We start from the raw sequence: 114,989 nt of genomic DNA on the forward strand, positions 1-114,989 counted from the left end.
ATAACCAAAACCAGACTATGACCAAAAGGAGTTCCACCCATGATTAATGCGCTGGCTTTTGACGTCTATGGAACACTCATTGACACCCAGGCAGTGTTGGGCAAGTTGACTGAGCTGGTCGGTGAGCCGGCGCCTGCAATATCGCGGTTGTGGCGTCAAAAGCAGCTGGAATACAGTTTCCGCAGAGGCCTGATGCGCGATTACCGCGATTTTTCTGTCTGCACTCGGGACGCGTTGGTTTACGCATGCCAGGAACACGGACGCACACTAGACCAGGCAGCTATCGAGCGGTTGATGCTCGCCTACAGCGAGCTGGATGCCTTCCCGGATGTCCAGGGCAGCCTGCAGCAGCTAAGCGGTAGCGGATTCGCCCTCTATGCATTCTCCAACGGCAGTCAGGACGCAGTGGACCGTCTACTGCAACAGGCCGGTATTGCCGATGCCTTCACGGCGGTCGTGAGCGTCGAAGCCGTGCGCTCCTTCAAGCCAGCACCAGAGGTTTATGCTCATTTGTCAAAGGTGTGCGAGGAACCTGCCGAACGAATCTGCCTGGTCTCGGGGAATCCATTCGACGTGCTGGGGGCAGCCCACGCTGGCATGAAGACCGCCTGGCTACGCCGTGATCCAAGCGTTCAGTTCGACCCTTGGGGGGTGGAGCCGGATGTCACCTTGGAAAGCCTCAACGGACTCGCGAGTCGCCTGCGCGGACCGAATCTGTAACAGCGGCCCGGATGACGACTCCAACAAACATCTATCCGAAGAGCAACCATCGCCATGCATGCCACGCTTCCCCTCCTGAATGCCCTGGAGTTTCCTCCGATCCGCCGGGGCACACTCGAGGCCCTGCAGGTCAATCTTACTTACCGCTGCAATCAGCGCTGTCTGCATTGCCACGTGAACGCCGGCCCCACGCGCACCGAGGCCATGACCGACGACAGTCTGACCCTGCTGCATCGGGTGATTGATGCGCATCCGGTGCGCACGCTGGATCTGACCGGCGGCGCGCCGGAGATGCATCCGCGCTTTCGTGAGATCGTCACCCACGCACGGCGTGAAGGGTTGCGGGTAATCGATCGCTGCAACCTGACGATATTGAGCGAGCCGGGATACGAGGACCTAGCGGTATTCCTTGCCGATCAGGGCGTTGAGGTCACTGCCTCATTGCCCTGCTATTCGCAGGAGAACGTCGACAAACAGCGTGGCGATGGCGTATTCGAGGCCAGTATCTCGGGGCTGCGCCAACTCAACCGGCTCGGCTACGGCGCAGACGACAGCGGATTGATCCTCAACCTTGTGTACAACCCGCAGGGTCCCAACCTGCCACCAGCCCAAGCCCAACTCGAAGCGGATTACAAAGCGCATCTTGCGCAGGACTTCGGCATCTGCTTCAACCATTTGCTGACCATTACCAACCAACCCATTGCCCGCTTCGGCAGTACCTTGGTCAGTAAGGGCCAGTTCGGCAGCTACATGCAGCTGCTGCGCGACAGCTATCGACCGGCGAACCTCGACGCAGTGATGTGCCGCAGCCTGATCAGCGTTGACTGGCAGGGGTACCTTTATGACTGCGATTTCAATCAAATGCTCGAACTACCAATGGCGCTTGATGGCCTGATTGGCCGCGACCGGCCACATCTACGTGACCTGCTCGAGACGACGAATCTGGAGGGCAACCCTATCGCGACTCGAGACCACTGCTATGCCTGCACCGCCGGGCAAGGATCGAGTTGCGGCGGCAGTCTGGTCGAATAGGATATTCATATGTATACCAGCGATGTGACCGGGCTTTTCTTCTGGGGGTTTCTGGTCGTCTACGGGGCCATGATGCTGGCCTTGTCGCCACGCTCGGTGACGCCTGGTGGTTTCTTTGAGGGCCAGGATCGAGAAGGCCGCAGCGTCGCACCCTGGTTGCTGACGTCGAGCATTTTCATCAGTTGGATCTTTGCCAAGTCAGTCACCAACGCTGCCAACCTCGGCGCAAGCTATGGGCTTGTCGGCGGGCTGGCCTACGCCATGTACTGGTTGTCGATTCCCCTGACCGGCTTTGTCATCTATCGCTTGCGCCGACGCTTTGCAGCCAAGGGATTGGTCAGCTTCCTCTCGAGCCACTATGGCCATGCGGCAGCGCTGGCCTTTACGGCAGCGATTCTGATCCGCCTGTTCAACGAGGTATGGAGCAATACCGCAGTGGTCGGCGGCTACTACGGCCCCTCCGGCAGTATCGAGTTCATCGGCGCCGCCTTGCTGTTCACAGCCGTTACGCTGGCCTACAGCCTGCGCGGCGGGTTACGCAGTTCGATCCTCACCGATGCGGCGCAAATGGCGATTTTCATCGTCGCACTGATTTGGGCGCTGGGGTTGGTATTGCCACAGCACTCACTGAGCGAATTGGCCAGTACCAGCCACTGGTCGCTCGACGCCGGGGTCGACTTGCTTCTGGTCGCCGGTCTACAAGCACTGAGCTACGGTTTTCACGACCCGGTGCTCACTGATCGTGGATTCATCAGCGAAGAAAGAACCATGCGGCGCGCGTTTCTGCTCGCCGGCATCCTGGGTTTCGTCGCGATCCTGGTCTTCAGCCTGATCGGTGTGCACGCACAATTGTCCGGTTTGGCGGCATCGGACAACGTCCCGGCCACTCTTGCCAGGACGATGGGTATCGGCGCGCTGTTGGTGATGACCGTGGTAATGGTATCCGCCGCCGGTTCGACATTGGACTCGACGTTCTCCAGCCTCGCCAAGCTGGTTGGCCGAGAGCTGCCGCTGCTGGCCGGCCGCGATCTGGGCTCACGCGCGATGGGTCTTGGAATGGGCGCGATGATACTGTTCGCACTGCTCGGTAACCTGCCGATGATCGCCGGCACCGATATCCTCAAGGCCACCACCATCAGCGGGACAATGGTCATCGGCCTCGCTCCGGTATTCGTATTGCATGGCCTGACAAGGCCGACCCGACTTGGGTTTCACCTGAGCTTCTGGACCGGCCTCTGCCTTGGCATCGCCCTGACGCTAGGTTGGATACCGCAGAGCTGGGCCATCGGCGAAGGCAAGTACGCCTTGCTGCTGGGGACCAACCTCTACGGTTTGCTGCTTTGCATACTGGGCTACCTTCTACCCGGCTGGCTGCGAGGGCGCAGCTGATGCGCGCCGGACGGGATTGCCCGCTGGATTACCGTCTTTCCGCTGAAGCGTTCAGCGGTGCGGTGGCATTCGACTGCGAAAGCCTTTACGTCGTCGGCGGCTTGTACGGCAATCGGCAGGCGTTGTCGGCCCTGCAGCAATACCTGATGCACGAGCCGGATGCGCGCGTCGTGTTCAACGGCGACGCTCACTGGTTCGACGTCGACCCCGATCTGTTTGCCGAAATTGAACAGGGCCTAGAGCCACACATTAGCCTTAGAGGCAACGTTGAAACCGAGCTGGGGCGCGGCGCGGAAAGTGGCGCCGGCTGCGGCTGCGCCTACCCCGACACAGTGGATGATGCGCTAGTGGATCGATCCAATGCCATCCACAACAGGCTAACCAACACCGTTGGCTGCTTACCGGGCATGGCCGAGCGGCTGGCTATGCGGCCCGCTACGGGGCTTATCAGTGTGGCCGGCCAGAGGGTTGCGATCAGCCATGGCGACGAGCAATCGCTGGCCGGTTGGGGTTGTGGTCGCGAAGCCCTGGCTGAGCCGGCACGTCACCAACAACTGGACCAGTGGTTGGCGGAAAATCGGATCGGCGTTCTAGCCACCAGCCACACCTGCAGTGCAGCCGCGTTGGGCTTGCGGCACGGCGTGGTCATCAACAACGGCGCCGCCGGACTGCCGAACTTCGCTGATGGCCGCTACGGGCTGGTCACCCGTATTGCCACCGAACCGCATCCGAACGCGCTCTACCGTGCCAAACGTGGCGACCTGACTATCGAGGCGTTACCGCTGCACTACGACCATCGGGCCTTTCTCGCCGATTTCGACCGTCAGTGGCCGTTAGACAGCCCGGCCGCCCTTTCCTATCGCACACGCATTTGCTTTGCCTGCGCCGATCAGCTCGAACAGGCCATGCTTGGTAGCTTCGAGCGATGCGCAGGTCCCCTTGGCACTGGAGATCCATTCGGATGAATAGCCGTAAACTCGCATTGCTGGTCTTGGTCATGGTGCTGCTTGCCGGCTTCTTTGTCTTCGATATCAGTCAATATCTCAGCCTCACCAACCTAAAAGCGCAGCAAGCGGCCCTTGACGCCCAGGTGACGGCCCATCCGTGGCTCGCGGGCAGTACCTTCTTTGCTATCTATGTCCTGGTCACCGCGCTTTCCCTGCCAGGCGCGGCCCTGATGACGCTCGTGGGTGGCGCACTGTTTGGCCTGCTTGGCGGTACCCTGCTCGCGTCTTTTGCGTCGACGTTCGGTGCCACCCTCGCCATGCTGATCAGCCGCTATTTGTTGCGCGATTGGGTGCAGGCGCGCTTCAAGCAGCGCCTGGCTGGGATCAACACGGGTATCGCTCGTGAGGGCGCCACCTACCTGTTCGCATTGCGTCTGGTGCCGGTATTTCCGTTTTTTCTTATCAACCTAGCCATGGGCCTGACGAAACTGCCGGTGCGCACGTTCTGGTGGGTCAGCCAACTTGGCATGCTGCCTGGCACGCTGGTGTATGTGAACGCCGGGCGCGAACTTGGGCAGCTGAATTCGTTAGGCGGAATACTTTCTCCGGGGCTGATCGGCGCCTTCGTTCTGCTGGGCCTGCTGCCCTTGTTGTCGCGCAAGGCGCTGGGCTGGTTCAAGGCGCGGAAGGTCTACGCCGGCTGGAACAAACCTCGTCACTTCGACCGCAACCTGATCGTTATCGGCGCCGGTTCCGGCGGGTTAGTCAGTGCCTATATCGCCGCGGCAATAAAGGCCAAGGTCACCCTGATCGAGAAGCACAAGATGGGTGGCGATTGCCTGAACACCGGCTGCGTCCCGTCCAAGGCTCTGATCCGCTCCGCCAAATTCGCCAAGGAGCTTAAGAAAGCCGACCAACTTGGCTTCGCGCCAGTCGGCGGCGCGGTGGATTTCGCCGCAGTCATGGAGCGTATCCAGCGTGTGGTGGCCACGGTGGAGCCACACGACTCGATCGAGCGATACACCAAGCTAGGGGTCGAAGTCATCGAGGGCGAGGCCCGGATCACCTCCCCATGGACGGTCGAGGTCAATGACCAGCGCCTCAGCACCCGCGCCATTGTCGTCGCCACTGGCGCCCGTCCGAAAATACCGAAAATTCCGGGTATCGAGCAGGTCGAACCGCTGACCTCCGATACCGTCTGGGCACTGCGCGAGCAGCCGAAACACCTGCTGGTACTCGGCGGCGGCCCGATCGGCTGCGAGCTGACACAGGCGTTCCAACGTCTCGGATGCGCAGTCACTCTGGTTCAGCGCAATGAGCGTCTGTTACCCAAGGAGGATGCTGACGCCAGTGCCGCCGTCCTGGCTGGTTTGCGCGCCGATGGCGTGGACGTACGACTTCAACACAACGCGGTGCGTTTCGAGCTGATCGACGGTCAGCGGCAGCTCATCTGCGCCGATCTTGCCGGCGATACCGAAGTTGCCCTGCCCTTCGACCAGGTGTTGCTGGCCCTGGGTCGCGCGGCCAACGCCACAGGTTTCGGTGCGCAAGAGCTGAATCTAGAGGTCCGAGACGATGGCACCCTGGCGTCCGACGAATACCTGGCAACGCGCTTCCCCAACATCTTCGTCGTTGGTGATGTGACCGGCCCCTTCCAATTCACCCATGTTTCCGCACACCAGGCCTGGTATGGCGCGGTGAACGGGCTGTTCGGCGGTTTCAAACGCTTCAAGGTGGATTATAGGGTGATCCCCTGGGCCACCTTTACCGATCCCGAGGTGGCGCATGTGGGTCTCAACGAGCAGGAGGCCACGACTCAAGGCATCGCCTATGAAGTCACCCGCTTCGGCATGGATGAGCTCGATCGAGCCATCGCCGACGAGACCGCGCATGGCTTCGTCAAGGTGCTGACCGTACCGGGCAAAGACCGCATCCTCGGCGCCACGATCGTCGGCGCACACGCCGGCGACCTCATCACCGAATTCGTTACTGCCATGAAGCACGGCTTGGGTCTCAACAAAATCCTGGGCACCATCCATATTTATCCGACCCTCGCCGAGGCCAACAAATATGCCGCGGGAGAATGGAAGCGCGCTCATGCGCCAGCCAGGGCGCTGCGCTGGCTCGCCCGCTTCCATCGCTGGCGACTCGGATCTGCGCCTCGATAGAACGGTGCCAAGCTAAAGACGGGTGCCAGTGGATGCCGCCATCGAACCGTGCCGCACCTTTTTTAATCTCGCCCCGATCTTACTGAGCCTGCTCAATGACTATCGAACAGCACGTATCGAATCATCCCACTCTGGTGCTGGTCTGCAAACGACCCGCCCTCGGTCACGGTAAGCAGCGTCTGGCGGTCCAGATTGGCGCGGAACCGGCATTGCGTATTGCCGAGCGACTCCTTGATTGCGCGCTGGAAGATCTCGATGCATGGCCCGGCGCGACCATCATCTCGCCGGATCACAGTGGGGCTTGTGGTTGGGCCCATGCACAGGCGCCACAAGCCATGTGTATAGCGCAAGGCAACGGCAACCTCGGTGAGCGGTTGAATGCGCTGGATAAGGCCTTGCGCGAGCAAGGTCATCAACGATTGGTGTTCATCGGCAGTGACGCGCCAGCCCTGACGCTTGGAGACTATCAACGTGTACGTGCGGCATTGGTCGAAACCGATACGGTACTGCTCGGAGCGCGGGACGGGGGCGTGGTGCTGATGGCCTCGAACCGCCCCTGGCCGAATCTGGCCGCGCTACCCTGGAGCTCCGCTAGCCTTGGCCAGGCGCTTGCGGATATCTGCCGCAGCGCAGGTCACTCGGTCGCTTGCTGTGGAGATTCGTTCGACATTGATGATCAAGCGGATTTATCACTTGCCCAGCTGCAACTGGCGGGCGATCCCCGCGCCGCCCGCCGCCACCTCTTGCAGGCACTGAGCCGAAGCGGTGTAACGCCGCTATGACTCGTCCACTTCAGATCAGCGTGATCATCCCTTGCTGGAAGGACGAATCCCACCTTGACCGCCTGCTTCTGCAACTGCGCCGGGCGGAAGCAGAGGATGGTGTCCCGCTGCAAATCATCGTTGTCGATGCAGCCACCAGCGAGCATTGCCATAGGTTGTGCCAGCGCCTCGACGCACTCTGGTCGCCCGCAGCGCCCTCGCGCGGCGAGCAGCTGCGTCAGGGCGCCGCGCTGGCTGAGCACGATGTGCTCTGGTTTCTGCATGCCGATGCCCATCTGGAAGGCCAGCCATTGGCCGCGGTTCGATACGCCATTGAGGGTGGCGCCACCGGTGGCTATTTCGCTTTCCGCTTCAGCGACACGCATGACTGGCAAGGTCGAATGATCGAGCGGCTGGTGGCCTGGCGCAATCAGGTCGGTGTGCCCTACGGCGACCAAGGCATTTTCGCCAGGCGCGCGGCCTACTTCACTGTCGGGCAGCACGCACCCTGGCCGCTCTTCGAGGAGGTGCCGCTGGTTCAGGGGCTGCGGGGCCATGGGCAGTTTCACCGAATCGAGCATGGGCTGCGGATCAGCTCGCGCCGCTGGAAGCGCGATGGCTGGTGGCGTCGCACTTGGCGCAACCGCCTGCTGGCCTTGGGTTTCATGCTCAACATTTCCCCCTTCACACTTGCGCGGCTGTACGCCGGGAAAAACGCACCGAGCAGCGGAGCAACCGGTGAGGACACCCCGGAAGAACGGTTATGAAATCGCTGACATTGTGGATGCTAGTTGCACTCAGCGGCCTGACCCAGGCCGAGTCATTCGACCATTCTCACCAGAGCTGGACCCATCTGCTGGAGCGTCATGTGCAATGGGTCCGCGAAGGGGTGACCAGCGAGGTCGATTATCCAGCCTTCGCTCAAGACCGCCCTGCGCTCGACGGCTACCTGGCGCAACTGTCGAAGGTAAACCGCGCGCAGTTCGATGGCTGGCGCCGCGATCAGCAGCTGGCCTTTCTGATCAATGCCTACAACGCCTACACCGTGCAGCTGATCCTAGAGCATTACCCAATCGCCTCAATCAAGGATGTCGGCGGTCTGTTCAGTTCGCCCTGGAAGCGCCGCTTCATTCCGTTGCTGGGTGAAATCCTCAGCCTCGACGATGTTGAGCACAAGCTAATCCGCCAACCCGGCGTCTACGACGAGCCGCGCATACACTTCGTGGTCAATTGCGCCTCGCTCGGTTGCCCGGCCTTGCGCCCCCAAGCGATGACAGCTGCGCAGTTGGACGTACAGCTGGAAGACAGCCTCAAGCGCTTTCTCAAGGATCGCCAACGCAACCGTTTCGATCGGCAAGGTAATCGTCTTGAGGTCTCGAAGATCTTCGATTGGTATAGCGAGGATTTCGCACGCCAGGCGGGCTCAACGAAGGAGTATCTGGCGCTGCGGGCCCGGTGGTTGAGCCATAACCCCGCCGACCAACGGCGGATCCGTCAGGGCGTCGGGCTCGATTACCTCGACTATGACTGGAGGCTAAACGAGGCGCGCTGAGCGGACGATCACCGTTTTTATCCAGGCCTGGTTTAGCGAGCCAGGCGCCTCTTATAAGCATGCAAAGCGCGCCGGTTCGTACCCGGTTTGATGGCATGCGGGCAGTTCCCTTAATAAACAGCTTCCGACCCAAGGTCATTTTCGCTAACTGTTTTGACCAGCAGGCTGATCTGCTCGGCAATCTCGTCTGGGTGATCTTCCGGCGTAAAGTGGAGGCCACCGTTGATCCGGTGCAAGGGCGCGTTCAAGTCATCGGCGAAACGTTCCCCGTAAGCGATTTTTTGAAATTTGTCGTCTACGCCCCAGGCGATGCGCGCCGGGATCTTGAGTTGCGGCAATGCTGCAGCTACCGCCAACGTATCGTTCACGTCCAGAGCCTCAACCTGCCGAATCAGGCTGGCAACACCGCCATGACGCGCATAGGCTTGCCAGTGCAGATCAAGCGCCTCCTTCGCTAACGCAGAGTCGTCATGGCCGCGATACATGAGGGTGCGCAGTATCTGTTTACCTGCAGTATCAGGAAGATGCTTTACCAATGGCGCTAACGCATTCATCGCCTTGACGCTTGGAATCGGCCATGAGTCGTAGCCAATTGCGTTAGTGAGAAATAGCCCCGCGCATAAACTCGGATGTCGAACCGCCGCAATCTGAACGACGCCTCCGCCCAGATCGTGCCCCGCCAGAACGGCTCGCTTGATACCAAGGTGAGCGAGCCACGCCACCAGATAGTCCGCCTGCTTCGCTATGGAAATGTCCCGGCCGTCAGCTTCTTCGATGGAGTTACCGTAGCCCACCATTTCGAATGCTAGACAACGCACGTTTTTCAGTTTCGGCATCACATAACGCCAGAGCGCGGGGGACGTTGGGATGCCGTGTACCAACACCACAGGCGTCCCTTCACCTTGCTCCAACCAACTCATGTTAATGCCGTCAATCTTTGCCGTTTCGCTTCGCATACTTGCCTCGGAATTTTTCACCGCGATACAGATGACCCATGCGGATGTCGCGAGTAGCAGCCGCCTGAGCACGCTTTGTTGGTTGCATGTAGGTGGGAGGATGGAGAGCGGCGACGGTTCCACTTGCATTAGCACCACGAACGTATATGCACGCCTGAACCAAGCGCGCTTTGGCCTGGATGGTTCGCAAGTCACACCGCGCCCTACCCAGACGGGATCGGACCGATAAGCCCGAAGGGCTTGCGTATGTAGCGGGAGCTCATCGTAGATATGTCGAAACGAGGTGTTCGGATGTGTAGCCGGTTGAGTATCTAAACAGAACGAACTCACTGGAATGAGAGGGATCGCAACTAGGTAGAAGGCTCGAAACCAGATAAGCCTTTCATCAGAGGATCCATCATGCAAACAACCGATCAGACCCAGCAGCCCCAGGTTCAGCAGCCACCATCGGTCTATAACTATGACCGTTTCCACCCGAGCACGCTTGGCAAGGACGTGAAATTGGTGATGTCTTCACCAGGGCCAATGCCTGGCGATCTGGCCCCCGATTTCACCGTTCAGGATATAGACGGCAAGACATGGCGATTGAACGAATTACGAGGCCAACCCGTTGTACTCATCTTTGGCAGTGGCACATGCCCGATGACGACCGGCAGCTTGCCAGGGCTAACGGCATTGCATCGCGAGCGCGGACAAGACGGAGTGCAGTGGCTAATGTTCTATGTCCGCGAGGCGCATCCTGGCGAAGAGATGCCGGCGCATCACAGCATGGAGCAAAAACGCCAACAGGCTCGACGTCTGCGAGATGAGGACGGCGTTGAATGGCCTATCTTGGTTGGTGAACTAGACGGCGCCACCCACAGGCAATACACGGAGCTACCGAACCACCTGTTACTCATCGACACGGAGGGCCGAGTAGCCTTTCGCAGCGAATTCGCTCACGCCCCGACGTTGTGGCGAGCACTGCAGCAGCTGGAAGTCAATGGTTGGGTTGGCCCGGTCGACCAAGGTGTCGATAAGACGATGCACATGGTCGGACCAACCGCGTACGGCTGGGGAGGCCCCTCGCGCGGTGGCAAAATCGCTATCAACGATCTTGTCAAAGGCGCGCCGCCGCTCGCGGCCAACCTCTGGCTGGGCCAGTTTATGCGCCCGATGCTCGCACCCATAGCGGAGCGCAGCCGCCCTCTTCCGCCGGCTGCTAAGTTGGGGCTGGCCTTAGCGGCAGTCGGCCTCGCAGCGCTTGCAATTCGGATGCTGAAACGAGACCCGGAATAAGCGTCGCTTTACTCTGATGCCGGCTTTCGGATCAGAGCGCTCACAGGGTATAGCCATGGCCACCATCGCCAACTGTTGGGCCACCTGAACGATTAGGTGGCTCAACTGGCTGCCCTCTCTCTTGCTAGCGACTGCGCAGGTACGTGCCATGAGGCATAAGCGTGCATCGCGCCGGAATCGACAGTGTTTGTGTCGATCGGCACAGGCCGCATATCCGCTAGCGTTTGGAGCTGGAGAACAGATATTTCAACAGGGCAACGACACCCAGCACCAACAGTAATGCCGCCAACAGCATGACCGCCCCCATGCCCCACATCATCGCCCCGCCGCCGCAACTCATCATCTCGTTCATATTTCGTCCTCTCTCGTTTGGCGGAGATGCTGCGTTATTAAGCCCAGCGGCCCCACCGGTGAATCCGTATTTACCGCTTGGCTCACGAGCGACGCCAGCCTCTCGCCCGACCTCACATCATCATTATGGGAAAGGTATGTAGGCATTGAGCATGTACAGGCCGGAAAGTATTAGCAAAACCCCGCCGATGATCTCGAAAATCTTGCGGTAACGATTCAATGCCGAGAGATTTTGCAGCCAACCGATGGCGATCGCTCCAAGCAGGATCGGAACTGCCCGGCCCATTGCAAAAGCCAGTAACAACAGCGCCCCAAAACCGGGGGCACCGATAGCGAGCGCAACGCCCAACAGCACAACGAGCGCTGGCGTGCAGAAGGGGCAGATGGCTACGGAAAAGGGGACACCCAGCATGAACGCTCCCCAGCCACCGGTCACCTGTCGCCCGCGCATCCTCAACGCCGGAACTGGCACACGCACCCATCCTAACCAGACCAACCCTAGAAACACGAGCAGCGGGCCAAGCAGCAACCCCCAGGCCCGCCCGAGCAAGCTCTGAACCCAACTGCCCCCCAGACTCGCTATCAAGCCCAAAGCCACGTGAGTCAGAATCATGCCTAGAACGAAAAGGCCACCATAGAGCCTGGCCTGGCGTGATGAGCGTGATGTCGTCAGGTAGGCAAGCGAAACCGGAATGGCCGCCAGCGCGACGGGATTGAAGCTGAAAACGAAGCCAGCCAGGAAGCTTATCCACAGAGCGCCAGGCCCAACTTGCAGTAGCGCCTGTTGCAATGTCTCGGCATCCATTAACTCAGCGCCAGGCGAGTCAGCTCGGCCTTGAATTGCTCGGTAGTAGGAAGTGCCATGAACCTGAGTGTGCCGTCAATGGCGATCGCCGGCATGCTCAAGACCCCGAGCGAGACAGCATAATCAAGCTCTTCCAGGACGTTTACCTCCCGCCAGTGGAGATTGGCCTCGCCGAACAGCGAGACCGCAACGGCACGGAGATCGTCTTTCGTATGCAAGCACTTAGCGCACCCCGGCGCTGCGATAATTTCGATCCTGATGGTCACTTCGACACCTCATCCAGACCGCTTTCCAAAGCAACCAATATCGGGCAGCAGTCAGTGCCACTCTCCCCGCCGTTACAACTGAGTATTAGCGTGTCGAGTGCCTGAGACATGGCTTGTAGTGCGCGGAGCTTGTGTTCGATGCGCAATTTCTTATCGACGGCCAGGCTGCGGACGTCAGCACAGCAGGCGCTATCGGCCTGTTTCAATGTGAGCAGGTCACATATCTCGGACAAGGTAAATCCGCACCGTTGGGCATGCTTGATAAAGCGGATACGACGGACGGCCTCATGCGTGTAAAGACGGTAGCCCGCAGCTGATTTCGTCTCTGGCTTGATCAAGCCTTGCTTTTCGTAATAGCGCAACGTGTCGGCACTGACTCCGGCCGACAGGGCCAGATTACCGATGGTTTGCATAGGCTCTTGTATCTGATCCACGATCGACCCCGTTATTTTCGCTGACGTGTCGTCCTTCGGCAGAAGGGTGATTTTTTAACACCTGCCTTGAAGCGCATTCCGTTCGTCCCGACGAGACCTCCTCAGCCCCGCCAGGATGAGGATGAAGCCTAGACGCGGCCTAGTCCGGCGGCGCGAAGCGCCTGCTCATCGACACCGGCATTCGTGCAACAGGACGCCAGCTGCCCATTGATAGCGACCGCCGGTACCGATTGCACACCTAAGGCTCGGGCGCGCGCAGCCACCTCGATATCATTCATATCGAGGATTGAGACATCGCACATATCGCACGCGATGCGGTTAACAAGCTCAATGGTCGATTGGCAGGCCGGGCATCCGGCACTGAATACTTCGACCTTGCGTTTAGTGGTCATGGCATGTCTCCGATAACATTGATCGTTTTCAGAACGACGACCTTTCGAGTCATCAACCTCAAGACCCACCTTAGCCCCTGGACCATGCTCCAAGGTCAAGTGCCGCTTGTAGGACGCGAGCGGTTTACGCTTTATCCGAGCCTTGCCTTCCCTTATCAAAGGCCAAACAGCATGACGGTACCGCCATGCACAGCGGGCCGCGGCAGCCGGAGATATCCCTTGGCCGTTAAAGCCAGCGGATGCGGCGGCGTTTATCCCCTCACCGCCGAACGCAGCTTGTAGCGATCCCCGGGATGGATCAGCCGCGCATAGCTGATCAGGTGATCGTTCGACCAAGTGCGGCGGATCATGCGCAAACAAGGGGTGACAGGGTCCATGGCCAACCATTCGGCGGTTTGCCCATCGACCAGCACAGCCTCGACCACATGCTCGATATCGGAGAGCGGGCAGGCTGCCACCAGCACTTCGTTGGGCGTATGTCGGGCGAAATCGGTTTCCAGATAGTTCGGCACCCAGCGTGGGTTCACGTACCGATCCTCTAGCTGAATCGGTACGTCATTCTCACGGTGGACCAGGATGCTGTGAAACGTCGGCGTACCCACTCGTACGCCGAGCCGCAAAGCAACTTCATCGTCCGCCTCGATCGCCTCGCAGCGCAGAACCCGATTGCTGTAAGCGTTACCGCGTCCCCGGACTTCAGCCGCGATGTTCAACACTTCATGCAGCGATGACTCGGCCTTGCGGTCGGTAACGAAGGTGCCCAGCCCCGCCTGACGAATCAAGTAGCCCTTCTGCACCAGGTCGCGGATGGCCTTGTTGGCGGTCATGCGGCTAACACCAAAATCCCGGGCCAGTTGTTCCTCTCCAGGGATCTGATGGTTGACCGGAAAATCGCCGGCGCTAATACGCTCGAGCAAATACTGTTCGATGACTCGATAACGGGGTGTAGTAGTGGCCACTCAGGCCCCCTTTGTGTCGACGCGTGATGTGCCGATGATAGCGCTCGCCCTGGCCGCGGTGCAGGACTGGCGTATCGATCGATTCAAAGCAGCACGGCGACATCGACGGGTTAGCTGCCCAGCGAGGGCAGCATCTCGGCCGGCAGCAGTGAGCTCAGCACACGCTCGGCGAGAAGAGCATCGGCCACGGCAATATCCGGGGCGAAGAAGCGGTCTTCCACGTAGTAGGGCACCTTGGCTCGTAACGCCTCGCGCGCCTGCTCCAGCAGCGGCGAGCTTTTCAACCCTTCACGAAAGTCCAAGCCCTGGCAGGCTCCGAGCCATTCGATGGCCAGTACGCCACGGGTGTTGGCGGCCATTTCCCACAGGCGCTTGCCGGCCGCAGGGGCCATGGAGACGTGATCTTCCTGGTTGGCCGAGGTCGGCAGGCTATCGACACTGTGCGGATGGGCCAGGGCCTTGTTCTCGCTGGCCAACGCCGCAGCGGTGACCTGGGCGATCATGAAACCGGAGTTGACTCCGCCATTGGCCACCAGAAACGGCGGCAGCTGCGACATGTGCTTGTCCATCATCAACGAGGTGCGCCGCTCGCTCAGTGCACCGATCTCGGCGATGGCCAGCGCTATGTTATCGGCGGCCATCGCCACCGGCTCAGCGTGGAAATTGCCACCAGAGATCACATCGCCCTCAGCAGCAAACACCAGCGGATTATCGGACACCGCGTTGGCTTCCACTGCCAACACTTCAGCGGCCTGGCGCAGCTGGGTCAGGCAGGCTCCCATGACCTGGGGCTGACAACGCAGCGAATAGGGATCCTGCACTTTGTCGCAGGCCTCATGGGAGCGTCCCACTTCGCTGCTCGCACCGAGCAGATGGCGATAGCCGGCTGCGGCATCGATCTGCCCGCGTTGACCGCGCGCGGCATGAATGCGAGCGTCAAAGGGCGCGCGCGACCCCAGAGCGGCCTCGACGGTCAATGCACCGCACACAGTCGCCGCGGCGAACAGATCTTCGGCCTCAAACAGCCCGCGCAGGGCGTACGCGGCGGACACCTGCGTGCCGTTAAGCAGGGCCAAACCCTCCTTGGCCGCCAGGGTCATAGGCTCGAGACCGGCGATCGCCAGCGCCTCGCTGGCCGGTAGCCATTTACCTTTATGGCGCGCCCGGCTTTCACCAAGCAGCACCAGAGACATATGTGCCAGGGGAGCCAGATCGCCGGAGGCGCCAACCGAGCCCTTGAGCGGGATATGCGGATATACCTCGGCATTGATCAAGGCGATCAATGCTTCGATTACCTTCAGGCGGATGCCGGAGAACCCGCGCGCCAGGCTGTTGACTTTGAGCAGCATGATCAGCCGCACCATGGCGTCATCCAGCTGCTCGCCGATCCCGGCGGCGTGCGACAGCACCAGCGAGCGCTGCAGCTTTTCAAGGTCCTCGCTGGCGATGCGGGTCGAGGCCAGCAGCCCGAAACCGGTGTTGATACCGTAGGCGGTGCGGTGCTCGGCAATGATAGCGTTGACGCAGGCGACACTGGCTTCGATGGCGACATGGGCGCTTTCGTCCAGGCGTAGCGTGAGCGGGTTCTGGTAGGCAGCACGCAGTTGGGCCAGGGTCAGCGTGCCGGGGATGAGGGTGAACAGGCTCATGCTTTGGCTCCTTGGTTCGCGCCGATCATCGGCAGGTCGAGACCCTGCTCACGTGCGCAATCGATGGCAATTTCGTAACCGGCGTCGGCGTGGCGCATCACCCCCGTCCCTGGGTCGTTGCGCAGTACCCGACCGAGCCGGGCGCAGGCTTCGGCGGTGCCGTCAGCGACGATAACCACCCCCGAATGCTGCGAATAGCCCATACCGACGCCGCCACCATGGTGCAGCGACACCCAGGTCGCGCCGCCGGCGGTATTCAGCAGGGCGTTGAGCAGCGGCCAGTCGGATACGGCATCAGAACCGTCGCGCATCGCCTCGGTTTCGCGGTTGGGGCTGGCCACCGAGCCGGAGTCGAGGTGGTCGCGACCGATCACGATCGGAGCCTTCAGCTCGCCGCTGGCGACCATGTCATTGAAGGCCTGCGCCAGGCGCGCGCGATCCTTCAGGCCGACCCAGCAGATACGGGCCGGGAGTCCCTGAAAGGCGATGCGCTCACGGGCCATGTCCAGCCAGTTATGCAAGTGGATGTCGTCCGGGATCAATTCCTTGACCTTGGCATCCGTCTTATAGATGTCTTCCGGGTCACCGGACAGCGCCACCCAGCGGAACGGACCGATGCCCTGGCAGAACAGCGGACGAATATAGGCTGGGACGAAGCCGGGGAAATCGAAGGCGTTGCTCACGCCCTCCTCCAATGCCATCTGACGGATATTGTTTCCATAGTCAAAGGTCGGCACGCCCATCTCTTGGAAAGCGAGCATGGCACGTACATGCACGGCCATGGATTGCTTGGCGGCCTTGACCACTATCGCCTCCTCGGTCTTGCCACGCGCGACGTACTCGTCCCAACTCCAGCCGGCCGGCAAGTAACCGTGGCATGGGTCGTGGGCGCTGGTCTGATCGGTGACCAGGTCCGGGCGTACGCCGCGTTTGACCAGTTCAGGAAGGATCTCGGCAGCGTTGCCGCAGAGGGCGATGGAGATGGCCTTGCCTTCGCCGGTATATCTGTCGATTCGCGCCAGGGCGTCGTCGAGATCGCTGGCCTGCTGGTCGACGTAACGGGTCTTCAAACGAAAATCGATGCGCGACTGCTGGCATTCGATATTCAACGAGCAGGCCCCGGCCAAGCTCGCGGCCAGCGGCTGCGCGCCACCCATGCCGCCGAGTCCGGCAGTCAACACCCAGCGGCCCTTTAGGCTGCCTCCGTAATGCTGGCGGCCGGCTTCGACGAAGGTTTCATAAGTACCCTGGACGATGCCCTGGCTGCCGATATATATCCACGAACCGGCTGTCATCTGGCCGTACATGGCCAAGCCCTTGGCGTCCAGCTCGTTGAAGTGCTGCCAAGTCGCCCAGTGCGGCACCAGATTGGAATTGGCGAGCAATACCCGAGGCGCGTCCTTGTGCGTCTCGAACACCCCGACCGGCTTGCCGGACTGAATCAGCAGGGTCTGGTTATCCTCCAGCCGGGTCAACACCTCGACGATCTTGTCGAAGCATTCCCAGTCGCGCACGGCACGACCGATGCCACCGTATACCACCAGCTCCTTCGGGTTCTCCGCAACGTCCGGATCGAGGTTGTTCATCAGCATGCGCAGTGGCGCTTCGGTCAGCCAGCTTTTGGCGGTCAGGCGAGCGCCACGAGCAGCTCGGACTTCGGTATCGCGGAAACGGCTCATAGCAGGCTCCTTATCATGTGTTGCGCCAAATCGGTCAGTGAAACGCAGCTGTACTGGTTGAAAGCGGCCATCGGTACATTTCGCTATTCATTCTTGAGGGCGGCCAGCGAGGCTCAGCCGGTCAGAGACAACAGATGGATCAGGCGCGCCGCGACCCGAGCGGTACGGCCGTCGATATCATGTTCGGGGTTGAGTTCGGCGAGGTCGGCCAAGCGCAACTTGCCGCTGTCGCGGACGGCCTCGAGCAAGGGTTCCAGCAGCGCCAGCGGCACGCCACGAGCAGCAGGTGCACTGACGCCCGGTGCTTCGCAAGCAGGCAGAACGTCGATATCAATGGTCAGATAGATGGCATCACAACCGGCTGCAAAGGCTTGCAGCTCGGCGCTGATGGCGGCCAGGCTCGCCTCGCGAATCTCACGATCTTCACGCACCAGCACATTCATTTCCGCGGCGCGCTGGTACAGAGCACGGGTATTGCTGGCGCGGCTGACGCCTAGACAGGCGTAGGCGAACGGCCAACCGCGCTCGGCGCACTGCTTGGCGATCTGCGCGAACGGTGTACCCGATGAGTGAGCCTGGGCTGGATCGCGCAGGTCGAAGTGCGCATCGAAGTTGATGATGCCGATCCGCGGCGCAGCGCCGGTCAGATGTTCGGCGATGCCCAGCCAGCTGCCAAAGGCCACTTCGTGTCCGCCGCCGAGCACGATCGGCAGGTGGCCGTCATCCAGCACCGCGCAGACGTTATGGCCGAGCCGCGCTTGCGCGCTTTCCAAGTCACCGTCGACGCAAACCACATCACCGGCGTCATACGCCGGCCCCTGACGATGCCAGGCGAGGTTAGCCAAGGCCTTGCGCATGGCCAGTGGCCCGCCAACCGCACCGACGCGACCATGGTTACGGCGCACGCCTTCATCGCTGGCGAAGCCAAGCAGGACCACGCCGGGCTCGCTGTTAGCAACCAACGCCTGGATGCGCTGATGCCAACGCGGACTGTCGGTTTCCGGGTCCACGCGACCTTGCCAGATCGCCATCGAACAACGGTCAGCGAGCATAAGTAATCGCTCCGTTAAAGATGCGCTGACGCAGCCGCCCAGGCTGTACCGCATAGGCGAGTTCGGCAGGTTGTTGCACATCCCATAGACACAAGTCGGCCGGAGCCCCGACCTCTATCCGCCCGAGATCGGGGCGGCCGAGGGCGCGAGCGGCCTCGGCTGTCATACCGGCCAGGGCTTCACGCGGAGTCAAACGGAACAGGGTGCAGGCCAGATTGAGGATGAGGGTCGGGAAGCAGATCGGCGCAGTGCCGGGATTGGCATCGCTGGCCAGGGCCACGGGCACGCCGTACTGACGCAGCAAGGCGATGGGCGGCAGCTGGGTTTCACGCAACGTATGAAACGCACCAGGCAACAAGGTAGCGACCATACCGGCGGTGGCCATGGCACGCACGCCGGCCTCGTCGAGAAACTCGATATGGTCGGCGGACAAACCCTGGTAACGCGCCGCGAGGACACTCGCACCTTGGTTGGATAGCTGCTCCGCATGCGCTTTGATCGGTAAGCCATGGGCCTTTGCGGCCTGGAACACCCGCTCGCATTGCGCCGGACTGAAGCCGATATGCTCGCAGAATACGTCCACCGCATCGGCCAGACCTTCGGCGGCGGCAGCCGGAATGATCTCGTTGCATACCAGCTCGATATAGCCGTCGCTGTCATCCGCAAACTCCGGCGGCAACGCATGCGCCGCGAGCAAGGTAGTGATGATCCGTACAGGCAGCAGCTCGCCGAGCTTGCGCGCCACACGCAGCATCTTCAGCTCGTCGGCAGTGGTCAGGCCATAGCCGGATTTGATCTCCAGGGTGCTTACGCCATCGGCTAGCAAGGCCTGCAAACGTGGCAGGCTCTGGGCCAGCAATTGTTCTTCGCTGGCCATTCGGGTGGCGCGCACTGTGCTGAGAATGCCGCCACCAGCCTTGGCAATTTCGGCATATCCGACACCCTCCAGGCGCTGCTCGAACTCATCGGCGCGATTGCCGGCATACACCAAATGGCTGTGGCAATCGATCAACCCTGGCGTCATCACTCCGCCACCGCTCGCCTCGACAGCACCAGCTGCGATCGCCTCATCGAACTCTTCCATCGGCGATAAATGGGCGATACGGCCCGCTTCGACCAGGACCGCCATCGGTCGCGGAAGCGTTTGCGCGCCGTCGAAGACGGTAACTGATCGCCACAGCAGGCTTTTCTCGTGAGCAATAGGCATGGCAACAGAACCTTTTGTATATACCTGTATATACATTAAGAAGCAGAACCTTCTTCGTCAAGCTTGAACAGTCAGTTGGCCCCCGTATCTTGCCGCTAGGCGATCGGACCGACAGAGTGGCGTTTGTTCGCCGCTGGCCTCGCTAGTTACATTCGCGCTGATGACCTCTTCGCTGAGGGCACACATGGCCGCGCTCGGCGCACGGTTTCGAACAGGCCGGGTCATAACCACTGTTGGAACTGATTTGAGGGTATTCAATGACTAACCAAGAACAGCTGGCGCTGCTTGAGGAGCTCCTGCTTGCGCGCGGCCCCGCAGGCCAGGAGGAAGAAGTCAGGGAAATCTGTCAGCGTGAACTGGAAAAATGCTGCGATGAGGTCTGGCAGGATCCGGCGAACAACCTCATCGGCCGAATCAGCGCGACCGGGGTTCCGCGCGAGGAAGCGGAGCGTCTCTCAATGCGGGTCATGGCGCACCAGGACGAGATCGCCATGGCGGTCAAGCGCATAGACGATGACGGCCGTTTGCGGGTCGTAGCGCTGGGCGGGGCGTTTCCCGTCAACTTTGGCATGTGTCCGGTGGACATTCTCGGGGAATCACAGACGGTTCCCGGAGCGCTCTCCTTTGGAACAATGCACGGAACGAGTGAATCGAGCCAATCGATGCATGTGCTCAAGGGTGACGTGCAATGGAACGACGTTCACGTGATCTCCCGCTACAGCAAGGCGGAACTCGGAGAGCTGGGCGTTCGCCCTGGCACGCGAGTGGTTCTAAGCCGGCATTGGCGCAAGCCGTTCCTGATACGCGACTGCGTTTCCGCCCACTTCCTCGATGACCGAGCACCCGTCGTCGCCGCCCTCGTAGCGGCCAAACGCCTGGCAGAGCGGCGGCATGAGCTGCGCGGCGATGTGCTGATTGTCCTGACGACCAATGAAGAAGAGACCAACTCGGGCGCGCAGTACGCGGCCCGGACCTTGCCGGGCTGGTCGTGCATCGCGCTCGAAGTGGGGCCCATAGCCGCCGAATACGATACGCGCCTGGCTCTGGACCCCATCGTGCTGACAGGAGATGAGAAGGGTTACTACTCCAAGCAGGTATCGGATGGGCTGCTAAAAGCCGCCGCACGCTGCGGTTATCGTCCGCAGCCGGCATTGATGCCCGGGTTCGCCTCGGATGCAAGCGCCGTGCTCGGCTCCGGGTCCTCCCCTCGCGCCGGTTGCCTGGCGATCCCGACCGAGAACACGCACGGCTACGAGGTCATCATGCAAGAGGCAATGGACGCCTGCGCCAAGACGCTGGTCGAGTATCTGGTTTCACCCGAGCAGCACCAGTAAAGCTACGGCCAGTCATAGATCTCGCCAAGCCCCGCCGACGTACCGGTGCGAGCATTTCGGCTCCTGCGAGTCGAAGCCCACGCACGTCGCTACGAAACGTACGGGAACGTTTTCCGCCCCGGGCCAGTCACCTAAAGACAACAGGATCCGCCCGCTGCCTCCCACCCAGGCGAAAGGGAAAAGGACCGAAGTCACCGCCGGACCCTGCCGGCACCAGGCCAGGACGCCGAACGTACCCATCCGATAACAACGACGGAGGCCTGATGACCGACTGCACGATCCACTTCGATGGCAAAGCCCTGACCGGGGAAGCCGACACACCACTGGTTGACTTTCTGGCCAGCCATGACATTGATCTACCGCACGTTTGTTATCACCGCGCGCTGGGCTCGCCGCAAACCTGCGACGTGTGCTGGGTACAGGTGGATGGCGAGTTGGTGCGCGGCTGCACGCTCAGGGCCCGCGACGGACTGGAGATCACCAGCCAGATCGCCGAGGCCAGAGCCGCGCGCGAAGAAGGTATGGATCGGCTGGTGGCCAAGCACGAGCTGTATTGCACCTTATGCGAGCACAACACCGGCGACTGCACGCTGCACAACACCTATGCGCAAATGGACATGCCCATCCAGCGCTACGAATTCAAACGCAAGCCCTACGAGAAAGACCATTCCAACCCGTTCTACACCTACGATCCGGATCAATGCATCCTGTGTGGCCGCTGCGTCGAGGCGTGTCAGAACGTCGAGGTCAACGAGACGTTAACGATTGACTTCAACATGGAGCATCCGCGCGTGCTCTGGGATGGTGGCAAGCCGATCGACGATTCCAGCTGCGTAAGCTGCGGCCACTGCGTCACCGTCTGCCCATGCAACGCGTTGCTGGAAAAGACCATGCAACCCGACGCAGGTCCTTTCACGGCACTGCCGCAGGACATCAAGCGGCCCATGATCGACATGGTCAAAAAGCTCGAGGAGACCATCGGCGCGCGGCCGATCACCGCCATATCGAAAATGGACCTGCACTGGCGCCAGCCTGAGATCAAGCGCACCAAGACCGTGTGCACCTATTGCGGAGTCGGCTGCTCCTTCGAAATGTGGACCCGCGGCCGGCACATCCTCAAGGTACAGCCCGTGGTCGACGCACCGGCCAACGGGATCTCCACGTGTATCAAGGGCAAGTTCGCCTGGGACTTCGTCAACGACCCAAAACGCCTGACCACTCCACTGATCCGTGAAAACGGTAAGTTCCGCGAGGCCAGTTGGGACGAGGCACTGAACCTGGTCGCGCATCGCCTGCTGCAGATTCGCGACATCCATGGCCCGGACGCCATCGGCTTTATCGGTTCGAGCAAGGCGAGCAACGAGGAGGCCTATCTGACGCAGAAGATTGCCCGCGCGATCATCGGTACCAATAGCGTCGATAACTCCTCGCGCTACTGTCAGAACCCGGCCACCAAGGGCCTGTTCCGCACGGTCGGCTACGGGGGCGATTCGGGCACCATCGAGGACATGGAAAAGGCCGAGCTGATCGTCATCGTCGGCAGCAATCTGGCTGAAAACCACCCGGTAATCGCTTCCAAGCTCAAGGCGCAGAAAAAGCACCGTGGACAGAAGTGGGTGGTATTCGACCCACGCAAGCACGAGATGGCCGAGCGCGCCGACATCCATCTGCGGCCCAACTCCAGCACCGACATGGTTTGGGCCTCGGCGCTGTCGCGCTATATGTTCGAGCACGGTTACGCGGACCAGGCGTTCCTCAACGCCCGGGTCAATCAGGTCGAAGAATATAAGAAGTCGGTCGAGCCCTTCACCATGGACTTCGCCGCCGAGGTCACCGGCATCGCCAAGGACAAGCTGATCGAGGCCGCCGAAATGATCGGCCAAGCCAAGTCGGTCTGCCTCCTCTGGGCCATGGGCATCACGCAGCACAGCCACGGCTCGGATACCAGCACGGCGCTTTCGAATCTCTTGCTGGTCACCGGCAACTACGGCCGTCCCGGCACCGGCGGCTACCCCATGCGCGGCCACAACAACGTGCAGGGTGCCAGTGACTTCGGTTGTCTGAAGAACATGTACCCGGGTTACGAGAAGGTCACCGAGGAAAAGAACCGCGACAAGTGGGCCGAGGCCTGGGGCGTGCCGAAGGATCGTCTGCCGCTGGAAAAGGGCAACGACAACTTCACCATGGTCCAAGGCGCCGACGAGGGCTCCGTCAAAGCGATGTACATCATCGGCGAGGAGACCGCCTTCTCCGACGCCAATAGCAAGAACGTGCACAGCGGTTTTGAAAGCCTTGATTTCATGGTCGTGCAGGATATCTTCATGAGCCGCACCGCCGAGTTCGCCGACGTCGTGCTGCCGGCCGCACCCTCGGTCGAAAAGGACGGCACCTTCACCAATACCGAACGGCGTATCCAGCGCTTCTACCAAGTGCTGCCGCCGCTGGGGAACAGCCGGCCGGACTGGCTGATTCTCACCGACCTCGCCGCCAGAATGGGCCACGATTGGGGCTACACCCACCCGAGCCAAATCATGGACGAGGTAGCCGGCATCGCCACCATGTTCCAAGGCGTCAGCTATGAACGGCTGGAGGGCTGGCAGTCGCTGTTCTGGCCGATGCAAACCGATGGCACCACCACGCCGCTGCTCTATACCGAGCGCTTCCACACCGACGACGGCAAGGCCGTACTCTTCCCGCTGGAATGGAAACAACCGGCGGAAGCCGCCGACAGCGAATACGACATCATGCTCGACAACGGCCGCATGCTTGAGCAGTTCCAAGGCACCAACCAGACCGGCCGCGGCCCACGCATCTGGTCGCAGGCGCCGAACTGGTTCGTCGAAGTGAGCCCGGAGCTGGCTGCCGAACGCGGAATCGAGGACGGCACTTGGGTGACGATCACCTCGCGTCGCGACTCGGTGGAGGTGCGTGCCACCGTGACCGACCGGGTCGCTGGGAAAACCTTGTTCATGCCGATTCACCAGGGCAAACCGGGCCTCAACCTACTCACCGGCGAGCATCACGACCCCGACGTAAACACCCCGGCTTACAAGGAGATCGCGGTCAAGCTCGAGGTTTTGCCGAAGAAGGGCGAGCCGCCGCTGCCGCCGAACAACTTCCGCCATGCCAAGCGCACGCCGACCGATGGTGTGCCTGTTGAGGTGAAGTGGTACCGCGACGATTACATCGCGCCGCCCGCCCAAGCCCCGCATCCGGAGAGATTCTGATGGCCCAACGATTGAACTACGAGGTCAAGCCGACCCCGATTGGCCCCAGCGCCCAGGAAGAACTCGACACCCTGCTGGAAACCCTGCATCAGCGCGGCGTGCTGCGCTTGGCGAACGACCTGGCCGGCTCACACGATCGCCTGCTCAAGGTATTGATCGACGGGGTGAGCAAGGAAGGCTCACTCAACGCCATTCAAAACTTGTCGATCCTCGGCATGGCGCTGTCGCGGATCGAGCCGGCGCAATTCTACAAGATGGTGTTTGCCTTTCAGTCGGCCTTTGGTGCCGTCGGGCGATACAAGCCGGATGAGAAGCACGACGAAGCGCCCGGCGTAACCGGCGCCTACAAGATGTTGCATGACGACGAGCTATGGGCCGCACTGATGCCGATCATCGAGGGGCTCAAGACGTTCGCCAGCGGACTGGACAAGGAGGTCGACAAGCCGATCACCGAATTCAGCGGCAAGCAAACGGAGCAGTGAAGCACGCCGCTGTGAGCGCTCAGGCTTCGTTCCGTTCGCGCCTAGCTCTATTGCAAAGGCACCGGCGCGCAGAAATGGCCAGCAGGTCGAGGGTCGACCATCATGGCTTGATCACGACCCAAGCCCGGCGGAAACCAGGGTGAACAGCACGACCCCCGGTGAAGGCCAGCACGGAGCTGCGGTTGTCCTCGGCGCTTTCATGGGCCTGATCCCATCGTGGGTGATGTAGTACTGCAGATCTATCGTATCGGTGGCCTGAGCGATGGCTTCGGCGCGGGCACTGAAGGCTTCCTGACCGGACAGCAGTAACCGAAAGCCCGACTGGCCCGGCACGGCGGCCTGGACCAGGGTCTTGATTCGTCGCTTCAAAGCCTGGCCATGCGCATCAGCACCGACAGGCATGCAACAGCATCAGACGGGCGATTACCACGCGGCGCCGCGGCACGACCAGCACGACAGCGCTCAGGCGCCCTGCCCCCAGTTCATTTCCAACCCGCCGTCGATGACGAAGTCCTGCCCGGTGACGTAATCCGATTCGGGGCTGACCAGATAGAGCGCCAGCTCCGCTACTTCCTCAGGCTTGCCGGGGCGGTGCCAGGGAATGTGCGGCATTTCCTGCTCGCGCTTCTCCGGATCGTCGACGCGTTCCATGGTCATCGGCGTACGAATCAGGCCGGGAGCTATGGCGTTGACGTTGATTTTCATCGGTGCCAGCTCCATGGCCAGACTGCGGGTCATCAGCAGTAGTCCGCCCTTGGCGGCGCCATAGGCGACGTTCTTCGGACTGGGAATGGCGTCATGTACAGACGTGATGTTAAGCAGCTTGCCGCCGCCACCTTCGTTTTGGCGGCGGGTGACAAACTCGCGTGCGCAGAGGAACGGTCCGTAGAGATCGGTCTTTAACACCTGGTCGAACTCATCAAGGGTCAGCTCGGTGAAGGCCTTGCTTTTGCCCGTACCGGCATTGTTGACGAGGATGTGCGGTACGCCCAGCTGCCTGTCTACCGCGTCGAACAGAGCCTTGACGCTCGCCTCATCGGTGACGTCGAGCTGGCAAATGATGCTGCGTCTACCGGCTTCACGCACCTGTTCGGCGGTGGCTTGCGCGCCCTTTCCGTCGGTATGCCAAGTCACCGCCACATCCGCCCCTTCGCGAGCGAACGCGGCAGCCATAGCCTGCCCCATGCCTGAATCGGAACCGGTGATGACGGCGATCTTGCCGCTGAGCTTGCCCATATGAAACCTCCTGGGAGAATGGAATGATCCGGCTGTGCTTGGCCGGGCTAGGCAGGTATAGGGTTGGGACCGGCTGTAGTCGCGGGCGACGCCGCCCTTCCATCACTGGGAAGCGACAACCGCCGGACGGCATCCAGACAAGGACGTTCGGCGGTGCAGGTGCCGCCCGCACCGTTAAGTCAGCCGGTCGGTTTTAGCCGATTGGTAGCCACTTCTTGCCCCGCCCGGCACACCGGGCGGGGATCGTTGGCCTTGTCCCGCTGTCGTGTTTGGCCGGGCGCCGCGCGGTCAGGACAAGGATCGGTTCACGCTGGTGTGGGTGCGTTCTCATGCATCAGCCCCTGCGACTTGGCCGCCTGCCAGAACGCATCCGGTACACGCGCCGCAACCATGGAGGCCACATTCTCGCGAACCTGTTCGGGGCTGCTCGCCCCGGGAATTACCGCCGCGACTACTTCCGGTGCGTTGCAGAACTGCAGGGCCGCGGTGCGCAGATCGACGCCATGTTCCTGGGCCAATGCCCGATAGCGCTCGCGCTTCTCGGCGATGTCCTCCGGCGCGCCACGGTTGTAGTTGTAGTACTCGCCCCCGGCCAGGTAACCGGAATTGAGCGGCGCGCCCAGCACCAGCGAGACGTTGCGCTGTTTGCAGGCTGGAAAGGCGCGGGTCAGGGCATCCCCATGCTTCAGTAATGAATATTGAGTGGCTAGCAGGCTGATATCAGGGTCGGAGACTTCCAATGTTTTGAGCAGCGGTTCGAGCGTATTGACACCCAGGCCCCAGCCTTTTATCAGCCCTTCTTCGCGCATCTTCACCAGCTCGGGCATGGCGCCCTTGCGCGCGACTTCGAAGCGTTCGCGCCATTGCTCGCCCATGTGATCAGGCGACAGATCGTGAATGAACACCATATCCAATCGCGGCACACCCAGGCGCTGCAAGCTGTCCTCGATCGACCGGCGTGTCGCCGAAGCGGAGAAATCCCATTCCGGGCGGAAGTTATCGATACCCTGCCAGCCCGGATGATCGTAGCCGGGGTCAGGTTCGAGCAGCCGGCCGGTCTTCGAAGACAGCACAAAGCTGTCGCGCTCGCGGGGGTAAAGCAGCTGGCCGACCCGCCGTTCGCTGAGGCCCAGCCCGTACCACGGCGAGGTGTCGTAATAGCGAATCCCCTGCTCCCAGGCGGCGTTGAGAATGGCCCGGGCCTGCTCTTCGGTGATCTGCCGGCGCATGTCGCCCAGGGCAATGGCACTGCCGAGGCCGAAGCGCTGCTCGGGCCTGTAACGCGGGTGATTGCCTTCGTTACGTGGCAGCGCCTCGGGGGAGCGGCTAGCTGACTGGGTATTGCTCGCCTGGGCCAGCATCCGCGGTGCGCCCAGCGCTAATGCACTGCTGGCTGCGAGCGTGGAGAGAAAGGAACGTCGTTGCATGCAGCCTCCAAATGTCCGGCGGGCCTGGCCAGGCCCGCGAATTGAGGTGGCGTTCGGGTCAGCCCACTGCAGCGTGGCGAGGCCGTGCTGATTGCAGCGGCGCGCCGCCAGCGGGTTGCATGGACCGCGCAGCCGTTGCCGGAAACGGCTGCCAGACAAATATAAAGAAGGGACTGCCGACCCGACGTGGCATTCCCGCGATTGGACGGGCGGTCACGTATACGCCCATCGGCTATACAGAAGTCGCGTGGAACAGCACCCCGGCATGCCCGGTCTGCTGATTACCAGCCGCGTTACTGTGGAAGGACCGCCATGGCCGCATCGGCCCGAGAGCGTTTGCAACAGTTCGCCCGCCAGCAGGCCATCGCCCCTCGCGAGGACATCACCGCCGCGTTGCGCGAAGCCGCCGAGCCGCTGCCCGAGGTCGACAGCGAGGCCTTCGGCGCGCTGTTCGACCGCTTCGGCCAGGCCCGTGTGGTGCTGATCGGTGAGGCCAGCCACGGCACCCATGAGTTCTACCGGGCGCGTGCGGCGATCACCCGGCGGCTGATAGAGCATCACGGCTTTACCATCGTCGCCGCTGAGGCCGACTGGCCGGACGCCGGTCAGATCGATCGCCGCGTGCGTGGCCTGGGTCCCTCAGCCTGGCGCGAACGGGCCTTCGAGCGTTTCCCGACCTGGATGTGGCGCAACGCCGAGGTCGCCGAGTTCGCCGAATGGCTGCATCGCTACAACCAGGCGCTGCCGATGGCCCGGCGCGTCGAATTTCGTGGGCTGGACGTCTACAGCCTGCGCCATTCGATCGACGAAGTGCTGCGCTATCTCGAGGGCACCGATCCGCAGCTGGCCGACGAGGCCCGGGAACGCTACGCCTGTTTTTCGCCCTGGCAGGACGAGCCTGCGATGTACGGCCATCTGGTCGAACGCGACGGCAAAACCTCCTGCGAGGACGCCGTGACCAAGCAGCTCGAACAGCTGCTCGGGGAACGTCTGGCGCGCTTTGCCGAGGACGACGAAGCCTTCTTCAATGCATCGCAGAACGCGCGCGTCATCCGCAGCGCCGAGCAGTACTACCGCGCCATCTACCGTGGCCGTGCGGAATCCTGGAATCTGCGTGACCGGCATATGTTCAATACCCTGCAAGCGCTGTTCAAGCACCGCGGCCAAGCTGCAAAGACGGTGGTCTGGGCGCACAACTCGCACATCGGCGATGCCCGCGCGACCGGGATGGGCTGGGGCGGTCGCTTCAATCTTGGCGAGCTGTGCCGGATAGGCTTCGGTAACGCGGCCGTGCTGCTCGGCATGGGCACCGACCGCGGCCAGGTCGCCGCCGCTGACCACTGGAACGGCGAAATGCACGTCAAGGATGTGCTGCCTTCGCGCGCCGACAGCTGGGAGGGGCAGTTTCTGCGTGCGGGCATCCCGGCCTCACTGACCGACTGGCGCGGGCCAAAGCGACAGGCGCTGCGTGAGCTGCTCGCCGAACCCCTGCTAGCGCGCGCCATAGGGGTGATCTACCGGCCGCAGACAGAGCGCCAGAGTCATTACTCGCAGGCAGTTCTCTCTGAGCAGTTCGACGCCTACCTGTGGTTCGAGCAGACCCGAGCCGTCACGCCCCTACCCGGCCGTCCCGCTATCGATGGCGAGGACGATACCTTTCCCTTTGGGGTTTGACTGCCATACCCGCTGCAGGCCTGGCTGCGCTGACATAACCGCTCAGGGCCTCGGCACATCGGCCTGGCTGGCTGATTCTTGCTCGACTTTCTCCTGTGCACGAGCGCGATCATCGTCATCAAGCTCCAGGCTGTACTGCTCGCTCGCGTGTCGGCGGTCGTACTGCAATTCGATGAACATCGGAAAGTGATCCGAACCAATGCTTGGCAGGCGCTCGATGCGCGCCACACGAAAGTGGGCGCTATGGAAGAAGTGATCCAGCGGCCAGCGTAGAAAGCGATAATTCGCGTGGAACGTGTTGAACATGCCGCGACCGATGCGCGGATCGAGCAGGCCGCTGATCTTGCGAAACAATCGGGTGGTCGGCGACCAGGCAACATCGTTGAGATCGCCAGTGACGATAACCGGGCCCTCGGCCTGCTTGACGCTACGCCCAACAATCAGCAGCTCGACGTCGCGCTCGGTGGATTCGTCATTTTCCGTCGGACTCGGCGGCGCCGGGTGAAGAAAATGCATGCGCACCGACAATTCCTCATCGACCCGCAACCGGGCGTGCATCGACGGGATATTGTCCTGCACCAGAAAGCTCAACCGTTGATGCTCCAGTGGCAGCCGCGAGAACACGTGCATGCCGTAGAGGTTGTCGAGCGGGCATCGGATGCAGTGTGGGTACTGGGTGCTGAGCACCTGCAGTTGCTCGTCCCACCACTGGTCGGTCTCGAGCGTCACCAGCACGTCCGGACGGTACTGGCGGACCAGCTCGATAAGGCGATCGGCATGGCGGTTCGGCGTCAGCACATTGGAGGAAAGAATGCGGATCCGCGGCCCATCACCGTTCGGGTCGGCCCAATCGGCCTCGCAGCGCGCCAGACGCGTGTAGGGCCGGATCCACCACCACTGGTAAGCCAGGCAGCCAAGCGTTAACGGCGGCAGCAACAGGTTCCAACAGTTCGAAAAATCCAGCAGCAGGATCTGGACCAGCAGCAGGATCAGCAACAGCGCGCCCACCTGCAGCTTGGGAAAGTCCCAGCCACGCACCCACCAGCTCGGGTGGCTCCAGTATTGGATGAGCGTGATCGCGACAAGTACCGCAGTCACCCCAATAAGGATGCCTTCGGTCATGGTGCTTCCTTCACATATTCGGTCGAATCCATAGCTAGTTCGGATCGAACCGCAGGCCGATTGTTCCACCGCGCTGGCAGCGGCCGGCTGATTCACCCATCGCCTTAAGCAGACGGAGCATCCCGCATCGGCGTTCTCCCTCGTCGGGGCAATGGCAAATCGAGGGAAAACGCGGGCATCAGCAATCCTTGAGTCATGCAGACCCAGCAGGGCGAAGGCAGCGACAGGACGCGAAGCGTTCAGGGCGCCCGATCGAAAAAGGTACCCAGTCCGCACCGCTGCGCCTGGTGACGGTGTAGCCCTTCCCTGCCGGTGAGTGCGCCACCGGTTAGGAGTGCTCGCAGCGGTGCAGGCAAAAGCCTGCCCTCGGCCGACCCTCCCGCCTAATGGTCGGAACCCGGCCGAGCAGGGTCGTTCTACTGCAGACGGATTCAGCCAATGAGGACCTACCCATGCCCGCGCTCTCCGCCACCCCCGATTGCTGCTGGAACGCTAATGCGCAACGCAGCGACTTTCCCCGGCTGACCGGGCACGCCGAATGCGACGTCGTAGTGGTCGGCGCCGGCATCGTCGGGCTGAGCGCCGCCATGGCTCTGTGCGAAGCCGGCAAATCCGTCATGGTGCTGGAGGCACGCGAAATAGGCAGGCAGGTCACCGGGCGTTCTACGGCAAAAATCACGACCCAGCATGCACTCATCTACCGGCACCTGATAGACACGTTCGGCCAGGAGCTGGCGCAATGCTATGCCGATGCCAATCGTGAAGCCGTGCAGCGGATTCGTGATTGGGTCGAAACCCACCAGATCGATTGCGACTATCAGCGTAAGTCCGCTTTTGCCTACGCCTGCTCTACCCAATGGCGGGCGGCCATCGAGCAGGAAGCCGAGGCAGCACGCTGTCTGGGCTTCGCCGCGCGGGTACTGGAGCATGCGCCGCTACCCTTCGAGACCGCCTGCGCCTTGGAATTTCCGGACCAGGCGCAATTCAACCCGACCAGCTACCTGGTGGGGCTGGCCGGGGCGGTACAGGCGCGCGGTGGACGCATCCACCAGCAGACCCGCGCGCAGAGCTTCGAGCACAATGATCGCTGGCAGGTCGGCTTCGAGGGTGGAAGCGTCGATGCCGACCATGTGATTCTTGCCACGCACATGCCGGTCCAGACGCCGGTCGATCTCGTCAGCCCTACCCAGCCGCGCTGCCACGTAGCGATGGCGTTCCGCCCGCAAGAGAACGCGCACCTTGAGGGGATGTTCATCGGGGTCGAAGAGCCCACCCATTCGATACGTATGGGTCGCGATGTTGAAGGCCCGCTGCTGGTTGTGCTCGGCCCGCGTTTCAACACCGGCCAGGACGGCGACGTAGCGCGACGCTTCGTTGATTTGGAACAGTGGGCCCAGAGCAATCTGCCGGTCGGCAAAGCGGTGTGGCGCTGGTGCAACGAGGATTACGACACCGCTGATCGCATGGCCTACGTCGGCGAGCCGGATCCGGAGCAAACACCCGGACTCTTCGTCGCCACCGGCTTCAACGCCTGGGGGATCAGCAACGGCACCGCCGCCGGATTGGGCATCGCTCGCCAGATTATTACCGGTCGCCGGCCATGGAAGGACCTCTTCGACCCCAAACGACCGGCCCCAGACGACTACAACCAGAGCGGAGACAGTCAGTCCCTGGTAGAAGGAATGGAAACCATCGGTCGTGGCGAGGGCGGCGTTATCACCCGTGGCGATGAGAAAATCGCGGTCTGGCGAGACGACTCCGGCATGCTGCACGGTGTCGCCGCGGCCTGCACACACATGGGCTGCGCCGTGACCTGGAACAACGCCGACCGCACCTGGGACTGCCCGTGCCACGGTTCGATATTCGAGGCTAATGGCGACGTCATCCATGGCCCGGCTCATCAGCCGCTGGCAGCCAAGCCGCTTTGATCGCTGATAGCCCATTCGGATCAGTGGCTATCGCCCAGGGCTCCTCCAGCTTTCGCCGACGCTACGGCAGTTTGGCAGCCGCAACGCCGATTGCAACGTTCGCATCGACATGCCAACTGGCGGTCGTGAAGCCTCGCTGCACGTGCGTTTTCGCGGTTTGCGACGGCGTAAATCGCCTTCAATGATCTCAATGCCGCGATGGACATCGAAGCGAACCGGCAACCAACGCAGAAACCATCGACGCCATAAGCAACACCGTTACGATGCCCTGTAGTTATTAAACGTCCATTCAATAGTGTTTATTCAAAGGAAGCACATTTAGCCTTTGAGCTTGGCTAAATAAAACAAGCATAGCCTATAGCTCAACCGAGACGGCAAGTGAACTTATGCTTCGCTTGCTCTCTCTACAGATTATCGTCTTTAAACGATCATCAGGGGTCTCGGATGTCTTCTAAAACAGATGAACTCAGCAGCCGAAACTACCCCATTCAGGAAGACATGGTGCTGCAGTCAAGGATATGGAAAACAGAGCGGATCGGTTGGGCTATATTGATCGGAATGATACTAGTCACCTTTACGGGTTTATTCAGCACCGGACCATTAAGCACAGTCGTCGCGCAAACTGCGGCAGGAGATATGCAGGTTCAATACCAGCGTTTTGAACGGCACGGTGCATCCACGGAAATAAAGATCAATGCCCGGGCCGGTCAGGACGGGCAAGTCTGGCTGACGCTAGATGGCGACATACTTGAAAGTTTCATGGTTGAAAACATACAACCCGAACCGGTCAGCTCAGAAAGCTTCGGTCGCGGGCTCCGACTGAGATTCCAACCAGACCCTGAGGGCCGGGCCACGGCTTATTTCAGTTTGCGGCCGAGCGGACTGGGTTTAACCAAAAGCGTGGCACACGCGAATGGTCAGCATATTGAATTAACTCAGTTCATCTACCCATAAAGGTGCAGCCATGGACTCCGTACTCCGCGCCGCCGCAATTTATCTTATAGTTCTGATTGTTTTTCGGATAGCGGGTAGAAGAACGCTCTCGGACCTGACTACCTTTGATTTTGTACTTCTTCTTATCATTGGTGAAGCAACACAACAGGCGCTGCTAGGTGATGATTTCTCGGTCATTAATGCAGCCCTCGTTATCGTATCGCTGGTAGGGTTTGACATCGCATTGTCTTTAACTAAACAAAAGTCACTATGGTTCGCCAAAATCCTTGATGGCGAGCCGATTATAATTGTCGAACATGGCCAATTGCTGGGTCATAGAGCAAAAAAAGCCCGTATCGATGAAAGCGATATTCTAGAAGCTGCCCGGCATTCGCAGGGCCTGGAGCGGCTTGACCAAATCAAGTTCGCCATTCTTGAAAAAGACGGGAAGATTTCAGTCATTCCAAATGGGTGATTCCTTTCTGGGGCACCCAGGTCCAAATCCCGTATTAGCCAGCCCCGACCACCAATTGCAATTGCGCCTTCAGCTCTAACATTGCCGCCGCCGCTTTGCTTTCGCGTAATCCAGATCATCCGAACGAACAACCGGTGTAGAAGATATCTACGACGTTTAGGTGCGCTTCTCCGGCAAGACGCTCAATTACTGCGCCTCGGATTTGATGAAATCGACGAAGGCCCTGAGCGGTGATGGCATATGGCGGCGCCCGTGGTAGTACAAATAGGGCCCGTCGAAGGATTGCCACCACTGTTGGAGGATAGGAATCAAGCGACCGTCCTCGAGCGGCTCGCGGAGAAAGTCCTCGAATACATAGACGATGCCAAGCCCCTTGATGGCGGAGCTGATCCTAAGGTCATGTGAGGACGTCACTAGCTGTCCCCGCGGTGGAACCCGCAGGATTCGACCGTCTTTCTCGAATTCGAAGACCCCTATCTTGCCGTTCTCGAAACGATGACCGATCAGCTGGTGGTCGGTCAGCTGCGCGGGGTGCTGGGGCGTACCGCGAGCCTTCAAGTAAATTGGCGCAGCCGCAGCCACGAAGCGCTGTCGCCTTGGCCCGATGGGAACGGCAATCATGTCCTTGGCCAGACTTTCCTCGTAACGCACGCCCGCGTCATAACCGGCTCCGATGACATCAATGAAAGTGTTCTCCATGACCACCTCGACGTTGACGCCAGGATAGAGCGTGAGGAAGCGGCTCAGCAGATCCGGTAGAACGTAGCGTGCCACCGGTACGGGCACGTTCAGCTTCAACGTACCAACCGGCCGTTGGGCTTCATCATCCAGATCGTTGAACGCGGCACTGATTTCCTCGAGCGCCGGGCGCAAACGTTCGAGCAAACGCGTCCCAGCACTCGTTGGCGTGACGCTGCGGGTGGTGCGATTGAGCAGGCGCAAGCCCACATCGCGTTCCAGGCGGCGCATGCAATCGCTCAGCGAAGACGCCGACATGCCGCGTTTCTGCGCAGCGGAACGAAAGCCTCCCGCCTCGACCACCGCGGCGAAGAGCGCGACATCACTTAAATTGGGTTGGCGCATCGGGTTTCCTCTTGGGCACGCCCAAACTGTACGACTCGCCGTACAGCCCGTCCACATGTACCCCGATTATCATGCCGCTATCGGACGGTGATACTCCTCGCGTCGACCACTCGCTCAGCCAGAGCCATGGTCATTCCCGTTGAACGACGAATGAGGAAGCAATCATGTGGAGCAGAACAACCAAGCCGGAACCGAGTGATATCGACCACGCCCGCCGCCTTATTAAAATAACCCGGACCCTGTTCGCCGGTGTTGCGCTGGCAGTCGCTATCACAACCGAAGCCGCCAACCGCGTGCCGCCGAAGCCGGACTGGACGGTCAATGACATGCCATCGCAGGAAGGCCGTATCGTCCTGATTACCGGCGGCACCAGCGGCATGGGTTACGAAGACGCCCTCGCCCTCTCCCGCGCCGGTGCGGAGGTCATCATCGCGGCCCGCAACGCCGAGCGAGGACAGCAGACGATCGAGCGGATACGCCAACTAGTACCGGATGCGAACGTGCAATTCGAAGCGGTGGATCTGGCCAACCTGACCTCGGTACGCAACCTGGCTACGCGCCTCAACGAGCGCCTGGCGCGACTCGATGTGCTGATCAACAACGCGGCCATCATGGCGCCGCCGCAACGCAGCACCTCCGCCGATGGCTTCGAGTTGCAGCTGGCGACCAACTATCTCGGGCCCTTCGCGCTGACCGGCCTGCTGATGCCGCTGCTACGCGAGAGCGACGATGGTCGCGTAGTAAGCCTGTCGAGCATCGCTGCCAGCCGCGGCAAGATAAACTTCACCGACCTGCAGGCCGAACGGGAATACAACCCCTACGCCACTTATGCACAATCCAAGCTGGCCGTACTTAACTGGGCATTCGAGCTGCAACGGCGCAGCGATGCGTCTGGCTGGGGCGTCCGCAGTATCGCGGCGCACCCGGGCGTTGCCGTTACCGAACTGGTCGAACGGGGCCCGGGGCTGGACAGCCAGTTTGGCGTGAAGTGGGCACAAGATCGGGACGAGTACCACTCCGCCGCGCAAGGTGCACTCTCCACGCTGTATGCCGCGACCGCGCCGGAGGCGGTGGGTGGCGCCTATTACGGACCAATCGGCGAGGAAGAGAAGCGCGGCCCGCTGGGCATTGCCCAAACGCCTGAGGCCGCCACGACGCGTGCAGACGCCGGCGAGCTATGGCAACTGTCGGAACGCCTCACTGGCGTGGCCTACCCCTGAACACGCGCACGAATCGTTTTCCCCGTCCCGCCGCCCTTCGCCTTGCAGGAGCAGCTCCATGAGCACGGTATCCGTTTCACATCGCCTAAGCGTCGCAATCAATGCCGAAGACCATGAACTGCACGCTGCACTGTCTGGTTTTCTATTATTTTTCTGCCTGTTCGCTGGGTACTTCATGCTGCGCCCCATCCGTGAGTCGATGGGCGTCGCGGCGGGCGTTGACAACCTGCAATGGCTGTTCACCGCCACCTTTGTCGCCATGCTCATCGCGGTACCGCTGTTCGCCTGGCTCAGTTCTCGAGTGCCGCGCCTGCATTTCATCGACTGGGTGTTCGGTTTCTTCTGCGTGAACCTGCTGGTATTCAGCGTTCTGTTCCAGCATCACGGGGACAACCCCTGGATGGCCCGGGTCTTCTTTGTCTGGATATCGGTCTACAACCTGTTCGTCGTGTCAGTCGCTTGGAGCCTCATGGCGGACGTGTTCGATGCGCGCCAGGCCAAACGCCTGTTCGCCTTCATCGCCGCCGGGGCAAGCGTTGGCGGGCTGGTGGGACCGGCGCTCAGCGCTCTCTTGGTTGGCAGCCTGGGCGAAGCGGGCCTCATGCTGCTCGCCAGCCTGCTACTCGGCGCAGCGCTCGCACTCAAATTTTTATTGATGCGCTGGCGTGAGGTAGGCGGAGCCGGTCGCCCTGATGCGGCGCCAGCCGAAAGCACGCGCAAGCCGCTACCCGGCAACCCTTTTAGCGGCATGACGCGGATTTTGCAGTCACCCTATCTGATGGGTATCGCCGGTTTCGTCGTACTGCTGGCGACCGCCAATACGTTCCTCTATTTCGAGCAAGCGCGCCTGGTGGCCGAGCTGTTTCCGGACCGCAACGCACAGATCCGCGTGTTCGGCACCATAGATCTGATCGTCCAGGCCGGCGCCTTGCTGTCGCAAGTATTCATCGCGGGGCGCGTCGCGCAGAAGCTGGGCGTGCGCATGCTGCTGATGATCGTGCCCTTGATCGTGAGCATCGGTTTTCTCGGACTTGCCCTGGCGCCAAGCTTCGCCATGCTCGCAGCCTTGATGATCGTGCGACGTATCGGTGAGTACGCCTTCGTCAGACCGGGCCGGGAAATGCTCTTCGCGCCGCTCGATGCCGAAAGCAAGTACAAGGCCAAGAACTTCATCGATACCGTCGTCTATCGCGCCGGCGATGCAATGAGCGGCTGGGGCAAGAGCGCGCTGGACATGCTGGGCCAGGGCACGGGACTCGTGGCGGTGGTCGGCGCCATCTGCGCCATGCTGTGGGGTTATCTCGGGTGGCGTCTCGGCAATCAGGCAGACAAGCAGGCGCAGCCAATGACTGTCGATTGATGCGTGGTTGTGCCAATGCCCATTCGATCGCTAAGTGTGGCGGGCTTGCAAAGCGGCAGGAGGGGGTGATCGGGATGACGCAGGCGCTGGGGAACTACCTGGCAGGCAAGAACACCGTAGAAGCCAGGCTAAAACGGCGCTGCGCCGGCGCTGCAAACGCAGGCCGGCGCAGCGGGAATCACTGCTGCAGTTCCTGCTCACCGAACATATCGGCGAACAGCATGGTGGACAGATAACGCTCGCCGGAATCGGGGAGGATCACCACAATATTCTTGCCTTGCATTTCCGGGCGTTCAGCCATGCGCACCGCCGCAGCCATGGCCGCGCCGCAAGAAATGCCACAAAGGATGCCTTCTTCGCGCATCAGGCGCAGCGCCATGGCCTTGGATTCCTCGTCGCTGACCTGTTCGACCTGATCGACCATGGACAGATCCAGGTTCTTCGGCACAAAGCCAGCACCGATGCCCTGGATCTTGTGCGGGCTGGGTTTGACTTCCTGCCCCGCGAGCGTCTGGCTGATCACAGGCGAACTAATCGGTTCGACCGCCACGCTGAGTATCTTCTTGCCCTTGGTGTTCTTGATGTAGCGCGAAACACCAGTGATGGTGCCGCCAGTACCGACTCCGGAGACCAGTACGTCGATGTTGCCTTCGGTGTCGTTCCAGATTTCCATCCCGGTGGTTTTCTCGTGGATCGCCGGGTTGGATGGGTTCTCGAACTGCTGTGGCAAGTAATAAAGCTCGGGGGCCGAGGCAGCGATTTCTGCCGCCTTTTCGATGGCGCCCTTCATGCCTTTGGCCGGCTCAGTGAGCACCAGCTCCGCTCCGAGCGCCTTCAGGACCTTGCGTCGCTCCAGGCTCATCGACGCAGGCATGGTCAGCATCAGCTTATAACCACGTGCCGCCGCGACAAAAGCCAAGCCAATGCCGGTATTTCCGGACGTTGGCTCAATAATCGTCATGCCCGGTTTGAGAAGACCGTTTTTCTCGGCATCCCAGATCATCGCGGCGCCGATCCGACATTTGACTGAGTGTGCCGGATTGCGGCCTTCGATTTTGGCCATGATGGTGACGCCCTTCGGGCCCAATCGATTGATCATGACCAACGGGGTATTCCCGATGGCCTGCGCATTGTCAGCGAAGATGCGGCTCATGACAGTGTCCCTGCGAATGGAAAATCGGACTGATCAGCCTATGCCCAGTCTGATGACTCGTCCAGCCGAACTCACCGATGCGTGTGTGGGTCCACCCAAAGGTAAGCCATTCAGTGATGACTCCTCGACCAGACCAGGCCCGTCATGAAAAAACGCTACCGAATTCCGTTGTGGATATTGCTATCAATCGCCCTGTTACTGCTGATCATTCATCTCGCCCTGCCTCACCTGGTGCTCAATTACCTGAACGACAAGCTGGCAGACATGGGCGAGTACCGAGGTCATGTCGATGACGTTGATCTGGCCTGGTGGCGTGGCGCTTACCGAGCGGACGGCGTGCTCATCGAAAAGAAGAGCGAGGAAGTCCAGGCACCGCTGTTCACCGCGCCCACAATCGATATCGGTTTGAGCTGGCGAGCACTCTGGAAGGACCAGGCCCTGGTTGGCGAGGTGACGCTGGAACAGCCGCAGCTGAATTTCGTCGATGGCGAGGACAGCGGCGACTCGCAGACCGGCGAAGGTGTCGATTGGCGTGAGCGGCTGGAAGAACTGATGCCATTTACCCTGAACGAACTCCGCGTCATGGACGGTCAATTGTCGTTTCGCAACTTCGAGTCCGATCCGCAGGTGCATATCTATGCCAATGCGATCAACGCGAGCCTCTATAACCTGACCAACACGGCGGATGGGCAGGGCCGCGTCGCCACATTCGAAGGCACCGCCAAGTTTCTCGATCACGCCCCGATGGAAGCCACCGCGAACTTCGACCCCTATACCAATTGGGAAGACTTTGAAGTGAACCTGCGTGTGACTGGCGTGGATCTGACAAGGTTGAATGACTTCAGCAGTGCCTACGGTAATTTCGATTTCGCAGGCGGAACCGGCGATCTGGTCATGGAAGTCGAGGCCAACGACAGCCAGTTGTCGGGCTATATCAAACCTTTGCTGCACAATGTCGACGTTTTCAATTTCGAGCAGGACGTCGAGAATGAAGGCAAGGGATTCTTCCGTGGCATCTGGGAAGCGGTGGTCGGTGGTGGTGAGGAAGTTCTGCAGAACCAGAGCAAGGATCAGTTCGCGACGCGGGTAGAACTGTCCGGCAGCACGAAGGATACCAACGTCAGTCCCTTTCAAGCATTCATCGCGATCCTGCGAAACGCCTTCGTCGAAGCGTTCTCGACCCGCTTCGAGCGTTCATTGAGCGAAGACGATGAATAAACGGGAACAGGCAAAATGTCCGCGCCCATTCAGTGACTGAATGATCCACTCGCGTTCACACTGAGGAGCCCATCCCTTATAGTCGATCGTCTAACCAAAACATGAAGCGCCTGCGTGCCAGGCCCGATCAAGGAAACCCCGATGAAGTTTGAAGGCACCCAGTCTTACGTCGCCACCGATGACTTGAAACTGGCGGTTAACGCTGCCATTACGCTGGAGCGTCCGCTGCTGGTGAAGGGTGAGCCGGGCACCGGCAAAACCATGCTCGCCGAGCAACTGGCTGAGTCCTTCGGTGCGAAGCTGATCACCTGGCACGTCAAATCCACCACCAAGGCGCATCAGGGTCTGTACGAATACGATGCCGTGAGCCGTCTGCGCGATTCGCAGCTGGATTCCGATCGGGTGCACGATGTGCGCAACTACATCAAGAAGGGCAAGTTGTGGGAAGCCTTCGAGGCCGAACAGCGGGTCATTCTACTGATCGACGAAATTGATAAGGCCGACATCGAGTTTCCCAACGACCTATTGCAAGAACTCGACAAGATGGAGTTCTACGTCTACGAGACCAATGAAACCATCAAGGCCATACAGCGGCCGATCATCATCATTACCTCGAACAACGAAAAGGAGCTGCCCGACGCCTTCCTGCGCCGATGCTTCTTCCATTACATCGCGTTCCCCGATCGCGAAACGCTGCAGAGGATCGTCGATGTGCACTACCCGAATATCAAAAGGGATCTGGTCGCCGAGGCCCTCGACGTGTTCTTCGATGTCCGCAAGGTACCGGGGCTGAAGAAGAAGCCATCCACCAGCGAACTTGTCGACTGGCTGAAGTTGCTGATGGCCGACAACATCGGCGAAGCCGTGCTACGCGAGCGCGATCCGACCCGAGCGATTCCGCCACTGGCCGGCGCTCTGGTGAAAAACGAACAGGACGTGCAATTACTTGAACGCCTGGCGTTCATGAGTCGTCGCGCCAGCCGCTGAACGACGGCGGTTCCAAGCGGAGCCGGCCGCCTCACTTACTGGAGGAAGAGCCATGCAAACGCATACCGGTAGTTGCCTCTGCGGTGTCGTGCGGTACCGCATCGACGCACCGATCAACGAGCTGACCCACTGCCACTGCAAGATGTGTCGCAAGGCACATGGCGCTGCATTTGCGACCTACGCAAGCGTGCCGTTGGAAGCGTTCCACTTCCTGTCTGGCAAGGATCAGTTGGGGGTCTTCCACTCCTCCGAACATGTGACGCGTACGTTCTGCATTCGCTGCGGATCCAACCTGCAATTCGTCGATAATCGTGAGCATGAACTCGGCGTTGCGGCCGGCACGCTCGACTCCTCGCTGCCGGTCCCGCCCCAGGAACATATCTTCGTCGGCTCCAAGGCGGACTGGTATGAGATCAGCGACGGGCTCGCGGAACACGACGAAGACCTCTGACCCATCAAACGCAAGGTGCCGTTACGACGGTATTCCCGAGGTTCTGCCATGCTGCTTGGCCTGTTCAATGAGATGCGTGCCGCCAAGGTACCCGTGTCGGTACGCGAACTGCTCGATCTGATCAACGCGTTGAAACACAACGTTATTTTCGCCGATATGGACGAGTTTTATTTTTTGTCGAGGGCCATCCTGGTCAAGGATGAGCGCCACTTCGACAAGTTCGACCGTGCCTTCGGCGCCTACTTCAAGGGGCTGGAAAACCTCGATCAGCATATCGAGGCGCTGATTCCGGAGGAATGGCTGCGTAAGGAGTTCGAACGCTCGCTGAGCGATGAAGAGCGCGCCAAGATCGAATCGCTCGGGGGGCTGGACAAGCTGATCGAGGAATTCAAGAAACGCCTGGAGGAACAGAAGGAAAAGCATGCCGGGGGCAATAAGTGGATCGGTACCGGCGGCACCAGTCCCTTCGGTTCGGGTGGTTACAACCCAGAAGGCATCCGCATCGGTGACGCCGGCAAGCGTCAGGGCAAAGCAGTGAAGGTCTGGGATCAGCGCGAGTATAAGAACCTCGACGATCAGGTTGAGCTCGGCACCCGCAACATCAAGGTAGCCCTGCGCCGCCTGCGCAAGTTCGCTCGCCAGGGCGCGCAGGACGAGCTGGACCTCGATGGCACCATCGACCACACCGCCCGCGACGGCGGACTGCTCAACATCCAGATGCGCCCGGAACGGCGTAACGCGGTGAAGCTGCTGATCCTGTTTGACATCGGCGGCTCGATGGACGCCCATGTGAAGGTCTGCGAAGAGTTGTTCTCCGCCTGCAAGACCGAGTTCAAGCACCTGGAGTACTTCTACTTCCACAATTTCATCTATGAATCAGTCTGGAAGAACAACTTCCGCCGTACCTCCGAGCGCACCTCGACGCTTGATCTACTGCACAAGTACGGCGCCGATTACAAAGTGGTGTTCGTAGGCGATGCCGCCATGGCACCCTACGAAGTGACTCAGCCCGGTGGCAGTGTCGAGCACTGGAACGAGGAAGCGGGCTACGTCTGGATGCAGCGCTTCATGGAGAAATACAAGAAGCTCATTTGGATCAATCCCTACCCCAAGGACACCTGGGGGTATACCGCATCGACCGGCATCATCCGTGATCTCGTTGAGGATCGTATGTACCCGCTGACGCTCAACGGGCTTGAGGAAGGCATGAAGTTTCTGTCGAAATAAGCCGTTCCTAACGACTGCAAGGATGCGCGGGGATGAGAAATCGATGGGCGCTGTGCGCCGTTGTAGCGTTGACGGCGTTCATCGCAGCAGGAGATCTGTTACTAGCGGTCGAGCTGTCAGGCGAGCCCGCCACGCAAAACACCGCCGTCAGGGCATCAGCACTCACCAACTGGCTACTTGAACACCAACGACTCATCAGCACGGCAAAACTGATCGTGTCTACCCTCATGCTGCTCTGGTGGCTAGCCGCGACAATCAGGCCAACTCGCCGCCCTCGCCTCAGACTGGCCAACGCCGCGTTCAGTGGCTGGCTGGCGATAGAGACTGTGACGGTATGGGCCGCCGTGCTTGGCGTGCTGTATCAGGTGTCCGGTCTGTCCGATGGGCTCACCGGAGGCGGTACCCTTACGATCATAAAGGGCACCGAACTAAGCTGGTTGATCCCCTTGACGTTCTGCATACCTGCCCTTCAGCTTATCTTGGGCGAATGGGCATATCGCTCTGGCCAATCATCAGCCAACGCCAGATGAGTTCGACTATTTCGCAGGCGGAAGCGGCTTAGCGGTACGCCGCCGGCGTCGATGACGCTCCGGAAAAAATGCCCGGCGCAACAGCAGATAGATACTCTCGATCACCCATGCCAGCAGCAACGCAGAGCAAAGCCCCCAAGCAATCGCTTCAGGCGCCAGCAGAACCTGGAAGCGATAGCTGCTCCAGACCTGGCGCCGCAAGTGCTGATCAGCGCCGATCAATACATGCCAGGCCTGGGCATACCAAGGCCCTTGCATGATCCGCCATTCTCGATCCAACAGACGCGCGCGCTCCACAAGCGCAGCAACGCTTCGCGCATCGCTCTGGATAACCGGATCGTCGCTGGCACGATAATGCTCGACCAGCGCGTTCAGGTTGCCCTCGAAGAAGCGCCCTGCCGTGTCCTGAAAGCCCAGCAGGCTCTGCTGCGCCTCGAGCCTGCGCGCCTCGACGTGCCGCTCGTATGCCTCGATGAAAGCCGGAACTTGGATCCCGACCAACAAGCCAAGGGCGAACAGGGTCAACCGCAGATAGCTTCGGATCATCACTGCACCTGCCCGCGCGCGACGCACTCGCCCAGCCGCCAGAGTGTCCACTCGCCCGGCTGATGAACATTCCACTGCTCGTTGTCGGTCAGCGGCTCGGTAGCCAGCACGGTGACGACGTCATTCGGCGTGGTCTCAGCGGTGAAATCCACCGTCAATTCTGCATCCTTCAGCTGGGCTGGTCCGAAGGGCGCGCGACGCGTGATCTGCGCGAGCTTGGTGGTGCAGAAACTGAACAACCACTCTCCGTTGCTCAGCAGGCAATTGAATACGCCTTTGGCACGATAATCGGCGCAGGCTTCGAGCAAACGCGGCAGTAAATCCTCAGCCGCGACGCGCTCCGGAAAATCGGTGCGCACCCGGTTGAGCAGATCGCAGAACGACGCTTCGCTGTCTGTATCCCCGACCGGCCGGTAGAAACCCCGTGCGGGATTGAAATCAGTGAGCTGGCCGTTGTGGGCGAAGCACCAATGCTGCCCCCACAGTTCACGCACAAAGGGATGAGTGTTGACCAGGGCGACCTTACCGACGTTGGCGTGGCGGATATGGCCAATCACCACCTCGCTCTTGATCAGATAGTGCTGGACCATCTTCGCCACTTCCGACTCGCAGCTGGCCACTGGGTCCTGAAACAAGCGTAAACCGCGGCCTTCGTAGAACGCGATACCCCAGCCATCCTTGTGCGGCCCGGTGCGCCCGCCGCGCTGCATCAGCCCGGTGAAACTGAAATGGATGTCGGTCGGTACGTTGGCGCTCATGCCGAGCAATTCACACATGCATGGTCTCCCGTTACGTCTTGTTCACGTCTGATCCGCCCGGTCGATGCGCTTACAGCCTGGGTTCGGTTCGTGTCTGGTAACGGCTGGCGGGGCGGTAATCGTCTTCCTCATCTTCCTCGAGCCGCTCGCGCAGCGTACGTGGGTCTTCGTCCGCTGCCGACGCTGCGCGTCGCTGTTTCAGCCGACGCTCGATCGGCCAGCGCAGCGCCACCAGCGCAGCGTACAGCGCAAATGCGATCAGACCGTAGAGCGCCAGATCTGCGACTGCGCGCCAGGCGTTATTGCCGACCTTGAACAGCACATCCAGCGCGGTAATCGCCACTGCCGGAGCGAATAGTTCCCGGGCAGGGTCGACGATGGTTGGCGTCAGTAGCAGCACGGCGACGATCAATCGCAGCGGCTCACGCAGCCAGCGCCACATAGGCCGCGTGATGCGAAACCACACCAACAGACAACCCAGCGCTGCAATTCCGTAGGCTGTCCAGGCGAGCAAATAATCGTTGGCGAATAGGTACATGACAGTCTCTTGTGTGGGCCGGATGCACATGCCGGCGCGTGGCGTCGCGCATGATACCAGTCACGAGCCTGCCGGCAGCCAGCTTGCGATGTAATGGCGCTGGTCATGATGCATCTAACGCCGTATAAACGCTGAAAACAAAAAAGGCCCAGCGCCCCCAATAGCGTGCCAAGAAGCCATACTTGTCACACGGATACATCAGGAGAGCCATCATGACCTACCAGCATATTCTGGTCGCTGTCGACCTGACCGACGAATGTCACCCGGTCGTCGCGCGAGCCCAGGCCCTGGCTACAGCAAGTGGCGCCAGGCTAGCATTGGTGCACGTCATCGAACCCATGGCCATGGCGTTTGGCGGCGATGTCCCAATGGACCTGTCGATGCTTCAGCAGCAGCAGTTCGATCAAGCCCGTGACCGCATGGCCGGTTTCGCCGACCGTTACCCCAGCCTGACCGCCGAACAACGGCACCTGGCCTATGGCCAACCGCGCCAGGAAGTCCACCGGCTGGCCAAGGAACAAGGCTGTGACCTGGTTGTGGTCGGCAGTCATGGCCGCCACGGCTTGGCACTGCTGCTCGGATCTACCGCCAACGACATCCTCCACGGCGCGCCTTGTGATGTTCTGGCGGTACGGTTGAAGAAGCCCGAATAACCACCTGGATCGAGTGCCTGAGCCTTCGGCTCAGGCCATCTCCACTCCCTCACCGGCGCTCATGACCATCGGCCTGATCTTCTTCAGCTGGGTTTCGAGCGAATAGGTCAGGCTGGACGCCATGGAAAAGAAGGTAAGGAAGGCTTTCAGATTCGAGTCGCCGTGACAGGTGTCGTGGATACGCTGCCAGAACGCCTGGTTGACCAGCTGCAATTGCTGAAACGACCGCACCAGCCCACGAAGCTCCCAGTCGGCATGACGCCCTTCGCGCAGATTGAAATACTGCCGAGCCAGGTAAAGCGAGACTGCGCGTAGCACGAATTCCTGATTGCTGGCGAACGGCAGATGCTGATGCGCCATCGGCTTGAGTTTGCCCAGGACCGGGCAAGCACTGGTGGCCATGATCACGCCAAGTAGCGCCCGCAACCCCTCATCCAGCCCCACCAGCTTGTTGTACTCGCGCTCCGGTGTGCGTACCCGCACTTGCGCTTTTTTTACAGCAGGCAAGCCTTGGAAGTCTTCGATGACCCGATGCAGATCCACCGCGGCGGGACAATGCGTGAAATTCTCCCGGCTCAGCGGGCAATTGTTGCACTGCTGGTGATCCAGGCGCGTCCATTTGGGCGCCTGTGCGGCTGCCTCGTGATCGTAGCCACGGTCCAGCTCGATCCGATAGCTGAACTCATGTTCGTCGTCCAGGACGATTCGGTAATCAATTGCCATCTATGCTCCGTCCAGTGCTGACAGATGTCGTTGGTGTGTTCATTGACAGTCCGTGTCCCGCCGGGCGGAACCTGTGGATTGCAACCATGGCGATTCCAGCCGGCGTATTCGCCTCAACCTTCCAGCTCGGCCCAACGCTCCAGCAGCTCATCGAGCTCTTTCTGCAACGCCTCGAGGCGAGCGAGGGTTTCGGCGGTGCGCTCGGCAGTCTGCTGATAGAACGAAGGTTGCGCAATTTCCGTCTGCAACGCAGCGATGCTTTTTTCGACTGCGTCTATTTTTCCCGGCAGCGCCTCTAACTCGCGCTGCACTTTGTAGCTGAGCTTCTTCTTGGCCGGGGCGGGTTCGACGGCCGGTGTCGCGGGTTGGCCCTGCGGCGTTTCGACCTTCGCCTCCTTCGTTTCCTTTGCCTCCGCTACACCGAGCAGCCTGGGCGACCCACCCTGGCGCAGCCAGTCCTGATAACCACCGACGTATTCACGAACAACACCGTTCCCCTCAAATACCAATGTGCTGGTAACCACGTTGTCGAGAAATTCCCGATCATGACTGACCATCAGAACCGTGCCCTGGAAAGCGAGCAGGACCTCTTCCAGCAGCTCGAGGGTTTCCACATCCAGATCGTTGGTCGGTTCGTCGAGTACCAGCAGGTTGGCCGGCTTGCTGAACAGCTTGGCCAGCAAGAGTCGTGCCCGCTCTCCGCCAGACAGGGCTTTTACGGGCGTGCGGGCGCGCTGCGGACTGAACAGAAAGTCGCCGAGATAGCTGAGCACGTGGCGGCTCTGGCCATCGATGGTGATGAAATCACGGCCCTCCGCGACGTTGTCGATGACGGTTTTTTCCAGTTCCAGTTGGTGACGCAACTGGTCGAAATACGCCACTTCCAGGCGGGTTCCGGCTTCGACTTTACCGCTGGTAGGTTGCAGGTCACCAAGCAACAGCTTGAGCAGCGTGGTCTTGCCGGTTCCGTTGGCGCCAAGTAATCCGATGCGATCGCCGCGTTGTAGAACCATCGAGAAATCACGAATGAGTGGTTCGCCGCCGGGATGGGCAAAGCTTGCATGCTCAACGACGATGACCTGCTTGCCAGATTTTTCCGCTGCATCGATCTGGATATTGGCCTTGCCCTGGTGCTCCCGACGTTCGCTGCGTTCGGCACGCAATGCCTTGAGCGCACGTACGCGGCCTTCGTTGCGAGTACGACGGGCTTTGATGCCCTGGCGGATCCAGACCTCTTCCTGGGCGAGCTTCTTGTCGAACAACACATTGGCGGTCTCTTCGGCCGCCATCTGCTGCTCCTTGTGAACCAGGAAGCTGGCGTAGTCGCCATTCCAGTCGATCATGTGACCGCGATCCAACTCCAGGATCCGGGTCGCCAGATTCTGCAGGAATGCTCGGTCGTGGGTGATGAATAGCACGGCGCCGTTGAAGCCGGTGAGCGCTTCTTCCAGCCAGGCGATCGCGCCGATATCCAGGTGGTTGGTAGGCTCGTCCAGCAGCAGCAGATCGGGCTCGGACACCAGCGCCTGAGCCAACAGGACACGCCGCCTCCAGCCGCCGGAAAGCTCGGCCAGGGTTTTGTCAGCCGGCAGTTGCAAACGGCTTAGGGTGCTGTCGACCAACTGCTGCAGGCGCCAGCCGTCCTTCGCTTCGAGTTCTTGCTGGACGTGCATCAGCTTGTCCAGATCAGCTTCGTTCTGGATATTCTGGCTGAGGTGATGGTAGTCGGCCAGCAGCTGACCGACGCCGGCCAGCCCTTCCGCTACCACGTCGAATACGGTGCGTTCGTCTGCGGGCGGCAACTCTTGAGGCAGTTCACCGATCTTCAGGCCCGGCGCGCGCCAGATCTCGCCGTCGTCCGGTAGCTGGCTACCCTTGACCAGGCTGAGCATGCTGGATTTGCCTGTCCCGTTGCGGCCGATGATGCAGACCCGCTCACCCCGCGCAATCTGCCAGGACACGCCATCGAGCAATGGATTGTTGCCATAGGCGAGGGACACATTGGTCAACTTGAGCAGGGTCATGACTACCTCCGGAAAACAGGGCGCGCAGTCTAGCAGAACGCGCCTTGTCAGACGGCCGCCATCGAGCGCGTTAAGTCCGTCGATACGGCCCCCTCGCTCAAGCTCTACACAACCGGCCAGCGCAATCCAACCGGGCGATCCAGGGCCACCGCGTCGCCCCACCCGTACGTTCGTCGGAACGTTCTACTTTGTGGGTTTGAAGAGCTTAATCCGCGTTTAACTGCTTGGCTTGCCGAGCTAAGCTAGCCGCAGCAATCTCCATGCCCCCCGTCTTCGGAAGTCTCATGCGCGGTCGACTCTCCAGTATCTGTTTCTGCCTTTTGTTCACTGCCGTTACCCTCCAGACCACCCACGCCGCCAGCCTTCAGCAGCAACGGCAGTATTACGATGAAGCCAAGCGGGCCCTGGCCAAAGGGGACAGTGGGCCGTACCGGCGCTACGCCAGCGCACTGCAGGACTATCCGCTCGAGCCCTACCTGGCCTACGAAGAACTGACGGCACGACTGAAGGCCGCCAGCAATGACGAGGTCGAGAAGTTTCTGGCCGAGCATGGCGACCTCCCTCAGGCCAGCTGGATGAAGTTGCGCTGGCTGCGGCTGCTGGCGGCCCGTGGCGATTGGCAACCATTCGTGGCGCACTATGATCAGAAGATGAATTTCACTGAATTGGACTGCCTGTTCGGCCAGTACCAGCTTGTCAGTGGCCAGACGAAACAGGGCTACGAGACCGCCGAACAGCTCTGGCTGGTCGGCAAGTCGCAGCACGACGCCTGCGATCCGCTGTTCGAGCGCTGGGAAAATGCCGGGCAGCTCACCGAGGCGTTGCGTTGGAAGCGCACCAAACTGGCGGTCGAGAGCGGTAACTATGGCCTCGCCAACTTCCTGATCAAAAGCCTGCCTACGATGAGCAAACAAGGCGAGCTGTTGGTCGACGTCGCGCAGAAACCACAGATGCTCGACCAGACCGATCGTTTCCTGCCGCCTACCCAGGCGATGGGGGATATCGTCTCGATCGGCCTGCGCCGCCTGGCGCGCAAGGACCCGGAAAAGGCGCTCGGATTACTCGACAGCTACGCCAAGCGCCTGTCCTTCTCGCCAGAGGAGAAGGTTGCGATCGCTCGCCAGATCGGTCTTACCCTGGCCAAGCGTTTCGACGCCCGTGCGCTGCAGGTCATGGCGGAATACGATCCCGAGCTACGGGACGACACCGTCAGCGAATGGCGCGCCCGTCTGTTGCTCCGTCTGGGGCGCTGGGAGGACGTCCATGCGCTGACTCAACGCTTCCCTGAAGAACTCGCCAACAGCAACCGCTGGCGTTACTGGAAAGCACGCAGCCTTGAGCTCGCCAAACCCGACGATGAGCGGGCCGCCCAGCTTTACCAGCCGGTTGCCGGCGAGCGCGACTTCTACGGTTTCCTCTCGGCTGACCGCATCCAGGCGCCCTACAAGCTCAACCACCAGCCGCTCGCGCTGGATCCGAAGCTCATACAGAAGGTCCTCAACACTGCGGGAATCCGTCGTGCCATGGAATTCCATAACCGCGGGCAGATCGTCGATGGGCGACGCGAGTGGTATCACGTCAGCCGCCTGTTCAGCCGCGACGAACTGGTCGCCCAGGCGCGCTTGGCGTACGAGATGGAATGGTACTTCCCGGCGATCCGCACCATCAGCCAGGCGAAGTATTGGGACGACCTGGACATTCGCTTCCCTATGGCCCATCGCAGCAGCCTGATCAACGCGGCCAAGGCGCGCGAACTCCACCCAAGCTGGGTATTCGCCGTTACCCGTCAGGAAAGCGCGTTCATGGCCGATGCTCGCTCGCATGTCGGGGCCACCGGACTGATGCAATTAATGCCGGCCACCGCCAAGGAAACGGCCAGACGCTTCGGCATCCCGCTGTCTTCACCTCGTCAGGTGCTCGACCCCAACGTCAATATCCAGTTGGGTGCCGCCTACCTCAGCCAGATCTACGGCCAATTCAAGGGTAATCGGGTGCTAGCGTCCGCGGCCTATAATGCCGGTCCAGGCCGGGTTCGCCAGTGGCTGAAGAATGCCGAGCACCTGCCATTCGACGTATGGGTTGAAAACATTCCGTTCGATGAAACCCGCCAGTACGTACAGAACGTGCTGACTTATTCGGTCATCTATGGCCAGAAGCTCAACGCTCCGCAGCCACTGGTCGAGTGGCATGAGCGTTACTTCGATAGCCAGTGATGTCCTGAGCGGCAAGAGCACGCGAAAGCAACGCGCAGTTTCCGAGCAAAGGCGCAACCCACCACCCTGTTCGATAGCTGCGCTCACCAGACGGCCGGGGCACTCCGGCAGGGTGGGCTTCAGCCCACTGTTGGCTTAATGCGATACGCCACGCCGCCGCGCTATAAACGGTTCGCAGGTCCAGCCAACCGCGCGCACGGAGCAAGGTCGATACGTGTAACCGATGGGCCTTCCCGGCTCTAAGGCTGATCTAGTTTCTGTTCGGGGAACGATTCACTGGCCGGAAATAGCCTGCGAATCGGCCTCATCATCAAGCGGCCTGACGCAGTCAGCCGGACCTACTCCAGCACTTCGACCGGCATGCCCACCCTCAGCTTGCCAGTGCCTTCGCCGATGAGATTCTGACCGAAGAATACGCCGCCATCGCCCTTGCGGTAGTTCATCAAGGTGGCAAGTGGCTCTCGGCTGGCGTCTCTCTCGGCGTTGAGCGGATCTATGGTAGGGATGATGCAGCGTGAACAAGGCTTGACCACGCGAAACTCCATATCGCCAATGCGGATGCGGCGCCAGCTATCCTCGGCGTAGGGGGCCGAGCCGGCGATGACAAGGTTCGGCCGGAACCGCCGCATGTCCAGCAACTGCCCGACTCTGGCCGAAAGGTCGTCGAGTGATCGCTGGCCGATCAGAAGGAACGGAAAGCCATCGCTGAAGGCCGTCCGCTCGCCAACCCGCGCATAGTCCTGGTCGATCTGAATGCCCTTGGCGTTTGGCAGATGTACCAGGCGGCACGGACGATCCAACAGCTGCGTCAGCCATGCGGCCGCAGCGTCACCGGCATCTGACGCCTGCAGACTCTCGCGCCAGATCAACACGCCGCGCGCAACGCTCTCCGGGCCAGGAACAGGCACCAACAGCCCATCCATGCCAGGGGCACTGAGCAGCAGCCTCGTGTCACCCTGCCATCGCGCTGCCAGCAATGCCATCCGCGGCAGCACTCGCTGCGTCAGGAATTTCCCGGTCGCGGCGTCCACCACCATCCAGCGCCGATCCCCGTACAAACCGAGCTCGTCACACCACCCTTCGTCAAGCAATTCAGCGGAACCGGACTTGAGCGGAAAGCGGTACAACGAGCAGAGCTGCATTCGGACGCCTCGGTCGGATGGGCGGGTCAGTGAGGTTCGTCCAGCAACAGGCGTTCGCGGACAACCTCCACCAGTTTCTCCGGCTGGAATTTGGAAAGGAAGTTGTCACAGCCAACTTTCTTCACCATCGCCAGATTGAAGCTTCCAGAAAGCGATGTATGCAGCACCACATGCAGATCTCGCAGGCGGGGATCGTTGCGAATTTCGGTGGTGAGTCGATAGCCGTCCATCTCCGGCATCTCAGCATCGGTGAACACCATCAGCAGGCGATCGGTAAGCACTTCCCCGGCATCAGCCCAGGCCTTGAGCTTGTTCAGCCCCTTCAAGCCGTCGCTGGCGGAGTGTACCGTGATGCCGAGTTGACTCAGGGTCTCGCGCAGTTGGGCCAATGCAACCGTCGAGTCATCGACACAGAGTACCTCACGTCCCCTCGCGCGCTTGAGCAGCGGATCCGCCAGACGCTCCGGCGCGATGCTGGTGTCATAAGGGACGATTTCGGCAAGCACCTTTTCGACGTCGATGACTTCGACCAGCTGCTCGTCAACTTTGGTGATCGCCGTGAGGTAGTGCTGACGGCCGGCTGTACTCGGCGGAGGCAGAACCTCTTCCCAGTTGAGGTTGAGAATGCGATCCACACCGCCGACCAGGAATGCCTGAGTCGAGCGGTTGTACTCCGTCACGATGATGGTGCTGCGCTCATCCGGCACCAGCGGGCGCAGGCCAATGGCACGGGACAGATCGATGACCGGCAACGTCTGGCCGCGCAGGCTGACCACGCCGCACACCGAACCATGGCGGTGCGGCATGAGGGTCATCTTCGGCAGTTGCACCACTTCCTGCACCTTGAACACGTTGATTGCGAATTGCTGGCGGCCGGAGAGCCGGAACATGAGGATCTCCAGACGATTCTGCCCCACCAATCGGGTGCGTTGATCGACTGACTCGAGAATGCCGGCCATTGCGGGCTCCTTGGTGAATACGGGACTAAAAGGGCTATCGGCCGCAAGTATTCATGCTTTATCCGTCGGAACAAGTATTTATCGCTCCTGCCTCGCCAAGACAGGCGGGGCGCCAGCCAACCCCGCTGTCAGGCAGGCTGGTGGTCTTCTCGGAGCAGTGGTTCATCACGTAACACGGGGCTATCGGCGGGTAGGTGCAGCCGCAGCGCCCGGCGCTTCACCGAAAAACGCATGCGTTTTGCTGCGAAGGGCTCGCCATCAAGATTGATATCGATCTCATCCGGGGCTTCGACCTCGAGCCATGGCACCCGCGCGGTTACCGAAACGGTATCGATTCCAAGCAGCCCGCCGCTCAGCAATGTGCCTAGAGTCCCCACCGTATCGGCCGGCGCCGGGACGATGCATATATCGAGCAAGCCATCATCCACCGATGCCTGCGGGCAGAGCTGCTGACCGCCACCGGACTGGCGCCCGTTACCGATGCCCAAAGCCAGAAACTCACCTTCCCAGGTGAAATCAGGCCCCTCAAAACGCCCCCAGGCAGTACGCAGCTCGCTGAAGCGTGACAAGCCGGTCAGCAGATAGGCGCTGCCGCCGAGGACCCGCTTCAACTCATTGGATGTCGTAGCGGTCACTTTAGAGCCGAAACCCCCGGTCGCCATGTTGATAAAAGGCTCACCGTTCATTTCGCCAACGTCGACCCACTTCGGCTGTCGATTGAGCAACGTCAGCGCATCGAAGGGTGCGAGCGGGATCTCGGCGGCATGCGCGAAATCATTGGCGGTTCCCAGTGGCAGCACGGCCAGGCTGGCCTCGGAGCCACTATCGAGCAACGCCTGCACCATCTCACGCACGGTGCCGTCTCCACCGCCAGCCACCAGGGTTTGATAGCCCGCAGCGAGCGCTTCGTGCACCAGACGCGCCGTGTCTCCGGGCTCCCACGTCACTCTCACGGCCAGCTCGTTTCCAAGCTGGCGCCAGTCGTTCACAGCCGAGCGCACATCCTCATTGAGCCCCTGCTTCCCGTGAAGGATGAGCATTGCCTTGGGTTCATTCATGCCAATCACTTCCATCTCGGTACCCGTCAGATAGGACCCGCTGCACCACACGAAAGTTGTACCCCTGAACAGCCGCAGGGCTTAAGCCGACCAAAAAACAGCACCGACCACTGGTCAGCAACCCGCCCCTCCAAATGCCATCCACCGGATAAATTCCATTTTTTATTCCTTAACTATCAATATGTTAAGTAACACAGTTAATACTCATCGATTACTCAACACTTTGCAGCCTGTCGGTGAACTCATGACTTGGAAGGCGGTCGGAGCACTTGTCCAGTTGAAGGTTGCGATAGCTGCCTGCCATCAGAACCGCGGATCGCGGCGATCAAAACGAGTATTGAGCTAGCAATAGCCGTAGGAAGGAGCCTTGTATGCGCTTACAGTCCGTTGGAACCCTTGAGTACGCCCACCCCAGTTTCGTTGATTATTTTCTTGCCAGCGTCCGCCTGATTCATGGGCTGACGGCTGTGTTGCCGGGCGTTCTGCTGCTGCTATTTCTGCCACTTGAGCTGCCGGCTGGCGGCGGAACCTTCAGCACATTCCTGATGTTCTTCGGCGTGATCAGCGTGGTGATCTTTCAATCGGTCGGCATCTACAGTGAGGAGGTGTTCAGCACACTGCTGCGCTTTCGCACCATGCTGGTGGCCTGGGCCGCGGCGTTCAGCCTGCTGATTTTCATGCACCAGGGTCTGGGCATGTTCAGCTACCTGGAAGCCAAGCACCTGACCTTCTGGTTCGTCACCAGTGGCGTTCTGTTCGGCGCCGAGCGATTGATGATGCTTGCCTTGTTCCGCCGCCTGATGGCCAAGGGCGTCTATCTGCAGAACGCAGTCATCCTCGGTGGTACCGACAACGGCGTACGTGTCGCCGAGTACCTGGCTCATCACCGCGACATCCGCACCGGTGTTCTCGGTTTTATCGATGACCGCCTGGAGCGCTTGCCAAAGACGCTCGCCGATCTCCCGCTGCTGGGTAACACCCGTGACTTGGAGCAGATGATCCGTGAGGAAAAGGTCACCCAGGTGCTGGTGGCCCTGCCCTGGTTCGCTGACAGCCGCATCGGCCAGGTTATCAGCGAGCTGCGCAAACTACCGGTCAACGTGCTGCTGGTACCGGATATGGTTGCCTTCCGCCATGCCAACAAGCGCATCACCGAAGTCGGCGGATTGCCAACACTGATCGCCTCCGATCTACCGCTACGCGGCTGGTCGCCGATGTTCAAGCGCATCGAGGACATCATCCTCTCCAGCCTCGCTCTGCTGGCCGCGGCGCCCGTAATGCTATTGCTGGCCCTAGCGATCAAACTGGACTCTCCCGGCCCGGTGCTGTTCAAGCAGAAGCGCTACGGCTACAACAACCGCTTGATCGAGGTCTTCAAGTTCCGTTCGATGTACCACGCCAAGTCGGACGCCAATGCCGAACGCCAGACCACACGTGACGACGACCGCATCACCCGCGTGGGTCGTTTCATCCGAAAGACCAGCCTTGACGAGCTGCCGCAGCTGCTTAACGTCTTCTTGGGCAGCATGTCGATGGTTGGACCGCGCCCTCATGCCACCGCAACCAAGGCCGCCGGCGTGCTGTTCGAAGACGCTGTCTCGGAATATTCCGCGCGCCATCGAGTAAAGCCGGGCATCACTGGTTGGGCTCAGATCAATGGTTACCGTGGCGAGACCGACACCCTCGAAAAGATCGAAAAGCGCGTCGAGTTCGATCTGGACTACATCGAGCGTTGGTCGGTCTGGTTCGACATCTACATCCTCGCCCGGACCATCCCCGCTCTGCTGTTCAACAGGGACGTCTACTGACTGTCGCACGCATCGATAGCGCCACCACGGCAAAACGCCACATCTCATGCGCAAGCGCAGCAGGAAGATTGAACTAATGAAGCAAGCCAATATCAGATTTGCGTTCTGTGACACGCATGCTCACCAGCCCATGAATTCAGGGCTGCGAGGCTAAGCGAGATGTTTCAGAACATATTGATCGTCTGCGTCGGCAACATCTGCAGAAGCCCGGCGGGCGAAGCATTGCTGGCTCACAGACTCCAAGGAAAAGGCCTGACAATCAGATCAGCAGGCATAGGTGCACTAGTAGGCAACCCAATGGACAAGACGGCACATGAGGTGCTTAACGATCACGGATTGGAACACAGGTCCCACCGTGCTCGGCAGGTCGATAGCGAGATGCTCCACCAGGCGGACCTTATCCTCGCCATGGAGCAGAGCCACATCCAGCACATCCGCCAGATAGCGCCCGAAGTACATGGCAAGACCTTTCTAATGGGTAAATGGCTAGACGATATGGAAATCCCGGATCCCTTTCGTCAATCCAAGCCCGCATTCGAACATGTTCACAGCCTTCTGACGCAGTCCGTCGAAAGCTGGCTTCCTTACCTGAAATAAGAAGAAGGAACTTCAATGACCACTATGCCCCGACCCATCTATGAGACCAAAGAGGACAAGGACATTGATCTGGCCCACCTCTTTGATACGTTCATCAACAACCGGGCCCTCATTCTCACCATAACCGGTTTCTTCGCAGCGCTGGGTGTGGCCTACGCGCTGCTGGCAACTCCGGTATATCTCGCCAGCGCAATGATCCAGATCCAGCCGAAAGGCGGGCTGCCAAGCCTCACCGACGTCGTGGGCACTGCACCGGCCGTCTCCCCGGCGCAGACGGAAATCGCACTGCTCAAGTCGCGCTCCGTTGTCGGCGGCGCGGTCAAGGCGCTGAACCTGGATATCATCATCGAGCCGCACCACTTCCCGGTGATCGGCGGCTATATGTTCCGCCGCTTCGAACCGAGCGAAGAAGGTGAGCTCGGCTGGTACCCGGATGGTTTCGAGTCATATGCCTGGGGCGGCGAGTCGCTGCGCATCACTCATCTGATCGTGCCAGACAAGATGCATGGTGAAGAGCTGACTCTGGAAGCGGCTGAAAACAACGGCTTCATCCTGCGCGACACCGAAGGCGAAGTGGTTGTGCAAGGCGTCGTTGGCGATCACATCGAGACGCCGGATTATGGAATCAGCGTAGCGGAGCTGAACGCACGGCCAGGCACGACCTTCACCGTGATCAAGAACCGTACTTACGCTACCACTGAGGACTACCAGGATCGTTTGACTGCCGGGGAGCGAGGCAAGCAGTCAGGCATTCTCAACGTGACGCTCGAGGACACTGACCCCGACAAGGCCGTTCAGGTGCTGGAAAAAGTGGCCCAGCGCTACGTTGATCAGAACATTGCGCGCAACGCGGCAGAAGCAACGCAGAGCCTGGAGTTCCTCAGCGAGCAGGTGCCGGAAGTCCGCAAGAAACTCGATGCCGCTCAAACAGCCTTGAACGAGTTCCAGACCGGCAACCGCTCGGTGGATATTTCCGCCGAAACCCAGTCTGTGCTGGACCGCATCGTTGACCTCGAGAGCCAGATTTCAGAGCAGAACCTCAAGCGCACTGAAATGGAGACACGCTTTACCCGTCAGCATCCGAACTTCCAGTCGTTGATGAATCAGATCAACCAGCTGCAGTCGCAGAAAACTGAGCTGGAAAAACAAATCGGCACCCTGCCCTCTACCCAGCAAGAATTGCTGCGTCTGAACCGCGACGTAGAGGTTTCGTCCGAAACCTATTCGATGCTGCTGAACAAGACGCAGGAATTGGACATCATTCGCGCAGGAACCGTGGGCAACGTGCGTATCGTTGACCACGCCGCAGCCGACATAGACCAGCCGATCAAGCCGAACAAGCCACTGATCGTTATCGTCGCTACTCTACTTGGCGGCATTCTCGCGGTCGCCTTCGTCTATGTTCGCGAAGCGCTCAAACGCGGCGTCGAGAACCCAGAAGAAATCGAGCGTGTCGGCATCCCAGTGTATGCCGCGATCCCCTTCAGCGAGAAACAAGGGGCGCTGGAAAAGCGTCTGGCCAACTTCAAGCGTGACAAGAGCAGCGCTTCGTACCTGTTGACCATCAATGACCCGGCTGATCTGGCGACCGAGGCCATGCGCAGCCTGCGTACCAGCCTGCATTTCGCCATGATCGAGGCCAAGAACAACATACTGATGATTACCGGCCCCAGCCCGGCAGTCGGCAAGTCATTCGTGACGAGCAACCTCGCGGCAGTGATCGCACAGTCCGGCAAGAAAGTGCTGCTGGTAGATGCCGACATGCGCAAGGGCTACCTGCACAAGGTCATGCGTTGCCAGGGCGAAAAAGGTCTTTCGGATATCTTGTCCGGCCGCATCACGCTCTTTGACGCCATCCAGAAGACTCAGCTCAACAACCTGCACGTCATCACACACGGTCAGCTGCCGCCGAACCCGTCCGAGTTGTTGATGCACGAGAACTTCTCTCGCTTCGTCAAGGAGATCAGCACCATGTATGACATGGTGATCTTCGATACGCCGCCGATCCTTGCCGTAACTGACGCTGCTCTCGTTGGCAGCCAGGCCGGCACGACCCTGATGGTGACCCGCTACGGCCTTAACGGAGTCAAGGAAATCGAGTTCGCCAAGCGCCGTCTCGAGCAGAATGGTCTGCTGGTCAAGGGCGTTATCTTCAACGCCGTGGTCCGCAAGGCGTCGACCTACAGCGAATACGGTTACTACCAGTACGACTACCAGAGCAAATAAAGAGTGCTCGGCATCCTCGAATGCCGAGCGACCAAACAGCGCTCTGCCATTAATTGATCCGCTTCGATCACCCGCCCCGTTCGCCCGCGTTCATCAGGCGAACGGCTCGCAGGGTATTTAGTCGCGCCATCACAGCCAGTCCAGGCGCCACGCGCCCATGGGAGGTCCAGGTAAATATGGAACGTCGCTCTCTTCCACTTCTGTTCACTACGATACGGTTGGTTGCCAGCCTGGCACTGATGGGTTGTGTGCCACTTGCGCAGGCACAAGCCAGCGAAAAGAACGCCGGCATCGACCTGGTCGGCATCAACATGTCTGGCGCAAACTTTGCTCCGCATATAACACCCGGAAAAGTTGGCACTAACTACTTCTATCCAGAAAAAACATACTTTAAGTACTACGCGGACAAGAATATCCGCCTGATTCGCTTTCCCTTCATCTGGGAACGCCTGCAGCATGACTTGTATAAAGGCGTGAACTTCGACCAGATCCGCCTGCTCAGAAAAACGCTTGATTTCGCCGCAGAGCATGACCAGAAAATCATTCTGGATATGCACAATTATGGGCGATACAAGGGCAAGCTGATCGGTTCTCCCGAAGTGCCTTACGAAGCCTACGCCAGTGTCTGGCGGAAACTCGCGGAAGAGTTCAAAGACCATCCCGCGCTGTTGGGCTACGACATCATGAACGAGCCCCATTCGACCAAAGGGCTATGGCCGGCAGCTGCCCAGGCCGCGGTCGATGCGATCCGCCAGGTGGACATGAAGACCTTGATCTTTGTCGAAGGTGACCGCTGGGCCAGTACCTTTCACTGGCGCATGGTGAACGAGGACTTCCTGATCGAGGATCCTGCCGAGAAGATCATTTACGAAGGCCACCTGTACCTCGACAAGGATTTCTCGGGACGCTATGCAAACGACGAAACCGTTGACCCCATGCTCGGTGTAGAACGTGCACGCCCGTTCGTCGAGTGGCTGAAGGAAAACAACCTGAAAGGCTTTCTCGGCGAATACGGCGTACCCGGGCATTCCGAGTCGATGCTGGTCGCCATGGATAACCTGCTCGGCTATCTCAATGAAAATTGCATGCCCAGCGCCTATTGGGCCGGCGGCCCAGGCTGGGGCAAATATGTCCTTGCGGTTGAGCCCATCGATGGCAAGGACCGCCCGCAAATGACGGTGCTGCAGAAAAACATCTCCAATAACTGCACGGAGTTCGGGCCGGCACCGCAGCGGTAACTCGCTTGCTACCGCATCTGCCGCCCGCCAGACCGCGGCCAATTGAACGCAGCTAACCGGTCAGAAATCTTTGGCGAACCTCAAATTTCGACGCAACCCAGCCTCCAAACGGTTGTCCAATTTTTCGACCGAGCATCAGCGAATTTAACGCGAGCGGAACTCAATGACTCGGTAGCTATCGAACGCGTTCGGTTACTGACGTGCTGTCAGGTTTGGATTGAGACCTTGGATCCAGCGATACACAGCGCAACGGCGCATCGAAAGCACCGCCTGGCAATGTTAGATAGCTTGAGTTTGTTGCGGTGTAGTTAGTCTGGATAATGGAAATGCACCTAAGGACCCAGGTGATGACAAACATCAGCTCAAAATTCTTTTATTTGCCATTGACGGTTCTGATGATCATCTTGCACTTTTCGGTGTTTGGTGACAGCACACATAACCCTATCGGCTTCAAGTTTCTCAACGAGGCCTATCTGGCGATCTGCCTGGGCGCGTCGTTTCTTTTGATTCTTGCCAGTGCAGAGGATGCGTCCAGAGAATTTCGCGTCCTTATGTATTACGCGTTTTACAGCGTTTTCGTATTTACGGTGCTACCGGCAATATTTTCGTTTTATACCTTTGGCCAACCCATTATTTACGGTCTGATCGAGGAACGTCGAATACTTTTCACATTTGGTTTCGTGCCGCTGCTCTTGCTTGCCAAGCACATCAGCACCCTCCAGTTTGAGCGCGCGCTGATCTATTCCGCGCTCATCGCCGTATTCCTCTCGTGGTGTTTCAAGTTCGGGCTGGTCCCGGATCTGCGCGAAGAACAGACATCTTGGGACCGCCCGGATCGCTCATCCATCGGTCCATTTCTGATCTGTTTCGCCTATTTCTATTGCATCCAGGTGTGGGCAAAGGGCAAGTCACTCATCAATGACGAACAACGGCAGCGGAATTTCTACCTCATCGTCGCCGCGGTGTTGTTGCTCACCTTGGTCTTCGCCACGCAAACCCGCCAGCTCATTGTCCTGTGCCTGGCCTTCACTATGTTTTCGCTGAGGGCTAAAGCCGTCGTCTGGGCAGCCTCGCTTTGCCTCCTGCTTTCGCCGCTCTATTTCTATCCTGAGCTGCTTGAAGTCCTGGGACTTAACGTAGAGTTCTATGAAAGCAGCCTGGATGGTGATGTGGAAGATGGTGTAAGGCCCCATACCATCGCGGCCGTATTCAAACATTTGGAGCTGGTCAACTGGCTACCAAGCGGTTCGCTATCCCTGATGTGGCAGGACGGTTTCATTCCCTATTTCGGCGAACACTTCTTCCTCTCTGATATCGGAATTATCGGCACGCTTTTTCGCTTCGGTTTTTTGACCTTTTTGCTGGTCCCACTGTCGCTGTACATTTACCAGCGCATCGCTAGAAATATCAGTACTGATATGAGTTTCATCTATCCAGTGATGCTCGCAATGTTCGTGATATGGCCACTCGCCGGTCTCTTCGAATATGCGCAACCCGTAGTTTGTATGCTTTTCGTTATTCATGCTCTGAGAGCACGCCATCTTCGCAGCAAGGAACGAGTACATGAACGTCGCACTTATTCTCAACTACAAAGCTGCTACTGAAACTATCAGCTGCGCTGAAAGCTTGCTCGCTCATTGCACGACGATCGATCACATCGTCATCGTCGATAACGATTCGCAGGATGGATCCGCCCTTGCCTTTCAGCAATGGCTGGACGAAAAGGCGTACCCGACCGTGACCTTGCTCTGCAATCCCGAAAACAACGGGTATGCCGGCGGCAATAATTATGGCCTTCGCTGGGCGATGGAAAATCTACAGCCAACGTACTTCTGGGTCGTCAATAACGACACCTACGTAGACAGCGACGCCTTTTCGCCATTGCTCGAGGCGCTGCAGCGTAATGATCGACAGTTCGTCGGCTCGCTCGTACTCAGTGCCGACACCGGACGTCTGGAGTGCTATGGCGGCGGCAAACTGTATCCGATCCTGGGCAAGGCTCGCCTGCTCGGAAAGAACCAGAGCATCGAAGCGTTGCAGCAGCAGAATCTTCAGCACACCCCGGATTACATAATGGGCTGCAGCCTTGCGTTTTCCGCTGCGCTGACCGAAGAAATCGGCCTGATGGACGAAGACTACTTCATGTATTTCGAAGAGGTGGATTGGCAATACCGAGCCAGGCGCTTCGGCATTTCCATCAAGGTCATCCCTGAAAGCCGCCTGTTTCACTACGGTTCCCTCAGCCTGGGTAGCCGCTCAGCGTTTTATCACTATTACCGCAACCGGGCGGCGACCCGCTTCAACAAGCGTTTTTACGGGTCGGCCTTCGCAGTAACTTCCGCATTCTTTCTCTCGGCCGTTACGACTATCAAGGAATACAGGAATCCCACCCTCGCCTGGTCGGGTATCAAGGGCGCCTTCAAGGGAGTAGCAATGAGTGTCAAGTGATACTAATGCATTCGGAATCAACTTTTATTCCGGCAATAAGAAGACTTTATTGACTTGCATCCGCGAGGGCATCAAGCAGCCCTATTCGTTTGTGGTGACTCCAAATGTTGATCATCTCGTGCAACTAGAGGATGACCCACAGCTGCGTGATGCATATGCCAAAGCGCGCTGGAGGCTTTGCGACAGCCGTATCCTTCTGTCGCTACTGGGCCGCCTGGGTGTTCATCTCGACGAAGCCATTCCGGGCAGCGATCTAACCCTGGATCTGCTCAAGTGGGCAGACGATGATTGCCTGCGCGTGGTTCTGATCGGTTCATTGCAGACCGAAGCCGATAAGCTTCGAGCGATCTATCCCGGCATCGACCTCTACCACTACAACCCGCCAATGGGGTTCATCAAAAACCCGGAAGAAGTGGAGCGTTGCCTGCGGTTCGTTCGCGAACACCCGTCGGACCTGGTTCTGTACGCGGTGGGCACGCCTCGCGGGGAAGTCTTGGCCGCGGCAACTCAACCACATGAGCGTTCGGGTATGGGCTTTTGCATCGGCGCCTCGATTTCCTTCGCAACGGGCACGATCAAGCGAGCACCGAAATGGATGCGCGAGTACAAGCTCGAATGGCTCCATCGCATGTGCATGGAACCTCGTCGGCTGGCCAAACGTTATTTCGCCGATGCGGTGTACATCGTGCCCGCTTATCTACGAGAAAAAAGCGCCCGATTAAAAGCCAGCCCTGCGAAACAGGAGTCTTGAACGGATATCGATCAATGGCCATCACATGCGGGTCATGTCGTTACGTTGGTTAGCTCGAATAACCGAATCCAAGTTCCATGAACAACGCTTCGCTATTCCAGGTCATGCACCTCGGTATAGCGACTCATAAGCATCACTGAAAACCTAACCTCATACAGGGAAGAAAATGAAAGCGATCATCACGGGTATTACGGGACAAGACGGCGCCTACCTGGCAGAGCTCCTGTTGGAAAAAGGCTACACCGTATACGGCACCTTTCGTCGTACCAGCTCGGTCAATTTCTGGCGTATTGAAGAGTTGGGCATCGATAAACACCCCGACTTGCATCTCGTTGAATACGACCTGACCGATCTATCGTCCAGCATTCGCCTACTGCAGAACACCGGGGCAACCGAGGTTTACAACCTTGCTGCTCAAAGCTTCGTGGGCGTTTCCTTCGAGCAGCCGTTGACCACCCTTGATATTACCGGCGCGGGCGCAGTGAACCTGTTAGAGGCCATCCGCATCGTCAATCCGAAAATTCGCTTTTACCAAGCGTCGACCTCCGAAATGTTCGGTAAGGTCCAGGCCATTCCGCAATTGGAAACTACGCCCTTCTACCCGCGTAGCCCGTACGGCGTTGCCAAGCTTTATGCACACTGGATGACGATCAACTACCGGGAGTCGTACGGCATCTTCGGCTGCAGCGGCATCCTGTTCAATCACGAATCCCCTCTGCGCGGCCGCGAATTCGTGACCCGAAAAATTACCGATTCGGTCGCGAAGATCAAACTGGGCCAGCTGGACGTACTCGAGCTCGGCAACATCGACGCGAAACGTGACTGGGGCTTTGCCAAGGAATACGTCGAAGGCATGTGGCGCATGCTGCAGGCCGACGAGCCCGACGTTTTCGTATTGGCAACCAACCGTACCGAAACCGTTCGCGACTTCGTGACACTGGCATTCAAGGCGGTCGATGTCGAACTGCAATGGGAAGGCTCCGGTGAGCAGGAACAAGCACTCGATGCCGCGACGGGCAAGGTCGTTATGCGGGTCAACCCTAAGTTCTACCGTCCGGCAGAGGTCGACCTGCTGATCGGCGATCCGCAAAAGGCCAAGGACGTACTGGGTTGGGAACCCAAGACTTCGCTGGAACAGCTGTGCCGAATGATGGTCGACGCCGACTTGCGCCGCAATCAGCAGGGCTTTTCGTTCTAAGTATCGACCTGGCTGGAGGTATAGAACCAGGCACATGCTGTTGGGGGGAGCCGCGCAGGGGAACCACTCCAGGGCGTCCTCCCTCCTCCAGCCGCCAGAGCGTTATCCCGGGGTTCATACGGTCGACTTCGGCGTTACGCCGGGCCAAAAAGTTGGACGGTGCGGCTTCAGGGGCCACCGTCCAGCCGACCGTAACCGGGACGCAACATCCCAAGGCTAAACCAGGGATAAATCGCATCACTGAAATTGGAATTTCATCCTATCGGGAAGATCATGCGTAAAGTGCTGATTACCGGCGTTACCGGTTTTACCGGTCGCTACATGGCAGAAGAGTTAGCAGGCCGGGGCTACGAGGTTCACGGCCTTAGCTATCGCCAACCCGTGGGCACACTGCCTACGGCTGTTTCAGCCATCCACTGCTGCTCATTGAATGACGCAGAGACGCTGCGAACCCTGCTGATAGAAATACGCCCGACCTATGTCGTCCATTTGGCTGCCGTGTCTTTCGTCGCGCACACCGATGCGGACGCTATCTACCAGGCAAACCTGCTCGGCACTCGTCATCTGCTCGAAGCGCTACGCGCAAGTGCTATCGGCCTCGAAGGCGTACTGCTGGCCAGTAGTGCGAATGTCTATGGGAACACAACCGAAGGCGTCCTCGATGAGTCCGCTCCCTTTGCTCCCGCCAATGATTACGCAGTGAGCAAAGCCGCAATGGAGTTTCTTGCGAGGCTGTATCACGGACGCTTGCCGCTTATTATCAGCCGGCCCTTCAACTACACCGGTGTTGGCCAGGCTGAGCAATTTCTAATACCGAAAATTGTCGCGCATACACGTCGCCGCGCAGACGTGATCGAACTGGGGAACTTGGATATCGCCCGCGACTTCTGCGATGTCCGCCAAGTTGTACAAGCCTATCGACGACTGCTGGAAAGCCCCGATGCTATTGGCGAAACGGTCAACATCTGCTCAGGCTCGGCGTATACGCTTGAATATGTGCTTGAACAAGCTGCGGCTATATCCGGCCATCGGATGGAAGTCAGGGTAAATCCAGCCTTTGTACGTAGCGCTGATGTGAAGAACCTGTTCGGCTCCAGGGCAAAACTGGATTCGCTTATTGGCGACCTGCCCCGAATTGAACTACGCGACACGCTGCGCTGGATGATCGAATATCAGCCCGCACATTAACGCCTGATGCAATAAAAGCGCATTGTCAAAGGCATCGCACTGCATCAGCCGGGTGGCGGTTGAATTAACTGAAGGCGCTTCTTTTTGGCTGACCAGCGTCGGCCAAACAGATGAAACCTATTGCAGCTCGGGATGTTCAATCGAAGCGATATTCGCAGTCCAGACATACATAAATGTTGATTCTGAGCTCCGATATCCAATTGCCCGTTCTAGACGGCTTCTATTCCATCGGATCGCAGCGCCCTCGCATGACCGCCCCCATTTCTGCATGCCGCCTTGAACCCAAGAGAAACGGAGCGGTCTATGGCTACTGTGAGCAGCAAAGCGCCCGTTCCAGTCTGGTGAAACCACAAGACAGGGTTGAGCGGAACCTACCAGTCGCTCATCCGGAACACGTCTCACGCTCGAGTCGAAGAAGTACTCCTTCCAGGGCTTTGCGATAGCGACACCAGGAGAAGCAGATATTGAATTCGTTCTTATGCGCTTTCGAAGCGATCACCGCCGGATGTCGATAGACGGATCAATTGCGCTCGTTCCTTCAGTAAAAGTGAATCCCGCTGTTTTCACTTCGTAAAAACAACTATTCCGTCAAGGATGAAGAACCATGAAACCATTATTTGCTCTTGCTTTCTCTTCCGCGCTGGCGCTCCAAGGATGTGTTTTTTCGCCCGGCCAATACCTTGACCCAGACGAGTTCAAGGACGGTGCGGAATCGGAAGACGGCACCGTACAGCTGATTCGCATCACGCCCGACATGCTCAAGGGCGAACTGTCTTCCGATCAGGGCACATCCAGCAAGCAGGAGCTGCTCGACTACAAACCAGAGGCGTACCGCATCGGCGCGAACGACCTTCTATACATCACCGTCTGGGATCATCCTGAACTGACCGCGCCATCCGGCCCGCAACAGCAGCTCGATGCCAACGGTCGTCTGGTCCGCCCTGATGGGACCCTCTTCTATCCTTATATCGGCAACGTCGATGCGGCAGGCCGCACAATCGAAGAGCTGCGTGCTCACATCGCACGCCGTCTCGCCAATTACATCGATAGTCCGCAGGTTGATGTCAGCCTGCTGCGCTACGGAAGCCAGCGCATCGTGCTGTCCGGCGCGTTCAACACTGCCGGTGAAGTACCGGTGACTACCGCTCCGATGACCATCGTTCAAGCGATTAGCCAAGCCGGCGTCGACACCGAAACCGCTGACCTTTCCGGCCTTATGCTCAAGCGCGACGGCCGCGAGTACATGCTCAACCTCGACGACCTGAACCGCCCCGACTCCTGGCTGCATCAGGTCTACCTGAAGGATGGCGACCAGCTGCATCTGCCTTATAACGATCAGAAGAAAATCTACGTGTTGGGTGAAGTCACCGAGCCTCAGGCCCTCAGCTTCAAGGCAACGAGCTATAACCTGATGGATGCGATCGGTACTGCTGGCGGGATTCGCCAGGAAACCGCGGATGGCGAAGCGGTATATGTCATTCGTGGCGCGGAGAACATCGCCACCGAACAAGCCACGGTCTTCCAGCTGAACGCCAAGTCCCCGACCGCCTTCGCCCTGGCCAAGAGCTTCCCGCTCCAACCGCAGGACGTCGTATTCGTGGGGCCGGCAGGCATTACCCGTTGGAACCGCTTCATCAGCCAGCTGCTACCATCGGCTGCATTCGTCGGAACCGGTGCCGCATTCAACCGTTGATGGCGTAACAGACATCAGGCCGGCCCTGGCCTGATGTACAGAACCGCAGCCAGCCCACCGGGCGGCTGCGGTTTTTTATTGCTTGCTGGACGGGTTACCGCCACGCAAGCCACCGCCGTGAACGGGCCGGCAATAAAACCACACAGATCATGTGGCTTCTAACTGGCTACTCAGTTGGAATAGTCGGATCATCTTCGAACATGTCGATATCTTCATCAGTGACCTCCGTCTCCTCGGGGTCAGACATCGGAGCATCGTTGATACTGGCACCGTCTGGATCTCCAGGCAGGGGCGCATCGGCATCAGAATCGTTCGCCGCCATCAGCCTAGTGAACACCATGGATTCATCTTGCATGCTTCACCTCGCAGGGAGGCCCCCAATGGCCTCTGCGAATATCGAACGGCGAAGCTGCGATTGGTGCTGAACCACCAGTCGGAGCAGCGAAGCGTTACTGCACGAGCTGAGTTGCTCAACAGCTCGGCAACCGCTCATCCAGACCTTGCTTCTGATCGCCGGTCCGTTGTCGTCTAGTACCAACTCACATCGCATCAGCCCGATTTTTTCTACGCGTCAAACCTGGGCAATGGGGGACCGCAGAAGAGATCTGTGCGCACAAGCATTACAAATGCAACGTATTCGCATTAACATCCGCATCCCAACAACGAATTGGAGATGCTCATGTTCTGCCGCCCAGTCTTGCACCCGTTTTTCCTCGCATTACGCGCTGCCAGTCTCGCCATTCCGGCTGTAGCTCTCTGCTCGGCTGCCTTGGCACAGTCGGCGAACGAAGCTCCAGCGACAAACTCATCGGCACTCGAGTTGCCGGCGCAGGAAATTGTGTCCAGCGAAACCGAACGCGCTGAAGGCCCTGTCGATGGTTACGTCGCGACACGTTCAGTGACCGGCACCAAGACCGATACACCGATCCTTCAGGTCCCGCAGTCGATCAGCGTGATCACGGCCGATCGCATGCAGGATCAAGGTGTGCAGACAGTGCAGGACGCATTGCGCTACGTCTCGGGTGTGCGGGGGGAAGCCTTTGGGCTGGATGCCCGAGGCGACTCGTCCAAAATCCGCGGCAGCACGCCGGTGCTCTTTCTCGATGGTCTGCAGCAAACCTTCGGCAACTACACCAATACCCGTACTGATCCCTTCACGCTCGAACGTCTTGAAGTGCTCAAGGGTCCGTCGTCGATGCTGTACGGCCAGAGCCCAGTTGGCGGATTGATCAACATGGTCAGCAAACGACCCCGCGATGAGCAAAGAACCGAACTTCAGCTCCAATACGGCACCCATGACCGCAAGCAGATCGCGATCGACAGCACCGGGCCGCTAAACGACGAAGGCACCCTCCTCTATCGGGTGGTCGCAATTGCGCGGGACAGCGACTCCCAGGTCGATTACGTGGAAGACGATAGGCTGGTGTTGATGCCGTCGATCACCTGGCGACCAACCGACGATATCGAGTGGACCCTGCTGGCGAACATACAACGAGACGACAGCGGCTCCACCTCACAATTTCTTCCTCACCGCGGCACCGTCCTGGATGCGCCTTACGGTCATTACGATACGGATCTGTTTGTCAGTGAGCCGGGATTCGACGAGTACGACACCGAGCAGATGGCGCTTACATCGCAGTTCAGCTGGCGCTTGAACGAGACTTGGACGCTGCGGCAGAACCTGCGCTATCAGGAAAGCGAAGTCAGCTATCAGCAGATTTACGGCTGGCCACCGGTGCTCAACGCTGATAACCGCACACTCGACCGCGTCTACTACGTATCCAAGCCCGAAGTCGACGTGTGGGTCGCGGATCACAACGCCCAAGCCCTGTTCGACACCGGGCCGGTGCAGCACACGTTTCTTATCGGGACTGACTACCAGCACGCCGTCACCAACCGCAAACAGGCAGGCGGGGCGGCGACGCCGCTTGATCTGTACGATCCGGTGTATGGCACCTTCGATCCGTCGATCATCAACCTGAGGGTAGATCCCGAGCAGACACTGGCTCAACAGGGCATTTACCTGCAGGACCAGCTCAGGTACGAACGCTGGATGCTCACCCTGGGACTGCGAAAGGATTGGGCGGATAACCGGACCGATAGCGGTACGCGCCAGAAAGACGATGCGGTCACCGGTCGAGTCGGGCTCACCTATCTCTTCGACAATGGTGCTGCCCCCTACATCAGCTACAGCGAGTCCTTCCAGCCGATCGTGGGGCTGAACGCTTCGACCAATGAGCCTTACAAGCCATTGGAAGGCGAACAGTGGGAACTAGGCATCAAGTATCAACCTGTCGATAGCAACAGCCTGTACACCGCCGCGGTGTTCGACTTGCGTGAACAAAACCGGCAGATGCCCGACCCGAACAACCCTTCAAACACCGTCCAGACAGGACAAACGAAAGCCCAGGGTCTGGAGTTGGAAGCGATGGTCGCCGTAACCCCGAATTGGGATCTGATCGCCACCTACACTTACCTCGATACCGAGGTGCTGGAGGGAACACCACGCGAGGAAGGCGCGCGTTTGGCAACGATCCCAGAGAACATGGCCTCGCTCTGGTCCCAGCATCGCTTCGAGTGGTTCGGCATCCCCGGTTTTAGCGCGGGCGCGGGTGTGCGCTATGTCGGCGCAAGCTGGGACGGCACCGACACGCTGAAGACACCGTCGACCACTCTGTTCGACGCCATGCTCGGTTATCGCTACCAGAATTGGGCATTCGCGCTCAACGCCACCAACCTGGAAGACGAAACCTACTACACCACGTGCCTGTCGCGCGGTGACTGCTTCCTCGGCAATCGCAGGACGGTGGTCGGCACCGTCAGCTACAGCTTCTGATGGGCCGGCTCTGGAGGCCACACCGATGAGCACCTTCGTATCTTCCCGCCTCGCCAATCTGGCCGGGCGTGTTTCTGCCGCCCTGCTGGGCGGCTATGCATTGGCCTTTGGTTTCACAGCGTTCTTCTCTGTGTACTTACCAATGCCTCGGCCTGACCGGGTAGTGACAGCCAGCCTGCTCTGTTTCGCCGTCTGGGTGGGGGCAGTCATTTACGCCTTCGCTGCAAAAAGCGCCTTGCACGCCTGGTTACTGATTTCCGGACTGGCCGTCCTCTTCTGCCTGGGTGCTTACCTGCCCGTCGAGTGGAGGACCCGGCCATGACACTTCGCCAATCAATGGCCGGACTGCATACCTGGGGCGGATTGTTGCCCAGCTGGTTACTGTTCGTGATCATTTTCGCCGGCACCCTGGCCTGTTTCGATAAAGAGCTGGAGCGTTGGATGCGGCCTGCGCTGCATACGCAGACGGCCACATGGATGACCGCCGATGACGTCGGTAACTGGGTTCAGGCGAATGTTCAGGAACCGCTACACGCTTACTGGATGCATGGCCCGACCGAACGTGAGCCCTATTGGCGGCTGGGCTGGGAAGAGGACGAATCCGGTACGCGCGGTCGTGTTGCATTCGACCCTCGTAGTGGAGAGCCCATGCCCGAGTCGGTAGGCGGCGAATTTTTCTTCACGCTGCACTACAACCTGCATGCCGGAACCGTCGGCATGTATGTCGTTGGCCTGGCAGGTATGTTCATGCTGGTGGCCCTGGTGTCGGGAATCATCACCCATCGGCGAATTTTCAAGGATTTCTTTACCCTGCGCCCCCAGGCCAACGGCCAGCGCGCCTGGCTCGATGCCCATAACCTGTTCGGCGTCATAGGCCTGCCGTTCCATTTGATTCTTGCTTACACCGGCGTGGCGGTCTTCGTCGCGTCCTACATGCCCGCAGGCGCGATGGTCGCTTACGGAGGCGATCCACTGGCCTTCTTTGAAGAAGTGCAAGGCGGTTTCCATCGCAACGAGCTGCACCAGCCGGCCGGCCAGCTGGCTTCACTGAATGACATGCTCACCAACTCACGTCAACGCTGGGGTGACGGAGAGCCCGGCTGGATCATCGTCGAGCACCCTGCAGACGCATCCGCCGTCGTCAGCGTGCGTCGTTCCGATCCGTCGCGCATCGGCTCGCCACAAGACACCCTGAGCTACGACGCCTTCACCGGCGACCTCCTTCACCAGCAGCAAGCACCGACCAGCTATCGGGCTTATATCTGGCTGGTGGGGCTGCACATGGCGCAGTTCGGCGGGCAAATCGTGCGCCTGCTGTACGGTTTTCTCGGGCTTGTCGGCTGCGCGATGCTGGTGGCCGGCACCAGCGTATGGTTACGCAAGCGCGAGGGACGCCAGATTCGAGGCCTGGAAATCGTTCGGGCACTCAACGGCGCGGTCTTCTTCGGCCTGCCCATCGCCTCGCTGGCTTTGCTCTGGGCGAATCGTTTGTTACCCAGCACATTGACCGCACGCGGCTCTGCCGAGGCTTGGTGCTTCTCGCTTGCTTGGCTTGCCGTGGTGATCACCGCCTACCTGTGGCGCCACCAACCGCTCAAGCTACTTCGTTGGCTGTTCGCGTTGCTGGCGATGCTCTCGCTGGGCCTACCCTTGCTCAACGGCTTGACTGCACCTGACGGGCATCTACTGGCAAGCCTGCTCCGAGGGGATCTGATATTAGCGGGTGTCGACGTAGTGCTGCTGGTAGTTGGCGGACTCTGCGCATGGGGCTCGCTTCGCCAGCCGCGTCAACATCAATCAGCGCGCAGGGGCGCGCGCACCGCCACGCAAGAACAGGAGTTGGCACCATGACCACACTCGCTTTCGCCCTAGCGTACCTGGGCATGCTCGCGCTCTGCCTGGCACTGACCCGACACCACCGTGCGATCTTCAATACCGCTCCGACATCCGTACGACAACGGTGGCTGCGTGTAGCCGCGACCGGGCTGCTACTCGGTACCACCGTTGTAAATGTCGCGTCGCTAGGCGTAGCGATCGGCCTGGTCGTCTGTCTCGCACAGCTGATGCTCGCCGGGCTGGCGGTCAGCTTGACACTCGCATGGCGGGAACGGTGGGTCGTACCGCTCGGCGCCTTGCTCAGTCTGCTTGGCGTGCTGTTCGCAGTAGGCGGTGGTTAGAAGGTTTCAGTGAGCGGCAGGTGCGAAGGTTTACCTGAGTAAAGCTGCGCTTGTGCTTTTATCTGGACTACGAAGTTACGACGCTCTAATCCTCGCCGGCCCATATTTAGCTCTTATGGTCTATTCCGTGGGCCAAGCTAACCGACAACAATCGCCCTGCTTCGCCTGTGATGTACGGAGCTCATCCATCGCGAACAGGAGATTCCAATGTATAAGATTACTCCTCTCGCCGCAGCGCTCTTGCTCGTGGCAAGCGGCAACCTCATGGCCAACGAGCACGTGGCCGAGATAGAACAGAGCGGCACCAACAACACCGCAGAGCAGATACAAAGCGGTGTCTTGCAGCGGTCTTTCATCGTTCAGAATGGTACCGAGAACAGCGCACTCACCGACCAATCCGGCAGCAGTGGCGAGGGCAGCCAGGCGAGCATCGAGCAAATAGGCACGCTGAATTCGGCTGCGATCTATCAGGTCCACGGCAGCCGGCCAGGGTTGGCGAGCGCGGCTGTCTACCAGACGGGGACCTCCAATAGCGCTCATATCGAACAGCAGGAAAGTCTCGGCGAGCTCTCGGCGACGGCGACTGCTAGCCAGGAAGGCTCTGGAAACCAGCTCGATGCCACACAGACTTGGGTGGGCAACGAACTCAATGTGGTTTCCGCCGGCCAAAACAATACCGTCGCGATCGATCAGTCTGGTTTCAGTACGGCGGATGTTCAGCAGTCGGGCGTTGCGAATCGTGTGCAACTGGAGCAGGTAAGCTTCGGCATCGGAGGTGGTTTCGCCGTGGTCGAGCAGGATGGCACTGCCAACCAGGCGGACATCTATCAGTCCTCTAGCCGCTACCCTGCGGGCGATGTTTTCCTTCAGCAGCTTGGCACCGCCAACATCGCGCAGATCAGAGCCGGCGATGGCTACAGCACGCTGGACTATACGCAGCGGGGCACCGGAAACGAGCTGAGTGCCCACTTCAGCGGGCAAGGCTCCAGAATAAGCGGGTACTCGGAGGGCAGCTATAACCTGGTTGATATCTCTCAGGTAGGCGATGACAACAGCCTTGATATCGCTCAGGGCGGCTCTTATAACCAGATCGACGCCTACCAGGGGTTCCATGCCCATGAGGCGCTCATCAGCCAGACGGGTGACAGTAACCAGGCTGTGCTAAGGCAGGAAAGCCTATCGCTTGGCGGTCATTCCGCCAGCATCGTTCAAACCGGTAACGGCAACATCGCCAGCGTCGTTCAGCAGTAGTTTCCGTTCAACGCAACGGGTGGATGTTCCAAGTCAGCCGGAAGCCCATCATCATGACCTTCCGGCTGTCCTGTATCGCTCGGCGCTCGCCATCATCCCGGGTGGCGCACGGCTCGCAGTCTTCCGGCTCCGCCACCTCCGCAGAAAAAGCTACCAGCGCCATCATATTCAAGACCTGACACGCCGACGCCTTTTGGCATCTCCAGAACATTCAGCACTTCGCCCGTTAGCGGGTCGATATGCCTCAACTCACTCTCGCCATCTTCCCAGACCCCATGCCAGAGCGCTCCGTCTGCCCAGGTCACGCCTGTGACGAAGCGGTTGGACTCGATGGTGCGCAGGATCGCGCCTGTTTGAGGATCCAGCTGATGGATCTTTCTATCGCGATACTGGCCAACCCAGAGCACCCCCTCCGCCCATGCAAGACCTGATGCATCGTGAGGTGCCGGAATAGAGGCGAGCACCGCGCCACTTTCGGGGTCGATTTTCTGAATGCAATCGCCGTAGATCTGGAATAGATGCTGGCCATCGAACGCCGTTCCGGCATCCGCTCGAGCGTCGATCGAGCGCAGGGTTTCGCCGCTCGTAGGATCAAGTGAGTGAAGCTTATCGCCGCTTGCGAACCAGACATGCTGACCGTCATGGCTGACGCCGTGCACGGCGTCGATGCCTATAAAGGGTCCATATTCGCGGATGATTTGTGCCGCTGAGTGCTTCATGAGTCCTTCCTCCTTATCAGGTGAGGGGATCCTAGTCACATCAGCACCGAAGCTGGGAGTAACAAGATCGTCGCGAAAGCGGGCATGGGCGGAGCGATCCATCGGCGGGACCTGCCGCGGCCAAACGACTGCACCTTGTCTGCCTTCGCAAGTGAATCCAACGCTCGCTGCACGGTACGCTGGCTAGACCCTAGCGCAAGGCCAAGCGCTGAGCTCGACCACGGTTCCCCATCAGCGAGGCATGCCAGCACAGCCGCATATTTCTCTTCGACGGGCCGCGCCAGCACAACCACCTCATCCGCTCCAAGCGGGGCTAGCGCGAACCCTCGCTTCGTTGCTGTCACACCAGCCACGTTCAGCATCAAAACACGAAGGCGCCCAACCTCAACGCGCAACCGAACCCTATGCGACTCATCAGCGACTCTGGTGCGAAATGTCTGTGCGATAAGTGTGGCTCTCGGCACATCTGCCGGCCAGGCTTCGCCCAACAGACGAGCAAGCTCGAACAGCACCGGACGTTTAACGAGCGAAATGACCGAATCAGCCCTACATATGACACGACGGCACGCGTCCACGACGAGCGCTCCCGACGCCAGGGTGTTTTCAACCTCATCCAATCGGACAAGGCGCTCACCGCTACGCGTGATCCGCCGCGCCGCTGGCCTGTCCAAAACAGCCGATGCGTGCCGCAGCTCCGCAGTCAGCGCAGGAATGCCCGCCCGGTTCGCCGCCCGTTCCGCCGCTGTGAACGCCCTGCGCGCGGCCCCCGCCTGTAGACGACGCAGTGCTATCCCCGCGACGACCAGCTCATAGACCGCCCTTGCCGCTGGCCTGAGATGCACGGGCTCCAGATCAACCAACCTACGCTCCGCCTCCTCAACACCCCCGATCAAAAGCAGTCGGCGAAGCTCGAGCAAACGCGCATGGGCGGAGTTGGACCAATCGCCATGTGCTTCGAGCGCCTCTCTCGCTTCGTCTAGCCTCTTCGCAGGCCAGCCCAGGTCACGAGAAGCGAGCGCAATCTCGGCTTCCGCGACAGTACATCTCGCACGAGGCACAGCTTCTTCAGGCCCGAAGGCACAGGCCGCGTCCTTCAGCAATGCCTTCGCCCGGGCGAAATCCCCGAGCTGCGCCATCGCTATGCCGCGAAGCGCGAGCGCGGACGGATCGTTGCGCAAGGCGACCCGTTTGAGCGCGCCGAGCGGATCGCCGGTCGCGAGCGCTCGCGCCGCCGATGCAATCAACGCGTCCACTTGGATCCCGCCACGCTAGTCGCTCCTAAGGATTGGATTCAGTCTCGCCCCATCGCGGTGCGATCAGTCCAGCTTTGCAGGCGACCTGTCACTAAGGGGTGCGGCGGGTCTCGACGAGCTTCGACGCGCGCGGGCAGGGGTCACCTGATAAACTTGTCATCTATTTTTCTGATGATCTGGCGATAGCCGCTAGACACCCATCAGCCCCTGGCTGGTACGCCCCGCCCTGCCACGGTATCGATCGATACCGCCGACAGCGTCAGCGCTCCAATCCTAGATCACCGTATACGCCTAAAGCACCAAGCACAGCCGGAAGACGCATGAAAACCTGTAATGAGCCAGCAATATCCTACCGTCCACCGTCCCGGCGCTTTTCCGTGGCGCCCATGATGGACTGGACAGATAGACATTGCCGGTATTTTCTGCGGCAGCTGTCACGGCACGCCCTGCTTTATACCGAGATGGTTACGACCGGCGCGTTGATCAATGGCGATGCCGAGCGGTTTCTGCGTCACGACGAGGTGGAGTACCCCCTTGCCCTGCAGCTCGGCGGTAGCGTGCCGGCCGATCTGGCGGCCTGCGCAAAAATGGCCGAGGCTGCTGGTTACGATGAGGTGAACCTCAACGTGGGCTGCCCCAGCGACCGTGTGCAAAACAACCTGATCGGTGCCTGCCTCATGGGGTATCCATCGCTCGTGGCCGATTGCGTAAAAGCGATGCGCGACGCCGTCGGGATCGAGGTAACGGTCAAGCACCGGATCGGCATTAACGGGCGCGACGGCTATGCCGAGCTCTGCGACTTTGTCGGCCAGGTAAGCGAAGCGGGCTGCCAAAGTTTTACCGTGCATGCGCGTATTGCGATCCTCGAAGGGCTGTCTCCGAAGGAAAATCGTGAGGTACCCCCGTTGCGTTATGACGTCGCGGCCCGGCTCAAAGGGGACTTTCCAGATTTGGAAATCATCCTCAACGGTGGCATCAAGACCCTCGAAGAATGCGAGGCGCACCTGCAACGTTTCGATGGCGTGATGCTCGGCCGCGAGGCCTACCACAATCCTTACCTGCTCGCGCAAGTGGATGCCAGGCTGTTCGACAGCCATGAGCCGGTCCTCAGCCGCGCCGATGCGCTGAGGCGGATGCGACCGTACATCCAACGGCACCTGGACGGGGGCGGTTCAATGCATCACATCACTCGGCATGTGCTGGGGCTCGGCCAAGGCTTCCCCGGCGCACGGCGCTTCCGCCAATTACTTTCAGTCGATATTCATAAAACCAAAGACCCACTGACGCTGCTGGAGCAGGCGACCCGTCTGCTCGAAGGACACTGATATATTCGTCAAGGAACACTCGGGATCATTTTCAATCCAAGTGCTGTCCGCCCGGACCATTCGCTCGTTGAGCGGCTCGGTGGCCTCGGGTTAAGGTCATGCCAACTCAGAGGATAGAGCGCCCCCATGACATCCAAGCTGGAACAACTCAAGCAGTTCACCACCGTCGTCGCCGACACTGGCGATCTCGATGCCATTGCCCGTCTACAGCCGGTAGACACCACTACCAACCCGTCTCTGTTGCTCAAGGCCGCTGCCCTCCCTCGCTATGCGGAGCATCTGCAGGAAGCAATGTCCCGCTGCGCCGGTGATATCGGCCTGGGCTGCGATCTGTTTGCCGTCGCGGTCGGCCAGGAAGTACTGAAGCTGATTCCCGGGCGCATTTCCACCGAGGTCGACGCACGACTTTCCTTCGATACCGAGGCAATGGTCCAGCGCGGCGAACGCCTGATCGGCTTGTATGAGCAAGCCGGCGTATCCCGCGATCGCGTGCTGATCAAACTGGCTTCCACCTGGGAGGGCATCCGTGCCGCCGAGCGGCTGGAAAAATCCGGCATCCAGACCAACCTGACCCTGCTGTTCTGCTTTACCCAGGCGGTGGCCTGCGCCGAGGCTGGGGTATTCCTCATTTCGCCGTTCGTGGGGCGCATCTACGATTGGTACAAGAAGCACGAAGGCCGCGATTACACCGGCAGTGAAGATCCAGGCGTGCAGTCAGTCAGCCGGATCTATGACTACTACAAGGCGCACGGCTACAAGACCGTGGTGATGGGAGCAAGCTTTCGCAATACCGGACAGATCGAAGCGTTGGCAGGCTGTGACCGCCTGACCATCAGCCCCGAACTGCTGGGCCAGCTGGCCCAGGAAGACGGTCCGCTGGAGCGCAAGCTGTCACCCGGGCGCGCGTCCGAGCCGCGTATCACGCTGGATGAACGCAGCTTCCGTTGGGGGTTGAACGAAGACCCGATGGCGACAGAGAAATTGGCTGAAGGTATCCGCCAGTTCGCGCGTGATCAGGAGAAGCTCGAGGCATTGCTAATGTCTTGAATCTGAAGTTCGTTCAAGAGCTGCCGAGTGAATTTTGTAGTCGGGCGAGGCGCCGCGACGAGTCATAGCGGGGCTATGGCAGGGGAGGCAACGCAGTCCGGCGGCAAAATGCGCCGGCAGAATTGAACAGCCAATTTCTGATTCAGGACACTTGAAGCCAAGCGCTGATTCAGGAACGTTCCAACGCTGTCACGAGGTCGCGAAAGGCCTCGCGGTTGGACTCATTGAGGCTCATCAGAATACGGTGAGCTTCAAGCACCTTGTTTTTCACTACGTCTTCTGATTGATCCTGGCTGGGCAGGTCCGCCAGTTGCTCGGGTGAAGGTAGCGGCTGATCGACAATATTGAATACCTGATCAAAACCCATCGACTGCAACAGACGGGTGATATCGGCATGCGTGGTGACCAGCGTGGGCAGCATGCCGATCTTCTGTCTAGACAGAATCGATAGCTTAGCCAGCAGCCCCAGCGTAGTGCTGTCGATGCTGCGGCTTTCGGTGAGATCGATCACGATCGCCGAGAAGTTCAGCGATGAGAAAATTTTCTCGATCGTAGCATCCAGCGCCGAGCAAAGCGTCAGCCGGATTTCGCCGACGAACTTGAGAACGAAGGTGCCGTCCTGCTCGGCAAACTGGATTTTACCAGTGCTCATGCAAGGTTCCTGCTCAATACCAGCAATGCGATGTCATCGGGCATATCCTCCAGATCGGCCAGGCCGAACACTCGCTGAAGTCCCTCCAGCGTACCGCCTGCCTCACAAACCAGCCCGGGCAGCCCTGCTTCCTTATCTTTGAGGGCTTCCCCCGGCAAAAGGTCCAAAATGCCATCGGAAAGTAGCGTCAGACTGAAAGAGCCAGGCAGCTCAATCTCGTAATTATCGTAGGTCGCCTCGACGAACAGCCCAACCGGCAAGCCGCGCCCTTCCAGGTATTTTGCCGTATCGCCGGTATAAAGCACGGGCATCGGAAGGTGTCCCCCAATGCTGTAATGCAGCACGTTGCGCTCTTGGTCGATCACCCCACCGAGCATGGTGACGTGCTTGCCGAGCTTGCAGTTGATCAGCCCGCGATTGATGTGATCGAGCACCTCGGACGGCTTGAATGCGCGCAGCGCCCCACCCCGCCGAGACTCGTAGAGCAGGCGCGTGGTCATGAACTTCAGCAGCACCGTGACGAATGCCGAAGAGGCACCATGCCCCGACACATCAGCTAGATAGAAGCCGATGCGATGTTCATCGATCCTAAAGTAATCGACGAAATCCCCTGAGAGGTAGAGAGACGGAATGATCTGATGAGCGAACTGAAAGTCATCCAAGGTGCAGGGCGTAACCGGCAGCATATTCATCTGCACCTGGCGGCCAGCATCCTGATCTTCCTGCAAAAGATGCAGACTGGCCTGCAGGTCGCGGTTGGCCGTTTCCAACTGCTCACGATAGCGGCGGTTCTCCAGGCGCAAGCGAGAGCGATCGAGCGCCCGACGCACCGAGTGCTCGAGCATGGCCAGGTCTTCGAGGGGTTTGATCAGGTAATCAGCCGCCCCCAGGCGCAGGGCTTCTACAGCATCGCTCATCACCCCGGCGCCAGATACCACGATAACCGGAAGGTCGACCTGACGCTCGCTGATCAGCCGGATCAGCTCCAGGCCATCCATTTGCGGCATACGCAGATCGCAGATCACCAGATCCGGACGCTCAGCGTCAAACAGCTCCATGCCCCGCGGCCCGTTAGGCGCCTGCAAGACCTTGAAACCGCTGTCATCCAGATAGGCGGCCAGGCTGGCTCGTACCACATCGTCGTCATCTATGATCAGCAGCGTCGCGCTTGGGTTGTGCATGTTCCTACCAGGCGGTATCGCCAGGATGATTGGCGAAAGCATCGGCCCCGCGCGAACGCTGGGCAAGGGATCTTTTCAAGGCGCAGACGGTACTCCCATACGTTCTGTGTTTCAAGCCAGGCACTGCCGCCCCGTCTGTGCTTTACAGGCTGAATTGACGAGCGCTATAAGAACGGGCGCAACCAAAACTCAGAGGACGAAAACAATGACCCAGAGTGATCGGGACTACAGCGAAAAACGCGACTTCATCCGCATGCAGATCGAAACCGCGATCACCCTTATACAGGGCAGCCAGCGCTACGAGGCAACGTGCCTGGACTTATCGAGCACGGGCATGCAAGTGCTCGCCGCAACCAGCCTGCAGATGGGCGACAAGGTAAGGGTGCACATTCCTTCCGAACACAGCGAGCTGAAGGGGCTGGATGCAGAAACCGAGGTGGTGCGGGTCGGCGAGCATGACGATGGCCGGCAGAGCCTTGGGCTCGCCATCGTATCGATGAGCTAGACGGTACCAGGCGGCAGCGCCTCGCCAAATGAGCGGGGCACTGAAAGCCTGAAGCCGCGGGTCGTCGGGATGATCGGATGGCGGGGCCAAGGCTGGTTAGGTCATGGTCAGAAGTCGTCTTCGACCTGACCATCCTGCGTACGAAACTCGCGGTTCTGCAGATAGGCGTTACGAACGAAAATGTATCTGTCGCCCGTGATCATCTTTTCGGCGGAAAGCAGCCCGGCACGCAAGTCAACCACGTTTACCGCTCGCGTCACGTTGCGGGTGGGTACGTGGTCCATGTGGGGATACGGCTGCAGAAAGGAGTCCGGTACACGCCCCGCAGCATCACGTACGGTGCTCGGCCCAAGCAGCGGCAACACGACATAAGGCCCGCTACCCAGGCCCCAGACGCCGAGCGTCTGACCGAAGTCCTCGTCGTTCTTCTGGAGACCCATGCGGGTCGCAACATCGAAGAAGCCGAGAACGCCAAAGGTACTGTTAAACAGGATGCGGCTCGTGTCGATGCCGGCGTCGCGGACCTTGCCTTGCAGCAAATCGTTGGTCAGCACCACGACATCGCCAAGGTTGCTGAACACGTTGCCAATGCCGTCTTCGAGAAAATTCGGGGTGACTTTCTGGTAGCCCTGTGCGAGCGGCTTGAGGGTGTAGGTGTCGACCTTGTCGTTGAAGTCGAACACCACGCGGTTGACGCCTTCCCACGGGTCCTCCTCGGCTGCCTGCAACGACGTCGCGCCAAACATCGCCAGCGCTGCGACGAGCGTGACCCCGAAATACTCGATCCAATCCTTGCCGATCACATGCATCGCAGCCTTCCTCTTATCCGAATGGTGGCGTCTACCACGAAGCGCAGCAGTATAAATCCATTCAGGGGATTTCCGGCAGCCGACAGACATGCGGAAGCCGGACGAACTTCGCTGCCTCCGGCGCCCTCAAAGAGAAGGACAAGCCCAGACCGCTGGTTTACCCTTCACGTATAGAACGCTGGCGAACTGTCGTCAGAAACCATAGAGGGAAGCAATATGCCGGAACATGATCTGCAGTCGCAGCTCGCGGAGTTGCGTAGTCAACTGGCCCAGGACGCCCCGCTGACAGAAGAAGAGCGGGCATCGCTGCAGGCGATTGCCCAGGACATTGAACTTCGCCTGGCAAACGAGGGCGTAGTGGACCAGAACGATTCTCTCGTCGACGGCGTCAACCTGGCGGTCGAGCGTTTCGAGGTCAGCCACCCGAACACCGCCATGACTCTGCGCAATATCATGCAGACGCTGGCGAACATGGGAATCTGAGCGCAGCTCCAATAGCCAGCTTAAAGTCAGCGCAGAGCACGGATGATCGCCATGCTCTGCCCTTTGACTATCACTGTCGAACCAGCCGCCCATTGCTCGATGCGACGGGTTCGGTGCTGCGGTACGGGTTGATATCCAGCCCACCGCGGCGCACATAGCGGGCATGAACGCTTAGCCGCTCTGGCTTCAGCAACCGCTGCAAGTCAAGAAAGATGCGCTCCACGCACTGTTCATGAAAGTCCGCATGTTGGCGGAAGCTCACCAGGTAGGCGAGCAGACTGCCGTGGTCCAACGCCGCGCCGCGGTACTCCACCACCACAGTGCCCCAGTCCGGCTGACCGGTAACCGGGCAATTGGATTTCAGCAGGTGGCTATAAACACACTCTTCGACTTGACGCCCCGGGTCGCAGCTAAGCAGATCGGCACGTGGCGAATCGTAGTGTTCGATGGTGACATCCAGCTCGTCGATACAGTATCCCTTCTGCGACGTAACCCCTTCCTGGGTGGCCTCGTCCAATGTCCGCAGACAAACGCCAACCGGCTTGCCGGCCGCAGCGGACAGATCGCTGACCATTATTTCGACGAGCGCCTCGCGGCTATCGAACACCGACTGGTTCAGCGAATTCAGATAGAGCTTGAAGGACTTGGATTCGATGATGTTCGGCGAGTCCGCCGGGATGCTGAATTCACCGATGGCGACCACCGGCTTGCCGGACGGCAGCAGCCAGGACAGCTCGTAGCAATTCCAGATGTCGACGCCGCGGTAGGGCAAGGTGTCGGCTGTCAGCCCCAGCTCAGCCCACTTGGGCGCGCGTGGGATGGGAAACAGCTGCTCGGGGCTGTAGGTCGCCACATAGGCACTGGATTTGCCCAGCGGCGACAGTTCGGCGGGATGCTGCATGGCGGAAACCTGTACGAAAAATGACCGCAAGTGTATCGGTTCCCGCGATGTTTATCATCGCAAATGCCTGGTGCGCGCCGCGGCGCGTCGCTGCCTGGACCAGGCTGCGGGTTACTGGCGCATGCCGCGCCCGCTCTTGAGCAAGCGGATGCACCAGAGATACATCACAATCGCCGCCACCGCCATGAAGCTGATGGCAATGCCGATGCGAATGTCCGAAACCCCGAGAATGCCGTAACGGAACGCATTGACCATATGCAGGATGGGGTTGGCCAGCGACAAGGTCTGCCAGAACGGCGAAAGCAGATTGATCGAATAGAACACGCCACCCAGGTAGGTCAGCGGCGTTAGCACAAACGTCGGAATGATCGAAATATCGTCGAAATTCCGCGCGAACACTGCATTGATAAAGCCACCCAGCGCGAAGATCGTCGAGGTCAATGCGATCACAAGAAGCGTAATGCCCAAGTGATGCACCTGCAGATCGGTAAAGAACATCGACAGCAACGTGACGATCAGCGCAACGGCCAGCCCTCGAGTGATGCCGCCCAATGCGAAACCGATAAGAATCACATGCGGCGATACCGGAGACACCAGCAGCTCTTCGATGGAGCGCTGGAACTTGCTGCTGAAAAAACTCGAGACGACATTGCTGTAGGAGTTGGTGATCACCGACATCATGATCAGCCCCGGCACGATGTACTCCATGTAGGTGAAGCCATCCATCTGGCCGATCCGCGCACCGATCAAATTCCCGAAGATGACGAAATACAACACCATCGTGATCGCCGGGGGCAGCAACGTCTGCGGCCAGATTCGCGTGTAGCGCCGGATTTCTCGGTGGACGATGGTCTGCAGAGCAACCAGATTGGGCCGGAATTCAGCGTTCATTTGGCCACCTTGGGCAGATTGTTCTCCACCATCGAAACGAACAGCTCCTCCAGCCGATTGGTCTTGTTGCGCAGGCTCAGCACCTCGATGCCCTGCGCCGAAAGCATCCGAAACAGATCGGTGACACCTTGACTCTTGTCCACCTGCACCTCGAGGGTGTGATGATCAACCAGTCTCGCCGGGTAGTTGCCCAGCTCTGGCGGCACCAGCTGCGACTCCTTCAGGTCCAGCAGAAAGGTCTCTACATGCAGCTGCTTGAGCAATTCGCGCATGCTGGTGTTCTTGACGATCTTCCCGTGGTCGATGATGCCGATGTTGCGGCACAGCTGCTCGGCCTCTTCCAGATAGTGCGTGGTCAAAATGATCGTAATGCCTTCACGATTGAGCTCGGTGAGGAACGACCACATCGAACGGCGCAGCTCGATATCCACGCCGGCCGTGGGCTCATCAAGGATCAGCAGGCGCGGCCGGTGAATCAGCGCTCGAGCGATCATCAGACGCCGCTTCATGCCGCCGGATAGCATGCGGGAGGAGACATCGCGCTTGTCCCATAGCCCCAGCTGGTTGAGGTACTGCTCGGCGCGTTCTTTAGCGACTTTCGCCGGGATGCCGTAGTAGCCGGCCTGGGTGACAAGAATGTCGAAGGCCTTCTCGAACTGATTGAAATTGAACTCCTGCGGCACCACACCCAGGCAACGCTTGAGCCCGGACGGATCGCGGTCAAGATCGTGGCCGAACACATTGACCGTGCCGCCGGTCTTGTTCACCAGCGTCGAAAGAATGCCGATGGTGGTGGACTTGCCGGCCCCGTTGGGGCCCAGCAATGCAAAGAAATCGCCTTCAGCCACATCCAGGTCGATACCCTTGAGCGCCTCGAAGCCGTTTCCGTAAACCTTGGTCAACTGCCGAATGGACAGAGCAGTACTCATAAAAGAATGCACGCAAAACAGAGAGATCAAAACTAGATAAGGGCTGCATCGAGCGATTGCAACCACCAGGCGCCTTTGACATTGCCTGACCCTGCGAAAGTTTCACGCCGGGCCGACCTTCCACGTCAAGCCTAAAGCAATCTCGTACCGCTTCGTAAGACGTGAGCCTCGCGGCGAACGCAGTCCAAGCCAGCCAAAGCCATAACATCGCTCCGAGGGCGGGCTCAGAATCGCTGCGGCTGCGTGTGTCATACCAGAACTCGTCCTGCACGCTCCGGTCATTATTTGAAACCAACAGCGTCGATCCGTCCCTTCACCGCTCATCTCAAAAGCCTATGCTCACGTAGGTCGCCATTCGCTCAACAAGGAAAATCGCATGACCCTGCTCTGGCTGCTCGCGTTACTGATCGGCATCGCCGTGATCGCGCATCTACGTGTATCTCCCGTACCCGCGCTGGCCATGGTTGCGGCGTATCTGGTGCTTATGGGGGCGGCCGATGAAACTCCGGCCTGGCTGATGGTCATCCTCTGGCTCATGCTCATCGCCGTCGCGGCGCCCCTGCTGGTGGCCGACCTGCGCATCAAGTACCTCAGCGGACCGATGTTCGACTGGTTCAAGAAGGTCCTGCCGCCCATTTCCGACACCGAACGCGATGCGATCGACGCCGGCAGTGTCTGGTGGGACGGCGAGCTGTTCAGTGGCCGACCGAACTGGGACACCCTCCTCGGCTACCCCAAGGCGACGCTCACCGAGGAAGAGCAGGCATTCGTCGACGGCCCCACCGAAGCGCTGTGCGCCATGGTCAGCGACTGGGACATCGGCCAGCGACTGGATCTCCCTCAAGAGGCTTGGGATTACATCAAGGCCGAAGGCTTTTTCGCCCTGATCATCCCCAAGGAATATGGCGGTAAAGGCTTCTCAGCCTACGCGCATTCCCAGATTGTCATGAAACTCGCCACGCGCAGCGGCGATCTTGCCAGCACGGTGATGGTGCCCAACTCGCTCGGCCCAGCCGAGTTGCTGATGCACTACGGCACCGAGGAACAACGCAACCATTACTTGCCGCGCCTGGCCAATGGCACGGACATCCCCTGCTTTGCCCTGACCGGCCCATACGCTGGCTCCGACGCCGGTGCGATGAACGACAGTGGCGTGATCTGCAAAGGGCAATGGCAGGGTAAGGAAGTCCTCGGCCTGCGCCTGAACTGGGAAAAGCGCTACATCACCCTGGGCCCGGTCGCTACCCTCCTAGGTGTCGCCTTCAAGACATACGATCCAGCGCATCTTCTCGGTGACGAAGAGGAGCTCGGCATCAGCCTCGCCCTGATTCCGACCGAAACCGCTGGCGTCGAGATCGGCCGTCGCCATCTGCCCCTGGGCGCGGCATTCATGAATGGGCCTAACTGGGGCAAGGACGTATTCGTCCCGCTGGACGCGATCATCGGCGGGCGCGACATGATCGGCAAGGGCTGGATGATGCTGATGAACTGCCTATCCGTCGGTCGCTCCATCTCGCTGCCGGCAACCGGCGTCAGCGCCGCCAAGACGTGCAGCTATGTCTGTGGCCGCTATGCGCAGATCCGTGAGCAATTCAACGTGCCGCTGGCGGCGTTCGAAGGCATTCAGGAGCCCCTTGCCCGCATCGGCGGCAACGCCTGGTTGATGGATAGCGCGCGAATCCTGACGGCCAATGCGGTCGACCTGGGCGAGAAGCCCTCGGTGCTCTCGGCCGTCCTCAAATACCACCTGACCGAACGCGGCCGTGAATGCGTCACCGACGCCATGGATATTCACGGCGGCAAGGGCATCATTATGGGGCCGAATAATTACCTGGGCCGCCTATGGTTGTCGGCACCGATTTCCATCACCGTCGAAGGCGCGAACATTCTTTCGCGCAACCTGATGATCTTCGGTCAAGGCGCGATCCGCTGCCATCCCTTCGTATTGCGCGAAATGGAGCTGGTCCACGAGCCCGACCGCGACGCTGCGGTGAAGAAATTCGACGAACTCCTGATGCAACACATCGGCTTCGCCGTCAGCAACACGGCCAGCACGCTGGTGCTCGGGCTGACCTTCGGCCTGTTTGGCAAGGCGCCGGGGACCGAGCTGACCCGTCCGTACTTCCGCGCGCTGGACCGGATCGCCGCGGCGTTCGCCATGCTCGCCGACCTGTCCATGATGCTGCTGGGCGGCGAACTCAAGCGCCGCGAGCGCCTGTCGGCACGGCTTGGCGATGTGCTCAGCCACCTGTATCTGGCATCCGCCGCGCTCAAGCGCTATCACGACCTTGGCCACCCAGCCGAGCAGGCGCCGCTGCTGCGCTGGGCGCTGGAGGATTGCCTGTGCAAAGCCGAGGAGGCACTGGCCGGCACCTTGAGCAACTTCCCTAACCGCTTGCTTGGTAGCGTGCTGCAGATGCTGATATTCCCGTTCGGCGCGCGGCACAAGGGGCCATCCGATGCGCTGGATGCCGAAGTGGCTGCCATCCTCGGCCGCCCGGAAGGCGATCCGGCGCTGGAGCAGATCCTGGAAGGCGTTTACCGCCCGTTCGGCAGCAACGAGGCCTTTGCGGATCTGCGAGACGCCTTCGACACACTGGCCGCTGCGCAACCGCTGCATAAGAAGCTGCATAAAGCGCTCAAGAACGGCGATTTCAAACCGACCGCTGGCGAAGATCTCATCAGTGCGGCTTTGGCCGCCGGCGTTCTCGACGCGCAAGAGGCGCAACAGCTGACCGCAGCAGAGGCGGCACGGCGCAAGGTCATCAGCGTCGATGATTTTTCTAAGGAACAGTTAGAGCCGAGCCCCGGTAAAATCCGCTAGGTCATCGTCAGGCGGCTGCCGCACGGCCACGAACCGGCCGCGATGCCACCATCGGCCGGGGAGCCAAGCCTCCCCGGCTCCGCCCTTCGCAGCGACATTCAGACCGCGCGGCAGACGCCTCGCAGCAGCGTCAATCCATCATCTGCGCCGAACCCAGGCTCAGCTGTCGAGTCAACTAGACACGCCCAATTAATCCGCGCGGCACCTTATAATCCCGCGCCCAAACCGACACAGGTGAACCATGGCCAATCCCTATCACGATCACAACCTGGCGCTTTTGGCCCATCTGCGCGGCATTCTGCTTGCCATGGGTGAATCCGAACAGATATCGGAAGAGAGCCATGCCCTGTTCCTCGAGCGCTTCGACGAGCTGATCATGAACCTGCGGAACGTGCCTGAAGAACGGCACATGGGCCAGGACATGATCTGCCAGGTCTTCCACCGCTACCCGCAGATTGCCCATCTGGTCCCGCGAGATCTGCTGTGGTACTTCGGTGGTGATTGCTTGCACTTCATGCCGGACGAAGAGATCGAAATCTTCCAGCAACTGGAGGAACGCCGCTATGAAGCCGAGCAGAATGAAGAGCCCTTCGACTGGAACATGGAAAAGCAGCTGCTGAGCATGCCGGAACAGAGCCCTCGGCACTAAGCCCCTCCCCCAGGTCGCCGTCTTACGGGGGCTTGGGCGCTCTACCGAGCGGAACGGCTGGGCGCCGGTTCTTACCGGCTGAAGCAGAGCCGCCGCAACCCAATGCGCTCGGCTCGCCTTCTGACTTTACAGTTGGTTGGCTGCCTCGGCAGCTTTGATCAGATCCACGCCGATCTCATCTTCGAACTTCTTCCACACCGGCCGCATTGCCTCGCGCCATTGGGCACGCTGCGCCGAGGTCAGCTCGATGATCTCGCTCTTGCCTGACTCGGCAATAGTGCGCTTCGCCTTTTGGTTGAGCTCGTCGGCCTGGCGGTTCACCTCGATCGTCACCTCGTCCATGATCTGCGCCAGCTCGCTGCGCACATCGTCTGGCAGCCCGCGCCAGAACTTGGTGTTGGTGATGACCATGTAATCGATCAGGCCGTGATCGGACTGGGTGATGTACTTCTGCACTTCGTGCACCTTCTGGCTCTCATAGTTCGACCAGGTATTCTCCGTGCCGTTGACCACACCGGTCTGCAGACCCTGATAGACCTCGGCGAAGCTCATTTTGCGAGGGTTGGCGCGAACGATCTTGAATTGCTCCTCCAGCACCCGAGACGCCTGAACCCGAAACTTTAGCCCGCGCGCATCGCTGGGTTCACGTAGCGCCTTGTTCGCCGACATCTGTTTGGTGCCGTTGTGCCAATAGGCCAGGCCGGTGATGTTCTTGTCTTCCATCGAGGTCAGCAGCGCCTTGCCCTCGGGGCTGCTCTGGAAGCGATCCGCCGCAGCCAGGTCATCGAACAGGAACGGCAGGTCGTAGATCTGGATAGCCTTCGCGTAGTGCTCGAACTTGGCCAAGGACGGCGCCAGCATGTGCACATCGCCGAGCAGCAGCGCCTCCATCTCCTTGCCGTCGCCGAACAGCGAAGAGTTCGGATAGACCTCTACCTGAACCTTGTCCGGCAGGCGCTCTTCGGCGAGCTTCTTGAATAACAGAGCGCCCTGACCCTTAGGCGTGTTGTCCGCCACCACATGGGCAAACTTGATGATGATGGGCTCCGCCTGGACCAGGCCGGCAACGGAGAGAGAGAGCGCACAGGCGAGCGCTTTGAGGCTGATTCGCAACATGGGTAGTACCCCTTTTGTTTTTGTCGGTTGGTACATATTCCGGGCGAAGTGGTCAGGGGACCGCTTGCCCGGCGCGTTGTAGCAGGCGGCGGGCACGGCCGAGCACCGGGGCATCGACCATCTGTCCATCCACCACGAAGACCCCGTCACCGGACGCACCGGCCGCGAGGACGCGTTGCGCCCAGACCAGTTCATCGGCGCTGGGCATCAGCGTTTCGTGCACCACAGCCACCTGGCTGGGGTGAATGCAAAGAATCCCGCCGAAGCCCATATCGCGGGCGTCGGTTACGAACTGGGTGAGACCGTGCAGGTTCTTGATATCGGGAAACACGCTGTCGAGCGGCGGCGCCAGTCGCCTCAGGCGCGACTGCAGCAATAGCGTATAGCGCGCCTGATCGAGGATGCGTTCGGCACCCGGCGTGCCGCTGGCGAGCCCCAGGTCCAGCCCCAGATCCAACGCGCCGAAGGACAGCCGCTCGACGCCTGCGGCAGCGGCGATTTCAGCCAGCACAGCCAGCCCGCGGGCGCTTTCGATGATCGGCCAGACCGGCTTGCCACAGGCTGCTGCGTCCGCCACCTGGGTGGCGCTTTCGACCTTGGGCAAGAGCACGCCGGTCACGCCGGAATGGGCCGCGCAAACCTTCAGATCTTCGGCCTGCTGTGCATGTCCCGCCGCGTTGATGCGCACCAGTACACGCGCAGACGGATCGGCAGCAAGAAAGGCGTCCAGATGGTTTCGCGCCGCAGCCTTCAGGTTTTCCGCAACGGCATCCTCGAGATCGACGATCACCGCATCGGCACCAGACGCCAGGGCCTTGGGGATTCGATCTGGGCGAGTGGCAGGAACGAACAGTGCGGTGCGGACAATGCTTGAGGTCATGGCAATCTCGTGAGGTTGGCGCGCCGGCCGGCTACCACTTGGCGGCAGCGATATGTTTCGCTTTCAACCCGCCGCACTGCGCGCTTTTTTGTAGGAGCGAGCTTGCTCGCGATCGAACGGCAAGGTGAACCACCGCTGCTGCGGACCGGCTCTGACCGGCTGTTGCTCCGAGGGCCTGTCACACCGCACCCTGCTCGTGCAGGCGCTGTATGTCGTCCGGCCCATAGCCCAGTTCCGTCAACAGCGCATCGGTGTGTTGGCCGAGCGCGGGGATAGGGTCCATACGCGGCGTAAACGCGGCGTTACGCCCCGGCGGCAGCAATGCGGGCAGTCGCCCGGATGGGCTGTCCACTTCGCTCCAGCGTTGGCGAGCCTTGAGCTGTGGATGAGCCCAGACACCGGCCATATCGTTGACGTGAGCGTTGGCAATGGATGCTGCCTCGAGGCGCTCAATCAGCTGTTCAGCGGTGAGCGTCGAGAAGGTTTCGACGATGATGGCGCGCAGTACCTCGCGGTTCTCCGACCGCTTGAAATTGGCGGAAAAGCGCTCGTCATCCGCCAACCCAGGTTGCAGCAGCACCTTGTCGCAGAACATCCGCCACTCGCGTTCGTTCTGCAAGCCAAGCATCACGGTACCGCCATCGCCGGCGGGAAACGGTCCGTAGGGGTAGATGGTGGCGTGCGCAGCACCCGCACGCGGTGGTGGCGGCGCATTCTCGTAGGCGTAGTACAGCGGGTAGCCCATCCACTCCACCAGGCTTTCCAGCATGGACACGTCGACGCGGCTACCCTCGCCCGTCTTGTCACGCAGCATCAATGCCGAAAGCACCCCGGTATAGGCATACATGCCGGCGGCGATGTCGGCGATGGAACAACCGGCCTTGGCCATCTCGGTCTCACCCGGACCACCCGTGACGGAGAGAAATCCCCCCTCGCTCTGGATCAGCAGGTCGTAGGCCTTCTTCTGTTCGTAGGGGCCGCCTTCGCCGTAGCCGGAAATGTCGCAGACAATCAACCGTGGGAAGCGCTCGTGCAGCGCCTCGAATGACAGCCCCATTCGCGCCGCAGCGCCCGGCGCGAGGTTCTGCACCAGCACGTCGGCCTTTGCCAGCAGTTGCTCGAGCACGCCATCGGCGGCTTCCTGCTTCACGTCGAGGGTCAGACTCTCTTTCGAGCGGTTGGTCCAGACGAAGTGCGAGGCCAAGCCATCGACACGCTCGTCATAGCCACGGGCGAAATCACCGGAACCAGGGCGCTCGATCTTGATCACCCTAGCGCCCAGGTCCGCCAGTTGACGCGTGCAGAACGGCGCAGCGATGGCGTGCTCGAGGCTGACCACGGTGATGCCATCGAGTGGACGGGGTTTGGCTGTAGTGTCGGTCATGTCTGTTTCCTGAAATCTCGGTTCAGCCCTGCGTGGTTGCATGCGCATGGCTCTTCGTTGTGGGAGCGAGCGTTCTCGCGAACATCAGTCACGCTTCGCGAGCAAGCTCGCTCCTACAGGTTGTGTTTCCCCGTACGCCTCGCGTACGGCCAGGCACAAAGGTCCTCGATCTCGCGCAGAGCTGTAGGGTGGGCCGGGCGGCGCTCCGCTTCAGCCTGTATTTCATGCCAGGACGCTCAAATCATTGGTGTCCCGCAGCCGCCAGACCCTGTCGATCAGCACGCCCGCCTCGTCCATGCTGCGCGCGCCGGAAAACTGCACCAGACGCCGGAATTTGTCTTCCAGTTCGGGACGGCTCAGCGTGTTGCCCGGATCGCCCTTGGGTTCGTCGATGGCGGCGCTCAAGGTCCGACCATCGCTAGTCTTTACGGTCACGCGGCCGAGCCAGCGCGCCGGGTAGGCACCGTCGACCTCGGGATCGAGCACCATCGAGACCTTGTCGCGGAACGCCGCAACGGCCGGGTCGGTCATGGCGAGGGTGTGAAATTCGGGCAGCCCGGCTTTGCCATGCACGGCGATCAGCCCGAGCACCGTACCCATGGAAAACTTCGCCTGGTGCACGCTTTGCGGCACCGTTACCCGGCCGAGCACGTCGATCGCGCCCTGATGCACACGGGTGATGACGCTGGAAATATCATCGGCGCACAGCCCTTCACGCTGCATCAGTTCCAACAGCGCATCGGCCGCCGGGTGCGTATGGCGGCACGACGCGTGATACTTAAATGAGGTTTCCGCCAGTGCCCAGCGCGTGCCGAGACGGTCTGATAGTCGGCTCGGGTCGGCATCGCTGGACATACCGGCGGCCATTCCCTGCTCGCCTTCAAGAATGTTCTGCGCGCCGGTCAGGCCATCCGCCGTCAGGTAGGCCGCCAGCAGCCCATCAGCGGCGGCCTTGGCCGTGTGCAGCTGTTTGGAGTCGGCGGCGTCGCGGAGAAACTCCCAGAGCCCCGCAGCCTGAGTGCCGGCACTGCCCAGCAAATGGGTGAACTGTTGCTGATCGAAATCCAGCAACTTGCCCACCGCCACCGCCGCAGCAAGGGTGCCGACCGTGGCGGTGGTATGAAAGATGCGGTAGTGCGAGCGACCAAAGAACTCCCCGATACGGATACCCGCCTCGTAGCCGGCGACCGACGCCAGCAGCAGTTCGCGACCGGTTTTGCCGAGATCCTGCGCGGCAGCCAGCGCGGCAGGGAACACCACCGTTGCTGGGTGCAACACCGAGCTGTTGTGCAGGTCATCCTGCTCGACCAGGTGAGAACTCGCGCCGTTCACCAGTGCGGCAAAATAGGCCGAGCTGCCGGTACGATTGACGAAGATCCGTGCCGGGCCATCAGCCGGGCCCATCCGGGCGGCATAGTGCTCGAACAATGGGATTGGATGGGAACCCGCGCTGGCCAGCGCCGAGCCGAGCCAGTCAAGAAAGAGGTCTTCGGTGCGCGCCAGCACCGCATCGGGGATCTGCTCGTAACGCAGCCCTGCGAGGAATTCGGTGAGCGCCTGGGTGTGTTGACTCATGACGCGGCCTCCAGCGAGTTGGCCAATGGATTGGAAAGTTCGATGAGATTGAAATCGGGATCGCGGACGTACACCGAGCGGATCGGGCCAGTCGCGCCGGTGCGCTGCACCGGTCCCTCAATAATCGCCACGCCTAAGCGCTCGAGATGCGCGACGACCTCGTCCAGCGGCGTGGCGACAATGAAGCAGAGATCCGCCGAACCCGGCGTTGGCCGTTCAGCCTTAGGCTCGAACTCGCGACCGGCCTGGTGCAGGTTGATCTTCTGCTGACCGAAGACCAACGCCTTGCGCCCTTCACCGAAGCTCACCGCCAGCATGCCAAGCACACGACAGTAGAAATCCTCGGTAGCCGCGAGATCGCGAACGGTCAGGACGAGGTGGTCGAGGTGGCTGATCTGCATGACATCGCTCCTCCGTTGACGTTTTGCCCGCGTAGGGTGGGCTGAAGCCCACCCTACGGATGGCAGGTGGATTTGTGGGCCGGTAAGGTGAAAAACCGCGAAGCGTTTTCCACGGATCAAACGCCTACGTGAGCCATCAGAACGAGCGCGGCAGTTCGAGTAGGTGTTCGGCCACATAAGACAGGATCAAATTGGTGGAGATGGGCGCCACCTGATACAGCCGGGTCTCGCGGAACTTGCGCTCGACGTCGTATTCGTTGGCGAAGCCGAAGCCACCGTGAGTCTGCAGGCAGGCGTTGGCTGCCTCCCAGGACGCTTTTGCCGCCAGATACTTGGCCATGTTGGCCGCAGCCCCGGCGTTGCGACCACTGTCGTATTCCTCGCAGGCGCGCCAACGCATCAGGTCGGCGGCCTCGATCTCGATGTGCGCTTCGGCGATGGGGAACTGGACGCCCTGGTTCTGCCCGATCGGCCGGCCAAAGACCACCCGATCGCGGGCGTAGGCGGCCGACTTTTCGATAAACCAGCGGCCGTCACCGATGCATTCGGCGGCGATCAGCGTGCGCTCGGCATTGAGCCCGTCAAGGATGTAGCGGAAGCCCTTGCCCTCTTCGCCGATCAGGCTGGTGGCTGGAATTTCCAGGTTGTCGAAGAACAGTTCGTTGGTCTCGTGGTTAACCATGTTGGCGATCGGCTGGACAGTCAGGCCGTTGCCGATGGCTTCGCGCAGGTCGACGAGGAAGATGGACATGCCCTCGGACTTCTTTTTCACCTCGGCCAGCGGCGTGGTACGTGCCAGCAGGATCATCAGGTCGGAATGCTGGATGCGCGAGATCCACACTTTCTGACCGTTGATCACGTACTTGTCGCCCTGCCTGACCGCAGTGGTCTTGATCTTGGTGGTATCGGTGCCGGTGGTCGGCTCGGTAACGCCCATTGACTGCAGGCGCAGTTCGCCGCTGGCGAGCTTCGGCAGGTAAAAGCGCTTCTGCTCGTCGCTGCCGTTTCTGAGCAGGGTGAACATGTTGTACATCTGCCCGTGCACGGTGCCTGAGTTGCCACCGCAACGGTTCACTTCCTCAAGGATTACCGAGGCCTCCGCCAGACCGAGCCCCGAGCCACCGTATTCTTCCGGGATCATCGCCGACAGCCAGCCGGCCTGGGTCAGCGCCGTAACGAAGGCTTCCGGGAAGCCCTTCTCTTCGTCGATCTTGCGCCAGTATTCGGCGGGAAATTCGGCGCAGAGGCCGCGGACACCTTCACGGATGGCGTTCAGCTCTTCGATCTTGTTCGGATTCATCTCGGTTCCTCGATTCTTTTCGTTAGTGCCGCATGCGCCGGGTGGACCGGGACTCGTGCTGTCGCTTTTCACATGCACCGCAAGGCGCAGCCGGCGGATCGATGAAGCGTGATCCAGCCGACACCGGCACGGTCACTCGAATTGCACTTCCGCTTTCTGTGCCAGACCGTTGTGGTCTCCGGCCCATAGCTCGGCCTCGCCCGGCGCAACGATGCGCCCGCCCACCTCGAAAGGCTGTGGCGCGATCAGGGGCCGCAGGCCGCGATATGCAAAGCGCTTGAGACGTGCCTCTGGATGGGCGCGGCAGAACGCGCGCAGGTTCAGCGTGGCGATCAATGGGCCATGCACGACGAGCCCCGGGTAGCCTTCGGTCTCCGTAACGTAGGGCCAGTCGTAGTGGATTCGATGTCCATTGAAGGTGACCGCGGAGTAGCGGAACAGCAGCGTCGGGGACGGCGTCACCGCCTCGCGCCAATGGCCGGCGACCATAGGTTCGCCGCTGCTGGACTTCGGAGGGCTCGGCTCGCGGTAGACGATGTCCTGCTCCTCGCGGATCGCCAGTCGACCGTCCTGCATATAGTCGTGTTGCACGGTGACGAACAGCAGCGCGCCGGTTCGGCCGAGTTTTTCTTCGACCTGTTTGATGGTTGAAACGCGTGTGGCTTCGGCGCCCGCCGTGAGCGGCTCGAAGAACTCGACACGCCCTCCGGCCCACATGCGATTGCGGTCGTCCGCCGGTGGCAGGAATCCACCCCGTGCCGGATGGCCGTCTTCACCCAGACCGCTTTCGGCAATCGGCTCCTGGAAGAAACACCACTGCCACAACGGCGGTAGCCCCTCACCGTGGGCCGGGGTCGCTTCGCCCAGTGTCGCGGCAACTCGCATCAGCAGATTGCGGCTGAGCTGGTCATGGACCTCCTCGGTGCGGCCTATCCAGGCAGTTACGTCAGTCATCTCGGGCTCCGGCTGTCTTGTTTGGCCGTAGCATGCAACGCATGACGCGTTCCGAGAATTTGCATTTACTGACACCAGCGTTCGGCTATGCTGAACGCCGTTTCTCCTCTTTCGAGCGTCTGGTATGCACTTCGATCTGGCCGATCTTCGCCTCTTCATCCATATCGCTGAATCGCCCAGCCTGACCCAGGGCGCGCGCCGTGCGCATCTATCGCCGGCGGCGGCCAGCACGCGCATCAAGGCGCTGGAGGGGCAGCTCGAGAGCCGTCTGCTTTATCGTGACAGCCGGGGTGTCGAGCTGACGCCGGCCGGACAGAAGCTGCTGCAGCATGCGCGGCTGATCATGCGTCAGGTGGAATACCTCAAAAGCGAATTCACCGAATACAGCACCGACTCGACCGGCCATATCCGCATCTTCGCCAACACGACGGCGGTGACGGAATTTCTTCCCGAGATACTGGCGGGCTTTCTCGCGCAACGCCCCGGCGTGACTGTGGATCTACAGGAGCGTCTGAGCCGTGACATCGTTCGGGGCGTGTTGGATGGCAGCACAGACATGGGCATCATTGCCGGACCGGTGCAGGCCGAAGGGCTGCAGATCCTGCATTTCAGCACCGACCGTCTGCTGCTGGCCGTACCACTCGGCCATCCGTTGTCGGCAGAAAAGCGAGTGACGCTGCGCCAGACCCTGAGCTATCAGCATATTGGTCTGCATGAAGGCAGCACGCTATTGACCTTTCTTCGCGATCAGGTCGAAAAGCTAGGCGGCGCCCTTTCACTGCGAATCCAGCTGTCCAGTTTCGAAGCCGTGTGCCGGATGATCGAGGCCGGTGTCGGCATCGGCATCATTCCAGAGTCAGCGGCACGCCGGCACAGCCGCACCATGCAACTGGCGCTGGTCGAACTGGACGAGCCTTGGGCGGTGCGCGAACGCAGCATTCTGATTCGCGACCTGGACGCCTTGCCCGGCAGCGTTCGGGTGCTAATCGCAACGCTTCTGCCAGGACAAACCTGAAAATTTGAGCCAAGCTTCGGATACGAACCGGCCAGCCTTGATCCGCTGTGGCCGTCAGGCTGCAAGCCTTAGCGGACGAAGGCAAGCGGCTGCGAGTGCTTCGCTGGAAAATGCGCTTCGTTTTGAATCCTCGGACAAAAATGCTGCCCAAGCTGCATGCACCGAACCCGTCTACGATCATTTATTAACGGTATTTCAGGTACTTACAGGTTATAACGGCAGGCGGCCCGTGGAAGGGCAGCCTGCTATCACGGATTTACTTGCTTAGGGTTGTTTGCCGATGACGTCCTTACTAGCCCCCATCAGCTCACTGCTGGGCGGCGTTGCATTCCTACTGCTCGGCCACGGACTGCTGAACACGTTGCTGACGCTCCGCGGCATTGCCGAGGGCTACTCCACCGGAATGATCGGTCTGCTGATGTCGGGATACTTCGCCGGCTTTCTGGTCGGCACCTGGCTCGCGCCTTCGCTGATCCGCCGCATCGGCCACATCCGTACCTTTGCGTTCTACGCAGCCCTGGCCTCGGTGGTCGTGCTGCTGCACGTATTGATCGTCAATCCTTGGGTTTGGCTGGTTCTGCGCCTGATGTACGGCGTGGCCCTGGTCACGCTCTATATGGTCATCGAGAGCTGGCTCAACGCCCAGGTCAGTGGCGAAAAGCGCGGTCAGGTGTTTGCGTTGTACATGGCCGTCAACCTCGGCTCACTGGCAGCCGCTCAGCAATTGCTGAGCCTCGACAGCCCAATGAATTTCACCCTGTTTGCCCTGGCAGCCATCCTCATAAGTGCCGCTCTGATGCCGATTACCCTGACCCGTCAGGCTCAGCCGGCGCAACCCGACATGCCGGCCACCGACCTGCTGCAACTGGCACGCATCGCCCCGCTCCCCTTGATGGCTGCCGGCGTCTCGGGCCTGACGTTGGGCGGCTTCTGGGGGCTGGCGCCGGTCTACGCGTCACAGAGTGGCTTCGATGCGTCCGGCGTGGGCCTGCTGATGAGCATTACCATTCTGGGTGGCGCCGTTCTGCAGTGGCCGATCGGACTGTTCTCCGACAAGCATGACCGCCGCCTGGTGATGCTCTGGGTGGTGGCGATCGCTGCGATCCTTGGCGGCCTGATCACCCCGCTGACATCCGGCCCGTTACTGCTGGGGATGATGTTCCTATGGGGCGGCCTGGCCTTTTCTATCTATTCCATTGCCGTAGCGCAGATGGTGGACCAGCTGCACCCGGACGAAATCCTCTCCGGCTCCAGCGGTCTGCTGCTGGCCAACGGCTTCGGCGCTGCCTTCGGCCCGGTGGTCGCTGGCGGCCTGATGAGCTTTTTCGGACCCAAGGCCCTGCCGGTGTTCTTCGCCGTGACCCTGGCGTTCCTGGCGATCTATTCCTACTTTCGCGCACGCCGGGTGTTCGATCTGGTTACCGAGCCGCATGGTCACTTCACGCCGATGCTGCGCACCAGCCACACCGTGCTGGAGCTTATGCCGGACACGCCGGAAAGCGAAACCACGGAGACGCACGCCACCGATTCGGCCCTGGAAGAGGACCTGCTCGACGAGACAATCGCCGAGCACCGTACAGGCACCCATTGAAACGCTTTTATTAACCCCGCAACAGGGCGGCAGCACTTCCCAGTGGCCATAAAGCCGCAGCGCGGCCTGGCCACTCACGCCATGCAATTGGCTAGAAATCCACCTTACCGCGCCCGGCCTTGATCGCGCCCCGCTTGCTCTTGCCCTCGAGGCGGCGCTTTTTTGAGCCCAGCGTCGGCCGCGTCGGGCGCCGCGCCTTTTCGACCTTCGTCACGCTGCGAATCAATTCGGCCAGCCGCTCCAGGGCATCGGCGCGGTTCTGCTCCTGGGTACGGTACTGCTGTGCCTTGATCACGATGATGCCGTCGCTGGTGATGCGGCTGTCACGCAGCGCCAGCAGGCGCTCCTTGTAGAAGAGCGACAAAGAGGACGCGTTGATATCGAAACGCAGATGCAATGCGCTGGATACCTTGTTGACGTTCTGCCCACCAGCGCCCTGAGCGCGAATGGCGGTCAGTTCGATCTCGCTGTCGGCTAGCTGCACGCTGTTTGATATTTCCAGCATCGGACCCTTCGTGATCTTTCGTCGACGCGACATTGTCCATGACCTGAATGGCACGGACACGTTTTATATGAATTTCGATTGTTTACCGGCCTGCCGCTTCAGCTAATGTAGCCCTCCCGCGACAACGGAAGCATTCATGGATTCGATTACCCAGGCTCTTCTCGGCGCCACTGTTCAAGCCTCTCTGCTGGGCCGCTGGCAAGGCCGCAAGGCGCTGCTTTACGGCGCGGTATTGGGTACCTTGCCCGATCTCGATGTGGTGATCGACTACGGCGACGCGGTCGCCGATATGACCTATCACCGTGGCTTCAGTCACTCGCTGCTGGTGCTCAGCCTGCTGGCCGTCGCGCTGGCCTGGCTCGCGCGAAAAGTGCGGCCCGACCCGAACTATTCGGGCATGCGGCTATTTCTCACAATCTGGCTGGTGCTTGTCACGCATGTGTTGCTGGATGCCTTTACGAGCTACGGCACTCAGCTGTTCTGGCCGCTGACCACGCCGCCGGTGGCCTGGTCCAGCGTTTTTATCATCGATCCGATGTATAGCGTGCCCTTGCTGCTGGCAGTGCTCGCCGGGGCGATATTCGGCCTGCAAGGACGCGATGCCCGCGGGCCCGCCCTGGCGTTGATCCTGTCGTCTCTGTATCTGGGTTTCACGCTGACCGGCAAGCAGATGGCCGAGCATCGAGTGGAGGCTGCCATAGCCAGCCATGGCATCGAAGGTGCACAGGTATTCAGCACGCCAACGCCATTCAATAGCCTCTTGTGGCGCGTCATTCTCGTGGATGGAGACGTCTACTACGAAGCCTTGGTCAGCTGGCTCGACGACAGTCCTCCGCAGTTGGTGCGCATCGCTCGAGGGGAGCGGCTCGCCGCCCTGCTCACCGAGTCACCCCAGCATGCCCGCCTGCGGTGGTTCACCGGCGGTGTATTACGCTACGACGAGATCGATGATCAAATCCTGGTCACCGACCTGAGGCTCGGCATGACCGGCTTCCATCCCTTTCGATTTGCACTGGCTGAGCGCAACGGGGATGGCTGGCGACTGATTCCCTATGTCGAGCGATTGCCTGCCGAACGCGGCGATGCGGATCGCCTGAAGCAGATCTGGCACCGGATCTGGCAGCAGCAGCCAGACCTGCCGCTCGCCGAGTGGGCGGCTGATCTCAATGGGCGCTAGCCCGACGACGCTTCTGCCAACGGCCTAGCGCGTAACACACAGCGCCCAATGCCATCAGCAAAGCGGCACGCAGCCAAGTGCCGCCGCTCTGCTGGGAAAGCAAGAGCAGACAGGAGCCGATCGCCAGTATCGGCAGAGCCGTCGGTGTCCGAAAATGCGGCTCGGCGATCTTGTCCTTGCGCAGCACCAAGACCGCTACGTTGGTGCTCATGAAGACGAACAGCAACAACAGCACCACAGTCTCTGCGAGCGCCGTCAGCGTACCGGTCACGGTGAGAATCATGGCCAGCAAGGTCGTTAGCACGATTGCCAGCCAGGGTGTGCGCCGCCCCGCCAATACGCGAGTCAGGATGGAAGGCAGCAGCCCCTCATCGGCCATGCCATAGGCAAGACGACTGGACATGATCATGGTCAGCAGCGCGCCGTTGGCAACGGCGACCAGCGCTACCGCAGCGAACAGCCAATCCGGCACGGCATAACCAGTGGCTCGCACCACATCCAGCAGCGGTGCAGAAGACTCAGAAAGCACATCGGGGGGCAGCACCGCGGTGGCGGCGATCCCGACCCCCACATAAACCAGCCCTGCCACCAGCAGCGCTCCGAACAGCGCGCGCGGATAGTTGCGCCGAACGTCCTTGACCTCCTCCGCCACGTTGGCTGACACCTCGAAGCCAACGAACGAATAAAAGGCGATCAGCGCCGCACCGAGCACCGCGACGGCTGGAGAGACGCCCGGGGTGAATTGCAGCACCCGAGACGGCTCGCCCTGCCCGTCCAGGATGAATGCGACGGCCAGTATCACCACGACCAACAGGCCCGACACTTCGATTACCGTCATCACCCCATTGGCACCCAGCGACTCTCTGATACCACGTGCGTTGAGCAAGCCGATCACCGTCAGGAACACCAACGCGGTTGGCACCGCCGGTGTGTCGAGAAATGCACCGAGATAATCGCCAGCGAATGCCAACGACAACCCGGCTGCACTGGTAACGCCCGCAGCCAGCATGCAGAAACCGACCAGGAACGACACCAGCGGCATGCCGAACGCGCGCTCGGCAAAGACCGCCGCACCACCCGCCTTCGGGTACTTGGTGACGAGCTCGGCATAGGATGCTGCGGTGAGCATGGCGAAACCCAGGGCGACCAGCAGCGGCACCCAAACCGCGCCGCCTGCCTCTCCGGCCATCTTGCCGACGAGGGCATAGACGCCTGCGCCCAGCACATCGCCGAGGATGAAGAGAAACAGAGCCGGACCGGTAATTGCCCGCCGCAGACGGGATTCTCCGGCGACGAACACTGTGGTTTTCATGGACGATGATCCCCCGACTCGACGGCAGGGGCTGCACTCAGCAGCGGATGCAATTGAGGCACTCCCAGACGCATGGCGATGGCCGCGTTCTTGTTCTAGATTGGCGCGGTCTGGGGGAGTTCAGCCCTCAAACGCAAAAGCCCCGGCGCTGGCCAGGGCTTTTGGATCTCACACAATGGCGTCAGGTGCGGAATCGGGCAACCAGTCCCTGCAGCTCGACACCGAGGCGAGCCAGCTCGGCGCTGGCGCCAGCCGTCTGCTCGCTACCGCTGGCACTTTGCTCGCCGATGTCGCGCACTCGGGTCACGCTCTCCGAAATGTTTTCAGCGACGGCACTCTGCTCCTCGGCCGCCGCGGCGATCTGCTGGTTCATCTGCTCGATAGTGGATACCGATTCGGTGATGCGTCCAAGCGCAATACCAGCTTCGCCGGCCAGATCCACCGTACGTTGGGTCAGGTCACGGCTGGTTTGCATCTGCTCGACGGCCTTCTGCGCGACCCGTTGAAGGTTGCCGATCAGGCCTTCGATTTCTTCGGTGGAATCATGTGTGCGGCGTGCCAGCGCGCGAACTTCATCGGCCACCACGGCAAAACCGCGGCCTTGTTCGCCTGCTCGTGCGGCCTCGATCGCGGCGTTCAGCGCCAGCAGGTTGGTCTGCTCGGCAACCGCGCGAATTACTTCCAAGACGCTTCCGATGCGCCCGCTCTCGGTATTCAGCTCTTCGATGGCATGGGCCGAGTGCTCGACTTCGCCGGACAGGCTGTCGATCTGGCCGATGGCTTCCTTGACCACCAGATCGCCTTGGCGGGCCTGCTGGTCAGCCTGGCGCGCGGCCAGCGATGCCTGTTCGGCGTTCTGCGCGACTTCCTGCACAGTCGCGGCCATTTCATGCATTGCGGTGGCGACCTGATCGGTTTCCTCTCGCTGCTTCTGCACACCAACACTGGTCTGCGCAGTGACGGCGGACAGTTGCTCCGCCGCAGCGGCGATTTGCCCTACGCTGCCGCTGATGCGACCGATCAAGGTGCGCAGGCTATCGGTCATGCCATACATGGCCTGCTGCAACTGACCCAGTTCATCGCGGCGCGTAACCGCCTCCGATTGAGTCAGATCACCGTCGGCAACCCGCTGCGCCAACTGCACGGTGTAGCGCAGCGGCACGACGATCATGCGAGAAATGACGGTAGCCGCCGCCAGCCCAAGGATCACCGCCAGGCCGGTGATAACGGTGAGCAGCAAGTAGGCACTGCTGCGCTGGGCCTGCATCGCTTCGTTGGCAGACGCCAGCGCCTGGTTGGCGGTATCCAGGACCCGCTGTGCCTGGGCGATCATCGCGCCCTCCAACGCAATCCGCTCCGCGCGGTTACGACGGAACTCGGCAAACGCCTGCTCATAGGTGGCCAGGGCATCAAGGGCACCATCCATCGTGGCTTTTTGCTCGTCGTTGAGCCAGGTCTTGAGGCTGGTGCCGATGGTGGTCAGGTCGCTATAGACTTCTTTCCAGCTATCGACAGCCTCTTGGGAGTTGTCCCCTAGGAAGATGTTTTCGAACGTGCGCAAATCGAGGATGCGCTTGGTCAAGCCGGAGGCTGCTTCGGCAATGGTCAGCGGATCACTGCCCTTGAGATGATCGCCTTCCAGGCGCAACACGCGCACCGCGTCGTACATGTCCAGTTCGATGTATTCAAACTCCTCACGACTCTTTTGCGCCGCATCGGCCATACGCCCGCGCAGCTCTACGCCCTTGCCGATCAGCACACCATAGTCGGTGAACTGCCTGGCGTAGTCCGCTGCGTCGCTGCGAATCTGCTGCAGCAGCGCCTGCTCCTGCGCGTTGGAAATCTCGGAGAGGTCGTCCAGTTCCTGGTTGAGCTGGTCTAGCGTGGCGCGCAACGCTGAAGCGGACGCGTCGCTGCGGGTCAGGGCATAGTCACGCTCCTGACCCCGCGCATCGAGAATCGCGGCGTTGATGGCCGCCAGCTGATTCGTCTGAGATGAGCGAGTCACGATCGAGTCCACAGCGAAGAAGCCGGTACCGGCGACGCCCAGGGTCAGCAACAACACCATGGCAAAGCCAAGCAGCAGCTTTTTGCCCACGGAAAGGTTGGCGAATATATCGGCAGACTGCATCAGAAAAAATTCCTAGAAATTAAGCGCACGTCATGGAGTCGGCCGGTGTCGGCCAAAGTTGAGTGCGAAAAACTGAACGATTCACGCGGACCATGATAGCCAATCGCCAGCGACTCGTCCGCACGATTGGACAAACTCGAAGGCTGCGCCGGGAAACTCTGGTCAATGCTGCTGCAGGTGCCCGTATAGCTTGGCGTAGAGCCCGCCGTCGGCGATCAGCTGTTGATGGTCACCCTGCTCGGCGATGCGCCCGCCGTCGAATACCAGGACCCGGTCAGCCTGCTTCACGGCCGATAAGCGGTGGGCGATGATCAGCGTGGTGCGCCCTTGCAGAAAGCGGTTCAGGCCTTGGTGCAGCGCATACTCGGTGGCGGCATCCAGGGCGGAGGTCGCCTCGTCGAGAATCACCACTTTGGGTTCCGCCAGAACCATCCGAGCCACTGCCAAGCGCTGCCGTTGACCACCCGACAGGCGCACCCCGGAACGGCCAACGATACTATCGAGCCCCGCCGGCAGCTGACGAATGGTATCGGCCAGTTGCGCGATCTCTAGCGCCCGCCAGCAGGTTTGGTCATCGCGTTCACGCCCCATCAGGAGGTTGGCGCGCACCGTGTCGTTGAACAGCGCCGGATGCTGCAGAACTACCGCGACATTGTCGCGAACCGTACCCAGGCCGATGTTCTGTATATCGATTCCGGCGAAGCGTATCTGCCCCGCCTGCGGCTGATACAAACCCAGCAGCAGCTGCACCAGGGTGCTTTTGCCGCCACCGCTGGCGCCGACGATAGCAACCTTCTCCCCCGCCCCAATCGACAAATCCAAGCCTTCGAGTACCGGCTCGTCCTGATAGGCAAAACACAACCCACGGACTTCGATATCGACGGTGTCTCGCCCCGCGAACGGGTCCTGTCCCCCGGCATACTGGGGCTCATCGGCGCGGGCCAGCAGTTGATTGATGCGACTGAGCGCGCCGCCCGCAGCATAGAAGGCGTATTGCAGGTTGAGCAGCTGCTCAACCGGCCCGATCATGAACCACAGGTAGCTGAACACCGCGAGCATCTGGCCGATCGACAGATCGGAGAACAACACAGTAAGCATCGCCGCGGCACGAAAGATGTCGATTCCGAACTGGAACAGCAGACCGCTGGCGCGGTTGGAGGCGTCGGTCTTCCATTGCGACGCCACCGCATAGTCGCGTACCTCACGCGCGCGCAGACCAAGGCGGCCGAGAAAAAAGCCTTGGCGGTTGCCGGCACGGACTTCCTGAATGGCATCCAGGGTTTCGGTGAGCGCCTGAGTAAACAGCGAGGTGCTGTCATTCTCCAGTTTCTTCAGATGTTTGACGCGCTTGCCCAACTGTACCGTGGCGTAGATCACCAGCGGGTTGAACAACAGAATCAGCAACGCCAGCTGCCAGTGCATCCAGACCAGGATTGCGGCCGTACCGGCTATCGACAGCACCGCCACCAGCAGCCGGCTGAGGGTTTCGCCGATGAACTTGTCGATGGTCTCCAGATCGGTGACCAGATGCGCGGCGACCGTTCCACCGCCAAGGCTTTCATACTCGCTCAGCGCGATGCGTTTAAGGCGTTCGATCAGGCGTACGCGGATGCGATAGACCAAGTCCTTCGACAGCCTGGCGAACAGGCGCGCTTGCAATACGTTGAAGACCAGCGCGGATGCCCGGAGCAGCAGCGTCACGCAGAGCATCAACGCGATGTAGCCGAACGCCGTCTGCCACTCCGCAGCCAGGAAGCGATCCATGACCTGCAGCGCGGTGTCGCCCTGCCCCAGCAGCACCTCATCGACCAGCAGAGGCAGCAACAAGGGGATCGGCACGCTGCAGAGGGTCGCCAGCACGGCCACAAGATTGGCAAGGACCAGCGCCTTGCGATGATGCAGCGCGAGGCGACGGATCTCCGCCCAGCTGAGCTGATCAGGCACTGACATTGTGTTCCAGCCAGCGGTTCAGCAAAGGCGAGAGCGCTTCGAGAGGTTGATAGCCGTTGGTCAACAGGGCAAGCTGGCCATTATGCTCCGCGAGCAAGGTCGGAAAGCCGGCGATGCCCAGATTGCGCGTCCAGTCGAAATCCGCGGTGGTGGCGTCGCGGATGGCCTGCGAATCGAAACGGTCGGCGAAATCCGCACGGGGTAGACCGGCCCTTTCGGCGAGATCGAGCAGTTCCGGCGGCAAGGTGACGTTACGCGCTTCGACATAGAAGGCACGCTGGATCAGGCCGGCGAGGGTCCAGCCCGCTTGCGCATCCAGACTGCGCGCCGCCACCAGTGCACGGCAGGCGGGCTCGGTGTCGTAGACCAGGCCTTCCGGCAATCCGGCATCGAAGTTGAACGGCTGAGCGCTCGCGTCATGCACCGCTCGCCAATAGGAAGCGGTGCGTTCGCGGCCGGCCTGATCCATGGCGATGCGCTCCTGCCGCAGACCGCCGACCACCAGATCGGCACCCACACCCTGAGTCTGCGCTCGAGCAATCAAAGCTTGTACCACTGGTGCAAAACCCCAGCACCATGAGCACATCGGGTCCATCACATAGATCAGTCGGGTACGCATTGGGGCTCCGGTTATCGAGTGGAGCGCAAACTGCGCACCTTCATTTGGCAAGCGGCCTCAGCTACGCGCCCTGCTTGCGGTAGTTATGACCGATCGGGTGCGGCTGGTTGCGCTTGAGCGCCAGTTCGATCTGCTTCTGCCGCTCGCGGGCGCTGGTACGAGTCTTCTCGCTGAGGGTGTTCCAGCAATGCGGGCAGCTGATACCTGGAGCGTAGTGCTCCGATTGCCGGTCCTCCAGCGAGATCGGTGTACGGCAGGCATGACACTGGTCGAAGTCGCCTTCGCTGAGGTCGTGGCGCACGGTCACCCGGTTGTCGAAAACGAAACAATCGCCACGCCAGCGCGTCTCCTCCTGCGGGACTGCTTCGAGGTATTTGAGGATGCCGCCCTTGAGGTGATAAACCTCCTCGAACCCTTCACCCAGCATGTAACTGGAAGCCTTCTCGCAGCGGATGCCGCCCGTACAGAACATGGCGACCTTCTTGTGCTTGGCCGGGTCGTAGTGCGCCTTGATGTACTCGGGAAACTCACGGAACGACTTGGTCTGCGGATCGGCCGCCCCTTCGAAGGTGCCGATAGCCACTTCATAATCGTTGCGGGTGTCGATCAACAGCACCTCGGGGTCATCGATCAGCGCGTTCCAGTCCTGCGGTTCGACGTAGGTGCCGACACGCTGATTGGGGTCGACGCCCGGCACGCCCAGGGTAACGATTTCCTTCTTCAGCTTGACCTTGGTGCGATAGAACGGCTGCTCGTCGCAGTAGGATTCCTTGTGGTCGATGTCGGCCAGGCGCATATCGGTGCCAAACCAGGCGAGCAAGGCGTCGATGCCCTCTCGGCTGCCGGATACCGTGCCATTGATGCCTTCTTCGGCGAGCAACAGAGTGCCCTTGATGCCGTTGGCGTTGAGGATTTCGAGCAGGGGCTCGCGCAACGCAACGTAGTCCGGCAGGGAGACGAACTTGTACAGCGCCGCGACGACGATGTTCTGGGTCATGCGGGTAATTTCTCCAGTGGTCACCCACGTAAAGGGCGGACCGGGAATGCGAAAACGGCAACGCCGGCGTGAGCCGGCGCGGCGCGCATTCTATCAATAAACGAGCGCCATGCTTCAAGCGCCAGCTGGCGGCTTACTTATGGCCGCCCGCGCAGACCGGGGAATCGGGCGCGGCGCCCTGCTCGGCCCATTCTTCGGGGGTATAGGTGTGTAGCGCGAGGGCATGTATCTGCTGCATCAGCTCGCCCATGGCGGCGTAGGCCTTCTGATGACGCTTGACGGCATTGAGCCCGGCGAATTGCTCGCTGACAATCACCGCCTTGTAGTGGGTTTCTTGGCCACGGCTGTGCATGTGGCTTTCATCCAGCACCTGCAGAAACACCGGTTGCAAGGCGGCTTCCAGTGCGTTTTCGATCGAGAATAGTTTGGACATGCCTGGCAGGCTCCCTCAAGGCTTCTTCTGGGTATCGAGTTCGGCTGTCATTTCAGCCAGTAATTTGTTCACCTGCGGTACGGCGCTCTCCAGCTTACTCTGGGTCACCTGCGCCGAGCGGGCGTTGAGCTGTGGTAGCTGCGTGAGCATCTTCTTGCCCAGTTCAGATTCGTAGAATTCGTTCAGCTGATCGAGCTCCGGTTCGCTGAAGGTCTCGGTGTACAGCGCCACCAGGTCGGGCTTGACCTGCTCCCAGCCGATCGCCTTGTCGAGCGCAGCGTCGGCCTTCGATTGGTAGCTCTCCAGCAGCCCACGCTTGCTCTCGGGCGCCTGGGTCTGCTCGAACCGCTCGGCAAACATCTGCTGCACCTGGGCATACACCGGGACCGCGATGCGATCGGCGTTGACCAGTTCGAGAAAGCGCTCGGCCTGAGCCGCATGGCTAGCGCTGTCGGCGTTGGCCTGACCAGCGAGCAGCGCCATCGACAGCGCGCCACACAGACCGAATGTATTGAGAATGTGCATTAGGTGATCCTTGCCGAACGATAGATGAGCCTCAATGGACACATTCTGCGCGCGGAGTTCCAATCGCTCAAGGAACAGCCAAGCAGCGGATTGAACCAGTGTCGTCAGCCGACGACCTAACAGGAAGACCTCATCGATGGAGTACGGCATGACACGCACCGAAACCGACAGTCTGGGCCCAGTGGAAGTGCCGGAACAGGCTTACTGGGGCGCGCAGACTCAGCGCTCGTTGATCAACTTCGCCATTGGCGATCAACGCATGCCGCTGGCCGTATGCCATGCGCTGGCCCTGATCAAAAAGGCCGCAGCCCGCGTCAACGACCGTATCGGTGACTTGCCGCCCGACATTGCGCGCCTGATCGAGCAGGCAGCCGATGAAATCCTTCATGGCCAGCACGATGATCAGTTCCCGCTGGTGGTCTGGCAGACCGGTAGCGGCACCCAAACCAATATGAACGTCAACGAGGTGATCGCCGGTCGCGCCAACGAGCTGGCCGGCGGCACCCGCGGCGGCAAGAGCCCGGTGCATCCTAACGATCATGTCAACCGCGCCCAAAGTTCCAACGATTGCTTCCCGACGGCCATGCACATCGCCATCGCCCGCGCCGTCCATAACGATTTGCTGCCGGCCATCGCCGAGCTGTCCGGCGGCATCGCCGAGCAGGCGGCGCGCCACGGACAGCTGGTCAAGACCGGTCGCACGCACATGATGGACGCGACTCCGGTGACCTTCGGCCAGGAGTTGTCGGCCTTCGTCGCCCAGCTGGACATCGCCGAAGAAGCGATCCGTCACGCGCTGCCTGCAGTATTCGAACTGGCTCAGGGCGGTACGGCAGTGGGTACCGGGCTCAACGCACCGCACGGATTTGCCGAAGCGATCGCAGCGGAGCTGGCGGCGCTGTCTGGTCTGCCGTTTGTCTCGGCTCCGAACAAGTTCGCCGCGCTGTCCGGGCATGAGCCGCTAGTCGCCCTCTCCGGCGCGCTGAAAGCCCTGGCCACGGCGCTGATGAAAATCGCCAACGACCTGCGGCTACTGGGCTCGGGACCACGCGGGGGGTTTGCCGAAGTCCGCCTGCCAGCCAACGAACCAGGCAGCTCGATCATGCCGGGCAAGGTCAACCCGACCCAGTGCGAGGCGCTGTCGATGCTCGCCTGCCAGGTGATGGGCAACGACGTGACGGTCGGCTTTGCCGCCAGTCAGGGACATTTGCAACTTAACGTGTTCAAGCCGGTGATCGTGCACAACATGCTCGAATCCATTCGCCTGTTGGCCGATGGCTGCCGCAACTTCAACACCCATTGCATTGTTGGGATGGAGCCGGATGCCGCGCGCATGGCGGAGCACCTGGAGCGTGGTTTGATGCTGGTGACCGCGCTGAATCCGCACATCGGCTACGACAAGGCCGCGGAAATTGCCAAGAAGGCCTATGCCGAAGGCCGCACTCTGCGTGAAGCCGCGCTGGAACTCGGCTATCTGACGGACGAGGAGTTCGATCAGTGGGTGCGGCCGGAAACCATGCTGGAATCCAGCCGCAGCTGAGCCTTCTCAGGCAAGGCGCAGGCGGACTATTGGCTTTTCGCCACACCGCGTAGTCCCGGATCGCCAGCAAGCTGGCTCCTACAAAGCCACACCGCTGAGTCTGGGAGCGCAGCCACTAAGTCCGAAAACCGGTTGTGTCTAAACAAAGAACCCGCGCCATTGGGTGCGCAACGCTGTTCACTTAAGCAAGTTCGCCCCGAGGTCGGGCCTCCCACGAAAGCAGCAGATTCACACCAGCCCTGTGGGAGGCGCGCCCTCGCGGCGAATGCGGGATACGGCGCGCCCCAAAATCAGAAGCGCGCCGCGAGCCGTTACCGTTTAAGTGAACAGCATTATCATCGGGTGCGGGTTCTTTGTTATCGGGTCAGCGCAAGCTCAGCGCACCGCCTCGAACAGCCCCGAAGCTCCCATCCCGCCACCGACGCACATGGTTACGACCCCATAACGCAGGTTGCGGCGTTGCAGCTCGCGGATGAGGTGGCCCGCGGTACGCGAGCCGGTCATGCCGAACGGGTGACCAATGGAGATCGAGCCACCGTTGACGTTGAATTTCTCGTTGTCGATCTCCAGCGTGTCGCGGCAATACAGGCACTGCGAAGCGAAGGCTTCGTTGAGCTCCCACAGGTCGATGTCGCTGACCTGCAGTCCCTTGGACTTGAGCAGACGCGGCACCGAGAAGACCGGGCCGATACCCATTTCTTCTGGCTCGCAGCCAGCCACGGTGAAACCGCGGAAAAAGGCGCGTGGCTGGAGCCCCAGCTCCAAGGCCTTGTCCAGGCTCATCACCAGTGTCATCGAGGCACCGTCGGAGAGCTGCGAGGCGTTTCCGGCGGTAACCGAACCGTCTTCGGCGAATACCGGCTTGAGGCCCGAGAGGCTCTCCAGCGTGGTGTCCGGGCGGTTGCAATCGTCACGATCGACCACACCTTCATGCTCGGTGCGCTCGCCGGTGTTCTTGTCCTCGGTGAAATAACGGACGTTCATCGGCACGATCTCGTCCTGGAACAGCCCTTCAGCCTGGGCACGCGCAGTGCGCTGCTGGCTTTGCAGTGAATAAATGTCCTGCTTCTCACGGGTCACGTTGTAACGACGCGCGACCATCTCGGCTGTCTGGCCCATGCTGTGATAAAGGCCCGGCACGCGCTCCCGCAGGATTGGGTTGTACAGGTCATCGGTATTCTTGCTCTTGGCCGTCATGGTGATGGATTCGACCCCACCGGCAACGATGATATCGCTGCAGCCCGATGCGATCTGGTTGGCGGCGATGGCGATTGATTGAAGGCCCGACGAGCAGAAGCGGTTGAGCGTCATGCCCGCGCACTGAATACCGAGGTTCGACAGCACCGCCACGTTGCGACCGATGTTGTAGCCCTGCGCGCCTTCGTTCGAGCCGGCACCGACAATGCAATCCTCGACCAATTTGGGGTCCAGGTTGTTGCGTGACAGCAGGGCGTTGACGCAGTGCGCCGCCATGTCATCGGGGCGGGTCATGTTGAATTTGCCGCGGAAGGACTTGGCCAGGCCGGTCCGTACGCTGTCGACGATCACTACTTCACGCATGGCATACCTCGAGTTGTTGGACAGGCCACGATGGCAGCGACCTGATTGTTGACGGTTGCCCGAGCATAGTTCCAGCCCTTCGCCAAAGGCGACGACCATTCAGCGGGGATATGGTCGACCATCTTCCCCCCTTTCGCTCAACATGCTCACTGGATAGCCGCTTCCAGCGCGTCGTTGAGGGTACGCAGCACCTTGATCCGGGCGAAACGCTTGTCGTTGGCCTCCACCAGGGTCCAGGGCGCGATCTCGGTACTGGTGCGGTCGACCATGTCCGCCACCGCATGGCCGTAATCGTCCCATTTGTCGCGGTTTCGCCAGTCTTCTTCGGTGATCTTGAAGCGTTTGTGCGGGGTGTCTTCACGTTCCTTGAAACGCTCCAGCTGTGTTTCCTTGTCGATAGACAGCCAGAACTTGATCACTACCACACCGGCATCCACCAATTGCTCTTCAAAGTCGTTGATCTCGCTGTAGGCGCGTAGCCATTCATCCGGCGTGCAGAAGCCTTCGACCCGCTCAACCAGCACCCGGCCGTACCAGGACCGATCGAAGATGGCGAAGTCGCCGCGCGCCGGCACGTTGCGCCAGAAGCGCCACAGCCAGGGTTGAGCACGCTCATCCTCGCTCGGCGCGGCGATCTGCACCGTGCGATACAGGCGAGGATCCAATGCACCCGTAACACGGCGGATGGCGCTACCCTTGCCCGCCGCATCGTGGCCTTCGAACAACGCCAGCACACCGCGCTTGCGCAGGCGCCGATCACGCAGCAACTGGGACAGGCGTGCCTGCTCCTGAACCAGCAAATCCTTGTATGCGCCCTTGTCGAGTTTCTGATCGAGATCGAGACTGCCAAGCAGGCTCAGGTGATCGGTGTTCAGGTCGACCGGCGCCGCATGCGGCTGCGTGGATGGCCGATCGACCGCATCAAGCGCGGCATTTAGCCCTTCAAGCAGCAGCCGCCCTGCGGTCAGGCTGCGATAGCGCTCATCGCTCCCCTCAATGACGTACCAGGGCGCAAAGTCCCGGCTGCTGCGGCGCAGGATGAGCCCACCGTGCTTCACGAAACGGTCATAAGTCTTCGATTGCTGCCAATCCAGCGGGCTGATCCGCCAGCTGTGCAAGGGATCGTCCTTCAGCGAATCCAGGCGCTTCATCATCTGTTTCTTGGACAGATGAAACCAGAACTTGAAGATCAGTATGCCTTCCTTGCAGAGCATCCGTTCCATGCGCTGGGCGCGGTCGATAGCCAGCTCCAGTTCGGAACTCTTGATACGTCCGTGGACACGGTCCTCGAGCATCTTGCTGTACCAGTTACCGAAGAAGATGCCGGTCTGCCCCTTGGGTGGCAGGCGCCGCCAGTAACGCCAGGCAGGCGGATGCGCGAGTTCCTCGTCGGTCGGCACATCGAAACTGTCGACGCGGATCAACCGCGGGTCCATCCATTCGCTGAGCAGCTTGATCGTCTCGCCCTTGCCCGCGCCCTCGACCCCGTTGATCAGGATCAGCACTGGAAACCGCGCCTGCTCTCGCAGTCGGTACTGTGCATCCAACAGTGCTTCGCGCAGGATAGGAACCTCGAGGTTGTAGGTTTCCTTGTCGATGGTGTGGCCGATTTCCGCAGATTCGAACATCGTGCTCTCCATTAAAGAACGGCGGTGGTAGCCCCTGGAACGCCACCACACCCATGCCGCTCGACGTATCGTGATCGCGGCCATGCGGAGCGCGATACACCAAGCGCATATCGATGCGACAAAGCGCGCCCGCAGCAGGTTTCCCGGGCGCTGCTAGAATCGCATCCCTTTCGTACTCTTCGTCCCAGGAAGCGCACAATGCCCGTTCACGTCACCTCCGGTTTCCAACATGCAGAGCTCAGTTGGGATGAGTGCGGCCAACCGCAATCCAGCCTCTATGGTGACGTGTATTTTTCACGCATTTCCGGCATGGCGGAAACTACCCATGTGTTCCTGCAACCGAACCGACTCGCCGAGCGTTTCTCTGCGCTGCAGGCCGGAGAGCGGCTAGTAATCGGTGAAACGGGCTTCGGCACCGGATTGAACTTTCTCTGCGCCTGGGCGCTGTTCGAGCGTACCGCGCTCGCAGGGGCGGCCCTGCATTTCGTCAGTGTCGAAAAGCATCCGCTCACGGCTGATGATCTGCAACGCGCTTTGGCGCTGTGGCCCGAACTGCGAACTCAGGCATGCCAGCTGCTGGATCAGTACGTGGCGATCAATCCGGGCTTTCAGCAGTTTCGCTTCGGCCGCGTGGTATTGACGCTGCTGGTGGGCGACGCGCTCGACTGTCTGAGCGATTTGGATGCCCAGGTCGACGCCTGGTTTCTGGATGGCTTCGCCCCGGCAAAGAATCCGGACATGTGGCAGCCGGCGCTATTTGAGCAACTCGCACGCCTCTCCGCAGCGGGCGCGACGCTGGCCACCTTCACCAGCGCAGGCAGCGTCCGCCGCGCACTGAAGGAGGCGGGTTTCGAGATCAAGCGAATTCCCGGCTTCGGGCAGAAATGGGAGAGTTCGCAGGGGCACTTTCTCGGTGTGGCCGCGCCAGCCGATACACCCTGGTACGCCCGGCCAGTGAGCAAGCCGGCGCAGCGCAAGGCGTTGGTGATCGGCGCCGGATTGGCCGGTTGCGCCAGTGCGGCCAGTCTGGCGGCCCGTGGCTGGCACGTGACGCTGCTGGAGCGGCATGGCGATATCGCGCAGGAGGCTTCCGGAAATCCCCAGGGCGTGCTCTATCTGAAGCTGTCGGCACACGGCACGGCGCTCTCGCAGCTGGTGGTCAGTGGGTTCGGCTACACGCGCCGGCTGTTGCGCAACCTACAGCAGGGACATGACTGGGACGTCTGCGGCGTGTTGCAGATCGCCTTCGATGATAAGGAAGCCGCTCGACAGGCCGCGCTCACCGACGCCTTCCCACCCGATCTGTTGCGCGCCGTTGAACGCCCGGAGGCCCAGCAGCTAGCCGGCGTGGCACTGGATCATGGCGGTCTGTTCTACCCCGACGCAGGATGGGCACACCCGCCGACGCTGTGCCAGTGGCTGATCGCGCACCCTTCAATCGAACTGATCCGACATCGGCAGCCCGTCGAGCTGCGCCGCCATGGCGAGCACTGGCAGGCATTGGATGGCGATGAGGTACTGGCCGAAGCGCCCGTGGTAATCCTGGCCGGCGCGGCCGATGCCGCGCGATTCAGCCAGAGCGCCTGGCTGCCGCTCAAGCGCATCCGCGGCCAGATCACCTCATTGCCGGCAACCGAACGAAGCGCTGCATTGCGCACCGTGCTTTGTGCCAAGGGATATGTCGCCCCGCCACGCGAGGGCCTGCATACGTTGGGCGCGAGCTTCAATTTCGCCGAGACCGATCCGGCCCCGAGCGACGCGGAACATCATGCCAATCTGGATATGCTCAAGGAGATTTCGACCGACCTGTTTCAACGACTACAGGTCGACACCCACGAGGTGGCTGATCTGCACGGTCGCGTGGCCTTCCGCTGCACCAGCCCGGACTATCTACCGATCGTCGGTCCGCTCGCCGATCCCGCAGCATTCGCCGACGCCTATGCGGTACTGAGCAAGGATGCCCGGCAAGTGCCGGACACGCCTTGCCCCTGGCTGGATGGGCTGTACGTCAACACCGCTCATGGCTCGCGCGGCCTGATTACCACTCCACTGTCCGGCGAACTGCTGGCCGCCTGGCTCAATGGCGAGCCGCTGCCCGTGCCACGCACCATAGCCGAGGCCTGTCACCCGAATCGATTCCTGCTGCGTAAACTCATTCGACGAACGGGCTGATTCGGCTTGAGCTGACGCACGCTCGGCAGGCCTCCAGGCAATCACAGCGACCCGACACTCAAGCGGCTCAGGCCCGGCGATACGGTTCGTCCCAGAAGGGACGGTTGGCTTCGGTTTCGATATCGGCGCGGCTCAGCCCGAGGTCCTTGAGCATCTCGTCGCTCAATGCGGCGAGTTGCTGCCGCTGCCGGTACAGCGTGTGCCAGCGGCTTGCTTGCTGCCAGGACTTCCGCAACAGCGTGGTAAGCAACGTGCTGCGATTGGCAAGCGGATGGCCGGTCTTCAGAAACTCAACATGGCTTTTCATGATGCACCTCCGGGTGGGATGGCATCAGTGTCCGGCGAGGCTTATGATCAATCCAACGAATGTTGCTGATGGTATCCATCTCGGAGATTGATGAATGGCCAACTATCCCAGTATCGATGCGGAGCTGCTGCGCAGTTTCGTTGCCATTGCCGATCACGGCGGTTTCACCCGGGCGGCCGATGCGGTCAACCGCACTCAGTCGGCCATCAGCATGCAGATGAAAAGGCTCGAAGAGGATGTACTGCAACGCCCCCTGTTCGAGCGCGATGGCCGCCAAGTCCGGCTGACAGCGGAGGGTCAGGTCCTGCTCGGCTACGCCCGGCGGATCCTCAAGCTGCACGGCGAAGTGATGACCACCTTCCGCGAGCCGCATATGGTCGGGTCGGTGCGCATCGGGACGCCGGACGATTACGTGATGCGCTTTCTTCCGGGCATCCTTTCGCGTTTCGCCCAGGCCTACCCACTGGTACAGGTGGAAGTGCACTGCGAGCCCTCTTTCCAGCTCCTGCAGCGCCGCGATCTGGATCTGTCGATCGTCACCCGCGCGCCGGGTGCCGAGATCGGTCAGCTGCTGCGACGCGAACGGGTGGTCTGGGCCGAGGCAGCCGGCTTCAACGCCCACGAGCAACGGCCGATACCGCTGGCGGTGTTCAACAGTGAGTGTTTCTGCCGAGCCTGGGCCTGCAATGCACTGGACAGCCTGGGCATTCCGTTCCGGATCGCCTACACCAGCCCGAGTCTGTCGGCGTTGATGGCCATCGTCGGTGCCGGCCTGGCCGTGACCGCGCAGATGCAGAGCCTGCTGCCGCCAGACATGCGCCAGCTGGGTTCGGCCGAAGGTTTTCCGGAGTTGCCGACCAGCAGCATCGTGCTGCTGCGCAATGATCGCAACCAGTCGCAGGTCAGCGAAACATTGGCCGAGCATATCGTTGAAGGGTTTCGCGTCTAGGCACCTGATTGACAGCCAGGCGAGCCACGGCCTGCTAGTCCATCGGGCCACATATCGAAGCGGCGCGCAGCAGCGCCGCAGCGATGCCGTGCTGCTCCCATTCAGGCAACG

105 protein-coding genes and 1 pseudogene (1 of these 106 running past the window's edge) are annotated in these 114,989 nt (G+C 60.4%); 52 read left to right on the top strand and 54 right to left on the bottom strand.

Going from position 1 to position 114,989, the window contains the following annotated elements:
* Positions 1-39: 39 nt before the first annotated feature.
* The 8 genes from H3028_RS00005 (at position 40) to H3028_RS00040 (ending at position 8,569) form a co-directional block, all read left to right on the top strand.
* Positions 40-720 (top strand): haloacid dehalogenase type II, encoded by a 681-nt coding sequence (locus tag H3028_RS00005; protein WP_181295043.1) that lies wholly within the window; start codon positions 40-42, stop codon positions 718-720.
* A gap of 54 nt (positions 721-774) precedes the next feature.
* On the top strand, positions 775-1,752 hold the full coding sequence (gene arsS, locus H3028_RS00010) for an arsenosugar biosynthesis radical SAM (seleno)protein ArsS (protein ID WP_181295044.1): 978 nt from the start codon (positions 775-777) through the stop codon (positions 1,750-1,752).
* Between the two features lie 9 nt (positions 1,753-1,761).
* On the top strand, positions 1,762-3,141 hold the full coding sequence (locus H3028_RS00015; protein WP_181295045.1) for a sodium:solute symporter: 1,380 nt from the start codon (positions 1,762-1,764) through the stop codon (positions 3,139-3,141).
* On the top strand, positions 3,141-4,106 hold the full coding sequence (locus H3028_RS00020; RefSeq protein ID WP_219919784.1) for a hypothetical protein: 966 nt from the start codon (positions 3,141-3,143) through the stop codon (positions 4,104-4,106). Before H3028_RS00015 ends, H3028_RS00020 begins: the two co-directional genes overlap by 1 nt.
* Positions 4,103-6,256: an FAD-dependent oxidoreductase gene (locus H3028_RS00025; protein ID WP_181295046.1), complete on the top strand. Its 2,154-nt coding sequence runs from the start codon at positions 4,103-4,105 to the stop codon at positions 6,254-6,256. The genes H3028_RS00020 and H3028_RS00025 overlap by 4 nt, the downstream gene beginning before the upstream one ends.
* A gap of 95 nt (positions 6,257-6,351) precedes the next feature.
* Positions 6,352-7,038 (top strand): DUF2064 domain-containing protein, encoded by a 687-nt coding sequence (locus H3028_RS00030; RefSeq protein WP_181295047.1) that lies wholly within the window; start codon positions 6,352-6,354, stop codon positions 7,036-7,038.
* Positions 7,035-7,784, top strand: coding sequence for a glycosyl transferase family 2 (locus H3028_RS00035; protein WP_181295048.1), 750 nt, complete (start codon positions 7,035-7,037; stop codon positions 7,782-7,784). Before H3028_RS00030 ends, H3028_RS00035 begins: the two co-directional genes overlap by 4 nt.
* Complete coding sequence (locus H3028_RS00040; protein WP_181295049.1) at positions 7,781-8,569, top strand: DUF547 domain-containing protein; 789 nt, start codon at positions 7,781-7,783, stop codon at positions 8,567-8,569. The genes H3028_RS00035 and H3028_RS00040 overlap by 4 nt, the downstream gene beginning before the upstream one ends.
* Positions 8,570-8,679: 110 nt before the next feature.
* On the opposite strand, the gene H3028_RS00045 is transcribed toward H3028_RS00040, so the two are convergent.
* Positions 8,680-9,525 (bottom strand): alpha/beta fold hydrolase, encoded by an 846-nt coding sequence (locus H3028_RS00045; protein WP_181295050.1) that lies wholly within the window; start codon positions 9,523-9,525, stop codon positions 8,680-8,682.
* Between the two features lie 399 nt (positions 9,526-9,924).
* Between H3028_RS00045 and H3028_RS00050 the strand changes: the two genes are divergently transcribed.
* The gene (locus tag H3028_RS00050) at positions 9,925-10,803 is read left to right on the top strand and encodes a peroxiredoxin (RefSeq protein WP_181295051.1); all 879 of its coding nucleotides are present in this window, start codon (positions 9,925-9,927) and stop codon (positions 10,801-10,803) included.
* Between the two features lie 217 nt (positions 10,804-11,020).
* On the opposite strand, the gene H3028_RS21135 is transcribed toward H3028_RS00050, so the two are convergent.
* From H3028_RS21135 to hutI, 10 genes are all read right to left on the bottom strand, one after another.
* Positions 11,021-11,155 (bottom strand): hypothetical protein, encoded by a 135-nt coding sequence (locus H3028_RS21135; RefSeq protein WP_258237636.1) that lies wholly within the window; start codon positions 11,153-11,155, stop codon positions 11,021-11,023.
* Between the two features lie 123 nt (positions 11,156-11,278).
* On the bottom strand, positions 11,279-11,959 hold the full coding sequence (locus tag H3028_RS00055) for a cytochrome c biogenesis CcdA family protein (protein WP_181295052.1): 681 nt from the start codon (positions 11,957-11,959) through the stop codon (positions 11,279-11,281).
* Entirely contained in the window at positions 11,959-12,225 is a 267-nt protein-coding gene (locus tag H3028_RS00060) for a thioredoxin family protein (protein WP_181295053.1), read from the bottom strand. Before H3028_RS00060 ends, H3028_RS00055 begins: the two co-directional genes overlap by 1 nt.
* On the bottom strand, positions 12,222-12,659 hold the full coding sequence (locus H3028_RS00065; RefSeq protein ID WP_309109503.1) for a heavy metal-responsive transcriptional regulator: 438 nt from the start codon (positions 12,657-12,659) through the stop codon (positions 12,222-12,224). Before H3028_RS00065 ends, H3028_RS00060 begins: the two co-directional genes overlap by 4 nt.
* A 128-nt stretch (positions 12,660-12,787) precedes the next feature.
* Positions 12,788-13,051, bottom strand: coding sequence for a thioredoxin family protein (locus tag H3028_RS00070; RefSeq protein WP_181295054.1), 264 nt, complete (start codon positions 13,049-13,051; stop codon positions 12,788-12,790).
* A gap of 251 nt (positions 13,052-13,302) precedes the next feature.
* Entirely contained in the window at positions 13,303-14,010 is a 708-nt protein-coding gene (hutC, locus tag H3028_RS00075) for a histidine utilization repressor (RefSeq protein ID WP_181295055.1), read from the bottom strand.
* 110 nt (positions 14,011-14,120) lie between these two features.
* Positions 14,121-15,659, bottom strand: coding sequence for a histidine ammonia-lyase (gene hutH, locus H3028_RS00080; protein WP_181295056.1), 1,539 nt, complete (start codon positions 15,657-15,659; stop codon positions 14,121-14,123).
* Positions 15,656-17,338 (bottom strand): urocanate hydratase, encoded by a 1,683-nt coding sequence (gene hutU, locus H3028_RS00085; RefSeq protein WP_181295057.1) that lies wholly within the window; start codon positions 17,336-17,338, stop codon positions 15,656-15,658. Before hutU ends, hutH begins: the two co-directional genes overlap by 4 nt.
* Before the next feature lie 113 nt (positions 17,339-17,451).
* Complete coding sequence (hutG, locus tag H3028_RS00090; RefSeq protein ID WP_181295058.1) at positions 17,452-18,390, bottom strand: formimidoylglutamase; 939 nt, start codon at positions 18,388-18,390, stop codon at positions 17,452-17,454.
* Complete coding sequence (hutI, locus tag H3028_RS00095; RefSeq protein ID WP_181295059.1) at positions 18,380-19,597, bottom strand: imidazolonepropionase; 1,218 nt, start codon at positions 19,595-19,597, stop codon at positions 18,380-18,382. The genes hutG and hutI overlap by 11 nt, the downstream gene beginning before the upstream one ends.
* Positions 19,598-19,854: 257 nt before the next feature.
* Here hutI and H3028_RS00100 point away from each other — a divergent pair, with 257 nt between their 5' ends.
* The 3 genes from H3028_RS00100 (at position 19,855) to H3028_RS00110 (ending at position 24,640) form a co-directional block, all read left to right on the top strand.
* The gene (locus H3028_RS00100; RefSeq protein WP_181295060.1) at positions 19,855-20,931 is read left to right on the top strand and encodes a M20/M25/M40 family metallo-hydrolase; all 1,077 of its coding nucleotides are present in this window, start codon (positions 19,855-19,857) and stop codon (positions 20,929-20,931) included.
* A gap of 263 nt (positions 20,932-21,194) precedes the next feature.
* Positions 21,195-24,158 carry a formate dehydrogenase subunit alpha gene (fdhF, locus tag H3028_RS00105; protein ID WP_181295061.1) on the top strand — a complete coding sequence of 988 codons (2,964 nt, stop codon included), beginning with the start codon at positions 21,195-21,197 and terminating at the stop codon, positions 24,156-24,158.
* Positions 24,158-24,640, top strand: coding sequence for a DUF1641 domain-containing protein (locus tag H3028_RS00110; protein ID WP_181295062.1), 483 nt, complete (start codon positions 24,158-24,160; stop codon positions 24,638-24,640). Before fdhF ends, H3028_RS00110 begins: the two co-directional genes overlap by 1 nt.
* Positions 24,641-24,751: 111 nt before the next feature.
* On the opposite strand, the gene H3028_RS00115 is transcribed toward H3028_RS00110, so the two are convergent.
* From H3028_RS00115 to H3028_RS00125, 3 genes are all read right to left on the bottom strand, one after another.
* Positions 24,752-25,042 carry a hypothetical protein gene (locus tag H3028_RS00115; RefSeq protein WP_181295063.1) on the bottom strand — a complete coding sequence of 97 codons (291 nt, stop codon included), beginning with the start codon at positions 25,040-25,042 and terminating at the stop codon, positions 24,752-24,754.
* A gap of 60 nt (positions 25,043-25,102) precedes the next feature.
* Entirely contained in the window at positions 25,103-25,876 is a 774-nt protein-coding gene (locus H3028_RS00120; protein WP_181295064.1) for an SDR family oxidoreductase, read from the bottom strand.
* Between the two features lie 305 nt (positions 25,877-26,181).
* Positions 26,182-27,303 (bottom strand): aldo/keto reductase, encoded by a 1,122-nt coding sequence (locus H3028_RS00125; RefSeq protein WP_181295065.1) that lies wholly within the window; start codon positions 27,301-27,303, stop codon positions 26,182-26,184.
* 312 nt (positions 27,304-27,615) lie between these two features.
* Here H3028_RS00125 and H3028_RS00130 point away from each other — a divergent pair, with 312 nt between their 5' ends.
* Positions 27,616-28,977 carry an erythromycin esterase family protein gene (locus H3028_RS00130; RefSeq protein ID WP_181295066.1) on the top strand — a complete coding sequence of 454 codons (1,362 nt, stop codon included), beginning with the start codon at positions 27,616-27,618 and terminating at the stop codon, positions 28,975-28,977.
* Positions 28,978-29,019: 42 nt separating this feature from the next.
* Here H3028_RS00130 and H3028_RS00135 read toward each other — a convergent pair whose 3' ends face one another.
* Positions 29,020-30,099: an endonuclease/exonuclease/phosphatase family protein gene (locus H3028_RS00135; RefSeq protein ID WP_181295067.1), complete on the bottom strand. Its 1,080-nt coding sequence runs from the start codon at positions 30,097-30,099 to the stop codon at positions 29,020-29,022.
* Positions 30,100-30,551: 452 nt separating this feature from the next.
* Here H3028_RS00135 and H3028_RS00140 point away from each other — a divergent pair, with 452 nt between their 5' ends.
* From H3028_RS00140 to H3028_RS00150, 3 genes are all read left to right on the top strand, one after another.
* Positions 30,552-32,027, top strand: a complete 1,476-nt coding sequence (locus H3028_RS00140) for an FAD-dependent oxidoreductase (RefSeq protein WP_181295068.1) — start codon at positions 30,552-30,554, stop codon at positions 32,025-32,027.
* A 444-nt stretch (positions 32,028-32,471) separates the two neighbouring features.
* Positions 32,472-32,981 (top strand): hypothetical protein, encoded by a 510-nt coding sequence (locus H3028_RS00145; protein ID WP_181295069.1) that lies wholly within the window; start codon positions 32,472-32,474, stop codon positions 32,979-32,981.
* Between the two features lie 10 nt (positions 32,982-32,991).
* Positions 32,992-33,435 carry a DUF421 domain-containing protein gene (locus H3028_RS00150; protein ID WP_181295070.1) on the top strand — a complete coding sequence of 148 codons (444 nt, stop codon included), beginning with the start codon at positions 32,992-32,994 and terminating at the stop codon, positions 33,433-33,435.
* 186 nt (positions 33,436-33,621) lie between these two features.
* Here the strand turns inward: H3028_RS00150 and H3028_RS00155 are convergent, their stop codons facing one another.
* Positions 33,622-34,518: a LysR family transcriptional regulator gene (locus H3028_RS00155; protein WP_181295071.1), complete on the bottom strand. Its 897-nt coding sequence runs from the start codon at positions 34,516-34,518 to the stop codon at positions 33,622-33,624.
* Between the two features lie 164 nt (positions 34,519-34,682).
* Here H3028_RS00155 and H3028_RS00160 point away from each other — a divergent pair, with 164 nt between their 5' ends.
* A complete protein-coding gene (locus H3028_RS00160) occupies positions 34,683-35,738 on the top strand; it encodes an oxidoreductase (RefSeq protein ID WP_181295072.1) in 1,056 nt (351 codons plus the stop codon).
* 58 nt (positions 35,739-35,796) lie between these two features.
* Positions 35,797-37,098 (top strand): NTP/NDP exchange transporter, encoded by a 1,302-nt coding sequence (locus H3028_RS00165; protein WP_181295073.1) that lies wholly within the window; start codon positions 35,797-35,799, stop codon positions 37,096-37,098.
* 178 nt (positions 37,099-37,276) lie between these two features.
* Here the strand turns inward: H3028_RS00165 and cysK are convergent, their stop codons facing one another.
* Positions 37,277-38,251 (bottom strand): cysteine synthase A, encoded by a 975-nt coding sequence (cysK, locus tag H3028_RS00170; RefSeq protein WP_181295074.1) that lies wholly within the window; start codon positions 38,249-38,251, stop codon positions 37,277-37,279.
* Between the two features lie 144 nt (positions 38,252-38,395).
* On the opposite strand from cysK, the gene H3028_RS00175 reads away from it, so the two are divergent.
* The 5 genes from H3028_RS00175 (at position 38,396) to H3028_RS00195 (ending at position 42,664) form a co-directional block, all read left to right on the top strand.
* Complete coding sequence (locus H3028_RS00175; protein WP_181295075.1) at positions 38,396-39,469, top strand: DUF748 domain-containing protein; 1,074 nt, start codon at positions 38,396-38,398, stop codon at positions 39,467-39,469.
* Positions 39,470-39,610: 141 nt separating this feature from the next.
* The gene (locus H3028_RS00180; RefSeq protein WP_168424011.1) at positions 39,611-40,456 is read left to right on the top strand and encodes a MoxR family ATPase; all 846 of its coding nucleotides are present in this window, start codon (positions 39,611-39,613) and stop codon (positions 40,454-40,456) included.
* Between the two features lie 52 nt (positions 40,457-40,508).
* Positions 40,509-40,907: a GFA family protein gene (locus H3028_RS00185; protein WP_168424012.1), complete on the top strand. Its 399-nt coding sequence runs from the start codon at positions 40,509-40,511 to the stop codon at positions 40,905-40,907.
* A gap of 48 nt (positions 40,908-40,955) precedes the next feature.
* Positions 40,956-42,134 carry a VWA domain-containing protein gene (locus H3028_RS00190; protein ID WP_181295076.1) on the top strand — a complete coding sequence of 393 codons (1,179 nt, stop codon included), beginning with the start codon at positions 40,956-40,958 and terminating at the stop codon, positions 42,132-42,134.
* Between the two features lie 32 nt (positions 42,135-42,166).
* Positions 42,167-42,664 (top strand): hypothetical protein, encoded by a 498-nt coding sequence (locus H3028_RS00195; protein ID WP_181295077.1) that lies wholly within the window; start codon positions 42,167-42,169, stop codon positions 42,662-42,664.
* A 6-nt stretch (positions 42,665-42,670) separates the two neighbouring features.
* On the opposite strand, the gene H3028_RS00200 is transcribed toward H3028_RS00195, so the two are convergent.
* The 3 genes from H3028_RS00200 to H3028_RS00210 are packed head-to-tail and all read right to left on the bottom strand — an operon-like array spanning position 42,671 to position 44,506.
* Positions 42,671-43,210, bottom strand: a complete 540-nt coding sequence (locus tag H3028_RS00200; RefSeq protein ID WP_181295078.1) for a DUF2937 family protein — start codon at positions 43,208-43,210, stop codon at positions 42,671-42,673.
* Positions 43,210-43,986, bottom strand: coding sequence for a class II glutamine amidotransferase (locus H3028_RS00205; RefSeq protein ID WP_181295079.1), 777 nt, complete (start codon positions 43,984-43,986; stop codon positions 43,210-43,212). The genes H3028_RS00200 and H3028_RS00205 overlap by 1 nt, the downstream gene beginning before the upstream one ends.
* 52 nt (positions 43,987-44,038) lie before the next feature.
* Positions 44,039-44,506, bottom strand: a complete 468-nt coding sequence (locus tag H3028_RS00210; RefSeq protein ID WP_181295080.1) for an MFS transporter — start codon at positions 44,504-44,506, stop codon at positions 44,039-44,041.
* 212 nt (positions 44,507-44,718) lie between these two features.
* Here H3028_RS00210 and H3028_RS00215 point away from each other — a divergent pair, with 212 nt between their 5' ends.
* Complete coding sequence (locus H3028_RS00215; protein WP_181295081.1) at positions 44,719-45,159, top strand: universal stress protein; 441 nt, start codon at positions 44,719-44,721, stop codon at positions 45,157-45,159.
* A gap of 30 nt (positions 45,160-45,189) precedes the next feature.
* On the opposite strand, the gene H3028_RS00220 is transcribed toward H3028_RS00215, so the two are convergent.
* Both H3028_RS00220 and H3028_RS00225 read right to left on the bottom strand, forming a co-directional pair.
* Positions 45,190-45,882 (bottom strand): DUF6901 family protein, encoded by a 693-nt coding sequence (locus H3028_RS00220; RefSeq protein WP_181295082.1) that lies wholly within the window; start codon positions 45,880-45,882, stop codon positions 45,190-45,192.
* Positions 45,883-45,995: 113 nt separating this feature from the next.
* Entirely contained in the window at positions 45,996-47,906 is a 1,911-nt protein-coding gene (locus tag H3028_RS00225) for an ATP-binding cassette domain-containing protein (RefSeq protein WP_181295083.1), read from the bottom strand.
* A 284-nt stretch (positions 47,907-48,190) separates the two neighbouring features.
* Between H3028_RS00225 and H3028_RS00230 the strand changes: the two genes are divergently transcribed.
* Positions 48,191-50,119, top strand: coding sequence for a transglycosylase SLT domain-containing protein (locus tag H3028_RS00230; protein ID WP_181295084.1), 1,929 nt, complete (start codon positions 48,191-48,193; stop codon positions 50,117-50,119).
* Between the two features lie 338 nt (positions 50,120-50,457).
* On the opposite strand, the gene H3028_RS00235 is transcribed toward H3028_RS00230, so the two are convergent.
* The 3 genes from H3028_RS00235 to yegS form a co-directional block, all read right to left on the bottom strand.
* A complete protein-coding gene (locus H3028_RS00235; RefSeq protein ID WP_181295085.1) occupies positions 50,458-51,261 on the bottom strand; it encodes an MOSC domain-containing protein in 804 nt (267 codons plus the stop codon).
* A gap of 26 nt (positions 51,262-51,287) precedes the next feature.
* On the bottom strand, positions 51,288-52,220 hold the full coding sequence (locus tag H3028_RS00240; protein ID WP_181295086.1) for a chemotaxis protein CheV: 933 nt from the start codon (positions 52,218-52,220) through the stop codon (positions 51,288-51,290).
* A 128-nt stretch (positions 52,221-52,348) separates the two neighbouring features.
* On the bottom strand, positions 52,349-53,278 hold the full coding sequence (gene yegS, locus H3028_RS00245; RefSeq protein WP_181295087.1) for a lipid kinase YegS: 930 nt from the start codon (positions 53,276-53,278) through the stop codon (positions 52,349-52,351).
* Between the two features lie 371 nt (positions 53,279-53,649).
* On the opposite strand from yegS, the gene H3028_RS00250 reads away from it, so the two are divergent.
* The 10 genes from H3028_RS00250 to H3028_RS00295 all read left to right on the top strand — a co-directional run bounded on the left by H3028_RS00250 (position 53,650) and on the right by H3028_RS00295 (position 66,425).
* The gene (locus tag H3028_RS00250) at positions 53,650-55,086 is read left to right on the top strand and encodes an undecaprenyl-phosphate glucose phosphotransferase (RefSeq protein ID WP_168424024.1); all 1,437 of its coding nucleotides are present in this window, start codon (positions 53,650-53,652) and stop codon (positions 55,084-55,086) included.
* Positions 55,087-55,245: 159 nt separating this feature from the next.
* Positions 55,246-55,683 carry a low molecular weight protein-tyrosine-phosphatase gene (locus H3028_RS00255; RefSeq protein WP_181295088.1) on the top strand — a complete coding sequence of 146 codons (438 nt, stop codon included), beginning with the start codon at positions 55,246-55,248 and terminating at the stop codon, positions 55,681-55,683.
* 15 nt (positions 55,684-55,698) lie between these two features.
* Positions 55,699-57,909, top strand: coding sequence for a polysaccharide biosynthesis tyrosine autokinase (locus H3028_RS00260; protein ID WP_181295089.1), 2,211 nt, complete (start codon positions 55,699-55,701; stop codon positions 57,907-57,909).
* 176 nt (positions 57,910-58,085) lie between these two features.
* Positions 58,086-59,147: a glycoside hydrolase family 5 protein gene (locus H3028_RS00265; protein WP_181295938.1), complete on the top strand. Its 1,062-nt coding sequence runs from the start codon at positions 58,086-58,088 to the stop codon at positions 59,145-59,147.
* A 347-nt stretch (positions 59,148-59,494) separates the two neighbouring features.
* A complete protein-coding gene (locus tag H3028_RS00270) occupies positions 59,495-60,751 on the top strand; it encodes a hypothetical protein (RefSeq protein ID WP_181295090.1) in 1,257 nt (418 codons plus the stop codon).
* The gene (locus H3028_RS00275; protein ID WP_181295091.1) at positions 60,711-61,595 is read left to right on the top strand and encodes a glycosyltransferase family 2 protein; all 885 of its coding nucleotides are present in this window, start codon (positions 60,711-60,713) and stop codon (positions 61,593-61,595) included. Before H3028_RS00270 ends, H3028_RS00275 begins: the two co-directional genes overlap by 41 nt.
* The gene (locus H3028_RS00280; RefSeq protein WP_181295092.1) at positions 61,585-62,346 is read left to right on the top strand and encodes a WecB/TagA/CpsF family glycosyltransferase; all 762 of its coding nucleotides are present in this window, start codon (positions 61,585-61,587) and stop codon (positions 62,344-62,346) included. Before H3028_RS00275 ends, H3028_RS00280 begins: the two co-directional genes overlap by 11 nt.
* 166 nt (positions 62,347-62,512) lie before the next feature.
* Positions 62,513-63,544: a GDP-mannose 4,6-dehydratase gene (gmd, locus tag H3028_RS00285; RefSeq protein WP_181295093.1), complete on the top strand. Its 1,032-nt coding sequence runs from the start codon at positions 62,513-62,515 to the stop codon at positions 63,542-63,544.
* Positions 63,545-63,817: 273 nt separating this feature from the next.
* Positions 63,818-64,732, top strand: a complete 915-nt coding sequence (locus tag H3028_RS00290) for a GDP-mannose 4,6-dehydratase (RefSeq protein ID WP_181295094.1) — start codon at positions 63,818-63,820, stop codon at positions 64,730-64,732.
* A gap of 604 nt (positions 64,733-65,336) precedes the next feature.
* Entirely contained in the window at positions 65,337-66,425 is a 1,089-nt protein-coding gene (locus H3028_RS00295) for a polysaccharide biosynthesis/export family protein (protein WP_181295095.1), read from the top strand.
* 166 nt (positions 66,426-66,591) lie between these two features.
* Here H3028_RS00295 and H3028_RS00300 read toward each other — a convergent pair whose 3' ends face one another.
* Positions 66,592-66,780 carry a hypothetical protein gene (locus tag H3028_RS00300; RefSeq protein WP_168424034.1) on the bottom strand — a complete coding sequence of 63 codons (189 nt, stop codon included), beginning with the start codon at positions 66,778-66,780 and terminating at the stop codon, positions 66,592-66,594.
* A 324-nt stretch (positions 66,781-67,104) separates the two neighbouring features.
* Here H3028_RS00300 and H3028_RS00305 point away from each other — a divergent pair, with 324 nt between their 5' ends.
* The 5 genes from H3028_RS00305 (at position 67,105) to H3028_RS00325 (ending at position 72,689) form a co-directional block, all read left to right on the top strand.
* Positions 67,105-69,261, top strand: a complete 2,157-nt coding sequence (locus H3028_RS00305; protein ID WP_181295096.1) for a TonB-dependent siderophore receptor — start codon at positions 67,105-67,107, stop codon at positions 69,259-69,261.
* A 25-nt stretch (positions 69,262-69,286) separates the two neighbouring features.
* Positions 69,287-69,583 (top strand): DUF3649 domain-containing protein, encoded by a 297-nt coding sequence (locus H3028_RS00310; RefSeq protein WP_181295097.1) that lies wholly within the window; start codon positions 69,287-69,289, stop codon positions 69,581-69,583.
* Positions 69,580-71,112: a PepSY domain-containing protein gene (locus tag H3028_RS00315; RefSeq protein ID WP_181295098.1), complete on the top strand. Its 1,533-nt coding sequence runs from the start codon at positions 69,580-69,582 to the stop codon at positions 71,110-71,112. Before H3028_RS00310 ends, H3028_RS00315 begins: the two co-directional genes overlap by 4 nt.
* Positions 71,109-71,438 (top strand): DUF3325 domain-containing protein, encoded by a 330-nt coding sequence (locus H3028_RS00320; protein ID WP_181295099.1) that lies wholly within the window; start codon positions 71,109-71,111, stop codon positions 71,436-71,438. The genes H3028_RS00315 and H3028_RS00320 overlap by 4 nt, the downstream gene beginning before the upstream one ends.
* A 207-nt stretch (positions 71,439-71,645) precedes the next feature.
* Positions 71,646-72,689, top strand: coding sequence for a hypothetical protein (locus H3028_RS00325; protein WP_181295100.1), 1,044 nt, complete (start codon positions 71,646-71,648; stop codon positions 72,687-72,689).
* A 92-nt stretch (positions 72,690-72,781) separates the two neighbouring features.
* Here the strand turns inward: H3028_RS00325 and H3028_RS00330 are convergent, their stop codons facing one another.
* Entirely contained in the window at positions 72,782-73,408 is a 627-nt protein-coding gene (locus H3028_RS00330) for a glutamine cyclotransferase (protein WP_181295939.1), read from the bottom strand.
* Positions 73,409-73,443: 35 nt separating this feature from the next.
* The gene (locus tag H3028_RS00335; RefSeq protein ID WP_181295101.1) at positions 73,444-74,661 is read right to left on the bottom strand and encodes a helix-turn-helix domain-containing protein; all 1,218 of its coding nucleotides are present in this window, start codon (positions 74,659-74,661) and stop codon (positions 73,444-73,446) included.
* A gap of 320 nt (positions 74,662-74,981) precedes the next feature.
* Between H3028_RS00335 and dusA the strand changes: the two genes are divergently transcribed.
* Both dusA and tal read left to right on the top strand, forming a co-directional pair.
* Positions 74,982-75,986, top strand: coding sequence for a tRNA dihydrouridine(20/20a) synthase DusA (gene dusA, locus H3028_RS00340; protein WP_181295102.1), 1,005 nt, complete (start codon positions 74,982-74,984; stop codon positions 75,984-75,986).
* Between the two features lie 126 nt (positions 75,987-76,112).
* Positions 76,113-77,033 (top strand): transaldolase, encoded by a 921-nt coding sequence (gene tal, locus H3028_RS00345; protein ID WP_181295103.1) that lies wholly within the window; start codon positions 76,113-76,115, stop codon positions 77,031-77,033.
* Positions 77,034-77,202: 169 nt separating this feature from the next.
* Here the strand turns inward: tal and rssC are convergent, their stop codons facing one another.
* Together rssC and rssB are read right to left on the bottom strand one after the other, a co-directional pair.
* Complete coding sequence (gene rssC / locus H3028_RS00350; RefSeq protein WP_181295104.1) at positions 77,203-77,685, bottom strand: anti-sigma factor antagonist RssC; 483 nt, start codon at positions 77,683-77,685, stop codon at positions 77,203-77,205.
* Positions 77,682-78,866 (bottom strand): two-component system response regulator RssB, encoded by a 1,185-nt coding sequence (rssB, locus tag H3028_RS00355; RefSeq protein WP_181295105.1) that lies wholly within the window; start codon positions 78,864-78,866, stop codon positions 77,682-77,684. Before rssB ends, rssC begins: the two co-directional genes overlap by 4 nt.
* 205 nt (positions 78,867-79,071) lie before the next feature.
* On the opposite strand from rssB, the gene H3028_RS00360 reads away from it, so the two are divergent.
* Entirely contained in the window at positions 79,072-79,371 is a 300-nt protein-coding gene (locus H3028_RS00360; RefSeq protein WP_181295106.1) for a PilZ domain-containing protein, read from the top strand.
* Between the two features lie 107 nt (positions 79,372-79,478).
* Here H3028_RS00360 and H3028_RS00365 read toward each other — a convergent pair whose 3' ends face one another.
* The gene (locus H3028_RS00365; RefSeq protein ID WP_181295107.1) at positions 79,479-80,180 is read right to left on the bottom strand and encodes a VacJ family lipoprotein; all 702 of its coding nucleotides are present in this window, start codon (positions 80,178-80,180) and stop codon (positions 79,479-79,481) included.
* Positions 80,181-80,396: 216 nt separating this feature from the next.
* Here H3028_RS00365 and H3028_RS00370 point away from each other — a divergent pair, with 216 nt between their 5' ends.
* Positions 80,397-80,663: a DUF4404 family protein gene (locus H3028_RS00370; protein WP_181295108.1), complete on the top strand. Its 267-nt coding sequence runs from the start codon at positions 80,397-80,399 to the stop codon at positions 80,661-80,663.
* Between the two features lie 70 nt (positions 80,664-80,733).
* On the opposite strand, the gene queF is transcribed toward H3028_RS00370, so the two are convergent.
* The 3 genes from queF to H3028_RS00385 all read right to left on the bottom strand — a co-directional run bounded on the left by queF (position 80,734) and on the right by H3028_RS00385 (position 83,384).
* Positions 80,734-81,564, bottom strand: a complete 831-nt coding sequence (gene queF / locus H3028_RS00375; protein WP_181295109.1) for an NADPH-dependent 7-cyano-7-deazaguanine reductase QueF — start codon at positions 81,562-81,564, stop codon at positions 80,734-80,736.
* Between the two features lie 111 nt (positions 81,565-81,675).
* Positions 81,676-82,455 carry an ABC transporter permease gene (locus H3028_RS00380; RefSeq protein WP_168424719.1) on the bottom strand — a complete coding sequence of 260 codons (780 nt, stop codon included), beginning with the start codon at positions 82,453-82,455 and terminating at the stop codon, positions 81,676-81,678.
* The gene (locus H3028_RS00385; protein ID WP_168424718.1) at positions 82,452-83,384 is read right to left on the bottom strand and encodes an ABC transporter ATP-binding protein; all 933 of its coding nucleotides are present in this window, start codon (positions 83,382-83,384) and stop codon (positions 82,452-82,454) included. Before H3028_RS00385 ends, H3028_RS00380 begins: the two co-directional genes overlap by 4 nt.
* 376 nt (positions 83,385-83,760) lie before the next feature.
* Here H3028_RS00385 and H3028_RS00390 point away from each other — a divergent pair, with 376 nt between their 5' ends.
* Together H3028_RS00390 and H3028_RS00395 are read left to right on the top strand one after the other, a co-directional pair.
* A complete protein-coding gene (locus H3028_RS00390; RefSeq protein ID WP_181295110.1) occupies positions 83,761-86,208 on the top strand; it encodes an acyl-CoA dehydrogenase in 2,448 nt (815 codons plus the stop codon).
* A gap of 241 nt (positions 86,209-86,449) precedes the next feature.
* Positions 86,450-86,857 (top strand): PA2817 family protein, encoded by a 408-nt coding sequence (locus H3028_RS00395; RefSeq protein WP_181295111.1) that lies wholly within the window; start codon positions 86,450-86,452, stop codon positions 86,855-86,857.
* Between the two features lie 126 nt (positions 86,858-86,983).
* On the opposite strand, the gene H3028_RS00400 is transcribed toward H3028_RS00395, so the two are convergent.
* The 7 genes from H3028_RS00400 to H3028_RS00430 form a co-directional block, all read right to left on the bottom strand.
* On the bottom strand, positions 86,984-87,973 hold the full coding sequence (locus tag H3028_RS00400; RefSeq protein ID WP_181295112.1) for a TRAP transporter substrate-binding protein: 990 nt from the start codon (positions 87,971-87,973) through the stop codon (positions 86,984-86,986).
* A gap of 52 nt (positions 87,974-88,025) precedes the next feature.
* On the bottom strand, positions 88,026-88,853 hold the full coding sequence (locus H3028_RS00405; protein ID WP_181295113.1) for a CoA ester lyase: 828 nt from the start codon (positions 88,851-88,853) through the stop codon (positions 88,026-88,028).
* A gap of 178 nt (positions 88,854-89,031) precedes the next feature.
* The gene (locus H3028_RS00410) at positions 89,032-90,237 is read right to left on the bottom strand and encodes a CaiB/BaiF CoA-transferase family protein (RefSeq protein ID WP_181295114.1); all 1,206 of its coding nucleotides are present in this window, start codon (positions 90,235-90,237) and stop codon (positions 89,032-89,034) included.
* A gap of 222 nt (positions 90,238-90,459) precedes the next feature.
* On the bottom strand, positions 90,460-91,812 hold the full coding sequence (locus tag H3028_RS00415) for an MmgE/PrpD family protein (protein ID WP_181295115.1): 1,353 nt from the start codon (positions 91,810-91,812) through the stop codon (positions 90,460-90,462).
* Positions 91,809-92,213, bottom strand: coding sequence for a VOC family protein (locus H3028_RS00420; RefSeq protein ID WP_181295116.1), 405 nt, complete (start codon positions 92,211-92,213; stop codon positions 91,809-91,811). Before H3028_RS00420 ends, H3028_RS00415 begins: the two co-directional genes overlap by 4 nt.
* Positions 92,214-92,349: 136 nt before the next feature.
* Positions 92,350-93,513, bottom strand: coding sequence for an acyl-CoA dehydrogenase family protein (locus tag H3028_RS00425; protein WP_181295117.1), 1,164 nt, complete (start codon positions 93,511-93,513; stop codon positions 92,350-92,352).
* 132 nt (positions 93,514-93,645) lie between these two features.
* Positions 93,646-94,467 carry a MaoC family dehydratase N-terminal domain-containing protein gene (locus H3028_RS00430; protein WP_181295118.1) on the bottom strand — a complete coding sequence of 274 codons (822 nt, stop codon included), beginning with the start codon at positions 94,465-94,467 and terminating at the stop codon, positions 93,646-93,648.
* Between the two features lie 124 nt (positions 94,468-94,591).
* On the opposite strand from H3028_RS00430, the gene H3028_RS00435 reads away from it, so the two are divergent.
* Positions 94,592-95,482: a LysR family transcriptional regulator gene (locus H3028_RS00435; protein WP_181295119.1), complete on the top strand. Its 891-nt coding sequence runs from the start codon at positions 94,592-94,594 to the stop codon at positions 95,480-95,482.
* A 280-nt stretch (positions 95,483-95,762) separates the two neighbouring features.
* Positions 95,763-97,073, top strand: a complete 1,311-nt coding sequence (locus H3028_RS00440; RefSeq protein ID WP_181295120.1) for an MFS transporter — start codon at positions 95,763-95,765, stop codon at positions 97,071-97,073.
* Between the two features lie 91 nt (positions 97,074-97,164).
* On the opposite strand, the gene arfB is transcribed toward H3028_RS00440, so the two are convergent.
* Entirely contained in the window at positions 97,165-97,578 is a 414-nt protein-coding gene (gene arfB, locus H3028_RS00445; protein ID WP_181295121.1) for an alternative ribosome rescue aminoacyl-tRNA hydrolase ArfB, read from the bottom strand.
* A 136-nt stretch (positions 97,579-97,714) separates the two neighbouring features.
* Between arfB and H3028_RS00450 the strand changes: the two genes are divergently transcribed.
* A complete protein-coding gene (locus tag H3028_RS00450) occupies positions 97,715-98,755 on the top strand; it encodes a metal-dependent hydrolase (protein WP_181295122.1) in 1,041 nt (346 codons plus the stop codon).
* Here H3028_RS00450 and H3028_RS00455 read toward each other — a convergent pair.
* The 8 genes and pseudogenes from H3028_RS00455 to H3028_RS00485 all read right to left on the bottom strand — a co-directional run bounded on the left by H3028_RS00455 (position 98,742) and on the right by H3028_RS00485 (position 106,680).
* A complete protein-coding gene (locus H3028_RS00455) occupies positions 98,742-100,067 on the bottom strand; it encodes an APC family permease (RefSeq protein WP_181295123.1) in 1,326 nt (441 codons plus the stop codon). The two genes, H3028_RS00450 and H3028_RS00455, sit on opposite strands and share 14 nt — an antisense overlap.
* 181 nt (positions 100,068-100,248) lie before the next feature.
* Positions 100,249-101,121 (bottom strand): methyl-accepting chemotaxis protein, encoded by an 873-nt coding sequence (locus H3028_RS21500; RefSeq protein ID WP_375154389.1) that lies wholly within the window; start codon positions 101,119-101,121, stop codon positions 100,249-100,251.
* A pseudogene (locus H3028_RS21505) lies at positions 101,107-102,198 on the bottom strand (HAMP domain-containing protein); the annotation flags it as partial. The pseudogene H3028_RS21505 and the gene H3028_RS21500, both read right to left, overlap by 15 nt.
* Positions 102,199-102,360: 162 nt before the next feature.
* Complete coding sequence (locus H3028_RS00465) at positions 102,361-104,148, bottom strand: ABC transporter ATP-binding protein (protein ID WP_181295125.1); 1,788 nt, start codon at positions 104,146-104,148, stop codon at positions 102,361-102,363.
* Positions 104,135-104,767, bottom strand: a complete 633-nt coding sequence (locus H3028_RS00470) for a DsbA family protein (RefSeq protein ID WP_181295126.1) — start codon at positions 104,765-104,767, stop codon at positions 104,135-104,137. Before H3028_RS00470 ends, H3028_RS00465 begins: the two co-directional genes overlap by 14 nt.
* A 61-nt stretch (positions 104,768-104,828) precedes the next feature.
* Entirely contained in the window at positions 104,829-105,764 is a 936-nt protein-coding gene (locus tag H3028_RS00475; protein ID WP_181295127.1) for a rhodanese-related sulfurtransferase, read from the bottom strand.
* Positions 105,765-105,897: 133 nt separating this feature from the next.
* Positions 105,898-106,197: a BolA family transcriptional regulator gene (locus H3028_RS00480; protein WP_168424699.1), complete on the bottom strand. Its 300-nt coding sequence runs from the start codon at positions 106,195-106,197 to the stop codon at positions 105,898-105,900.
* 15 nt (positions 106,198-106,212) lie between these two features.
* On the bottom strand, positions 106,213-106,680 hold the full coding sequence (locus H3028_RS00485) for a DUF2059 domain-containing protein (protein ID WP_241729996.1): 468 nt from the start codon (positions 106,678-106,680) through the stop codon (positions 106,213-106,215).
* Positions 106,681-106,870: 190 nt separating this feature from the next.
* On the opposite strand from H3028_RS00485, the gene H3028_RS00490 reads away from it, so the two are divergent.
* Positions 106,871-108,262: a class II fumarate hydratase gene (locus H3028_RS00490; protein WP_181295128.1), complete on the top strand. Its 1,392-nt coding sequence runs from the start codon at positions 106,871-106,873 to the stop codon at positions 108,260-108,262.
* Positions 108,263-108,637: 375 nt separating this feature from the next.
* Here the strand turns inward: H3028_RS00490 and H3028_RS00495 are convergent, their stop codons facing one another.
* Together H3028_RS00495 and pap are read right to left on the bottom strand one after the other, a co-directional pair.
* Positions 108,638-109,822, bottom strand: coding sequence for a thiolase family protein (locus H3028_RS00495; RefSeq protein ID WP_181295129.1), 1,185 nt, complete (start codon positions 109,820-109,822; stop codon positions 108,638-108,640).
* A 146-nt stretch (positions 109,823-109,968) separates the two neighbouring features.
* Entirely contained in the window at positions 109,969-111,450 is a 1,482-nt protein-coding gene (gene pap / locus H3028_RS00500; protein WP_181295130.1) for a polyphosphate:AMP phosphotransferase, read from the bottom strand.
* A 198-nt stretch (positions 111,451-111,648) separates the two neighbouring features.
* On the opposite strand from pap, the gene mnmC reads away from it, so the two are divergent.
* On the top strand, positions 111,649-113,622 hold the full coding sequence (mnmC, locus tag H3028_RS00505; RefSeq protein WP_181295131.1) for a bifunctional tRNA (5-methylaminomethyl-2-thiouridine)(34)-methyltransferase MnmD/FAD-dependent 5-carboxymethylaminomethyl-2-thiouridine(34) oxidoreductase MnmC: 1,974 nt from the start codon (positions 111,649-111,651) through the stop codon (positions 113,620-113,622).
* A gap of 67 nt (positions 113,623-113,689) precedes the next feature.
* Here mnmC and H3028_RS00510 read toward each other — a convergent pair whose 3' ends face one another.
* Positions 113,690-113,929, bottom strand: coding sequence for a DUF1127 domain-containing protein (locus tag H3028_RS00510; protein ID WP_181295132.1), 240 nt, complete (start codon positions 113,927-113,929; stop codon positions 113,690-113,692).
* A 94-nt stretch (positions 113,930-114,023) separates the two neighbouring features.
* Between H3028_RS00510 and H3028_RS00515 the strand changes: the two genes are divergently transcribed.
* Positions 114,024-114,878 (top strand): LysR substrate-binding domain-containing protein, encoded by an 855-nt coding sequence (locus H3028_RS00515; RefSeq protein ID WP_181295133.1) that lies wholly within the window; start codon positions 114,024-114,026, stop codon positions 114,876-114,878.
* Positions 114,879-114,912: 34 nt separating this feature from the next.
* Here H3028_RS00515 and H3028_RS00520 read toward each other — a convergent pair whose 3' ends face one another.
* On the bottom strand, positions 114,913-114,989 hold the 3' end of the coding sequence (locus H3028_RS00520; protein WP_375154384.1) for a MarR family winged helix-turn-helix transcriptional regulator. 355 nt of this gene lie beyond the right edge of the window; only the last 77 of its 432 coding nucleotides appear in the window; its start codon lies beyond the right edge, outside the window; it ends in the stop codon at positions 114,913-114,915.

This window comes from Pseudomonas sp. Q2-TVG4-2, from assembly GCF_013620795.1.
GTDB lineage: Bacteria > Pseudomonadota > Gammaproteobacteria > Pseudomonadales > Pseudomonadaceae > Stutzerimonas.

Coding starts and splice junctions, on each gene's coding strand:
- H3028_RS00265 (WP_181295938.1), top strand. CDS start 58,086: ATGGAACGTCGCTCTCTTCCACTTCTGTTCACTACGATACGGTTGGTT.
- H3028_RS00295 (WP_181295095.1), top strand. CDS start 65,337: ATGAAACCATTATTTGCTCTTGCTTTCTCTTCCGCGCTGGCGCTCCAA.
- hutU (WP_181295057.1), bottom strand. CDS start 17,338: ATGAGCCGTTTCCGCGATACCGAAGTCCGAGCTGCTCGTGGCGCTCGC.
- H3028_RS00020 (WP_219919784.1), top strand. CDS start 3,141: ATGCGCGCCGGACGGGATTGCCCGCTGGATTACCGTCTTTCCGCTGAA.
- H3028_RS00400 (WP_181295112.1), bottom strand. CDS start 87,973: ATGTTGCGAATCAGCCTCAAAGCGCTCGCCTGTGCGCTCTCTCTCTCC.
- H3028_RS00365 (WP_181295107.1), bottom strand. CDS start 80,180: ATGCATGTGATCGGCAAGGATTGGATCGAGTATTTCGGGGTCACGCTC.
- H3028_RS00040 (WP_181295049.1), top strand. CDS start 7,781: ATGAAATCGCTGACATTGTGGATGCTAGTTGCACTCAGCGGCCTGACC.
- gmd (WP_181295093.1), top strand. CDS start 62,513: ATGAAAGCGATCATCACGGGTATTACGGGACAAGACGGCGCCTACCTG.
- H3028_RS00130 (WP_181295066.1), top strand. CDS start 27,616: ATGGCCGCATCGGCCCGAGAGCGTTTGCAACAGTTCGCCCGCCAGCAG.
- H3028_RS00380 (WP_168424719.1), bottom strand. CDS start 82,455: ATGAACGCTGAATTCCGGCCCAATCTGGTTGCTCTGCAGACCATCGTC.
- queF (WP_181295109.1), bottom strand. CDS start 81,564: ATGCAGCATCCCGCCGAACTGTCGCCGCTGGGCAAATCCAGTGCCTAT.
- H3028_RS00180 (WP_168424011.1), top strand. CDS start 39,611: ATGAAGTTTGAAGGCACCCAGTCTTACGTCGCCACCGATGACTTGAAA.
- H3028_RS00515 (WP_181295133.1), top strand. CDS start 114,024: ATGGCCAACTATCCCAGTATCGATGCGGAGCTGCTGCGCAGTTTCGTT.
- H3028_RS00100 (WP_181295060.1), top strand. CDS start 19,855: ATGACTAACCAAGAACAGCTGGCGCTGCTTGAGGAGCTCCTGCTTGCG.
- H3028_RS00070 (WP_181295054.1), bottom strand. CDS start 13,051: ATGACCACTAAACGCAAGGTCGAAGTATTCAGTGCCGGATGCCCGGCC.
- arsS (WP_181295044.1), top strand. CDS start 775: ATGCATGCCACGCTTCCCCTCCTGAATGCCCTGGAGTTTCCTCCGATC.
- H3028_RS00160 (WP_181295072.1), top strand. CDS start 34,683: ATGTGGAGCAGAACAACCAAGCCGGAACCGAGTGATATCGACCACGCC.
- H3028_RS00305 (WP_181295096.1), top strand. CDS start 67,105: ATGTTCTGCCGCCCAGTCTTGCACCCGTTTTTCCTCGCATTACGCGCT.
- H3028_RS00230 (WP_181295084.1), top strand. CDS start 48,191: ATGCGCGGTCGACTCTCCAGTATCTGTTTCTGCCTTTTGTTCACTGCC.
- H3028_RS00225 (WP_181295083.1), bottom strand. CDS start 47,906: ATGACCCTGCTCAAGTTGACCAATGTGTCCCTCGCCTATGGCAACAAT.
- H3028_RS00480 (WP_168424699.1), bottom strand. CDS start 106,197: ATGTCCAAACTATTCTCGATCGAAAACGCACTGGAAGCCGCCTTGCAA.
- H3028_RS00320 (WP_181295099.1), top strand. CDS start 71,109: ATGACCACACTCGCTTTCGCCCTAGCGTACCTGGGCATGCTCGCGCTC.
- H3028_RS00430 (WP_181295118.1), bottom strand. CDS start 94,467: ATGACTGACGTAACTGCCTGGATAGGCCGCACCGAGGAGGTCCATGAC.
- H3028_RS00300 (WP_168424034.1), bottom strand. CDS start 66,780: ATGCAAGATGAATCCATGGTGTTCACTAGGCTGATGGCGGCGAACGAT.
- H3028_RS00385 (WP_168424718.1), bottom strand. CDS start 83,384: ATGAGTACTGCTCTGTCCATTCGGCAGTTGACCAAGGTTTACGGAAAC.
- H3028_RS00410 (WP_181295114.1), bottom strand. CDS start 90,237: ATGACCGACACTACAGCCAAACCCCGTCCACTCGATGGCATCACCGTG.
- H3028_RS00475 (WP_181295127.1), bottom strand. CDS start 105,764: ATGACCCAGAACATCGTCGTCGCGGCGCTGTACAAGTTCGTCTCCCTG.
- hutH (WP_181295056.1), bottom strand. CDS start 15,659: ATGAGCCTGTTCACCCTCATCCCCGGCACGCTGACCCTGGCCCAACTG.
- H3028_RS00450 (WP_181295122.1), top strand. CDS start 97,715: ATGGATTCGATTACCCAGGCTCTTCTCGGCGCCACTGTTCAAGCCTCT.
- H3028_RS00250 (WP_168424024.1), top strand. CDS start 53,650: ATGCGCTTACAGTCCGTTGGAACCCTTGAGTACGCCCACCCCAGTTTC.
- H3028_RS00315 (WP_181295098.1), top strand. CDS start 69,580: ATGACACTTCGCCAATCAATGGCCGGACTGCATACCTGGGGCGGATTG.
- H3028_RS00275 (WP_181295091.1), top strand. CDS start 60,711: ATGAACGTCGCACTTATTCTCAACTACAAAGCTGCTACTGAAACTATC.
- H3028_RS00175 (WP_181295075.1), top strand. CDS start 38,396: ATGAAAAAACGCTACCGAATTCCGTTGTGGATATTGCTATCAATCGCC.
- H3028_RS00005 (WP_181295043.1), top strand. CDS start 40: ATGATTAATGCGCTGGCTTTTGACGTCTATGGAACACTCATTGACACC.
- H3028_RS00240 (WP_181295086.1), bottom strand. CDS start 52,220: ATGGCCGGCATTCTCGAGTCAGTCGATCAACGCACCCGATTGGTGGGG.
- H3028_RS00220 (WP_181295082.1), bottom strand. CDS start 45,882: ATGGCAATTGATTACCGAATCGTCCTGGACGACGAACATGAGTTCAGC.
- H3028_RS00210 (WP_181295080.1), bottom strand. CDS start 44,506: ATGTACCTATTCGCCAACGATTATTTGCTCGCCTGGACAGCCTACGGA.
- H3028_RS00510 (WP_181295132.1), bottom strand. CDS start 113,929: ATGAAAAGCCATGTTGAGTTTCTGAAGACCGGCCATCCGCTTGCCAAT.
- H3028_RS00120 (WP_181295064.1), bottom strand. CDS start 25,876: ATGGGCAAGCTCAGCGGCAAGATCGCCGTCATCACCGGTTCCGATTCA.
- H3028_RS00125 (WP_181295065.1), bottom strand. CDS start 27,303: ATGCAACGACGTTCCTTTCTCTCCACGCTCGCAGCCAGCAGTGCATTA.
- cysK (WP_181295074.1), bottom strand. CDS start 38,251: ATGAGCCGCATCTTCGCTGACAATGCGCAGGCCATCGGGAATACCCCG.
- H3028_RS00325 (WP_181295100.1), top strand. CDS start 71,646: ATGTATAAGATTACTCCTCTCGCCGCAGCGCTCTTGCTCGTGGCAAGC.
- H3028_RS00270 (WP_181295090.1), top strand. CDS start 59,495: ATGACAAACATCAGCTCAAAATTCTTTTATTTGCCATTGACGGTTCTG.
- H3028_RS00165 (WP_181295073.1), top strand. CDS start 35,797: ATGAGCACGGTATCCGTTTCACATCGCCTAAGCGTCGCAATCAATGCC.
- H3028_RS00035 (WP_181295048.1), top strand. CDS start 7,035: ATGACTCGTCCACTTCAGATCAGCGTGATCATCCCTTGCTGGAAGGAC.
- H3028_RS00405 (WP_181295113.1), bottom strand. CDS start 88,853: ATGACCTCAAGCATTGTCCGCACCGCACTGTTCGTTCCTGCCACTCGC.
- H3028_RS00425 (WP_181295117.1), bottom strand. CDS start 93,513: ATGAATCCGAACAAGATCGAAGAGCTGAACGCCATCCGTGAAGGTGTC.
- hutG (WP_181295058.1), bottom strand. CDS start 18,390: ATGCTCGCTGACCGTTGTTCGATGGCGATCTGGCAAGGTCGCGTGGAC.
- H3028_RS00395 (WP_181295111.1), top strand. CDS start 86,450: ATGGCCAATCCCTATCACGATCACAACCTGGCGCTTTTGGCCCATCTG.
- H3028_RS00390 (WP_181295110.1), top strand. CDS start 83,761: ATGACCCTGCTCTGGCTGCTCGCGTTACTGATCGGCATCGCCGTGATC.
- H3028_RS00415 (WP_181295115.1), bottom strand. CDS start 91,812: ATGAGTCAACACACCCAGGCGCTCACCGAATTCCTCGCAGGGCTGCGT.
- H3028_RS00025 (WP_181295046.1), top strand. CDS start 4,103: ATGAATAGCCGTAAACTCGCATTGCTGGTCTTGGTCATGGTGCTGCTT.
- H3028_RS00485 (WP_241729996.1), bottom strand. CDS start 106,680: ATGGCGCTGCTCGCTGGTCAGGCCAACGCCGACAGCGCTAGCCATGCG.
- H3028_RS00055 (WP_181295052.1), bottom strand. CDS start 11,959: ATGGATGCCGAGACATTGCAACAGGCGCTACTGCAAGTTGGGCCTGGC.
- H3028_RS00050 (WP_181295051.1), top strand. CDS start 9,925: ATGCAAACAACCGATCAGACCCAGCAGCCCCAGGTTCAGCAGCCACCA.
- arfB (WP_181295121.1), bottom strand. CDS start 97,578: ATGCTGGAAATATCAAACAGCGTGCAGCTAGCCGACAGCGAGATCGAA.
- mnmC (WP_181295131.1), top strand. CDS start 111,649: ATGCCCGTTCACGTCACCTCCGGTTTCCAACATGCAGAGCTCAGTTGG.
- H3028_RS00360 (WP_181295106.1), top strand. CDS start 79,072: ATGACCCAGAGTGATCGGGACTACAGCGAAAAACGCGACTTCATCCGC.
- H3028_RS00115 (WP_181295063.1), bottom strand. CDS start 25,042: ATGCCTGTCGGTGCTGATGCGCATGGCCAGGCTTTGAAGCGACGAATC.
- H3028_RS00135 (WP_181295067.1), bottom strand. CDS start 30,099: ATGACCGAAGGCATCCTTATTGGGGTGACTGCGGTACTTGTCGCGATC.
- H3028_RS00030 (WP_181295047.1), top strand. CDS start 6,352: ATGACTATCGAACAGCACGTATCGAATCATCCCACTCTGGTGCTGGTC.
- rssB (WP_181295105.1), bottom strand. CDS start 78,866: ATGCACAACCCAAGCGCGACGCTGCTGATCATAGATGACGACGATGTG.
- dusA (WP_181295102.1), top strand. CDS start 74,982: ATGAAAACCTGTAATGAGCCAGCAATATCCTACCGTCCACCGTCCCGG.
- H3028_RS00045 (WP_181295050.1), bottom strand. CDS start 9,525: ATGCGAAGCGAAACGGCAAAGATTGACGGCATTAACATGAGTTGGTTG.
- hutI (WP_181295059.1), bottom strand. CDS start 19,597: ATGCCTATTGCTCACGAGAAAAGCCTGCTGTGGCGATCAGTTACCGTC.
- H3028_RS00420 (WP_181295116.1), bottom strand. CDS start 92,213: ATGCAGATCAGCCACCTCGACCACCTCGTCCTGACCGTTCGCGATCTC.
- H3028_RS00205 (WP_181295079.1), bottom strand. CDS start 43,986: ATGTGTGAATTGCTCGGCATGAGCGCCAACGTACCGACCGACATCCAT.
- H3028_RS00435 (WP_181295119.1), top strand. CDS start 94,592: ATGCACTTCGATCTGGCCGATCTTCGCCTCTTCATCCATATCGCTGAA.
- H3028_RS00495 (WP_181295129.1), bottom strand. CDS start 109,822: ATGCGTGAAGTAGTGATCGTCGACAGCGTACGGACCGGCCTGGCCAAG.
- H3028_RS00470 (WP_181295126.1), bottom strand. CDS start 104,767: ATGCGTACCCGACTGATCTATGTGATGGACCCGATGTGCTCATGGTGC.
- H3028_RS00235 (WP_181295085.1), bottom strand. CDS start 51,261: ATGCAGCTCTGCTCGTTGTACCGCTTTCCGCTCAAGTCCGGTTCCGCT.
- fdhF (WP_181295061.1), top strand. CDS start 21,195: ATGACCGACTGCACGATCCACTTCGATGGCAAAGCCCTGACCGGGGAA.
- H3028_RS00310 (WP_181295097.1), top strand. CDS start 69,287: ATGAGCACCTTCGTATCTTCCCGCCTCGCCAATCTGGCCGGGCGTGTT.
- H3028_RS00290 (WP_181295094.1), top strand. CDS start 63,818: ATGCGTAAAGTGCTGATTACCGGCGTTACCGGTTTTACCGGTCGCTAC.
- H3028_RS00190 (WP_181295076.1), top strand. CDS start 40,956: ATGCTGCTTGGCCTGTTCAATGAGATGCGTGCCGCCAAGGTACCCGTG.
- H3028_RS00015 (WP_181295045.1), top strand. CDS start 1,762: ATGTATACCAGCGATGTGACCGGGCTTTTCTTCTGGGGGTTTCTGGTC.
- H3028_RS00195 (WP_181295077.1), top strand. CDS start 42,167: ATGAGAAATCGATGGGCGCTGTGCGCCGTTGTAGCGTTGACGGCGTTC.
- H3028_RS00455 (WP_181295123.1), bottom strand. CDS start 100,067: ATGAAAACCACAGTGTTCGTCGCCGGAGAATCCCGTCTGCGGCGGGCA.
- H3028_RS00150 (WP_181295070.1), top strand. CDS start 32,992: ATGGACTCCGTACTCCGCGCCGCCGCAATTTATCTTATAGTTCTGATT.
- yegS (WP_181295087.1), bottom strand. CDS start 53,278: ATGAATGAACCCAAGGCAATGCTCATCCTTCACGGGAAGCAGGGGCTC.
- H3028_RS00490 (WP_181295128.1), top strand. CDS start 106,871: ATGACACGCACCGAAACCGACAGTCTGGGCCCAGTGGAAGTGCCGGAA.
- H3028_RS00330 (WP_181295939.1), bottom strand. CDS start 73,408: ATGAAGCACTCAGCGGCACAAATCATCCGCGAATATGGACCCTTTATA.
- pap (WP_181295130.1), bottom strand. CDS start 111,450: ATGTTCGAATCTGCGGAAATCGGCCACACCATCGACAAGGAAACCTAC.
- H3028_RS00140 (WP_181295068.1), top strand. CDS start 30,552: ATGCCCGCGCTCTCCGCCACCCCCGATTGCTGCTGGAACGCTAATGCG.
- H3028_RS00370 (WP_181295108.1), top strand. CDS start 80,397: ATGCCGGAACATGATCTGCAGTCGCAGCTCGCGGAGTTGCGTAGTCAA.
- H3028_RS21135 (WP_258237636.1), bottom strand. CDS start 11,155: ATGAACGAGATGATGAGTTGCGGCGGCGGGGCGATGATGTGGGGCATG.
- H3028_RS21500 (WP_375154389.1), bottom strand. CDS start 101,121: ATGTATGGCATGACCGATAGCCTGCGCACCTTGATCGGTCGCATCAGC.
- H3028_RS00465 (WP_181295125.1), bottom strand. CDS start 104,148: ATGTCAGTGCCTGATCAGCTCAGCTGGGCGGAGATCCGTCGCCTCGCG.
- H3028_RS00145 (WP_181295069.1), top strand. CDS start 32,472: ATGTCTTCTAAAACAGATGAACTCAGCAGCCGAAACTACCCCATTCAG.
- H3028_RS00155 (WP_181295071.1), bottom strand. CDS start 34,518: ATGCGCCAACCCAATTTAAGTGATGTCGCGCTCTTCGCCGCGGTGGTC.
- rssC (WP_181295104.1), bottom strand. CDS start 77,685: ATGAGCACTGGTAAAATCCAGTTTGCCGAGCAGGACGGCACCTTCGTT.
- H3028_RS00200 (WP_181295078.1), bottom strand. CDS start 43,210: ATGATCCGAAGCTATCTGCGGTTGACCCTGTTCGCCCTTGGCTTGTTG.
- tal (WP_181295103.1), top strand. CDS start 76,113: ATGACATCCAAGCTGGAACAACTCAAGCAGTTCACCACCGTCGTCGCC.
- H3028_RS00440 (WP_181295120.1), top strand. CDS start 95,763: ATGACGTCCTTACTAGCCCCCATCAGCTCACTGCTGGGCGGCGTTGCA.
- H3028_RS00185 (WP_168424012.1), top strand. CDS start 40,509: ATGCAAACGCATACCGGTAGTTGCCTCTGCGGTGTCGTGCGGTACCGC.
- H3028_RS00255 (WP_181295088.1), top strand. CDS start 55,246: ATGTTTCAGAACATATTGATCGTCTGCGTCGGCAACATCTGCAGAAGC.
- H3028_RS00260 (WP_181295089.1), top strand. CDS start 55,699: ATGACCACTATGCCCCGACCCATCTATGAGACCAAAGAGGACAAGGAC.
- H3028_RS00110 (WP_181295062.1), top strand. CDS start 24,158: ATGGCCCAACGATTGAACTACGAGGTCAAGCCGACCCCGATTGGCCCC.
- H3028_RS00215 (WP_181295081.1), top strand. CDS start 44,719: ATGACCTACCAGCATATTCTGGTCGCTGTCGACCTGACCGACGAATGT.